The 115343-nt window shown below is 61.1% G+C and carries 93 protein-coding genes, 2 rRNA genes and 4 pseudogenes (2 of these 99 running past the window's edge); 55 read left to right on the forward strand and 44 right to left on the reverse strand.

The window, feature by feature from the left end; genetic code table 11:
• Both ACNHGR_RS20185 and rrf read left to right on the forward strand, forming a co-directional pair.
• A 23S ribosomal RNA gene (locus tag ACNHGR_RS20185) occupies positions 1 to 2734 on the forward strand; it begins 74 nt to the left of the window's first position.
• A 222-nt stretch (positions 2735 to 2956) separates the two neighbouring features.
• Positions 2957 to 3071 (forward strand): 5S ribosomal RNA (gene rrf / locus ACNHGR_RS20190).
• Positions 3072 to 3178: 107 nt separating this feature from the next.
• On the opposite strand, the gene tnpB is transcribed toward rrf, so the two are convergent.
• Positions 3179 to 3478 (reverse strand): IS66 family insertion sequence element accessory protein TnpB, encoded by a 300-nt coding sequence (tnpB, locus tag ACNHGR_RS20195; protein ID WP_475288515.1) that lies wholly within the window; start codon positions 3476 to 3478, stop codon positions 3179 to 3181.
• 15 nt (positions 3479 to 3493) lie between these two features.
• Positions 3494 to 3973 carry a glutathione S-transferase C-terminal domain-containing protein gene (locus tag ACNHGR_RS20200; protein WP_475288516.1) on the reverse strand — a complete coding sequence of 160 codons (480 nt, stop codon included), beginning with the start codon at positions 3971 to 3973 and terminating at the stop codon, positions 3494 to 3496.
• 93 nt (positions 3974 to 4066) lie between these two features.
• On the opposite strand from ACNHGR_RS20200, the gene ACNHGR_RS20205 reads away from it, so the two are divergent.
• A protein-coding gene (locus ACNHGR_RS20205; protein WP_475285579.1) for an IS5 family transposase occupies positions 4067 to 4827 on the forward strand; the annotation gives its coding sequence in 2 pieces (ribosomal slippage) (positions 4067 to 4400 and positions 4400 to 4827; 762 coding nt in all).
• 10 nt (positions 4828 to 4837) lie between these two features.
• Here ACNHGR_RS20205 and ACNHGR_RS20210 read toward each other — a convergent pair.
• The 3 genes and pseudogenes from ACNHGR_RS20210 to soxR form a co-directional block, all read right to left on the reverse strand.
• Positions 4838 to 5002, reverse strand: a pseudogene (locus ACNHGR_RS20210) (glutathione S-transferase N-terminal domain-containing protein); the annotation flags it as partial.
• Between the two features lies 1 nt (position 5003).
• Entirely contained in the window at positions 5004 to 5651 is a 648-nt protein-coding gene (locus ACNHGR_RS20215) for a hypothetical protein (RefSeq protein ID WP_475288517.1), read from the reverse strand.
• Between the two features lie 53 nt (positions 5652 to 5704).
• Positions 5705 to 6145 (reverse strand): redox-sensitive transcriptional activator SoxR, encoded by a 441-nt coding sequence (gene soxR, locus ACNHGR_RS20220; RefSeq protein WP_184274185.1) that lies wholly within the window; start codon positions 6143 to 6145, stop codon positions 5705 to 5707.
• A gap of 522 nt (positions 6146 to 6667) precedes the next feature.
• On the opposite strand from soxR, the gene ACNHGR_RS20225 reads away from it, so the two are divergent.
• From ACNHGR_RS20225 to ACNHGR_RS20235, 3 genes are read left to right on the forward strand one after another with little or no spacing between them, the layout of a single operon-like run.
• Positions 6668 to 7807: an efflux RND transporter periplasmic adaptor subunit gene (locus ACNHGR_RS20225; RefSeq protein WP_475288518.1), complete on the forward strand. Its 1140-nt coding sequence runs from the start codon at positions 6668 to 6670 to the stop codon at positions 7805 to 7807.
• Position 7808: 1 nt separating this feature from the next.
• Positions 7809 to 10898: an efflux RND transporter permease subunit gene (locus ACNHGR_RS20230; protein ID WP_475288520.1), complete on the forward strand. Its 3090-nt coding sequence runs from the start codon at positions 7809 to 7811 to the stop codon at positions 10896 to 10898.
• Positions 10891 to 12297: a TolC family protein gene (locus ACNHGR_RS20235; protein WP_184274179.1), complete on the forward strand. Its 1407-nt coding sequence runs from the start codon at positions 10891 to 10893 to the stop codon at positions 12295 to 12297. Before ACNHGR_RS20230 ends, ACNHGR_RS20235 begins: the two co-directional genes overlap by 8 nt.
• 104 nt (positions 12298 to 12401) lie before the next feature.
• On the opposite strand, the gene ACNHGR_RS20240 is transcribed toward ACNHGR_RS20235, so the two are convergent.
• From ACNHGR_RS20240 to ACNHGR_RS20250, 3 genes are read right to left on the reverse strand one after another with little or no spacing between them, the layout of a single operon-like run.
• Positions 12402 to 12779, reverse strand: a complete 378-nt coding sequence (locus ACNHGR_RS20240; protein ID WP_475288521.1) for a 4Fe-4S dicluster domain-containing protein — start codon at positions 12777 to 12779, stop codon at positions 12402 to 12404.
• Positions 12776 to 14356: an FAD-binding protein gene (locus tag ACNHGR_RS20245; RefSeq protein ID WP_475288523.1), complete on the reverse strand. Its 1581-nt coding sequence runs from the start codon at positions 14354 to 14356 to the stop codon at positions 12776 to 12778. Before ACNHGR_RS20245 ends, ACNHGR_RS20240 begins: the two co-directional genes overlap by 4 nt.
• The gene (locus tag ACNHGR_RS20250) at positions 14353 to 14790 is read right to left on the reverse strand and encodes a hypothetical protein (protein WP_475288524.1); all 438 of its coding nucleotides are present in this window, start codon (positions 14788 to 14790) and stop codon (positions 14353 to 14355) included. Before ACNHGR_RS20250 ends, ACNHGR_RS20245 begins: the two co-directional genes overlap by 4 nt.
• Before the next feature lie 362 nt (positions 14791 to 15152).
• Here ACNHGR_RS20250 and ACNHGR_RS20255 point away from each other — a divergent pair, with 362 nt between their 5' ends.
• Entirely contained in the window at positions 15153 to 16814 is a 1662-nt protein-coding gene (locus ACNHGR_RS20255) for a TonB-dependent receptor plug domain-containing protein (RefSeq protein ID WP_475288525.1), read from the forward strand.
• 133 nt (positions 16815 to 16947) lie between these two features.
• Here the strand turns inward: ACNHGR_RS20255 and ACNHGR_RS20260 are convergent, their stop codons facing one another.
• The 3 genes from ACNHGR_RS20260 to ACNHGR_RS20270 are packed head-to-tail and all read right to left on the reverse strand — an operon-like array spanning position 16948 to position 20209.
• Entirely contained in the window at positions 16948 to 18579 is a 1632-nt protein-coding gene (locus ACNHGR_RS20260) for a DUF4166 domain-containing protein (RefSeq protein ID WP_475288526.1), read from the reverse strand.
• On the reverse strand, positions 18576 to 18977 hold the full coding sequence (locus tag ACNHGR_RS20265; RefSeq protein WP_475288528.1) for a thiol-disulfide oxidoreductase DCC family protein: 402 nt from the start codon (positions 18975 to 18977) through the stop codon (positions 18576 to 18578). Before ACNHGR_RS20265 ends, ACNHGR_RS20260 begins: the two co-directional genes overlap by 4 nt.
• Positions 18974 to 20209, reverse strand: a complete 1236-nt coding sequence (locus ACNHGR_RS20270; protein WP_475288529.1) for an FAD-dependent oxidoreductase — start codon at positions 20207 to 20209, stop codon at positions 18974 to 18976. Before ACNHGR_RS20270 ends, ACNHGR_RS20265 begins: the two co-directional genes overlap by 4 nt.
• A gap of 233 nt (positions 20210 to 20442) precedes the next feature.
• On the opposite strand from ACNHGR_RS20270, the gene ACNHGR_RS20275 reads away from it, so the two are divergent.
• The 7 genes from ACNHGR_RS20275 (at position 20443) to ACNHGR_RS20305 (ending at position 29273) form a co-directional block, all read left to right on the forward strand.
• Positions 20443 to 21120, forward strand: coding sequence for a TetR/AcrR family transcriptional regulator (locus ACNHGR_RS20275; RefSeq protein ID WP_184274167.1), 678 nt, complete (start codon positions 20443 to 20445; stop codon positions 21118 to 21120).
• 89 nt (positions 21121 to 21209) lie between these two features.
• Entirely contained in the window at positions 21210 to 21557 is a 348-nt protein-coding gene (locus ACNHGR_RS20280; RefSeq protein WP_475288530.1) for a c-type cytochrome, read from the forward strand.
• A complete protein-coding gene (locus tag ACNHGR_RS20285; RefSeq protein WP_475288532.1) occupies positions 21554 to 23173 on the forward strand; it encodes an FAD-binding oxidoreductase in 1620 nt (539 codons plus the stop codon). Before ACNHGR_RS20280 ends, ACNHGR_RS20285 begins: the two co-directional genes overlap by 4 nt.
• On the forward strand, positions 23170 to 24372 hold the full coding sequence (locus tag ACNHGR_RS20290) for a cytochrome P450 (protein ID WP_475288533.1): 1203 nt from the start codon (positions 23170 to 23172) through the stop codon (positions 24370 to 24372). Before ACNHGR_RS20285 ends, ACNHGR_RS20290 begins: the two co-directional genes overlap by 4 nt.
• 16 nt (positions 24373 to 24388) lie before the next feature.
• Positions 24389 to 25432 (forward strand): Rieske 2Fe-2S domain-containing protein, encoded by a 1044-nt coding sequence (locus ACNHGR_RS20295; protein ID WP_475288535.1) that lies wholly within the window; start codon positions 24389 to 24391, stop codon positions 25430 to 25432.
• A gap of 49 nt (positions 25433 to 25481) precedes the next feature.
• Positions 25482 to 27923, forward strand: a complete 2442-nt coding sequence (locus ACNHGR_RS20300) for a TonB-dependent receptor (protein ID WP_475288536.1) — start codon at positions 25482 to 25484, stop codon at positions 27921 to 27923.
• Between the two features lie 234 nt (positions 27924 to 28157).
• Positions 28158 to 29273, forward strand: coding sequence for an NAD(P)-dependent alcohol dehydrogenase (locus ACNHGR_RS20305; RefSeq protein WP_475288538.1), 1116 nt, complete (start codon positions 28158 to 28160; stop codon positions 29271 to 29273).
• Positions 29274 to 29405: 132 nt separating this feature from the next.
• Here ACNHGR_RS20305 and ACNHGR_RS20310 read toward each other — a convergent pair whose 3' ends face one another.
• Positions 29406 to 29852 (reverse strand): energy transducer TonB, encoded by a 447-nt coding sequence (locus tag ACNHGR_RS20310; RefSeq protein WP_475288539.1) that lies wholly within the window; start codon positions 29850 to 29852, stop codon positions 29406 to 29408.
• A gap of 5 nt (positions 29853 to 29857) precedes the next feature.
• Between ACNHGR_RS20310 and ACNHGR_RS20315 the strand changes: the two genes are divergently transcribed.
• Together ACNHGR_RS20315 and ACNHGR_RS20320 are read left to right on the forward strand one after the other, a co-directional pair.
• Positions 29858 to 30382, forward strand: coding sequence for a DUF4198 domain-containing protein (locus ACNHGR_RS20315; RefSeq protein ID WP_475288540.1), 525 nt, complete (start codon positions 29858 to 29860; stop codon positions 30380 to 30382).
• Positions 30383 to 30414: 32 nt separating this feature from the next.
• Positions 30415 to 30903: an EF-hand domain-containing protein gene (locus tag ACNHGR_RS20320; RefSeq protein ID WP_475288542.1), complete on the forward strand. Its 489-nt coding sequence runs from the start codon at positions 30415 to 30417 to the stop codon at positions 30901 to 30903.
• A gap of 96 nt (positions 30904 to 30999) precedes the next feature.
• Here the strand turns inward: ACNHGR_RS20320 and ACNHGR_RS20325 are convergent, their stop codons facing one another.
• Together ACNHGR_RS20325 and ACNHGR_RS20330 are read right to left on the reverse strand one after the other, a co-directional pair.
• Positions 31000 to 31257: a hypothetical protein gene (locus ACNHGR_RS20325; protein WP_475289504.1), complete on the reverse strand. Its 258-nt coding sequence runs from the start codon at positions 31255 to 31257 to the stop codon at positions 31000 to 31002.
• Positions 31251 to 31511: pseudogene (locus ACNHGR_RS20330) on the reverse strand (sulfatase-like hydrolase/transferase); the annotation flags it as partial. The gene ACNHGR_RS20325 and the pseudogene ACNHGR_RS20330, both read right to left, overlap by 7 nt.
• A 147-nt stretch (positions 31512 to 31658) precedes the next feature.
• Between ACNHGR_RS20330 and ACNHGR_RS20335 the strand changes: the two are divergent.
• Positions 31659 to 31838: a hypothetical protein gene (locus tag ACNHGR_RS20335; RefSeq protein WP_475288543.1), complete on the forward strand. Its 180-nt coding sequence runs from the start codon at positions 31659 to 31661 to the stop codon at positions 31836 to 31838.
• Positions 31839 to 31935: 97 nt separating this feature from the next.
• Here ACNHGR_RS20335 and kdgD read toward each other — a convergent pair whose 3' ends face one another.
• From kdgD to ACNHGR_RS20350, 3 genes are all read right to left on the reverse strand, one after another.
• Entirely contained in the window at positions 31936 to 32871 is a 936-nt protein-coding gene (gene kdgD, locus ACNHGR_RS20340; RefSeq protein ID WP_475288545.1) for a 5-dehydro-4-deoxyglucarate dehydratase, read from the reverse strand.
• A gap of 207 nt (positions 32872 to 33078) precedes the next feature.
• Positions 33079 to 34218 (reverse strand): mannonate dehydratase, encoded by a 1140-nt coding sequence (locus tag ACNHGR_RS20345; RefSeq protein ID WP_475288546.1) that lies wholly within the window; start codon positions 34216 to 34218, stop codon positions 33079 to 33081.
• A 136-nt stretch (positions 34219 to 34354) separates the two neighbouring features.
• On the reverse strand, positions 34355 to 35224 hold the full coding sequence (locus ACNHGR_RS20350) for a LysR family transcriptional regulator (RefSeq protein ID WP_475289475.1): 870 nt from the start codon (positions 35222 to 35224) through the stop codon (positions 34355 to 34357).
• Here ACNHGR_RS20350 and ACNHGR_RS20355 point away from each other — a divergent pair.
• The gene (locus ACNHGR_RS20355; protein ID WP_475289506.1) at positions 35138 to 35341 is read left to right on the forward strand and encodes a hypothetical protein; all 204 of its coding nucleotides are present in this window, start codon (positions 35138 to 35140) and stop codon (positions 35339 to 35341) included. The two genes, ACNHGR_RS20350 and ACNHGR_RS20355, sit on opposite strands and share 87 nt — an antisense overlap.
• 12 nt (positions 35342 to 35353) lie before the next feature.
• Here ACNHGR_RS20355 and ACNHGR_RS20360 read toward each other — a convergent pair whose 3' ends face one another.
• Entirely contained in the window at positions 35354 to 36625 is a 1272-nt protein-coding gene (locus tag ACNHGR_RS20360; RefSeq protein ID WP_475288547.1) for an enolase C-terminal domain-like protein, read from the reverse strand.
• A gap of 333 nt (positions 36626 to 36958) precedes the next feature.
• Here ACNHGR_RS20360 and ACNHGR_RS20365 point away from each other — a divergent pair, with 333 nt between their 5' ends.
• The 3 genes from ACNHGR_RS20365 (at position 36959) to ACNHGR_RS20375 (ending at position 41432) form a co-directional block, all read left to right on the forward strand.
• Positions 36959 to 39781: a TonB-dependent receptor domain-containing protein gene (locus ACNHGR_RS20365; RefSeq protein ID WP_475288549.1), complete on the forward strand. Its 2823-nt coding sequence runs from the start codon at positions 36959 to 36961 to the stop codon at positions 39779 to 39781.
• Positions 39782 to 39857: 76 nt separating this feature from the next.
• Positions 39858 to 41183: an MFS transporter gene (locus tag ACNHGR_RS20370; protein ID WP_475288550.1), complete on the forward strand. Its 1326-nt coding sequence runs from the start codon at positions 39858 to 39860 to the stop codon at positions 41181 to 41183.
• Positions 41184 to 41237: 54 nt separating this feature from the next.
• On the forward strand, positions 41238 to 41432 hold the full coding sequence (locus ACNHGR_RS20375; protein WP_475288551.1) for a hypothetical protein: 195 nt from the start codon (positions 41238 to 41240) through the stop codon (positions 41430 to 41432).
• Between the two features lie 45 nt (positions 41433 to 41477).
• Here ACNHGR_RS20375 and ACNHGR_RS20380 read toward each other — a convergent pair whose 3' ends face one another.
• From ACNHGR_RS20380 to ACNHGR_RS20395, 4 genes are all read right to left on the reverse strand, one after another.
• Positions 41478 to 42503 carry an MBL fold metallo-hydrolase gene (locus ACNHGR_RS20380; RefSeq protein WP_475288553.1) on the reverse strand — a complete coding sequence of 342 codons (1026 nt, stop codon included), beginning with the start codon at positions 42501 to 42503 and terminating at the stop codon, positions 41478 to 41480.
• Between the two features lie 219 nt (positions 42504 to 42722).
• Complete coding sequence (locus ACNHGR_RS20385; RefSeq protein WP_475288554.1) at positions 42723 to 43904, reverse strand: L-talarate/galactarate dehydratase; 1182 nt, start codon at positions 43902 to 43904, stop codon at positions 42723 to 42725.
• 94 nt (positions 43905 to 43998) lie between these two features.
• The gene (locus tag ACNHGR_RS20390) at positions 43999 to 44892 is read right to left on the reverse strand and encodes a LysR family transcriptional regulator (RefSeq protein ID WP_475288555.1); all 894 of its coding nucleotides are present in this window, start codon (positions 44890 to 44892) and stop codon (positions 43999 to 44001) included.
• Between the two features lie 164 nt (positions 44893 to 45056).
• Positions 45057 to 45719: a MarR family winged helix-turn-helix transcriptional regulator gene (locus ACNHGR_RS20395; protein ID WP_475288557.1), complete on the reverse strand. Its 663-nt coding sequence runs from the start codon at positions 45717 to 45719 to the stop codon at positions 45057 to 45059.
• Positions 45720 to 45787: 68 nt separating this feature from the next.
• Between ACNHGR_RS20395 and ACNHGR_RS20400 the strand changes: the two genes are divergently transcribed.
• The 6 genes from ACNHGR_RS20400 to ACNHGR_RS20425 all read left to right on the forward strand — a co-directional run bounded on the left by ACNHGR_RS20400 (position 45788) and on the right by ACNHGR_RS20425 (position 53499).
• Entirely contained in the window at positions 45788 to 48712 is a 2925-nt protein-coding gene (locus ACNHGR_RS20400; protein WP_475288558.1) for a TonB-dependent receptor domain-containing protein, read from the forward strand.
• 23 nt (positions 48713 to 48735) lie between these two features.
• Entirely contained in the window at positions 48736 to 50151 is a 1416-nt protein-coding gene (locus ACNHGR_RS20405; protein ID WP_475288560.1) for an MFS transporter, read from the forward strand.
• A gap of 14 nt (positions 50152 to 50165) precedes the next feature.
• Complete coding sequence (locus tag ACNHGR_RS20410; RefSeq protein ID WP_475288561.1) at positions 50166 to 51080, forward strand: TauD/TfdA dioxygenase family protein; 915 nt, start codon at positions 50166 to 50168, stop codon at positions 51078 to 51080.
• A 7-nt stretch (positions 51081 to 51087) separates the two neighbouring features.
• The gene (locus tag ACNHGR_RS20415) at positions 51088 to 52062 is read left to right on the forward strand and encodes a 2-hydroxyacid dehydrogenase (protein ID WP_475288563.1); all 975 of its coding nucleotides are present in this window, start codon (positions 51088 to 51090) and stop codon (positions 52060 to 52062) included.
• Positions 52062 to 52943 (forward strand): kinase, encoded by an 882-nt coding sequence (locus ACNHGR_RS20420; RefSeq protein WP_475288564.1) that lies wholly within the window; start codon positions 52062 to 52064, stop codon positions 52941 to 52943. The genes ACNHGR_RS20415 and ACNHGR_RS20420 overlap by 1 nt, the downstream gene beginning before the upstream one ends.
• A gap of 67 nt (positions 52944 to 53010) precedes the next feature.
• A complete protein-coding gene (locus ACNHGR_RS20425; RefSeq protein ID WP_475288565.1) occupies positions 53011 to 53499 on the forward strand; it encodes a DUF3237 domain-containing protein in 489 nt (162 codons plus the stop codon).
• Between the two features lie 162 nt (positions 53500 to 53661).
• Here ACNHGR_RS20425 and ACNHGR_RS20430 read toward each other — a convergent pair whose 3' ends face one another.
• Positions 53662 to 54774, reverse strand: a complete 1113-nt coding sequence (locus ACNHGR_RS20430) for an ROK family protein (protein ID WP_475288566.1) — start codon at positions 54772 to 54774, stop codon at positions 53662 to 53664.
• 553 nt (positions 54775 to 55327) lie between these two features.
• Here ACNHGR_RS20430 and ACNHGR_RS20435 point away from each other — a divergent pair.
• Positions 55328 to 56413, forward strand: a complete 1086-nt coding sequence (locus tag ACNHGR_RS20435) for a tyrosine-type recombinase/integrase (RefSeq protein WP_475288567.1) — start codon at positions 55328 to 55330, stop codon at positions 56411 to 56413.
• 186 nt (positions 56414 to 56599) lie between these two features.
• On the opposite strand, the gene ACNHGR_RS20440 is transcribed toward ACNHGR_RS20435, so the two are convergent.
• A complete protein-coding gene (locus tag ACNHGR_RS20440; protein ID WP_475288569.1) occupies positions 56600 to 56797 on the reverse strand; it encodes a helix-turn-helix transcriptional regulator in 198 nt (65 codons plus the stop codon).
• Between the two features lie 286 nt (positions 56798 to 57083).
• Here ACNHGR_RS20440 and ACNHGR_RS20445 point away from each other — a divergent pair, with 286 nt between their 5' ends.
• From ACNHGR_RS20445 to ACNHGR_RS20465, 5 genes are all read left to right on the forward strand, one after another.
• Positions 57084 to 57362: a hypothetical protein gene (locus ACNHGR_RS20445; RefSeq protein WP_475288570.1), complete on the forward strand. Its 279-nt coding sequence runs from the start codon at positions 57084 to 57086 to the stop codon at positions 57360 to 57362.
• Complete coding sequence (locus ACNHGR_RS20450) at positions 57326 to 57640, forward strand: hypothetical protein (protein WP_475288571.1); 315 nt, start codon at positions 57326 to 57328, stop codon at positions 57638 to 57640. The genes ACNHGR_RS20445 and ACNHGR_RS20450 overlap by 37 nt, the downstream gene beginning before the upstream one ends.
• A gap of 687 nt (positions 57641 to 58327) precedes the next feature.
• The gene (locus tag ACNHGR_RS20455; RefSeq protein ID WP_475288573.1) at positions 58328 to 59416 is read left to right on the forward strand and encodes a glycoside hydrolase family 68 protein; all 1089 of its coding nucleotides are present in this window, start codon (positions 58328 to 58330) and stop codon (positions 59414 to 59416) included.
• Entirely contained in the window at positions 59413 to 60327 is a 915-nt protein-coding gene (locus tag ACNHGR_RS20460) for an ROK family protein (protein WP_475288574.1), read from the forward strand. Before ACNHGR_RS20455 ends, ACNHGR_RS20460 begins: the two co-directional genes overlap by 4 nt.
• 29 nt (positions 60328 to 60356) lie before the next feature.
• Entirely contained in the window at positions 60357 to 62540 is a 2184-nt protein-coding gene (locus ACNHGR_RS20465; protein ID WP_475288575.1) for an alpha-galactosidase, read from the forward strand.
• A gap of 4 nt (positions 62541 to 62544) precedes the next feature.
• Here ACNHGR_RS20465 and ACNHGR_RS20470 read toward each other — a convergent pair whose 3' ends face one another.
• The gene (locus ACNHGR_RS20470) at positions 62545 to 63942 is read right to left on the reverse strand and encodes a putative 2OG-Fe(II) oxygenase (RefSeq protein ID WP_475288576.1); all 1398 of its coding nucleotides are present in this window, start codon (positions 63940 to 63942) and stop codon (positions 62545 to 62547) included.
• A gap of 336 nt (positions 63943 to 64278) precedes the next feature.
• Between ACNHGR_RS20470 and ACNHGR_RS20475 the strand changes: the two genes are divergently transcribed.
• On the forward strand, positions 64279 to 66786 hold the full coding sequence (locus ACNHGR_RS20475) for a TonB-dependent receptor domain-containing protein (protein ID WP_475288577.1): 2508 nt from the start codon (positions 64279 to 64281) through the stop codon (positions 66784 to 66786).
• A 98-nt stretch (positions 66787 to 66884) separates the two neighbouring features.
• Here ACNHGR_RS20475 and ACNHGR_RS20480 read toward each other — a convergent pair whose 3' ends face one another.
• Together ACNHGR_RS20480 and ACNHGR_RS20485 are read right to left on the reverse strand one after the other, a co-directional pair.
• A complete protein-coding gene (locus ACNHGR_RS20480) occupies positions 66885 to 67898 on the reverse strand; it encodes a substrate-binding domain-containing protein (protein ID WP_184274097.1) in 1014 nt (337 codons plus the stop codon).
• Positions 67899 to 67949: 51 nt separating this feature from the next.
• Complete coding sequence (locus tag ACNHGR_RS20485; RefSeq protein ID WP_475288578.1) at positions 67950 to 69236, reverse strand: MFS transporter; 1287 nt, start codon at positions 69234 to 69236, stop codon at positions 67950 to 67952.
• 512 nt (positions 69237 to 69748) lie between these two features.
• On the opposite strand from ACNHGR_RS20485, the gene ACNHGR_RS20490 reads away from it, so the two are divergent.
• Together ACNHGR_RS20490 and ACNHGR_RS20495 are read left to right on the forward strand one after the other, a co-directional pair.
• Positions 69749 to 70024 carry a PadR family transcriptional regulator gene (locus ACNHGR_RS20490; RefSeq protein WP_221417226.1) on the forward strand — a complete coding sequence of 92 codons (276 nt, stop codon included), beginning with the start codon at positions 69749 to 69751 and terminating at the stop codon, positions 70022 to 70024.
• On the forward strand, positions 70021 to 71199 hold the full coding sequence (locus ACNHGR_RS20495; protein ID WP_475288580.1) for a hypothetical protein: 1179 nt from the start codon (positions 70021 to 70023) through the stop codon (positions 71197 to 71199). Before ACNHGR_RS20490 ends, ACNHGR_RS20495 begins: the two co-directional genes overlap by 4 nt.
• Positions 71200 to 71299: 100 nt before the next feature.
• Here ACNHGR_RS20495 and ACNHGR_RS20500 read toward each other — a convergent pair whose 3' ends face one another.
• Positions 71300 to 72166, reverse strand: a complete 867-nt coding sequence (locus ACNHGR_RS20500) for an oxygenase MpaB family protein (protein WP_475288581.1) — start codon at positions 72164 to 72166, stop codon at positions 71300 to 71302.
• A gap of 37 nt (positions 72167 to 72203) precedes the next feature.
• Positions 72204 to 73163, reverse strand: a complete 960-nt coding sequence (locus ACNHGR_RS20505) for an acyl-CoA desaturase (RefSeq protein WP_475288582.1) — start codon at positions 73161 to 73163, stop codon at positions 72204 to 72206.
• Between the two features lie 86 nt (positions 73164 to 73249).
• Between ACNHGR_RS20505 and ACNHGR_RS20510 the strand changes: the two genes are divergently transcribed.
• Entirely contained in the window at positions 73250 to 73573 is a 324-nt protein-coding gene (locus ACNHGR_RS20510; protein ID WP_184274082.1) for a metalloregulator ArsR/SmtB family transcription factor, read from the forward strand.
• Positions 73574 to 74195: 622 nt separating this feature from the next.
• Here ACNHGR_RS20510 and ACNHGR_RS20515 read toward each other — a convergent pair.
• Positions 74196 to 75227 carry a P63C domain-containing protein gene (locus tag ACNHGR_RS20515; RefSeq protein WP_475288584.1) on the reverse strand — a complete coding sequence of 344 codons (1032 nt, stop codon included), beginning with the start codon at positions 75225 to 75227 and terminating at the stop codon, positions 74196 to 74198.
• Positions 75217 to 76152: an IS1595 family transposase gene (locus ACNHGR_RS20520; protein WP_475288585.1), complete on the reverse strand. Its 936-nt coding sequence runs from the start codon at positions 76150 to 76152 to the stop codon at positions 75217 to 75219. The genes ACNHGR_RS20515 and ACNHGR_RS20520 overlap by 11 nt, the downstream gene beginning before the upstream one ends.
• Positions 76153 to 76506: 354 nt before the next feature.
• On the opposite strand from ACNHGR_RS20520, the gene ACNHGR_RS20525 reads away from it, so the two are divergent.
• The 3 genes from ACNHGR_RS20525 to ACNHGR_RS20535 are packed head-to-tail and all read left to right on the forward strand — an operon-like array spanning position 76507 to position 81148.
• A complete protein-coding gene (locus ACNHGR_RS20525) occupies positions 76507 to 78987 on the forward strand; it encodes a TonB-dependent receptor (protein ID WP_475288586.1) in 2481 nt (826 codons plus the stop codon).
• A gap of 11 nt (positions 78988 to 78998) precedes the next feature.
• Entirely contained in the window at positions 78999 to 80156 is a 1158-nt protein-coding gene (locus ACNHGR_RS20530; RefSeq protein ID WP_475288588.1) for a YdcF family protein, read from the forward strand.
• A 14-nt stretch (positions 80157 to 80170) separates the two neighbouring features.
• Positions 80171 to 81148, forward strand: a complete 978-nt coding sequence (locus ACNHGR_RS20535; protein ID WP_475288589.1) for a phospholipase C/P1 nuclease family protein — start codon at positions 80171 to 80173, stop codon at positions 81146 to 81148.
• A gap of 59 nt (positions 81149 to 81207) precedes the next feature.
• Here ACNHGR_RS20535 and ACNHGR_RS20540 read toward each other — a convergent pair.
• A pseudogene (locus tag ACNHGR_RS20540) lies at positions 81208 to 82443 on the reverse strand (MFS transporter); the annotation flags it as partial.
• Positions 82444 to 82687: 244 nt separating this feature from the next.
• On the opposite strand from ACNHGR_RS20540, the gene ACNHGR_RS20545 reads away from it, so the two are divergent.
• Complete coding sequence (locus ACNHGR_RS20545; RefSeq protein WP_475288590.1) at positions 82688 to 83404, forward strand: TetR family transcriptional regulator; 717 nt, start codon at positions 82688 to 82690, stop codon at positions 83402 to 83404.
• Between the two features lie 235 nt (positions 83405 to 83639).
• Positions 83640 to 84275, forward strand: a pseudogene (locus ACNHGR_RS20550) (IS5 family transposase); the annotation flags it as partial.
• A 743-nt stretch (positions 84276 to 85018) separates the two neighbouring features.
• Here the strand turns inward: ACNHGR_RS20550 and ACNHGR_RS20555 are convergent.
• Positions 85019 to 85960 carry an electron transfer flavoprotein subunit alpha/FixB family protein gene (locus tag ACNHGR_RS20555; protein ID WP_475288591.1) on the reverse strand — a complete coding sequence of 314 codons (942 nt, stop codon included), beginning with the start codon at positions 85958 to 85960 and terminating at the stop codon, positions 85019 to 85021.
• Positions 85957 to 86706, reverse strand: coding sequence for an electron transfer flavoprotein subunit beta/FixA family protein (locus ACNHGR_RS20560; protein WP_475285576.1), 750 nt, complete (start codon positions 86704 to 86706; stop codon positions 85957 to 85959). The genes ACNHGR_RS20555 and ACNHGR_RS20560 overlap by 4 nt, the downstream gene beginning before the upstream one ends.
• Positions 86707 to 86836: 130 nt before the next feature.
• Here ACNHGR_RS20560 and ACNHGR_RS20565 point away from each other — a divergent pair, with 130 nt between their 5' ends.
• The gene (locus ACNHGR_RS20565) at positions 86837 to 87604 is read left to right on the forward strand and encodes a FadR/GntR family transcriptional regulator (RefSeq protein WP_475288593.1); all 768 of its coding nucleotides are present in this window, start codon (positions 86837 to 86839) and stop codon (positions 87602 to 87604) included.
• A 68-nt stretch (positions 87605 to 87672) separates the two neighbouring features.
• Complete coding sequence (locus tag ACNHGR_RS20570; protein ID WP_475288594.1) at positions 87673 to 88863, forward strand: CaiB/BaiF CoA transferase family protein; 1191 nt, start codon at positions 87673 to 87675, stop codon at positions 88861 to 88863.
• Between the two features lie 40 nt (positions 88864 to 88903).
• Here the strand turns inward: ACNHGR_RS20570 and ACNHGR_RS20575 are convergent, their stop codons facing one another.
• Positions 88904 to 90043: an acyl-CoA dehydrogenase family protein gene (locus tag ACNHGR_RS20575; RefSeq protein ID WP_093020579.1), complete on the reverse strand. Its 1140-nt coding sequence runs from the start codon at positions 90041 to 90043 to the stop codon at positions 88904 to 88906.
• A gap of 153 nt (positions 90044 to 90196) precedes the next feature.
• Here ACNHGR_RS20575 and ACNHGR_RS20580 point away from each other — a divergent pair, with 153 nt between their 5' ends.
• From ACNHGR_RS20580 to ACNHGR_RS20590, 3 genes are all read left to right on the forward strand, one after another.
• Positions 90197 to 91429 carry a LysR family transcriptional regulator gene (locus tag ACNHGR_RS20580; RefSeq protein WP_184274580.1) on the forward strand — a complete coding sequence of 411 codons (1233 nt, stop codon included), beginning with the start codon at positions 90197 to 90199 and terminating at the stop codon, positions 91427 to 91429.
• Between the two features lie 82 nt (positions 91430 to 91511).
• Positions 91512 to 91862 (forward strand): antitoxin Xre/MbcA/ParS toxin-binding domain-containing protein, encoded by a 351-nt coding sequence (locus ACNHGR_RS20585; protein ID WP_475288596.1) that lies wholly within the window; start codon positions 91512 to 91514, stop codon positions 91860 to 91862.
• Positions 91863 to 91870: 8 nt separating this feature from the next.
• Complete coding sequence (locus ACNHGR_RS20590; protein WP_475288597.1) at positions 91871 to 92371, forward strand: RES family NAD+ phosphorylase; 501 nt, start codon at positions 91871 to 91873, stop codon at positions 92369 to 92371.
• A gap of 115 nt (positions 92372 to 92486) precedes the next feature.
• Here ACNHGR_RS20590 and ACNHGR_RS20595 read toward each other — a convergent pair whose 3' ends face one another.
• From ACNHGR_RS20595 to ACNHGR_RS20615, 5 genes are all read right to left on the reverse strand, one after another.
• Positions 92487 to 93974 (reverse strand): aldehyde dehydrogenase family protein, encoded by a 1488-nt coding sequence (locus tag ACNHGR_RS20595; protein WP_475288598.1) that lies wholly within the window; start codon positions 93972 to 93974, stop codon positions 92487 to 92489.
• A 17-nt stretch (positions 93975 to 93991) separates the two neighbouring features.
• Positions 93992 to 95617, reverse strand: a complete 1626-nt coding sequence (locus tag ACNHGR_RS20600) for a GMC family oxidoreductase (protein WP_475288600.1) — start codon at positions 95615 to 95617, stop codon at positions 93992 to 93994.
• The gene (locus ACNHGR_RS20605; RefSeq protein ID WP_475288601.1) at positions 95614 to 96963 is read right to left on the reverse strand and encodes an MFS transporter; all 1350 of its coding nucleotides are present in this window, start codon (positions 96961 to 96963) and stop codon (positions 95614 to 95616) included. Before ACNHGR_RS20605 ends, ACNHGR_RS20600 begins: the two co-directional genes overlap by 4 nt.
• Positions 96964 to 97019: 56 nt before the next feature.
• Positions 97020 to 97952 (reverse strand): PDR/VanB family oxidoreductase, encoded by a 933-nt coding sequence (locus ACNHGR_RS20610; RefSeq protein WP_475288602.1) that lies wholly within the window; start codon positions 97950 to 97952, stop codon positions 97020 to 97022.
• 148 nt (positions 97953 to 98100) lie between these two features.
• Positions 98101 to 99414 (reverse strand): Rieske 2Fe-2S domain-containing protein, encoded by a 1314-nt coding sequence (locus tag ACNHGR_RS20615; RefSeq protein WP_475288604.1) that lies wholly within the window; start codon positions 99412 to 99414, stop codon positions 98101 to 98103.
• A 249-nt stretch (positions 99415 to 99663) separates the two neighbouring features.
• Between ACNHGR_RS20615 and ACNHGR_RS20620 the strand changes: the two genes are divergently transcribed.
• From ACNHGR_RS20620 to ACNHGR_RS20635, 4 genes are all read left to right on the forward strand, one after another.
• Positions 99664 to 101922: a TonB-dependent receptor gene (locus tag ACNHGR_RS20620; RefSeq protein ID WP_475288605.1), complete on the forward strand. Its 2259-nt coding sequence runs from the start codon at positions 99664 to 99666 to the stop codon at positions 101920 to 101922.
• 65 nt (positions 101923 to 101987) lie between these two features.
• The gene (locus ACNHGR_RS20625; RefSeq protein WP_475288607.1) at positions 101988 to 102767 is read left to right on the forward strand and encodes an SDR family NAD(P)-dependent oxidoreductase; all 780 of its coding nucleotides are present in this window, start codon (positions 101988 to 101990) and stop codon (positions 102765 to 102767) included.
• Between the two features lie 161 nt (positions 102768 to 102928).
• Positions 102929 to 103975 (forward strand): Rieske 2Fe-2S domain-containing protein, encoded by a 1047-nt coding sequence (locus tag ACNHGR_RS20630; protein WP_475288608.1) that lies wholly within the window; start codon positions 102929 to 102931, stop codon positions 103973 to 103975.
• A gap of 66 nt (positions 103976 to 104041) precedes the next feature.
• Positions 104042 to 104785, forward strand: coding sequence for a MerR family transcriptional regulator (locus ACNHGR_RS20635; RefSeq protein ID WP_184274598.1), 744 nt, complete (start codon positions 104042 to 104044; stop codon positions 104783 to 104785).
• Here ACNHGR_RS20635 and ACNHGR_RS20640 read toward each other — a convergent pair.
• Positions 104760 to 105863, reverse strand: coding sequence for an NAD(P)-dependent alcohol dehydrogenase (locus ACNHGR_RS20640; RefSeq protein WP_475288609.1), 1104 nt, complete (start codon positions 105861 to 105863; stop codon positions 104760 to 104762). The genes ACNHGR_RS20635 and ACNHGR_RS20640 overlap by 26 nt on opposite strands.
• A gap of 223 nt (positions 105864 to 106086) precedes the next feature.
• Between ACNHGR_RS20640 and ACNHGR_RS20645 the strand changes: the two genes are divergently transcribed.
• The 3 genes from ACNHGR_RS20645 (at position 106087) to ACNHGR_RS20655 (ending at position 111423) form a co-directional block, all read left to right on the forward strand.
• Positions 106087 to 107388, forward strand: a complete 1302-nt coding sequence (locus tag ACNHGR_RS20645; RefSeq protein WP_475288610.1) for a cytochrome P450 — start codon at positions 106087 to 106089, stop codon at positions 107386 to 107388.
• An 86-nt stretch (positions 107389 to 107474) separates the two neighbouring features.
• Entirely contained in the window at positions 107475 to 109844 is a 2370-nt protein-coding gene (locus tag ACNHGR_RS20650; RefSeq protein ID WP_475288611.1) for a TonB-dependent receptor, read from the forward strand.
• 70 nt (positions 109845 to 109914) lie between these two features.
• A complete protein-coding gene (locus tag ACNHGR_RS20655) occupies positions 109915 to 111423 on the forward strand; it encodes an aldehyde dehydrogenase family protein (RefSeq protein WP_475288612.1) in 1509 nt (502 codons plus the stop codon).
• Positions 111424 to 111462: 39 nt separating this feature from the next.
• Here the strand turns inward: ACNHGR_RS20655 and ACNHGR_RS20660 are convergent, their stop codons facing one another.
• Both ACNHGR_RS20660 and ACNHGR_RS20665 read right to left on the reverse strand, forming a co-directional pair.
• Positions 111463 to 111903: a YybH family protein gene (locus ACNHGR_RS20660; RefSeq protein WP_475288613.1), complete on the reverse strand. Its 441-nt coding sequence runs from the start codon at positions 111901 to 111903 to the stop codon at positions 111463 to 111465.
• On the reverse strand, positions 111900 to 112757 hold the full coding sequence (locus ACNHGR_RS20665) for a hypothetical protein (protein ID WP_184274606.1): 858 nt from the start codon (positions 112755 to 112757) through the stop codon (positions 111900 to 111902). Before ACNHGR_RS20665 ends, ACNHGR_RS20660 begins: the two co-directional genes overlap by 4 nt.
• Positions 112758 to 113007: 250 nt before the next feature.
• Here ACNHGR_RS20665 and ACNHGR_RS20670 point away from each other — a divergent pair, with 250 nt between their 5' ends.
• Complete coding sequence (locus tag ACNHGR_RS20670; RefSeq protein ID WP_475288615.1) at positions 113008 to 114369, forward strand: phosphotransferase family protein; 1362 nt, start codon at positions 113008 to 113010, stop codon at positions 114367 to 114369.
• Between the two features lie 8 nt (positions 114370 to 114377).
• On the opposite strand, the gene ACNHGR_RS20675 is transcribed toward ACNHGR_RS20670, so the two are convergent.
• Positions 114378 to 115343, reverse strand: partial view of a phosphotransferase family protein gene (locus ACNHGR_RS20675; protein WP_475288616.1) — the 3' portion only. 540 nt of this gene lie beyond the right edge of the window; the window shows 966 of its 1506 coding nt (coding positions 541–1506); its start codon lies off the right edge, out of view — the gene reads right to left on this strand; it ends in the stop codon at positions 114378 to 114380.

Consider the following 115343-nt stretch of genomic DNA (forward strand, 5'->3'; position numbering starts at 1 on the left):
CGTGGGGGAGCCGTGAGCAGGCTTTGATCCCGCGATTTCCGAATGGGACAACCCACCTTCACCATTTAATTCCGTAGTCGGTGTTGATCTTCGGATTTGGCCGGCAGCGTAGTTAAATGGAAGAGGTATCACTAAGCTGAATAAAATAGGCTTTGGTGAAGCGAACCCGGAGAACTGAAACATCTCAGTACCCGGAGGAAAAGACATCAACCGAGATTCCGTTAGTAGTGGCGAGCGAACGCGGACCAGGCCAGTGCCTGGGATATAGTTAGCAGAACGATCTGGAAAGTTCGGCCATAGCGGGTGACAGCCCCGTATGCGAAAATGATATCTCAGGACTTGAGTAGGGCGGAGCACGTGAAACTCTGTCTGAACATGGGGGGACCACCCTCCAAGCCTAAATACTCGTACATGACCGATAGTGAACCAGTACCGTGAGGGAAAGGTGAAAAGCACCCCGATGAGGGGAGTGAAACAGTACCTGAAACCGGATGCCTACAAGCAGTGGGAGGGTCCTTGAGACCTGACCGCGTACCTCTTGCATAATGGGTCTGTGACTTAGTGTATCAAGCAAGCTTAAGCCGTTAGGTGTAGGCGCAGCGAAAGCGAGTCTGAATAGGGCGACCATAGTTTGATGCATTAGACCCGAAACCCGGCGATCTATGCATGACCAGGTTGAAGGTGCGGTAACACGCACTGGAGGACCGAACCGTTCAATGTTGAAAAATTGTCGGATGAGTTGTGCTTAGGGGTGAAAGGCCAATCAAGCCGGGAAATAGCTGGTTCTCCGCGAAATCTATTGAGGTAGAGCGTCGAATATTTGCCGTTGGGGGTAGAGCACTGGATGGATGCGGGGGTCGCGAGATCTACCAATTCTAACCAAACTCCGAATACCAACGAGTCTAGTTCGGCAGACAGACGGCGGGTGCTAAGGTCCGTCGTCAAAAGGGAAACAGCCCTAACCTACAGCTAAGGTCCCCAAGTCACGTCTAAGTGGGAAAGCATGTGGGATTTCCAAAACAACCAGGAGGTTGGCTTAGAAGCAGCCATCCTTTAAAGAAAGCGTAACAGCTCACTGGTCTAAACAAGAGATCCTGCGGCGAAGATGTAACGGGGCTCAAGACGTGCACCGAAGCTTAGGGTTCAGTCTTTGACTGAGCGGTAGCGGAGCGTTCCGTAGGCCGTTGAAGCGGAAGGGTAACCGACCGTGGAGGTATCGGAAGTGCGAATGCAGACATGAGTAGCGATTAACAGTGTGAGATGCACTGTCGCCGAAATTCCAAGGGTTCCTGCTTAAAGCTAATCTGAGCAGGGTAAGCCGGCCCCTAAGACGAGCCCGAAGGGGGTAGTCGATGGGAACCACGTTAATATTCGTGGGCCTGGTGGTGTGTGACGGATGCCGTAACTGGTCAGGGCTTATTGGATTGCTCCTGGCTGGGAAGGTGTCCCAGGAAATAGCCCCACCGTATAGACCGTACCCTAAACCGACACAGGTGGAATGGTAGAGTATACCAAGGCGTTTGAGAGAAGTATCCTGAAGGAACTCGGCAAATTGCCTCCGTACCTTCGGAAGAAGGAGGCCCCATCTATGCGCAAGCACTGATGGGGGGCACAGGCCAGGGGGTAGCGACTGTTTAGCAAAAACACAGGGCTCTGCTAAGTCGGCTTCAAGACGACGTATAGGGCCTGACGCCTGCCCGGTGCCTGAAGGTTAAGAGGAGGAGTGCAAGCTCTGAATTGAAGCCCAGGTAAACGGCGGCCGTAACTATAACGGTCCTAAGGTAGCGAAATTCCTTGTCGGGTAAGTTCCGACCTGCACGAATGGCGTAACGACTTCCCCACTGTCTCCAGGATATGCTCAGCGAAATTGAATTCTCCGTGAAGATGCGGAGTACCCGCGGTTAGACGGAAAGACCCCGTGCACCTTTACTGCAGCTTCAGAGTGGCATTAGGAAAGAACTGTGTAGCATAGGTGGGAGGCTTTGAAGCGATGACGCCAGTTGTCGTGGAGCCATAGGTGAAATACCACCCTGTTGTTTTCTGATGTCTAACCTCGCACCGTTATCCGGTGCAGGGACCCTCTGTGGCGGGTAGTTTGACTGGGGCGGTCGCCTCCTAAAGAGTAACGGAGGCGCGCGATGGTGGGCTCAGGACGGTTGGAAACCGTCTGTTAGAGTGCAATGGCATAAGCCCGCCTGACTGCGAGACTGACAAGTCGAGCAGAGACGAAAGTCGGTCATAGTGATCCGGTGGTCCCTCGTGGAAGGGCCATCGCTCAACGGATAAAAGGTACGCCGGGGATAACAGGCTGATGATTCCCAAGAGCTCATATCGACGGAATCGTTTGGCACCTCGATGTCGGCTCATCACATCCTGGGGCTGGAGCAGGTCCCAAGGGTTTGGCTGTTCGCCAATTAAAGTGGTACGTGAGCTGGGTTCAGAACGTCGCGAGACAGTTTGGTCCCTATCTGCCGTGGGCGTCGAAATTTGAGAGGAGTTGACCCTAGTACGAGAGGACCGGGTTGAACATACCTCTGGTGTACCTGTCGTCACGCCAGTGGCGCAGCAGGGTAGCTATGTATGGACGGGATAACCGCTGAAAGCATCTAAGCGGGAAGCCTCCCTCAAGATAAGATTTCTTCGAGCCGTCGTAGACCACGACGTTGATAGGCTGGATGTGGAAGTGCGGTAACGCATGGAGCTAACCAGTCCTAATTGCTCTGATCACGCTTAAACGGTTCTTATGAACCGCAGAGTCCCACCATCAACAACAGCACTGGACAAAGCACCAGCGCAGACGTTGAAAATGGCGGTTATAAAACAAGCCAGATCTACTAAGTTGTTTGAACGTTCATTTTCTCAAGTGAAAATGAAAACGCGGCTGTTGCCGTGTTTGACAAGCAAACACTCATGTGCACGGCACCGATTAAAACCCTTATATGCGCAAGCTTCATTGCTTGGTGACCATAGCGTCTGTGACCCACCCGATCCCATCCCGAACTCGGCCGTGAAACCAGTCTGCGCCGATGGTACTATTGCTTAAGCACTGGAAGAGTAGGGCGTCGCCAGGCATTGTAGCTCGCGCATATATCTAAAACCCATCACAATGTTCGCGACCTCCGGTCACGCCTCTGGCGCGGGATGGCTGCTATCCTCCATACCGGCTTTTCCCTTGCTTTTATGCATGTACCTCGACCTGTGCGACGAGGCGTTCCTGTGTCCCAAGCAGGGAAATCACGCCGTTCAAGACCAAAAGCCAGATATACTTCCCACGTTCGAGATGTTCGGCATAGAATGGCAGGCCAACGCTATCACGCCAGATGAGTTTGCAGAGGCGGCCGCGTCGTTGCCTGAAAATGTGCTGCTCTAGCAGGGCCAGGTTGCGCATCCCACGCCGCATGTCCGTGGACCCTGTCACGATCCATAGCCAAACTCCTGAGAGATGGCGATCATGTGACCCTACGGTGGCTATCGCCATGACGGACGGTTGCCTTTATTTTGCCTTGGGCAGGATTTGGTCCATTTGCCGGCGCCAATCGACGGTAACCGGCGCGTCCAGCGGTGACCAGGTGGGCAGCCGCAACATGATCGCGGCATATAAATCTGCACTCAGATAACTGGACAACCAGAGTTTGACGCGGGCCAATTGTTGCCTGGCGAACCATTCGGGGTCAACAGCTGCAAACTGCCGCACGAACGGAATGATCGCCGCATCTGCCAGACCGGGTGAAGCACCCCGCAGATTGGCCGCCGTACCCAGTCGATCCTCGATCTGCTGGAGGAATGCCAGTCCATTCATACGATGAGTTTCCAAATGGGAGCCATGGCGTTCCGGATATTTGTAGCGATCCAGAGCATATTTGAACGGACCATCATTGGCGGCGATGAGCGCCGGATCATCCCTATCGAGCCAAGCTTCCGGGTCATGGCGTGCCAACGCCCAGTACATGATGTCGATGCTTTGATCGACCACCTTGCCGTCTGGCAGGACTAGGCTCAGGACCTATTAAATTGCTTGCGATGATGAGGATCGGTTGATTCAATGGCGTGGCGAGGAGGCGCTGCCATGAGTGATCTGATCTGGTTGTCGGAGGCGCAGATGCGCCGGATCGAGCCGTATTTCCCACTGTCGCACGGCGTGCCACGGGTGGATGATCGTCGGATCATCAGCGGCATCATCTTCGTCATCAGGAACGGCTTGCGATGGCGCGATGCGCCCGCCGATTATGGTCCGCCGAAGACGATCTATAATCGCTTCATCCGGTGGAGCCGGCTCGGGGTGTTCAACAAGATCTTCTCCGCCCTTTCCGCGCAAGGCGGCAAGCCCGACCAGTTGATGATCGATGCGACCCACCTGAAGGCGCACCGGACAGCGGCCAGCCTGCTTAAAAAGGGGCTGTTCCCAGACGTATCGGACGCACCAAAGGCGGCCTGAACTCGAAGCTCCATGCCGTATGCGACGACAAGGGCAGACCGCTGGTCATGCTGCTGAGCGAGGGCCAGATGAGCGACTACAAGGGAGCAGCCCTGATGCTCGACGCTTTGCCCCGCGCCAAAGTCCTGCTCGGCGATCGAGGTTATGACGCCGACTGGTTCCGCAACGCGCTCGCCGAACGCAACATCGCGGCCTGCATCCCGTCAAAGAGGAACCGGAAGATCCCGATCCCGCACAATGCCATGCTCTATCGCCAGCGCCACAAGATCGAAAATATGTTCGGCAGGCTCAAAGACTGGCGGCGCATCCATACCCGCTACGATCGATGCGCTCACACATTCATGTCCGCCATCTGTATCGCTGCAACCGTCATCTTCTGGATCAATCAATGAGTCCTGATCTTAGAATGGGAACAGTCGCTTTCGGAGAGGCGGCGAGCATAGCCTTGGGCTTCGCCGCCAGTTTGATTTCCCGCAGTTCGACAGGCGTAGCGCTGATTGCCAAGGCAAGCCTCGCTCGCATCGCATAGGGGCAACGCCTGAAGCTGTAGAGAATCGGAGCTTGCATGCTAGGGCGCGCTGTCGCCGATCAGGCGGTAGGCAGCGTTCAAAAGCTCGTCCATCTCATCATCGCTCAGGACATGCTCTGGATCATAGTCCAGCCCGACACGCCGCGAACGACGCCAATGATCGGCATAAAGTCCCTTGTTCGGACCGAACATGGAATGAACGTGGCGTGCCAGTGCCGATGGACAGTCCGGTAGGTTCGCCAGCCGGAAGATTGTCGCGTCGATAATATATGGCCCGACCATGATCCACAGATGTCCTTGCCACGACAACGCATCGCTAGCGAGCAGTTCGCTCCTGCCCAGCGGGATGGGAACACCATCGACGCTCAGCGTCCCGGCCACAAGATAGACAGGCGTCTGAAGCCGACGCTGTAGCTGGAACGCCAGCGTAGCGGTCAGCAAGTCTTCATTGCGTGCAGCAGGCGGAAACAATGTGAGAGTTTTCGAGGCGCAAGCAGCGATGGCGGCTTGATCCTGCTCGCTCCAGACATAGGCTTTGAACGCCTTGGCCGCGGCCCATCCATATGTTGCGGCGACGCGCCGGCCCAGTTGGGCGAGGTCATCTACGGTTGGCATTGATAGTCTCAATCGGCTTTGGGGTTCAACAATCTGGCGCGGACTGGCGAAAAGCTGCCCGTCCGCGTTCAAGGGCGAAAAATCAACTGCTCATTGGCCGAAAGAGGGCAGCCGGATCGAAAATTTCAGTCGAAAGCACGCGCACCGGCGCCACCGTCCGCGGCTGCGTCTCCGGGGTTCCGGAGGGGGCAATCAGTTAGCGAAAGGCAACCGCAACCGATGCAGCTATCCAAGGCATCGCGCAATCGCATCAGCAGCAATATCCGCCGGTCCAATTCCTCGCGCCAATCGGTCGATAACGCGGACCAGTCTGCCGCGCCGCGCAAATGCCCCGAAGGCAGATGGCTGATATTCTCCCGTATCTGGCCGAGCGGAATACCGACCCGCTGGGCGACCTTGATGACCGCGATCAGGCGCAGCACCGATCGATGATAGCGGCGCTGGTTGCCGCGTGTCCGCCGGCTCTCGATCAATCCCTGCGCCTCATAGAAATGCAGTGTGGAAACGGGCACGCCGGCGCGCCGGGCAACGTCACCCACGCTCAGATCGGATGCTGCGAGTACCATATTCTGTGTTTCCGGGTGGTCAGGACAGGAAAGGTCTTTACCTCAACTATTGTTGAGGTTTTATAGAGACACTCCCTGATTCGCAAGGGAGGCAAAACTTGCACAGTCCTGTTACCCGTTATTCTCGGACGCGCTTCTTGCATCGAATTTTGTTGCAATTTGCTCGCAACAAGCTTAGCCAAAGCTTGCCGGAAATAGAGTTGCAGGGTGGTGTCTCCTGCGCTTGCTTCGCAGCAAGTTCTTCCCAGCCGCGGCGTCGACCTGACCTTCATCAGGGCATGACGCGCGCTTTTCGTGGGTTTCCGCTTCCGCACGTCCTGTCCCCCTTAATGGACAGCCCGTGCGCGCCTATTCTGACCTTTCTCTCTTCCTCAGCCTGGATCGCGCGTCGCTGATCCTGCGGCCTCTTCCATCCTGTCTATCCTCTTTCCGCAATGGATACGCGATGAGCATTGATCCCTTCAGCCTTGCCGTCTTCCTATGGACCCGCTTCGTCGGTCCGAAACCGGTGGAGACGGTGGCATGACCGACCATGATCTGTCTCCATCAACCCCCGTCGCGTCCCGGCCGATGCGCACTATAGCGCTGACGATCGCGATCCTCACTTTGCTGTTCGGTGCGCTCTATCTGTGGCGCGACTGGCGCGCCGGGCAGGCACAGGCCTGGGAGCCGCAGGCCGTGCTGGTCGCTGCGATGGTGGCGCAACCGCAGGACATTCCCGCTGCGTTGGAGGTCGTCGGTAATATCCGTGCCGTGCAGGAGGTGACATTGTCGCCCGAGGTTGCCGGCCGCGTTTCCGCCATTCATTTCGAGGCCGGACGGGAGGTCGGTGCAGGTGCGCTGCTGGTCCAGTTGTTCGACGGGCCGGAGCGCGCTGATCGGCGTGCCGCACAGGCCAAGGCCACCTTTGCCGGCGTACAGGTCGCAAGGTCGCAGGCGCTCGCGCCGACCGGTGCGGAGCCCCGCGAGACGCTGGAGCAACGCCGCGCCGATCGCGACCAGGCCGCTGCCGCCGTGCAGCAGATCGACGCCCGCCTGATCCAGAAGCAGGTGCGCGCGCCCTTTGCCGGGGTGCTGGGCATTCGAAAGGTCAATCTTGGCCAATATCTCAATCCCGGTGATGCGGTCGCGACGCTGACCGCCCTAGACAGCCTGTTCGTCGACTTCGCCCTGCCACAGCAGGAACTGAGCCGGCTGAAGCCCGGATCGGCCGTCATCGTTACCAGCGATGCTTGGCCGGGCCGCCACTTCACGGCGCGGGTCAATGCGATCGAGCCGAAGATCGGCGAGGACACGCGCAACGTCACTGTGCAGGCGCTGCTGCCCAATCCTGACCGGGCGCTGCGCCCCGGCATGTATGTCACTGCCGCGCTGGAACTGCCGGTGCAGCAGGGCGCTTTGCTGGTCCCCGCCACCGCAATCCAGACATCAGCGCAGGGGGAAAGCGTGATCGTTGTTCGCGGGAAAAATGCGCGCGTCGGCGGTAAGGCAGAAGTCGTGCCGGTCCAGACCGGGCGCCGCGTCGGCAATGATGTCGTCGTCACCAGCGGCATCCGCCCTGGCGATGTCATCGTGACCGAGGGGCAGTTGCGCGTGCAACCGGGGGCCGAGGTCAAGGTCGCCACATCCGCCCCCACGCCCGTCAAGCAGGGAGGACGCTGACATGACGCCCCATCGCTCCTTCACCGATATCTTCATCCGCCGGCCGATCCTGTCGGTCGTGGTTAGTCTGCTGATCCTGCTGGTCGGCCTCGCTGCCCTGTTCAGCCTCCCGATCCGCCAATATCCGAAGATGGAAAGCGCGACGATCACTATTGATACGGCGCTGCCCGGCGCGACGCAGGATGTGATGCAAGGTTTCGTCACGACGCCGATCGCACAGGCGATTGCGACCGCCAACGGCATCGAATATCTCACCTCCACATCGAGCCAGGGCAAAAGCCATATCGCTGCCAAGCTGGTGCTGAATGCCAATGCCGACCGGTCGATGACCGAAATTCTCGCCAAGGTGCAACAGGTCAAATATCGCCTGCCGACCGGCGTGACCGATCCGGTCATTGCCAAGATCACCGATGGCGCATCGGCGATCCAATATGTCTCCTTCTCCAGCAAGACATTGTCGCCGCCGCAGATTCAGGATTTTGCGACCCGCGTGGCGCAGCCGATGATCACATCCGTCCCCGGCGTCGCGTCGGCGGAAATGACCGGCGGCGCGCCGCTGGCCATGCGCATCTGGGTCGATCCGGTGAAGCTGACCGCGCGGGGCCTGACGCCCGGCGAAGTCGCCAATGCCCTGCGCGCCAATAATGTGCAGGCGTCGCCCGGCCAGTTGAAGAGCGCGAACACCGCGATCAACATCACCGCCGCGACCGACTTGCGCGATGTTGCCGCCTTTCGCGACATGGTCATCAAGAATGGGGACGCCGGCATCGTGCGCCTCGCCGATGTCGCGACCGTGGAAATGGGCGGGCAAAGCTATGATGCGGGCGCCCTGTCATCCGGGGTGCCGGGTATCTCCATCGCCATATCGCCCACGCCCGACGGTAATCCGCTGGAAATCGTCGCGGCCGTTCATGCCCTGTTGCCCGAAATGCAGCGGGTCGCGCCGCCCGGCGTAACGGTCCGTAACGACTTCGACGTCGCCCATTTCGTCAACGCCTCTATCGAGGAGGTCGAGCATACGCTGATCGAGGCGATCGTGATCGTCGTGATCGTCATCTTCCTGTTTCTCGGTTCCGTCCGCGCGGTCATCATTCCGATCGTTACCATCCCGCTGTCGCTGCTTGGTACGGCGGCGCTGATGCTGGCCTTCGGTTTCTCGCTCAACCTGCTCACTCTGCTGGCCATGGTGCTGGCGATCGGCCTTGTGGTGGACGATGCGATCGTGGTGGTCGAAAATATCCATCGTCATATTGAGGATGGCCTGCGCCCTTTCGAAGCCTCTCTGCTCGGCGCGCGGGAGATTGTAGGCCCGGTCATCGCCATGACGATCACACTGGCGGCGGTCTATGCACCGATCGGCCTGATGGGTGGTCTGACCGGGGCCTTGTTCCGCGAATTTGCCTTCACGCTGGCCGGGTCGGTGATCGTGTCGGGCGTGATCGCGCTCACCTTGTCGCCGATGATGAGCGGCAAGCTGCTCAACAGCAAGCTGGCCGAAGGCCGGCTCAGCCAGGCGATCGAGCGCAACATGCACCGGCTCACCATGGGCTATGGCCGGCTGCTCGATCGTACGCTGGCGGCGCGGACGGCGGTGCTGGTGGTCGGCGTGGCGATGCTGGGCACGATCGCCGTCCTCTTCACCGGTAGCCAGCGCGAACTCGCCCCGCAGGAGGATATGGGCTATGTCTTCGTCGCGACCAAGGCACCGCAATATGCCAATATCGACTATATCTCGCGCTTCAATGCCCAAGTCGACGACATCTTCCGCACCTTCCCTGAATATCGCGGCAGCTGGTTCGACGCCGGCGGGGCCAACGGCACAAACGGCGGGTTCGGTGGCATCATTCTGTCCGAATGGGGCGACCGCAAGCGCAATGCCGAGGCCATTCAGGGCGAACTGACCGGCCGTACCGGCGCCGTCACTGGTATCTACGCTACCGCCTTTCAGGACAGCCCTCTGCCGGCAGGCAGTGGTGGCCTGCCGGTGCAGATGGTCATCCGCTCCTCCGACGATTTCCCGCAAATCTACAAGACGCTGGAGGCGGTGAAGGGCGCGGCCTGGGGCAGCGGCCTCTTCGCCTTCGTCGACAGCGACCTCGCCTTCGACAGTCCCGAAGCGCATATCAGCATCGACCGGGCGAAGGCCGGGCAACTGGGCGTCACCATGGCGGAAATCGCCGATACGCTGGCGGTGCTGGTGGGTGAAAATTACGTCAACCGCTTCAACTGGCATGACCGCAGCTATGACGTGATCGCGCAGGTGCCCCGCGACAAGCGGGTCACGCCCGACAATCTGGGCCAATATTATGTCAAGGCCGGGTCCGGCGCACTGATCCCGCTGTCCACCGTGGCAAGTGTGGAAATGCGCCCGCAGCCAAACAAGCTGCCGCAGTTCAACCAGATGAACGCGGCCACCCTGTCCGCCGTGCTGATGCCCGGCGTCACCATGGGGCAGGCGGTCGATTTCCTGAAGAGCCAGCCCATGCCGGCGGGCACCAGCATCGACTGGCTGTCCAACAGCCGCCAATATGTGACGGAGGGGGACCGGCTGACCGTCTCCTTTGCCTTCGCCCTGATCGTCATCTTCCTGGTGCTGGCGGCGCAGTTTGAGAGTTTCCGCGATCCGCTGGTCATCCTCGTCACAGTGCCGCTGGCGGTGTGCGGGGCCTTGGTGCCGCTCTATCTCGGCTTCACCACGCTCAACATCTATACACAGATCGGGCTGGTGACGCTGATCGGCCTGATATCCAAACACGGCATCCTGATGGTGTCCTTCGCCAATGAAATGCAGGAAAAGGAAGGGCTGAGCCGGATGGCGGCGATCCGCCATGCCGCCGCCGTGCGCATGCGGCCAGTGCTGATGACCACGGCGGCGATGGTGGCGGGCCTTGTGCCGCTGATCTTTGCAGCCGGCGCCGGGGCGGCCAGCCGCTTCGCCATCGGCATCGTCGTGGTCATGGGCATGCTGATCGGCACGCTCTTCACCCTCTTCGTCCTGCCCACCATCTACACGCTGCTCGCAGCAGACCATCGCAAGGGGCACACCCGCGATGAAGGCGGCCTGCCTGCGGGAGAACCCGTCCATGCGTAAATCCCTGTTGCCGCTGATCGCGGCTCTGATGGCCGGCGGGTGCGCCACCGGCCCCGACTATCACCGCCCCGAACCGAAGGCGGCCGCCAGCGGCGCCTTCGTGACGAAGGCCAATGCTTTCGACCCGACCGCCCCGTTGCCGGACCAATGGTGGAGGCTGTACAACGATCCGGCGCTCGATGCGCTGGTGGCGCAGGCGCTGAGCGCCAACACCGACCTGCGCATCGCCGCCGCCAACCTCGCCAAGGCCCGCGCTGCCCTGCGTGAAGCCAAGACGGCTCGCCTGCCGACGACCGACATTAATGGCGGGGTCAGCTATGGCGACGGGATGCAGGGGGCAGGCGGCGCCTTCACCCAGGACGATGCTCAATGGTCGCAAAATGGCAGCCTGGCGCTCAACTGGGAGGTCGATCTGTTCGGCCGCGTCAGCCGGGCGGTGGAGGCCGCCCGCGCCGACGCGCAAGCGGTGGAGGCCGCGCGAGATGCCGTCCGCGTGACGGTGGCGGCGGAAACCACGCGCGCCTATCTCGATGCCTGTTCCTATGCTTATGCGCTCGGCGTCGCGCAGGACAGCTACCGCGCCAGCAACGATAGCCTGCGTCTTGTGAGCGCGCAGGAAAAGGCCGGATCGGTCGGCAGGTTCGATGTCGAGCGTTCCGCCGCCGCCGCTGCCACCGCCCGTGCCGCCATCCCGGCGCTGAAGGCGCAGCATCAGGCCGCGCTGTTCGAATTGGCCGCCCTGCTGGGTGGCACGCCTGCCGATATTCCTCTTGCTGCCGGGCAATGCACGACACCGCCCGCCCCCGCGGTGGCATTGCCGGTGGGCGACGGTGCATCCCTGTTGCGCCGTCGCCCCGACCTGCGGCAGGCGGAACGGCAACTGGCGGCGGACACGGCGCGGGTCGGCGTAGCGACGGCCGCGCTCTATCCGAAGATCAGCCTGGGCGGATCGGGCAACTTTTTCCGCAACGACAGTGTGCGAGGCAGTGACAGCCTCAGTTTCTCGGTCGGCCCACTGCTTAGCTGGAGTTTCCCTAATGTCAGCGTCGCGCGCGCCCGTATCCGCCAGGCCGAGGCGCAGGGCGACGTATCGCTTGCAGCCTTCGACGGGGCCGTCATCACCGCACTCAAGCAGGTGGAGCAGGCGCTCAGCAACGTGGCGCGTGAACAGGAACGGCTCGCCGCGCTGGAGGATGCGCAGGCCCGATCACAACGAGCCTTCGACTTTGCTGAAACCCGATATCGGGCGGGATCGATTGGCCTGCTGGATGTGCTGGTCGCGCAAACGACGCTGTTGGATGCGCGCTCAGCAGGGATATCCTCACTACAACGCCTGTCTTCCTTGCGCGTTGACCTGTTCAAAGCCCTTGGCGGCGGCTGGCAAGACGTAGAACCATGAACGCATAGCCGTTTGCGGGCCGGATTTGCGGGCACGCCGACGCACCAATCGACATTGGTCGAAGTCGGTCGTCGTTGAATTGAAATGAAGCACAGCGTTGCTGCTCAGGCTTTGCCATGCTGGGAGGCTCTGTATCGGGCGGCAGCAGTTTCTCCGCCCTGCTGCAACAGCGGGCCGAGAAGCCGATAATGGTCCAGATGCTCTGTCTCGTCTGGGCGATCCCAGCCATGATCGCGCCGGATGCGCCCGAGATGGCCGGATGCGCGAATGGACTGGGGATCGACTGCCTCCGCGGCATGCTGGTCAGGTGCGACATAAATGGCATCGGATGCGCAATATAGCTCGCACATATAGCAGGTCTGGCACTGGTCGAGGCGAGCGACGACCGGCGGGATGTCGCCAATGTCCAGGACGTGAGTGGGGCATGTGACGACGCAATTGTTGCAGCCGTCGCAAAGATCCTCGAAAATATGTGCGATCATTCCGCCGCCTCCGCATAAATCCGGTGTTCCGGCCGCGTCCAGATATCGTCCAGCCCGCCTGTGAGCAGGCGGATCGCGCCGTCGGGCTTCAGATCGGGCATATCGACGCGAACATGAATGCCACGACTTTCCTTGCGGGCGAGTGCGGCCGCCGTACACCAGCGCGCTGTTGCGGTCAGCGCGACCGTCTCGCGCAGGCTGACCTGTGCCAGCCCGTCGGCCCGGCCATGATCGCGAAGAGTACGCCAATGCTCGTCGAGCAAGGTTAGACTATCGCTTAATTGAGCCTCACTCCGCCACAGCGAATGCCGATAGCCGTTCATGTGATGATCGACATCTGCCTCGATGGCCTTCCGGTCGATCGCCCGTTCGGCGGAGGTCGGATGGATGCCGGCGGTGCCGGCTGCTCGCACCTTGCCCGGCGCTCGATCGCGCAGGACGAGCGCGCGCCGCGCCGCAGCAGCGCCGGCGATCTGGCCTGAGGTCAGCGCCCAGGCGCTATTGACCGCGCCGCCGCCGCTGATCGCACCGGTTGCCAGTTCGCGCGTCGCTGCGTCGCCCGCCGCATAGAGGCCGGTTACTGTCGTCCCGCATTCATCATTGACGATGCGCAGGCCGCCATTGCCCCGGATCGTGCCCTCGCCAAATAGCTTGATCGGCCAGCGTTCCTTGAACAGATTTATCCCCTTGCGCGCAAAAGGCGGTGGAGTGAGGGGCTGGATATGATGCAAGATCGCCGGTAATTCGGCCGGTGCGTCTATCAGGTCGGCATAGACCGGCCCTTTCAGCAATTCCGCACCTAGTGCCTGATAATGGCCATGCCCCCGAGGCGGCGGGATGATCTCCACCCCTTGCGCATCATAATAGCGTGCGGCCCCATAGGGTAGCGTGCGGGTAGATGCCCAGGCCGGTGACATCGTATATTGGATCGAAAATTCCATGCCGGACAGCTCTGCGCCGACCTCCGCCGCCAACAGATAGCCGTCGCCCGTATTGCCATGGCTGCCGATCAGGCCCGACCGGAAGGCGCAGCCGCCGGTGGCGATAATCACCGAACCGGCGCGGATTTCCCAGTCCCGGCCAAGCAGTCGGGCATGCCCGCGCGCGCCGCTGACGGCCCCATCCCCATCCACGAGCAATTGGGTCGCGGGATGATGATCCAGAATGCGGGCACCCATGGCTGTCGCATAGGCGCGCAGCGCACGCATATATTCCGAACCGCGCACGCCGTTATAATAGCGGCCGCCCTTGCCGTCCGATCCAAAGGGATAATAGCGCGCGAGTTCGGGCAGCGTACGCCAGGTGGTGTCGATGACACGCTCCATCCAGGCCGGATCGCCCAATCCGAAACTGGCGGCGTATTTCTGCTCGATGGCTTCGCGTCGCTTCACTGGATCAGGGGGAACCCACCAGTGATTTGGACCACCGGTCGCGGTCACGCCGCTGGTCCCGACAAAGCCCTTGTCCACCAATATGGTCGTCGCACCGGCTTTAGCCGCGGCGATGGTAGCCCATGTGGCAGCCATGCCACCACCGACGATCAGCACGTCGGTGCGCGATGTGAGCGTGTCGCTCATTCGGCGGCGATCGCCGCCGACCCGACAGCGTGTCGATGCTCCGGCACTGACAGGCCCAGATGGCCGCGCAGCGTGTCATGTTGATATTCGGTGCGAAACAGGCCTCGGCGCTGCAGGATCGGGATGACCCGCTCGCGCAACAGCGCGAAACTGTCCGGCGTGCCGACATTGACGTTGAAACCGTCCGCCGCGCGGCCAGTGAACCAGCGCTCAATCTCGTCCGCGATGGTTTCGGGCGAACCGACAAAGCCTTTAGCGCTCTGGCTGCGATAGGCGGCCTGGCGCAGTGTCAGCCTTTCTTCCCGTGCCACGTGGATCAGCCGCTCGGCCGCGCCCTTGTAACTGTTGAGCGTGACGCCGGTCAGGTCGGGAAATGGCGCGTCCAGATCATATTGGCTAAAGTCATGATAGTTGAACGCACGGCCGAGCTGCACCAGCAGCTTTTCGACGTCCAGATCCTCGGTCTGCCGGCTGGCGATGCGTTCCGCTTCTTCGTCAGTGTCAGCGATGATCGGGAACAGGCCGGGTAGGACCTTGATCGCTTCTGATCCAGCAATCGGTCAGCTATGGCACGCGCCTGGGCGCCGACGGCGGCTTCATCCGCTTCGCCGTCGAAGGCAAATTTCATGACCGGGCCGATACATCGGGCGCTCGGGTAGCGGATTCGGTCGATCTCTATCCCCGTCTGGCTGACGGCTCGCTCGATCCGCGCGAAGCGACGATCGATCGCAATCGCGCCGGCAATTATGGTCGTACCAACCGCGATTACATCGCTAATGGCAGCTATAATGCCGAATTGCCGCTGGGCGACACGGCCACCCTCTACAGCTTCTCGACGCTCAGCTATCGCGACATCAAGGATGGGCGGGGCCAGTTCAACGCCAACAACATCAACTCCTTGCCTGAAATCTACCCCAATGGCTTCCTAGCCAAGCGCCGCATCCGGGAAACCGACTTTCAGATCACCAGCGGCGTGCGCACCACGCTGGCCGGATTGGACGCAGATTTCAGCAGCAGCTTCGGCCGCGATCAGGTGAAGCTGGGCGCGGTCGATACGCTTAATCCGTCGCTGGGACCGACCAGCAAGACCAGCTTCTACATGGGTACCCAGATCAGCAGTCTCTGGGTCAACAATGCCGATTTCAGCCGCACTTTCGATTTAGGCCTGGCCGAACCGCTGACGCTCGCCTTCGGCGTGGAGCATCGCTGGGAACGCTATCAGAACAAGGCCGGCGAACCCGACAGCTATCGCGACGGCGGCTATGTGATCCCGACCGGCTCCACGCCCTTCCAGCTTGCTTATGGCGGCCAGCGCCCTGCGGCCAGCCTCGTCTCCTTCACGGGTACGACACCCGCCGATGCCTTCGTCCTCACCCGCAACAATTTCGCCGCCTATGTCGATGTCGGCAGCAATGTCACCCAGGCCTGGTATGTCGGCGTCGCCGGCCGCGTCGAACATTATACCGATAGTTCGGGTGATACGGTCAGCGGTAAATTCTCGACCCGCTACGAACTTTTTCCCGGCTTTGCGCTGCGCGGCGGCGTGAACACAGGCTTTCGCGCGCCGTCGCTGGCGCAGCAGGGCTTCTCGACCTCGCAGAATACCGGCGTCATCGTCAACGGCAACATCGTGCCCCAACTGGTCAAGTTCCTTGCGCCCAATGATCCGATCGCCGGCTATTTTGGCGCCGAGGCGCTCCGGCCCGAAAAGTCGCTGAACTTCACTGCCGGTGCGACCTTTGAAAGCGGTCCTTTCCGCCTGACGATCGATGGCTACCAGATTCGGATCGAAGACCGGATCGTGAAGACGGAAATCCTCAATAGTGCAGAAGCCAAGGCGATCCTGTCCAGTCCCGAATTCACGGCCATCCTTGCTCAGCGCGGAGTCCCCGGAATCAGCAGCGCGCAATTCTTCATCAACGGCGTCGACACCCGCACGCGCGGGATCGATGTCGTCAGCGAATATGCGCTGCGCACGCAAGGCCTTGGCGATTTCAAGCTTAGTGCAGCCTATAGCTATAATGATACGAAGATCCTGCGCGTAGCAGCCAATCCCGCCAATCTGACGAACACAATCCTGTTCGGGCGGCAGGCGCGATCGGACCTGACCAGCGCCACCCCGCGTGACAAGCTGGTTTTGAGCAGCGAATGGACGATTGGTGCGCTTCGTAGCCTTTTGCGCGTGACCCGCTTTGGCAAATATACCGAAGCCGGCACCAGCCAGACTTCGACCGCGGACGACCGCACCTTCAGTCCGAAATGGATCACCGACCTCGATATCGCGGCGCAGGTTACGAAGACGATCAATGTTGCCGTTGGCGCGAACAATCTGTTCGACGTCTATCCCGACAGGATTGGCGTGATACAGGCGGCGACCGGCCTTGGCCAATATGGCAATTTTGCGCCGTTCGGCCTCAGCGGCGGTTTCTATTATGCCCGACTGGGGGTCCAATTCTGAGCATGTATTCGATAGAAATAAAAGTGGAGGCGCAGACAGGGTTTACCCCGTCTGCCTGGAGCGACCGGGTGCGCCGGTCGCTCCAGGCTCAAGGAGTATAATGGGCCGCTCGAAGGCCTGTCCCGGCATAGCGTCACATTGTCGGTGGCTCCAGCCATCCCCGATAATGGACCAGTCTCCCGATCAGCGGTAATGCAATGGGTACGTCGAAATAGAAGCGACCGCCATCTGCCCATTCCCGTGCGGTCGAACGCGGCGCCAGCCATAATGGCAAGGGCAGAGGGCCGATCCACCATCGCCGCATGACCATCGTCAGTCCCCGATCGTCAGCGGGAAGGTCGAAGGCGAAGCGGAACGGACCGAAGCGTTCCACAAGCCAGGGACCATGTTGACTGAGTTCGCTCTGGAAGCACTGTCCGCCAAAGTCGCGCGTCCAGTTTTCGCGGCCATCCGTTTCCCGAAAATGGACATGCAGGCGATGCCGACCGGGCCTGGGAAAACCTATGATCCTGGCGATCAATGTTGCGATCGGGTTCGCCGCACCCGTAACCTCGGCTTCTCCCATCGCGCCACCATCGCGAAAGACATCATGGATCGCACGCACTTCAGGCGGGAGCAGTGCGAACCGACCTCCCATTACACGCTCATACAGGCAGGGTGGAGCAGGTCGTTCCTCCAGATGCTGATGGATGGCCAGATGTCCAAAGGCATCTGCATAATCGTCGAGTCTTAGCGCTTCCCCGGCATCGCGGGCGCCTGCGGCTTCCTTGTTTGAAAGGATATGGGCGATGATGGGTACCACGGACAAAGTCGGTATTTCCGGGCCATCGCCCCGGTCGGCGATGAGTGTCCATCGCCGCTCAATCCGTCTTTCGCCGATATCGCCAAACAGGCGAACGATCATTGCGGAGCGATCGCTACCCAGCCTGCGGGTCAGGGATTGGAGAGGGTGAAGAAAGCGTGCGAACGGCGCAAGGGAGGCAATGATCCTCCACCGCACCAGCCAACTGGCGATCCAGAGTATCCAATTCTGGAACCCGAGTTCGGTACCCGCGCGGAAGCTTACTGCCGGACGGCCCGGCAATCTCTCCGGGAGAAGGGCAAGGTCGGGCACGTCGACCAGTCCAACCCGGCGGTTCGTGATCGGCCTTGGCCCTGCGCCTTGGAAATGCGCGGCCTGCATGCCCTGCCATCCGAACATTTTCGCCCAGCGCTGGCCGCTCCAGATGCGCATGGGCTGGCCAACCTGCCGTAATATGGCGGCGGAAACGGCCGGGCCGGCGGTTGCCTTGTTAGACGCGCTAATCGCTATCTCCACCGCGCGCACCCTGTCCATGCCCTGCGCCAGATGACGCACCACCGCGCCCGACAGCGCCGGGACGCTGGAAGCGCCGGACAGGAGACTAACGCCTGCGAGTTTCGCCGCTTCGTCCAGCGCGCTAATGCCGCAGACGAAATCGCGGCTGTCTGCGATGTCGACATAATGGACCCCGGCGGCGATACAGGCTTCGGGAATGGCGTGGTCCATGGCCTGAAACGGACCAGAAGCGTCTACCACTATTTCGGGCTTATATGTCTCCAGTGCAGCGACGATTTCGCTGCGGGCCAGCGCCAAAGGGATCAATCCGGGTACGCCCCGGCAAAACGCACGGGCCTTATCGATGGAGCGGCCAGCTACCAGCACGTCATGCCCTGCTGAGACGAGACGGCATGCGATGCGGGCACCAAATCCGCCGTAACCGCCAAGAAGCAATATGCGGCTCACAGGATACGGCCTGCTTGTTCTGCCGTCGGTATCCAGCAGGTCGTTCGTTTGCCGAACAGCCGGTAACGATGCCGCGCCACCCATCGATAGACGGGATCGCGCAGCCAGCGCGGTACAATGCGCAATGCCGCCAGCCGGTTCCAGGGACGTTCCAGGCCTGCCCATATGGCCAGCACTGCGTCGCTGTCCCGCAAGGCTCTGTCGCCTTCCACGACGATCAAACTCTCCGGATTGGTCGGGTCGATCCCGAATTGTCGATAGAGCGCGGCGCCGATATTCCCCTGCATGGACGCTAGGCGGAAACGCCCTGTCCGATCGTGCCGCAACACGAAGGCGGCATTGGCTGAGCACAGCACGCACATGGCATCGAAGACGATGATGGGACCGCCGACGTTCATGTGGCGGCCTCTGTCATGGAGGTTGCGTGCCGAATGTCTTGATCCAGTCCCAGCGGGTGCAACGGGTTTCCGACCAGTCCGCTCACCATCGCCGCCTGTATCGCGGTGGCGGGCCAGAGTTTGGACAGCGGGCCGACCATATGGTCGCGGATCAGTGGTAGCAGGCGGCTATCCGATTGATAGACAGGCGTGAACAGCGCAGTGAGCCACTGATAGGTTAGTATGTGGCGGCGGCGCAGGCCAATGCCGTGCCGAACCCCTTGATCGACGCTGTCTGCTTGCTCCAGCCCTTTGGTCAGCGCCCAGGCATCTAGCAAGGCCATATTGGCGCCCTGTCCCAATTGCGGGCTGGCGGAATGCCAAGCGTCGCCGATGTGGACCAGCGCCGGTTCCGCCGGTGCAGCAAGCGTGCGATGGGCGTAGCGGGCGAAGGTCAGTTGATCGGGATCATGAATCTGATCGAGCAATGGCGCGCAATTGGCCCATAAGGCGGTGACTTGCGCCTTCCATGTTTCCAGTCCGCCCTTGCGCCACGCATCCAGCCTGTCCGCGCGTAGCGACCAGAAAAATGCGGCCTTGCGGCTGGTTGCGCCAGGCGGTGTACCGATGGGTAGGACGCCGACCATGACGCTGGCGTGCTCGTAGCGCTGGGCAAGCGCATGGGGATCAAAGCCTGCATCATGTGGCCAGTCGAGACTGGCCCATAGCGCGCCATAGGCCAGTTCCCGGCCGGTCGGTTTGGCAAGCGGCGTGCGCGTGCCCAGCGCATCCACGACAAGATCATAGGAATGGCTTGTTGCGCCATCGGCGAAATGCAGCGCGCGCTTGTTTCCCACCGGGGCGGTTCCCGTCAGCGTGCGGCCGGTATGGACGGTGATCCCCGATTGCATGACAGCATCGTGCAGGATCGCGAAGAGGCTGGCGCGATGAATGCCGATACCAAACATGTTCTGGCGGCGCAGGGCGGTGTAATGAACGTCGAGGACAACCCGCTTACCTGCCTGGCCGAACAACCGGTCGACGCGGGCACCCCGTTCCAATGCTGCATTCAGCAATTCCAGCTTTGCAAGGACGGCCATGCCCGTGGGCTGGAGCATCAGGCCGGAGCCGATGGGGCGCGGCGTATCAAAGCGCTCGAATAGCGTGACCTGATGCCCGGCGCGATGAAGCAATAATGCTGTGGCCAGTCCGCACGGCCCACAGCCCGCGATCGCTATGTCAAGCCCCCGCATACCGACTGTCTAACCGAAAAAACCGTCTGGTCCAATAGGATGACGGGCAAAAATGGATATCTCGGACCCAAGAGAATTTCGGATCAGGGTTTCGTTGGTGGCTTTCCGGATCAGGCCGCATGATATTAATCGTCCAGCCTTCGCACCAGGCTGAAACCGGCAGCGCGGATCGTGAAAATTGCATCGTGGTCATAGCCGACCTATGAACGACCTCCATGGCATTAGGGGCAGACATGACGAAGTCCGTGACGGATCAGGAGCGGCGTCTGGAGGTTGGAAGAGTCAGACGGGCCAAAACACGTGCAAAAATTGTTGCCGCCGCCTTCGACATGTTCGGTGAGGAAAGCGGTCTTTATGCGCGTATTGAAGAGATCGCCAAACGCGCGGAGATAACGCGCGCAACCTTTTACGATCATTTCACCGGCATGCCCGAATTGCGTGAAGCCGTGACCTATGAGGTCACCCACGATTTTCTCACTGCTGTTACCCGGACTGTTTCCCGCCTGGAAGATCCGCGCGAAAAGGCCGCAGCGGCAATACGTTTCTACCTGAACAAAGTACCCGAAGATGCGCGCTGGGGCTGGTCGATGATCAACCTGAGCGCCAATGGCGTGATCTTCGGCGCAGAAACATTTCGCGAGGCTGAACTGACGGTTGTGGAAGGGATCGAAGCGGGCCTGCTGACGGTCGCATGCAGCGCGATTGGGCGTGATTCGATCCTGGGTACCACCATCGCTGCCATCTCCTCCATGCTGCGAGAAGATCATGGCCCCGAATATCCGGTTCTGATCGTTCAGAGCATATTGATGAGCCTTGGCGTCAGCCGGAGCGATGCGATCGCGATTTCCGAACGGCCACTGCCAGCCCTGTTATTTTCCGACACGCCGACATGCAAAGTTGACAGTTTGTAAGATTGTGATAGTCCCAGCATCAATCTGACATTTTGTCTGATTCATATTGATGCACGACCGGGCATAGTCCGGCGGTCTGGGAGAGTGGGATGCCTGGCTGGGAAGGGCTCCGGCGCCATAATGGCGTGCGGGCGGGGGTGATCTGCGTTCTGGTGGGATTGACGGCGGTGGCATGCGGCCCCGTCGTCAGCGCCGCGCCGAAACCACGATCACCGGAGAAAATCTATGCATCGACGTGCGGCTATTGCCACGGACAGCATGTCGCTCCGGTAATCCGGGGGCGCGCGCTGCCCCACGAAGTGGTGGTCCAGTTCGTCCGGACGGGCCCCGCCGCCATGCCGGCCTTTCGTCAAACGGAGATATCCGACACGGAACTGAAGGCGCTTGCCCAGTGGATCAGTGCATCCAAAGCCGACCCAAAGGAGCATGAGCAATGAGCGGCTTCAGCAGGCGCGATCTCCTGCGCACCGGCGCGGCCGGCGCTGCGGCCTATGCCGCCAGGGCAACTGCCTCTCCCCTTGATGGGCCACGCATGTTGCCGGCGCAACTCGACAAGGGAGCCTTTGCCGCCGCCGTCGGGGAATTGCGGGCCATAGTCGGCGCTGATTGGGTATTCGCCGACGCGGACAGCACACTGCCCTATCTCAAGAGTTTCACCCCTGATCCGCGGCAGGAGCATGTGCCAAGCGGCGCGGTCGCGCCCGCTTCCGTCGAGGAAGTGCAGGCAGTGCTGAAGGTGGCGAACAAATATAAGCTGCCGCTCTGGACCGTCTCCACCGGCAAGAATATGGGCTATGGCTGCGCCACGCCGGCCAGCAGCGGGCAGATGATCCTCGACCTCAAGCGCATGAACAGGATCATCGCGATCGACCCGGATCTGGGCACCGCGCTGGTCGAGCCGGGCGTCACCTATCAGGATCTGCACGACTATCTGACCGAACATGACCTGCCCTACTGGCTCGACGTGCCGACGGTGGGACCGATCGTATCGCCGCTCGGCAACACGCTCGAACGCGGTGTCGGCTACACGCCATATGGCGATCATTTCTTCATGCAATGCGGCATGGAGGTGGTGCTGGCGGATGGCACGATCGTTCGCACCGGCATGGGATCGGTCAAGAATTCGACCACCTGGCAGGCCTTCAAATGGGGATATGGCCCCTATGTCGACGGCATCTTCACCCAGTCGAATTTCGGCGTCGTCACAAAATTGGGCTTCTGGCTCATGCCAAAACCCCCCGCCTTCAAGCCTTTCATGGTGCGCCATGGCGAGATGGCCGATGTTGCCAAGATCGTTGATGCCATGCGCCCCTTCCGCATGAGCAACCTCATCCCCAATGTCGTGCTGATGATGGGCGCGGCCTATCAACTCGCGATGTTCCATCGCCGGGAGGAGGTTTGGGACAAGCCGGAATCGGTCCCCGATGCGGTGATCCGCGACTTCGCCAAGGCGAAGGGGCTGGGTATGTGGAACACCTATTTCGCGCTCTACGGAACCGACGAGATTATCGCTGCCGTCGAACCGATCGTGCGTCGCGCCTTTGAAGCGTCGGGCGGTGAGGTGCTGACCGAGAGGGAGATGGGCGGCAACCTCTGGTTCGAACATCACAAGAATCTGATGAGTGGCAAGCTGACGCTGGAGGAGAAAGGCATCATGCGCTGGCGCGGCGGCGGCATGTGCTGCTTCGCGCCGGTCGCCCCTGCCAAGGGGGAGGAAACCAGCCAGCAGACCGATCTCGCCCAACAGATATTGGGCAAATATGGGCTGGATTATTCAGTCGCCTACGCAATCGGCGGGCGAGAACTGCATCATCTCATCTTCATCCTCTATGACAAGTCCAACCCGGATGAAGAGAAGAAGGCGGATGACTGCATCCGCGAGATGATCACGCGCTTCGGCGAACGCGGCTGGGCCAGTTACCGTACCGGCGTCAACACGATGGACCTTGTAGCGCAGCAATATGGCGAGGCGAACCGCGATCTGAATGCGCGGATCAAGGCCGCGCTCGATCCCAATCACATCCTGTCGCCCGGCAAGCAGGGGATAAGATGAGCATGAGGGAAACCGAATTTTCATCGCCGCCGGCCAGCCCTATCGACCTGTTTGATGATGTGACCCTGTCCGATCCATGGCCGGCCTATCGTCAGTTGCGCGACCTGGGATCGGCGGTCTGGCTGGAACGGACGGGTGTCCATTTCATCGGGCGCTATCTTGATGTGCGGGCGGCGCTCAACGACTGGCGCAGTTTCTCATCGGATCAGGGCATTGGCCTCAATCCCATTATCAACGCCGCCTGGGACGAGGCGCTGATCTGTCAGGACCCGCCCATCCATACCGATCGGCGACGGCTCATCATGGAGGGGCTTGGTCCCGTTGCGCTCAAGCCCGTTGCCGACACCATCGCCGTGCGCGCCGACGCGCTCGCCGCCCGGATCGTCGAAATGGGGGCCTTCGATGCCGTGACGGACCTGGCCCACGACCTGCCCATCGGCGTCGTGATGGATCTGATCGGCTGGCCCGACGATGTGCGCCCGCAATTGCTGAAACTGGCCGAAGGTTCGTGGAATGCAGCCGGACCAGCCAATGCGCGCATGCAGAACGGCCTGACGCGACTTCAGGAGATGATGACCCTCCTCGCCGAGATTTACGACCAGAATCGTGTCACGCCCGGCGGCTTCGCAGCCAGGTTGATCGCGGCGGCGCATCGCGGGGACATCAGCCGGGATACTGCCATCGGCATGCTGGCGGGCTACGTCGTTGCGGCTTTCGAAACGACGATCAGCGCCATGTCCGCGGGCATCTGGTTATTCGCCGAAAACCCTGACGAGTGGGACAAGCTGCGTGCCGATCCGCGGCTCGCCATCGGCGCGGCCAATGAGATCGTCCGCATGGAAACGCCGCTCCAGAATTTCTCGCGGGTCACGACCGGAGACATCGGGCTGCCCGACGGGACCATTCTGCCCAGCGGCGTCAGGGTGATCCTGTCCTATGCCAGCGCCAATCGCGACGAGCGACAGTTTGAGACACCGGACGTTTTTCGCATTGACCGCCGTGAGAGGCAGAATTTGGGTTTTGGCCACGGACCGCATGGCTGCGCCGGCCAGGGGCTTGCGCGGATGGAACTGACCGCAGTCTTCACGGCCCTGGCGCAGCGGGTCAGCCGCTTCGAGATCACCGGGCCGGCGGACCGTGCACTCAACAATATTTCGCGCGCTTTCCGGCGTTTGCCCGCCCGCGCCATTCCATCCTGATCAGGGGAAATTGGTCATGTATCCGTTCAAGCAGGGTAGTTTTGCACCGCGCAATGCCTGGTATGTCGCTGCCTTTTGCGAGGAAATCGGCACAAGCCTGCTGTCCCGCTGGATATTGGGCGAGCCGGTCGTCCTTTATCGCAAGCAGGATGGCACAGCCGTCGCAGTTGGAGGGCGTTGCCCGCACCGCTATTTTCCGTTGGGCGAATCCGCACGGATCGGCGATTCCATCCAGTGCGGCTATCACGGCTTCACTTTCGGCCCTGACGGCCGATGCAGCAAGGTGCCCAGTCAGTCGACGGTGCCGTCGGTATATCGCATCCCGGCCTATCCGCTGGTGGAACGCGGCCTTTGGGCCTTTATCTGGCCGGGCGACCCGGACAAGGCAGATGAAAGCCTGTTGCCGACCGAAGCGGATATGGGCTTCGGCGCCCCCGGCTATCTGTACAAACCCTTCCGTTTCGTGCCTGTGCAGGGCCGCTATCAGTTGCTCAACGACAATCTGCTGGACCTGACACACCTCGGCTATCTGCATGGCACCAGCATCGGCACCAGCGAAAATGCCAGCACGCCCGAAGAGCGGGAGGTGGACGATCGTTCGATCCGCAGCCGTCGGGTCATGAAGGATGCGGAATGTCCGCCTCTGATGGCGGCGGCTGGTGGCTATGACGGCAAGGTCGATCGCATTTCGGCCATGACCTTCTTCGCGCCGGGTTTCCATGCAGGGCTGGACGATACGTTCGTCGTTGCTGGCCATGGCGAGCGGGGCGGCCAATGCATCAACAGCGCCAAGGTCTTTCATGCGGTGACGCCCGCCACCCGGCATGAAACCAATTATTTCTTCGCGCTGGGGGGCACCAGCGAGGCCCAGGTCGATGCGCTCAAACAATCGCTGTGGCCGGTGCTGGACGAAGACATCTTTGCCACGGAGGAAATCGAGAAGATCATCCAGCGCAGCGAGAAACTGCTGCCTGAACTTATGATCCGTAGCGACACGACCACGGTGGAGGGACGCCGCATCCTCCAACGCATGATGGACCTGGAAAGCCAGGCCGACTGACGATCAACATTGGCAATATCCAACAAGAAAATTGCAGGGGAGTAGGACCATGAAAAGCATTTTTTCGACATCTACCGCATTGGCTTCGTTCGCGTTGCCGTTGCTGATGATCATTCCTGCCCATGCGCAGGACACCGGAACCGGCATTGCCGAGATCATCGTCACCGCGCAGAAGCGGGCCGAAAACATACAGGATGTGCCGATCGCCATCACCGCAGTCACGGCAGACGGGCTGAAGAACCAGAATATCAGTTCCGTCGCCGATCTGTCGAAACTGGCGCCCAATGTGCAATTGGATTCGAGCGCGCCGATCTTCTCCTCATCCCAGATCCTGACCGGATTCATCCGCGGCATAGGCCAGAATGACGTGTCCTCCAGCTTGGAGCCGGGCGTGGGCATCTATCTCGATGGCGTCATCCTCGCGCGTTCGATCGGCGCCAATGTGGACCTGCTGGATGTGGAACGGATCGAAGTCCTGAAAGGGCCGCAGGGCACGCTGTTCGGGCGCAACACAATCGGTGGCGCGATTTCGGTGGTGACGCGCGATCCCGCCGCCACGTTCGGGGTGCGGGCCGAAACCACCTATGGCAGCCGCGACCGTTTCGACATGCGCGGTACGGTGGACATCCCGCTCGGGGACACGCTCTTCTCGCAGGTCAGCTTCACCACGAAGAGCCAGAAGGGCTATCAGAAGATCGTTCCTTTCCCGGGCGATACCGGAGTGACTGACGAATATAATCTCAACATCATTCCACGCAACACATCGAACCGCCGTGGCGGAACCGACACCTATACTTTTCGCGGCAAGCTGAAATGGCAGCCGAGCGACGGCCTGACACTCCGCCTCGCGGCGGACTATTCCAAGGCCGACGAGGAAGCCGGCGCGGTTTCGCTGGTCGCGACCGACACCAATCCGCTGGCTGCCGCGCCAACCTATGCCGCCGTCTACAATACATGTGTCAGCGCTCCGCCGGCCCTGTTCGGCACCGGCGGGCCGCTCGCCTTTCTGGCGCCGATCTGCGGGCCACGCGGCGGCGGCGTGCCGGGCGGCGCTGCGCTGCCGGGGCTGGCAGGCTATAATTTCACCAACAACCCGCCCCGCCTGACCTTTGGCGACCAATATATCACTGATGACATCGACACGACTTATGCCAATGGTGCCAATCGTTCGCTGGTCCGGACATGGGGCCTGACCGGGCAGGTCGACGTTGAACTCACCGACCGTGTCGCCCTGAAGTCGATCACCGGCTATCGTGAGGTCAAGGCGGATCTTGCCAATGACATTGACGGCGCGCCGATGATGATTGCCACGACGCTGTCGCGCCTGCGTGAAAAGCAGTTCTCGCAGGAGCTGCAATTCAATATCGATGCGTTCGATAATCGTCTGAAATCAGTCTTCGGCCTCTATTATTTTCGTGAGAAGAATCAAAATCTGGAAAATGCATATCTGTCCGAGGGGCTGGGGCAATTTTACGGCCCCTATCAAAATGACAATAAGTCCTATGCCGTATACACCCATAATGGTTTCGCGCTGACCGACCAGTTCAGCCTGACGCTGGGTGCCCGCTATACCAAGGACAAGAAGAGATTTTCCGCGGGTCAGTCCGACCTCAACCTGTCATTGCTGAAACTGGGTCTGTTCACGCCCGATCAATTGCCCGATCCCGGCGATCCGACCCTTCTCTATCCGCTGGGCGAACGAAATGACAGCTATGACAATTTTTCGGTCCGCCTGGGCGCGGAATATAAGGTCACGCGCGACATCATGCTTTATGGCTCCTTCGCGCAGGGCTTCAAGTCCGGCGGTTACACCACCCGCCTGTCGATCCCTACGCCGGGCAATGTCGCACCGCGCTTCGACCCCGAACGGGCTGACACCTATGAGATCGGCGCGAAGACGCAATTTCTCGACCGGCGCCTGCAACTCAATCTGGCGGCTTTCCACACCGACTATAAAAATCTTCAGATTACCGTGGTCCGCGGCATTTCTCCCTTCATCCAGAATGCCGGCAAGGCGAAGATCGATGGCGTCGAACTGGAAATGATCGCACGACCCATTCCCGAAATCCGCCTGAACGGCAGCATCGGTTATATCGACGCGCGCTATACCGAACTTGATCCCGGCGTCACCTTCACGACTGACGATCGGTTCGTGAACACGCCGAAATGGACCGCGTTCATCGGTGCGGATGTCGACCTGTTCGAGGCGGTCGATGGCACGGTCACTGCCCATGGTGACTATAGCTACAAAAGCAGCATGGCGCGCGACGCCGTCAACACGCCTGCTCTGATTGCCCGGCCACAGAATATCGCCAATGCCTCGTTACGCTGGACGCGCGCCGACGAACTGCTGGAATTCAAGCTGGGCGTCTTGAACCTGACCGACGAGCGCTACATCGTGACGGGTACACAGGTCGACGCGGTGGGCGCCACGACCGTCACCTATTCACGGCCACGCGAATATTACGCCACCGTCAGTATCAAATATTGACCGCCAAGGCCGGAGCCGGGGCAAGGCCCTGCTCCGGTCCGGCAAATAAGGCAGCGGGAACCGATGACTTTCCAACAGCACGGGTCGCAGGGGGAGCGTCCGTAACCGGGGGCGTCCGAACAGTCATCTTTGTCCGGCTCGGCCATGGCCATCGCGGGAAAAATCCCTATATCATTGGACATTAATGTGCATGTCGGCAGGGAAATCTGCGTGCGCATAGGAGAAGGACCAATCATGACTATCGCCAGAGCCGCCATTTGCCGGGGTAACAGCCAGCCATTCGCTATTGAGGATGTCACGCTGGATTCATTGCGGCCTGACGAACTGCGCGTGCGGATTGTCGCCTGCGGCATCTGTCATACCGATCTGGCCGTACGCGACGCGCAGCTGCCGGTGCCGCTTCCGATCGTGCTGGGCCATGAAGGAGCGGGCATCGTTGAAGAGGTGGGCAATGCTGTAACGATCGCTCGGCCTGGTGATCGCGTGGTGATGAGCTTCAACTCTTGCGGTCACTGCCCCAGTTGCGCGGTCGAAGCACCCACCTATTGCTATGAATTTTTCGCCCATAACTGGTCGGGCGTCCGTGCCGACGGCACTGCTACCTTGTCCCAGAACGGGGTGCCCTTGAACGGCAACTTCTTTGGCCAGTCGGCCTTCGCTACCCATGCGATCGCGCATCAACGCAATGTGGTGCGCGTGCCGGATACGATGGACGGGGTACCGCTCGATATTCTCGCGCCCATTGGGTGCGGATTGATGACTGGGGCGGGTGCCGTGTTGCGGGCGATGAAAGTACGGGCCGGCCTTCCCATCGCGATCTGGGGTGCAGGTACGGTCGGCATGGCGGCCATCATGGCGGCGAGGATCGCCGGCGCGGACCCCATCATTGCCATCGACATGCATGATTCGCGTCTCGATCTGGCAAAGGAACTTGGCGCGACGCATGTCATCAATGGACGCGACGACATCGTTGCCCAGATCCGTGCCCTGTGTCCGGCGGGTCTGGCTTACGCGTTCGACACGACCGGTATCAATAAATTGATCGAGCAGGCGGTGTCATTACTTGCGCCGATGGGTGTCGCCGGGATCGTCGGCGCGTCTGATCCGACCGACATGATCAGCTTCAATGAGGCGGCCTTCATGGGGGGAGGACGTCGGATCATGGGCATCCTTGGCGGTGATAGCGACTTGCAGGGCTTCCTTCCGGAACTGATGGAACATTATCGAGCGGGACGCTTCCCATTCGATCGCTTGATCAACTATTTTGAATTTGATCAGATCAATGAAGCTGTTGCGGCGAGTGAAAGCGGCGAAGTTGTCAAGCCGGTACTGAGAATTTCACGTGAATGACCTTTCGGACGGCGAATTTCATGTTTGGGAGGACAGGCTTGCTGACAATGCGGTTCTGATCGGAACCGATTGTCATTCCATCACCCGATTTCTTTCATATGATCTCACGCAAAGGCAAATATATGATAGAGATCAGGCCGGTAGGGTGAAGATGATCGGGGCTGTGAACTCCATGCGCTCGCCGGGCAATTCGGCCGGCGCGCGCGGATAGGGTGAGGCCCGGCGCAGCATCGCTTCGGCCTCCTCATCCAGCACGGCATTGCCCGATCCCTGGATAACCGCACCGTCCAGCAACATGCTGGCGCGATCAAGGACAAAGCGGACCTGCACCTGTCCCTCTTCGCGCCGCATCCGGGCGCGGCGGGGATAGATTTTATGGGCGTAGAGCCAGGACCGGACCTTGGCGGCATAGCTGCGGCTGGTGCCCGGCGGCGCCTTGGCGTCAAGGCCGTCGGCCGCGTCGCGTCGCGCAGGGGATGCTGCCGATAGAGAAGCGGCGGCGGCCATGGCAGGGCGATTGGGCTGGGACGCGGCCGGGGCGGCACTGGCAGAGGGCGCGACGACCGGCTGGACCGGCATAGAGAGTGGCGATCCCTGCCGATGGCACCTATCGCGTGACCAGCGGCCAGCGGGCCGGGCGCAAGGGCAAGATGTTCAAGGTCGGCGACAAGTGGGAAATGCGTGGTGAGGGCGGCGAACCGCCCGCCAATGCCGAGCAGGTCGATGTGCAGAGCATGACGCTGGCCGACGCCTATATAACCCGTGGCCAGCCGACCGATGCAGCGCTCAGACCCTCGGGCAAGGCGCTGGAAATTCAGGCGATCACCCATCGCAACGGTATCGTCGCCGGATCGGATGCCAGCTTCGCATTGCTGTTCGACGGCAAGCCGCTCCCGAAAACCGACATCACCCTGTTCCGCAGCGCCGGCCTTTATGACGGGCGCAAAGTGGTGGGGCAGGTCAAAAGCGGCGCTGATGGCCGCTTCAGCCTGAAGCCCGAGGATGCCGGCACCTACCTGATTCTGGTACGTCATCGCGGCGCGGTGCCGGCCGGGTCCGAGACGCCTTATCGCAGCTATACCTACACCTTGACCTTCGACGCGGCCTGATCGCCACGCCCCTCCCATTCAACGGAGCCAACATGAAAATCCACCTGCCCCTTGCCGCCGCCCTGCTTGCGATCGCCGGTACCGCCGTCGCGGCCCCGCATGGAGGATCGGCATTCATCCACGATTATGACGCCGATCATGATGGCCAGGTCACACGCGCCGAGTTCAACGCCGGCCGCGTCGCCCGCTTCAAGGCGACCGATGCCAACGGCGACGGCTGGGTGTCTGAAGAGGAATATGTTGGCGAATATCATACCCGGCTGGAGCAGCAACTCGCCGCATCAGACCGTAGCGAGCACAAGAAGACCGAGGAACGTCAACGCCAGATGCGCCAGGTCCATGTCCGCTTCGGCGTGCTGGACAAGGACAAGGACGGCAAGATGACCCATGCCGAATATGATGCCTCGGGTACGCGCGCCTTTGTCGAACAGGATAATGACAAGGACGGCATCGTGACCGCCGCCGACGCCGCGGCGACGGCCGCGCGCCAGCTTGCCGCGCGGGAAAAGGCTGGCCGCTAACTGCGGTGACGTTCCGGAGGGGCGCCGGCGCAACATCCATGAGCGGCGCGATATATGAAGCGAGCGGCTTCTAGGCTATCGTCCGGCGCGCTCCCTTTACTTCTTTACGCTGTCTTGTGCAGTTGGGGTCGCCGGCATGACCACGCCCTTGGCGCTGGCACAGCTGGTCCAGTCGCCGCTCAATTCCTGAAGCTTTGCCGGCTCACTGGCGGCGAGGTCATGGGTTTCCGCCGTATCTTTTGCCACATTGAACAACTGCCAGACGCCGGTGCCCACGCCATTGCGGGGATAAGTGGTCGCGGACGTCGGCAGGTAAACGGCCTTCCAATCGCCCTTGCGCAGTGCACGGCGCAAGTGGGGGCGATATCAAAGCCGGTGAAGCGGACGCCACCATTAGCGATAGCATCTAGATTGGGCGTCGCAATTTCGCCGCCGAACGCCCCCAAATCGGACCAGCCAAGATCGTCAGCAACGATCTGCAGGAAGTTCGGCTGGCGCGCCGTTGCAGCCGGTGTGGCGGGTGCAGACCTATCCTGCGCTACGGCCGGTACAGCGGCGGACAAAGCAGTGGTGGCCAATAAGATATATGTTTTCAGTATTTTATTCATCCTCTGCAGGTGGTGAGGCCAAGGCCGCAATCGGCAAGGCATCCGGCTGGGAGGCGGAGGTCTATTGGGGGGGCGGACTATCGCCATCGCTCCAACTATTACACGACAGCTAGCCTGTCCCGCTATTCGTTGATCCCGGGATATGCCTTGCTCAATGCTCGCATTGGCGTACGTGCGCTGGACGGCGTCGTAGATCTCCAGTTGTGGAGGCGTAATCTGTTCGACAAGGATTATTATCAGAGCCTCTCGGCCGGCAATACCGGTGCGATAACCGGGACGCTCGGCGATCCGCGGACCTATGGCGTGACGTTGCGAACGTGTTTCTAATTGATATTTGCTATATAATGCCGCGAAAATCAGGTGATGGCGTCCAGGCCGGTGGCGCTTCAGCGCGCGAATCCGGCCCGTTCGCGTTCGACGGCCGTCATGTCAGGCCGACGAACGGCGCGTTCGCCTTGGCGATCAGGGCGTCGAGATCGGCCTGTTCACTGGCGCTGAGGTTCGTCAGGGGCAGGCGTACGGGGCCGGCGTCGCGCCCGACCGACTTCAACCCAGCCTTGACGATAGACACCGCATAACCTTTGCCCCGATCGCGAATTTTCAGATATGGGAGCACGAATTCGTTCAGGCCTTTCATGACAGCCGCATGATCTTTCGCCCTGACTGCCTTGTAGAATGCGACAGCCCATTGCGGCATGAAATTGTAGATGGCTGACGAATAGGTGGTCACGCCCATTTCCAGATAAGGCATGGCATAGGTTTCGGCTGTCGGCAGGCCGCCGATATAGGTCATGCGATCGCCAAGCTTGGCATAGACGCGCATCATCAGTTCCAGATCGCCGACGCCGTCCTTGAAGCCGACCAGATTGGGGCAGCGGTCGGCCAGTTGCGCCAGTTCGTCTTCCTGCAACACGGCATTGGCGCGATTATATTGGATGACGCCGATGGAAACCGACTTGCAGACCGCCTCGATATGGGCGGCCAACCCCTCCTGCTTCGACCCGATGAGGTAGGGCGGTAGCAGCAGGATGCCGTCAGCGCCGGCCCGTTCGGCGGCCTGTGCCATTTCGATGGCCATACTGGTCCCATAACCCGCACCGGCGATCACCGGGACGCGGCCTGCCGTCTCCGCCACCGCTGCGCGCACAACGCGATCGACCTCGCCCGGCGTCAGAGCAAAAAATTCGCCGGTTCCACCAGCCGCAAAGAGCGCTGCGACTTCATGTTCCAGCATCCATGCGCAATGGTCACGAAAATTGGATTCGATAAATTGGAAATTATCGTCAAAATGGGTGACCGGAAAAGTCAGAAGCCCCTCGCCAATGATCTTGGCCATCTCGATCGGCGTCATTTTCGTCATTTCTGATCCTCTATTAGCAGCGCTACCGATCATATCGACGATCGAAATGGCGAATTGACCGGAGCAAGATGAAAGGCTCCGAACATCCGACCTATGTTCAATCATGAATTCGATGTGGCGCTTGTCCAGTTAACGTGACTAGCCCATATCAACGATACTGCATGCATCTATTGCTGTATCCATTGATACAATTTCGGTATTGTTAGATTAGCGCGCCAGCATGCGGTCCGCCGCCTGCATTAGGCCGCGTATGTGGCCATAGGCAAAGGCGAAGCTTTGCAGGGCGGCGTCGGGTTTGCCCGGCACTTCAGGGACATGATCGGGCATCAGCATCCCGTCATAGTCGATTTCATGATAAGTCATCAGCGCGCGGAACATGTCGACATCGCCTTCGTCGGGAAAGGCTTCCCGGAAATGGCCCCGGCCACCCACGATATTGCGGAAATGGACATTGAAGATCTTGCCGCGCGATCCGAACCAGCGGATCACGTCGAAAATCTCCTCCGCCGGGCGTAGCAGATTCTCGCTGATGGTGCCCTGGCAGAAATTGAGGCCATGATAGGCGCTCGGCCGCATCTGGACGAACCGTTTCAGCCCGTCGATCGTGCCCAGAACGCGATGGACGCCCTGATAGCCTTCCGGGGGCGTGCCGGGATCGTGCGGGTGACAGGCAATGCGAACCTTATGCTCCTCCGCGACCGGGACCACATGCTCCAGGAAATAGGAAATCCTTTCCCAGAAGCTGTCCTCGCTCACCTGCCCGGCGCGGGTCAGCGGCGTGGGCGGTGTTGCCTTGCTCGCGTCCCAGGCGCCGAACATCGCGTCGCCGCGTCCCTGCACATGACCGGTGCGCAAGACGCCCAGGATGCTCATATTATATTTGATGCAGGGGATGCCCGCGGCAGCACAATTACGGATGAGGGTCTGAAATTCGGCGATGTCGCGGTCACGCTGAGGGCTGTCGGCCAGCATGATGGCCGGTCGGGCTTCGCGGTCGATATGGGATGACGGCAACATGACGGGATCGAGGATCGACAGGACGAGCTTATGCTTGTCGGCCAGATCGCGCAGTTCGGTCAGTTCCTCGACGGTGGAATAGGAACGGCTTTCCGACGTCCTGGCGCGGGCACAGACATGCGTGACGCCATAGCGGGCGAGAAAGGCGAAATGCTCGTCGGTGGCAGGCCCGCTCTGGCAACCCAGTTTCAGGCGTAACGGCCCGTTGCGCCGCGCCAGTTGAAGGGTAGGGGGCAGGGGTTGGCTGATTGCGGCCTGCGCGACCGGTGTCGACATGGCGGCCATGGCACCGCCCGTGCCGATGGCCGCAAGAAATTCACGCCTCTCCATCCCATTCTCCCCTATGGTTTCGATCGCGCGCTGCCCGGCCATCGGAGCCGGGCGCGGCGTTTCTGTGCGGGATCATGCTATCGGTTGGCTTTGACCGCTGCCCACTCTTTTAAGGGCATCGATTGATAGCGAATGTCTATTGATCCCGGATCGCAAGGCTTGGCATTACATCAGATGCATCCCAGGCGCGCAAATGGCTCAACAGGCGCGCTAGGGCCGGATTGTCGTTTTCGCGCCGCCATGCCGCGTGTAGTTCGACGATCGGCTGCGCGTCCTCCAGCGGCGTGAACACGACATCGTCGGGATGCAGCCGCACCGATGTTTCCGGCACGATCGCAAAGCCATGGCCGGCGCTGACCAGCATCAGGATCGAATGGATCTGTGCCAGATGCTGCACCAGCCGGGGAACGGCGCGTGCGCTGGCCAACAGGCCCGTCAACAGATCGTGGAAATAGCGCGCCTTGTCGGGCGCATACATGATGAGCGGCAAGCCATCGAAATCCGCCAGTTTTTTCGGGCGATCGGTTTCGGGCACCGACGCATGGGAGCAGATGATGAAGCGTTCCTGCAAGACCGGCAGCACCTCCAGTTCGGTGCGGCGGATCGGGGGGCGCAAAAGGCCCAAGTCAAGCCTGCCGGACAGAAGATTGTCCATCTGCTCGCCACTCACCATTTCCTTCAGGAAGAAATGCAGGCCGGGCAAGTTGGTTTGCGCATGGCTCATGAAGCGGGGCAGGAAACTATAGCCGGAGGCCGCCGTGAACCCCAGCGTGACCATGCCTTCATTGCCCTGGGCGGCAACCTGCGCGACGGTGACGGCACCTTCGGCCATTTCGATGATGCGGTTGGCTTCCGCAAAGAAAGCCGATCCGGCCGCGGTCAGCTTCACGGATCGGCTGCTGCGCTGAAACAGGTCGACATGAAGGATGCGTTCAAGGATCTGGATGTGGCGCGTGACTGGCGGTTGGGTCATGTTCAGCCGGGCCGCAGCCCGACCGAAGTGCAATTCTTCGGCAACGGCGACGAAACAGCGCAACTGGATCAATTCGAACATGGCGCACTCCTGCCGATCGCCGGCGCCATGGCTGGACGGACCGTGGGGCCGGTCAAGCCATGGCGGTAATATGGTCCCGTTTTAATATCGGGGTTTGCTCTGGATGAAAGCAGGATCATATTTTCGCATCTGGGCCGCATCGTCGCGGGACCGGATGGAAATCCTCTCGAACGTCGCATTGGCCCTTGCCAACCGCTCCTGATCGATCGTGACGCCTAGTCCCGGCGCGCCGCTCACACGGATGCAGCCGTCGATAAAATCGATCTTGCCGCCTGCGATCACCTCATCGTCATCTTCTACCCAGGGATAATGGGTATCGCAGGCATAGGTCAGGTTGGGCGTGGCGGCCGCCAGATGGGCCATGGCCATCAGGCTGATGCCCAGATGAGAATTGGAATGCATCGATACGCCCAGGCCGAACGTGCGGCATGCGACGCCGAGCGCCTGGCTTTCGCGCAGCCCTCCCCAATAATGGTGATCGGACAGGACGATCTGGACCGCGTCGATGGCGACGCTGCGCCGCAATTCGTCGAAATCCGTGACGACCATGTTGGTCGCCAGCGGCAGGCCGGAGCGGCAATGCAGTTCTGCCATCGCCTCCAGGCCGCCCACCGGGTCTTCATAATATTCGATCAGCGGTCCCAGCCGGTCTGCGCATCGGATGGCGGTATCCATCGCCCAGGCGCCGTTCGGATCGATCCGCAACGGCAAACCCGGGAAGGCGGCTGCCAGTGCCTCTATGCTGGCGACTTCTATGTCAGGCGGCAATGTGCCGGCCTTCAGCTTGATGCTGGAAAAACCGTGCAGGTCGATCATCCGCCGGGCCTGGGCGACGATCTGTTCCGGGGTCAGCGCTTCGCCCCACGCGTCGGGGGCTTCCTCTGGCTCGATGTGCCGGCCATATTTGAAGAAAAGATAGGCGCTGAACGGAACGTCTTGCCGCACGGCGCCACCCAGCAGTGCGTGTAGCGGCACGCCCGCCTGTTGCGCTTGAAGGTCGAGGAACGGCACTTCGAACGCCGACAGGCAGTTGGCGACCTGCTTCGCCGGATGGGAGCCTGGGGCCAGTTCGGCGCCGGGTGCTGCGCTGGGAAGGCTGGTCACTGCCTGCTCCACGATCCGCCGCAGTCCGTTCAGGTCGAATATGTCGGCACCCGGGATTTGCTCCGCGACCGCGCGAATGGCGCTCAGTGCTGCCGCATCGCCATAGCTTTCCCCCAGGCCGATCAGGCCCTGCTCCGTCTCGACTTCCAATATGGAGCGCAGGGCATAGGGTTCGTGGATACCCGCAGCGTTGAGCAGCGGCGGATCTCGAAAGGCAATGGGCGTAACCCGCACTGCGGTAACTTTCATCTCACTCTCCCATTCGGTATTGTTTGATACTGAATGGCAGCAGTTTTTTATCCTATCAATGCTAATTCTATATCAAACGATAAGGTGTGGACTTATTGGAGGTTCGTCGTCGCAGGCCTGTTTCGCCGCCGCGCATAATCCGGCGCGACCATTTCGATACAGACAAGCCGCGCCGATCGATTGCGAGGGGGCAATGTCATAAGCCTATCGATGTGTCTGGCGTATTGATTGATTGCGCCTGTGCATTGGACCTGCGTAACTGATGGGCGGACAACGTGCCTTGGGAAAAGCTGCGAAAAGACGGCTTTGCTTAGGAAAAAAGAGGGGATACTGATGAACCTGAAATTCGGCCTGTATCTGTCAGGTTGCGCCGCGTCCGTACTCGTTTTCGCCCATGTTGGCATGGCGCAGGACAATGCCCCGCAAGATGTCGATACGCAGGATGCGCAACCCGCTGCATCTGCGGTCAAGGCGTCGGTTGCCGACATCATCGTGACCGGTTCGCGCGTGAAGCGCGATGGCTATGATGCGCCAACGCCGCTGGCCGTAGTCGGGGCGGACCAGATCCAGAAGTCGGCTCCGGCCAACATCGCCGACGTCGTCAACCAGATGCCGCAACTGTCGCCCAGCTCCACACCGCGTACCGGCAATGGGTCCACCAGCACGGGCACGGCGGGCCTCAACCTGCTCGATCTGCGCGGCCTTGGTGCAAACCGGACATTGGTCCTGGTCGATGGCCAACGGGTCGCACCATCGACGCAGACAGGTGCCGTCGACGTCAACAATATCCCTTCGGCTCTGCTATCCCGTGTCGACGTCGTCACTGGTGGTGCCTCGGCTGCTTATGGTTCAGATGCAGTTGCAGGCGTCGTCAACTTCATCATCGATCAGAAATTCGAAGGGCTGAAAGCCAATCTGATGGGCGGCATCACCGACCGCAACGACAATGAGAACTGGATGGGATCGGTCGCACTTGGCAAGAGTTTTGCAGACAACCGTGGCCATATCCTGTTATCCTACGAGCATCAGTATGAAAAGGGGATCGACTATCTCGATCCGTCCAAGCGCGACTGGTATGATTTCAGCTATCTCGTCCCAAATCCCGCCTATGTCGCCGGCAATGGTCAGCCACGCCAGATCGTCGCCAATCACGTATATTATAATAATGTCGCGCAGGGCGGTGTCATCACGACGACCAGCCTGGCGGGAACCCAGTTCGGGCAGGGCGGGCAGCCCCTGCCGTTCAACTATGGCACCATCGCCGGCAATTTCATGATCGGCGGCAACGCCTGGAATGAAGGCAATGTCGTCGCTCTGTCGCCCCGGATCAACCGCAATACCTTGTGGGGCCGGGTGAGCTACGACTTTTCCGACGCCCTGCATGCTTCGCTGGAGGCATCCTATGGCAAGACGCATACCACCGGCAGTGCCGGCTATCAGCGTTATCAGGGCAATCTGACCATGTCGGCATCCAATCCCTATTTGCCGGAATCGGTCCGCGACGCGGCGACTGCGGCGGGCGTCACATCCTTCCGCTACGGCTATTCCAGCTTTGATCTCGGGCGGCCGATCAACGATATCAAGCGCGACAATCTGCGTATCGTCGGCACGCTGGGCGGTGACCTTGGCGGCAGCTGGAGCTGGTCGGCCTATTATCAATATGGCCGGTCGAACATTGATGTTGCGTTGCGCAACACGACCAATGTCGCCAATTTCAACCGCGCGATCGACGCCGTTCTCGATCCTGCAACGGGCCGGATCACCTGCCGATCGACCCTGACCGATCCGACCAACGGCTGCCAGCCGCTCAATATCTTCGGCATCGGTGTCGCAGACCCTGCGGCCATCGCCTATGTAAAGGGGACCGCGACCCAGCATACCCAGATCACGCAGAAGGTCGCGGCTCTCGCGATCAATGGCGAACCCTTCGATCTGTGGGCCGGCCCGGTGTCGTTGGCTGCCGGCTTCGAGCATCGCGAAGATTATGCCAAGGCAACCGGTGATGCCGTGTCCCAGACTAACGGCTGGTATACCGGCAACTTCAAGACCAATCGCGGCGGTTACAAGGTCAATGAAGGCTTTGCGGAAATCGTGGTTCCCTTGCTGCGTGACAGCGGCGTCGGAAAATCAGCCGATTTCAACGGCGCAGTCCGTATCACCGACTATAGCACGTCTGGACGTGTCGAGACGTGGAAGCTGGGCCTGACCTACGAACCGATTCCCGACATCAAGCTGCGCGGGGTGCTCAGTCGTGATATTCGTGCGCCCAGCATCAGCGAACTCTATCTGGCCGGCGCGACGCAGGCGCTCGACATCATCGATCCTGCCAATGGGGGCAACACTTTCCGTATCCAGCAGGTCACGGATGGCAACACCAGCCTGATGCCGGAAAAGGCGGACACGCTCAGCCTGGGGGCTGTGGTGCGCCCGCGCTTCCTGCCCGGCTTCAGCGCTTCCTTCGACTATTATAATATCCGGGTGAAGGATGCGATCACAACGCTGGCGCTGAACGACATCGCCGCCCGCTGCTATGCGGGCGAAACGGCGATGTGCAGTTTCATCACCCGCGATTCCGACGGGATCATCACGACTGTCCGGCGTATTCCGATCAATGTGGCCACGCTCAAGGTTCGTGGTTTCGACATTGATGCATCCTATCGCCTGCCGCTCGACACCATATTCGCCGAGGCCAGCGGGCAGATATCCTTGCGCTTCCTCGCGACGCGCGCTCTGGAATATTCCTTCACCAACAACGGGATTACCAATGAATCGGTGGAGGAAAATGGCGGCCCCAATGCCAATCCGTCGATCCCGCGCTGGCGCACATATACGACGCTTGGCTATGATGATGACGCGGCCTCGCTGCAACTGACCCTGCGGACCGTCAGTTCGGGCGTCTACGACCGGGCGTGGGTGTCGGGTGTCGACATCGACCGCAACTATATTGCCGGCGCCAAATATGTGGATCTGTCCGGCAGCTATCGCCTGTTCGGCAGCAAGCAGCGCAATGCGGAAATCTATTTCAAGGTCGACAACCTGTTCGACAAGGACCCGCCGGTCGCTGCGCTCAACAATGGCAGCGGCTTGCAGACGAACCCGACCCTCTATGAAGTCCTTGGCCGCGCCTATCGCCTGGGCGTCAGGGTGCGATATTGAGGTCGCGATAAAGAAACCAGACGAAGCCGCCGCAATGCCATGTTCCGACATTGCGGCGGATTGAGGGAGGAAGTGAATGGATTCGACAATGCGGACCGGGCGCATCCGCTGGACGGTATTGGCCATGCTGTTTGCCGTTACCGTCATCAACTATGCCGACCGCGCCACCCTGTCTCTGGCCGCACCGTCGCTCAGCCATGACCTTGGCATCGATCCGCTGCAACTGGGCATCGTCTTTTCCGCGTTCGGCTGGGCCTATGTAGCGGCGCAGTTGCCCGGCGGGTGGTTGCTGGACCGTTTCGGTGCTCCACGGGTCTATTTCTTTGCCATCATCCTGTGGTCGCTCTTCACCATGATGCAGGGCGGGGTGGTCTGGGCCAGCGGTGCGACGGCGATCACACTCCTGTTCGCCCTGCGCTTCATGGTCGGTTTTGCCGAAGCGCCGTCCTTTCCGGGCAATTCCCGCATCGTTGCGGCCTGGTTTCCGGCGAATGAACGCGGCACGGCGGCCGCGATCTTCAATTCCGCGCAATATTTCGCCACCGTGCTATTCGCGCCGATCATGGGCTGGATCATTTCCGGCTTCGGCTGGCCATGGGTCTTCATCTTCATGGGGATGGTCGGCCTGCTGTGCGCGGCCATCTGGACTCGGGTCGTCTATGAGCCGCGCAATCATCCGCGGCTGGGCGCCGCCGAATTGCAGATGATCGCGGATGGCGGCGGCATTGTCGATCCCGTCGTGCGAACGACGGACGGAACCGATGCCGCGCAGGACGGCGCGATGGTTGCCAAGTTCAGACTGCTGTTGGGCACCTCGACCCTGTGGGGCCTGTATCTGGGACAGTTCTTCATCAACACGCTGACTTATTTCTTCATCACCTGGTTTCCGGTCTATCTGGTCCAGGAACGAGGCCTGTCCATTATGAAGGCAGGTCTGTTTGCGACGGTGCCGGCGATATGCGGCTTTGCCGGTGGCGTTCTGGGAGGGATTTTTTCCGACTGGCTGTTGCGCCGGGGGATGAGCCTTACGGCCGCACGCAAGATACCGGTTGTCGGGGGCATGATGCTCGCGCTGGTCATCGTTGCCTGCAATTATGTCGACTCAAACGGCATGATCCTCTTGTTCATGAGCCTCGCCTTTCTGGGCAAGGGCATCGGCGCCCTGGGCTGGGCAGTCATGGCCGATGTCGCGCCGCGCGAATGTGCGGGGTTGAGTGGTGGCATCTTCAACATGTTCGGGAACCTGTCGTCCATCGCCACGCCGATTGTCATCGGCTTCATCCTGAAGGAAACCGGCTCTTTCGAGGTGGTGCTGATGCTGGTGGCCGGTTCCGCGCTGGCGGCTGCCCTCTGCTACCTGCTGCTGGTCGGGCGCATTCGCCGGCTGGAAATCGCGCGCTAACGCCGCAACGGCGGCGGGATGCCCCGGTGCCGCCGCCTGGCAAGGAACGGTCTGGTGAAATCGAAAATGCAGACGATACCGTCGCATCTGGTCCAGCATATGCGCGGGGCTTCTCCCGCCCGCACGGATGAAGGGCTTCAGGCGCGCTTTGGTATCAGCTATAACACATGGCGACGGATCGATGCGGGAGAGCCGATCCGCGCATCGGTGGCAGAGCGGCTGATGTCGCGACTGGCGCGCGATATGTGAAGGCGAAAAGGGGGCCTGCGCCATGTGGCGCCGGCCCCCTTTCGATCAATTGTCGGCCCGTGCGCCCACCCGCGCCAGCTGCACGGACGAACATTCCCGCATCACTCCCATATAGCGCTGGTAGCGATCGATGCCGTAGATATAGGGATTGGCGTCCTTGGGCATGGCATAGCGGATTAGCGCCTGCTTTTCGGTCGCTGCCATATGGACCGGGTGGTTTGTCACCAGCACATCGACGCCCGCAGCCTTGGTCAGCCCCTGCCAGCGGGTCAGCGAGGCAATTTGCTGCCTGATCGCCTGTTCCTCACGCCCGCCGCCAGTACCACCCATCAACCCGGCCATATGCCGTTTGCCATGGTCGAAGACGGGAAAGATCAGAGACAATGTGCCTGGGGTATGGCCCGGCGTAACGTACAGCTTGATGCTGGTTCCGCCCAGGTCGATGCGGTCGCCATCCTTCGCCGCTATGTCGCGCCGGGGCGGCGTCAGGCCGGCGAAGGGGCTGCCGGGCTGCGCCGGTTGCTCGATCATGGGCCAGTCCTGCGCAGACGCCACGATCTTGGCGCCATATTGATGCTGCAGATATTGTGCGCCACCCCAATGGTCGCCATGGCCATGGGTGATGATGACATAGCGCAGCCGCTGCGGGTCCAGCCCGACGGCTTTCATATTGGGGATCAATATGTCCCGTGCTTCGGCCATATTGTTGAGGGCATCGATCAGGATGATGCCGTCCGGCGTGTCGATGGCATAGGCGGACACGGCATTCTGGCCGACCGAATAGAGATTTTCGAATATCCGCGTGGCCGGGACCAGCCCGTCATGCTGGACACCTGAAACCTGCGTCTTGTCCATCGGACTGATAAGGCAGCGCCACTGCATGTCCGCCATCAAATCCTGTCCGGCGATATGGCGGGCCGCCGAAAGATGACGCGCAACAGCGTCGCGATCTTCCTTTGGATAAGCGGTCTGGGTGTCGTAACTGGCCGGGGGCTGCTCGGCGAAAGCCAGGCTGGCAGTCCCGCCGATTGCCAGCGTGCATCCCAATATCAGGGCGTCTACTCTCCTCATCGGCTGTCCTTCTTCCTGGTGCCTTATGGAGCCTTTGGATTATTCCATAAGTCCTGCGGCATCCACCGCCATGCCATGTCTTGTGACTATCGATCCATAGGCGCGGGACATCGATCGCGGCAGGGCCGCGCAACCGGCACATGGCAACGGGCAAGGAAGAAGACAGCGAAAAGCCTCCGCTTCCGCGGGGGAAGCGGAGGCTCATAGTGCGGGAAAGGGTCAGCGCGTGACGGTTTCTTCCGCGACCGTCCAGGCGCGGGCCTGATCGCTCAGCGATATGCCGATGCCAGGGCGGGATGGCACGACCATGCGGCCATCCTTCAGCATCATGCGTTCGTTGAACAGCGGCTCCAGCCAGTCGAAATGTTCGACCCAACTGTCATGCGGATAGGCGGCAGCCAGATGGACGTGCAGTTCCATGAAGAAATGCGGCGCCAGCTTCATATGCTTCTGCTCTGCCATGGTCATGATCTTCAGGAACTGGGTAATGCCCCCGACACGCGGCGCGTCCGGCTGGATGAAGTCGACCGCATCCATCCGGATCAGTTCCAGATGCTCCTGCGCGCTGGACAACATCTCGCCGGATGCGACTGGGGTGTCGAGTGCGGCGGCAAGTTGCGCATGGCCCTGCGCGTCGTAGGCATCCAGCGGTTCCTCGATCCAGACCAGGTTGAACTGCTCCATCACCCGGCCGATGCGCAGGGCGGTAGGACGATCCCATTGCTGGTTGGCGTCGACCATCAAGGGGAAATCGCCCAACGCGTCGCGGACCGCCGCGACCCGCCGCAAATCTTCCATCGGGTCGGGCTGACCGACCTTCAGCTTGATCCCGCCAATGCCATCGGCAATCGCTCGCTGGCAATTGTCGAGCACTTCCTCGATAGGCGACGACAAGAAGCCGCCTGACGTGTTGTAGCAGCGCACCGTATCCTTGTGCGCGCCAATCAGCTTGGCGAGCGGCAGGCCGGCTCGCTTTGCCTTCATGTCCCACAGCGCGATGTCGAAGGCTGCGATCGCTTGCGTGGCAAGGCCGCTGCGGCCCACCGATGCCCCCGCCCAGACCAGCTTGGTCCACAGCCTAGCTATGTCGCTCGGGTCTTCACCGATCAGATTGGGCGCAATTTCGCGGGCGTGGGCATATAGGCCGGGGCCGCCCGCCCGCTTGGAATAGCTCACGCCCAGGCCATGATGTCCGCCCTCGCTTTCGATCTCCACGAACAGAAAGGCGACCTCTGTCAGGGGTGTTTGTCGGCCGGTCAAAACCTTGGCATCGCTAATCGGCCGCTTGAGCGGCAGGAAGGCGAGTGAAAGCCGGATCGCCTCTATGCGATCAAGCGTTGCCACATCGGCAGGGAAACCGGCCTGCGGGGGATTTGCCGGGATGATACGGTCCTCGAACATGCGCCTCTCCTGTTATCGACACTATGGGTCGATTAAGGCGCGGATCGCATGCGGTCCAAACGCGATTTTGCATCTGATCGATGCAATTCATGCATCAACTTTCCATCATGCCCATCAATTCGATCAGCGAGCGGGCAAGGTCGTTGATCGGCTTTCTATGCCGTATCGCATGCCATTCCGCCCGCTGCGGTATCGCCAGGGGCTTGAAGAGCAAATTGTCGAAGGCGGCGTTCGCGCTGCCCGCCGGCACGATGGCGACGCCTATGCCGGTGCTGACAAGCGCCAGGATGGAGTGGGTGCGCGACATGCTCTGGACGATATAAGGCGTAACGCCGGTGTCGTTGAACAGGCCAGCGATGAGGTCGCGCAGATACAGGCCACCCTGCGAATAGGCGACGAAGGCTTCGCCATCCAGATCCTTGATCGCGGGGCGCCGCTTGCCGGACAGGCGATGCCCGGCCGGCATGACGAGCGCCAGCGGTTCGCCGAACACGCAGGACATCGACAATTCGTCCTCATGGGGCAGTGGGCGGACCAGCCCGACATCCAGTCTATGGAAGGCGACTTCGCGCATCTGCTCGCGTGAGTTGAGTTCGGTGAAGCGGATGCTGACATCGGGCCATAGACTGCGGGTCTTTTCCACCAGCCTGGGGATCAACGCATAGGTTGCCGCCCCGTCAAAGCCGACCGAAATACTTCCGGCCAGCGCGCCCGACGCCTTGCGCACGGCCTGTCGCGCGACTTCCATCTGTTCCAGCAGCCGTTCGACCTCCGGCAGGAAGGCATGGCCTGCGGGTGTCAATTCGACCCGCCGGTCGTCGCGCCGAAACAAGGTGCCGCCCACATCCGCCTCAAGTTGCTGGATTCTGCGGCTTAGGGCGGGCTGGGTAATGAACAGTTCGTGCGCGGCGCGCCCGAAATGACGAACCCGCGCGAGGGTTGCGAAGGATTTGAGCTGGGCATGGTCGAACATCGCAACAGTCAGCATGCCAGTCCGCCGGGCTTGTCGCAATCCATGCAGGCGCGGCGGACAAATGCGCTGTCGTGCAGATTTAGAGACGCGCCAGATTCTGCGTTCGCCCGCATAGCTGTAGGGTAGGTCCAAGCATTAGCGTGCCGATAGCCAGCCGATGTGCCGCGTTCAGCCGGATCTCACCCTTCGTCCGCACCCGTTGCGTTCGAAATTCCTACGACGATCGCTTCCAGGACACGGGTGGCAAGGCGCATATCCTCCTCGCTCAAGTCCGCGAAGACAGACGTTCTGATTTCGGAAAGCACCGGCTGAACCTTTTCCACCACCTCAATCCCTGCCGGGGTAATTTCGATATAGCGGGATCGCTTGTCGGTCGGATTTTCGACCCGGCGGATCAGACCGTCCGCTTCCAGCGAATTGAGCGTGCGAATCAACGGGGGCCATTGAATGGCAAGGCGTGCAGACAATAAAGATGTCGTTATCGGCGGCGTCGCAACACTGAGCACGAACAGGGTCTGCCAGCGCGATCGCGATTGCCCGGTTGCCGCCAGCATCCGGCTTTCGACATGATTGCCCCAACGCCGGGCCGACAAGGACAGAATACGTGTCAGGCGAAATTCGATATCGTCCCGGGATCCTTCCGGAAAATAGGCGCGATACTGCGGAGTCGTGCTGTCGAAGGGATCTGCCGCAGTGGGTGTGTCAGAGGACATGCCGGTTCCATTGCTAAAGCGGACCAACCCATGTCGTGCCCACATTTCCGTCTTTAGCGACGCCAGAGAGCATCTGCCAAACGCCAATTCGCCTTCATTTTTCGCGCGCTTGAAGCGCGCTGTTGACAATATATGTACCTAGATACATAAATTCCGCATTGAGGCCGCAAAAGAAGGCCGGGAGAGGGAGCTTGAAGATGCGACTGAGCACGCAAAGCATGCGGACAAGTGCGAGTGGCCTGGCCATGATCGGCGCGATGATTATGCTATCCCCATACATCGCCGCCGCGCAGGATATGTCTCCGTCGGGACAGGTGACGGATCGGCAATCGACCGACGAGAGCCTGCCTCCGCCGGCTGGCCCGGATGTGCCGGTAAACGACATTGTCGTGACCGGCACCCGTCTGGGCTCCAATTTCAACGCGCCGACGCCGGTCACGTCGATCGGCGCCGAACGGCTCGCTGCGCTGGGTATCAACAATGTCGGCGAAGCGCTCAATCAATTGCCCAGTTTCCGTGCGTCGAGCGGTCCTGCGGCGCAGGCCAATCTTGGTGGCAATATTGGTGCCCGCCTGCTCGACCTGCGCGGCCTGGACCCGCAACGTACGCTGGTGCTGGTCGACGGCAAGCGGTTCGTGCCGAGCACGACCCAAGGATCGGTCGATACCAACCTGATCCCATCGTCCCTGCTGCGCACGGTCGATGTCGTCACTGGCGGCGCGTCAGCCGCCTATGGTTCGGATGCCGTTGCCGGCGTCGTGAACTTCGTCCTCGACCGCAAGAAGACAGGGCTGGACGGCGAATTCAGCGCGGGCGTCTCGCAACGCGGCGATGATGGCAATATGTTCGCCAGCCTGTCGGGCGGTACGAGTTTGACCGACCGCATTCATGTGATCGGTGCTGTCGAATATGAAAAGCTGGAAGGGCTGGGCAATTGTACCAGCAGAAGCTGGTGCAACAGCCAGACGCTGATCCTGGGCAATACGCCGGGTGCCGGAGGGCTGCCCGCAAATCTTATCGTGGGCGGCGTCAACACATCAACGATGACGCCTGGTGGCCTGATCAACCGATCCTACAATGCGGCTGGCCAGGTGATCGGCACGACCGCGACGGACCCATTGCGGGGCACGAAGTTCCTGGCGGATGGCACGCCGGGGCAATTTCAATATGGCACGCTGGTTGGCCCGCTTTTCATGCTGGGTGGTGAAGGGCAGGGGCGCAACGGCTTCATTTCCGCCTTGCGGCTCAAGGTCCCGCTGGAGCGGGTGTCGTCCTATGGTGCGTTGACCGCGGAACTGACAGACGATGTGACGTTGACGGCGGACCTGTCCTATGGCCGGGTAAAGGGCACCGTCGACGGCGCGATCTTCCGCGACTTCAACGGTACGCTGATGGGACGGATCAAGCGTGACAATCCGTTCATTCCGAGTTCGGTTGCAGCTACGATGGATGCCAATGGCGTGGCGTCCTTCGTCCTGGGCAAGGCCGCCTTTGACCTTGGTCCTGGCCGGGCGACGTCCACGACCGAAACCTATCGCGGCGTTCTGGGCGTCGAAGCGAAGCTGAGCGATCGCTGGACAGCTAGTGCCTTCTATCAATATGGCCGCACCAACTTCACGCAGCGAGCGACGAACCTCGTCAATCTGGCCAATCTGCTGAAGGCGACCGATGCCGTGCGATCTGGCGGACAGATTATGTGCCGGGTCAATGCCGATGCCAGCACGGCCAATGACGACCCTGCCTGCGCGCCATTCAATCCTTTTGGGGAAGGCAATTACAGTCAGGCCTCGGTCAATTATATTACCGGCAACGGGCTGCAACGTACGGTGAACGAACAGCATGTCGCCGGTGTGGATGTGCGCGGCGAACTGTTCGATCTGCCGGCCGGTCCCGTTACCGTCGCCGTGGGCGCGGAATATCGGCGGGATACCGTCGACGGCATGGCCGATGCCATTTCGGCAGCCAACGGCTTCTACTCGCTGAATGGCTCGGCGCTCAACGGCGGCGTGACCGTGAAGGAAGCCTTTGGTGAAATCGCCATTCCCGTCCTGCGGGATTCGGCGGCGGGCCATGCGCTTGATCTGAATGGTGCGATACGCCGGACCCATTATAGCACGACCGGGTCAGTTACGACCTGGAAGGGCGGCCTTGTCTATGAACCGGTCGAAGGCATCCGGCTGCGTGGTACGCGTTCGCGCGATATCCGGGCGCCCAACATCTTCGAACTATTTGGTCCCCAGACTCGCCGCTCGATCGGCCTGTCGGACCCGCTCAATGGTGGCCTGCAAACCAATCCGTTCGTCGTCACCGGCTCCAATCCGGATCTGTCGGTGGAGAAGGCGGATAGCTGGACGATCGGCGCGGTGATTGCGCCGCGGACCGGTTTCCTTCAGCGGATGCGCCTGTCCGTCGACTATTATAACATCAAGGTGGCGGATGCGATCGGCGCGCTGGGTGCCCAGACGTTGGTCAACCGTTGCGCGCAGGGGGCAACGAACTTCTGTAGCCAGATCACGCGGGACGCCGACAATCAGATTGTCGAAGTGCGCGACGTCATCCTCAACTCCAATGCGCTCAAGACCAGCGGCTATGACATTGAAGTTCAGTATCGCCAGCCGATCGGCGCGTTGGGCGAAATCAACGCCCAGTTGATCGCCAACATCACCAACGAACTGACCACTGTCGATTCACTGGGGGCCGTCGATCGTGCTGGCCAGACGGGCGTGCGCACGGGCACCATTGCGGGCGTCCCCGATTATGTGCTGGACGGCGTCCTCACCTGGACGACGGGTCGGTTCCAGTTGACTGGCCATGGTCGGTACATACCGTCCGGCATTTACTGGACGAATTTCGTCGGCCCCGATCAGGACGGTTATTCGGTTACTGCTGTGAACAGCGTCGATGACAATCGCGTACCCAGTCGCTTCTATCTCGACCTGACGGCGCGGTTGAATCTGGAGGCCGGCAATGGTCGGACATTCCAGCTTTTCGCGACGGTGAACAATGTGCTTGATCGCGACCCACCCGCCATTCCTGGCCCCTCGGGCGGCACCAACCAGATATTGTTCGATCCGGTCGGTCGCGCGTTCAAGGTCGGTGCCCGTTTTCACTTCGGCGGATAATCCACAGGATCGGGATAGCCAGGATGACGACCGCAGTTGACGATGCCCCCCCCGTTACCATCCAGGTAACCGACGTGATCGAACGTCAAAGGATGAATGCGTTCGTCATTCGCCTGATCGTGATTTCATGGACCGTAACCTTCCTCGACGGTTTCGACATGCTCGTCATCTCATTCGTCGCGCCCTATCTGCGCGATGGATTTGGAGCGGATGCGATTTCGCTGGGCGAATTATTTGCGGTCGGCGTCTTCGGCGCGATGCTGGGCGGCATCGCCTTCGGCTGGCTTGGCGACCGTTTTGGCCGTCGACCGATCATCATCGCATCGGTCGCGGCCTTCGGCGCGACCAGCATGGCGATGGCTTTGGCGCCGGATATGCAGGCGCTGATGGCATTGCGCTTCCTGAACGGGGTCGCGCTGGGTGGGCTTATGCCGCTCGCCTGGGCGCTCAACATCGAATATGTACCGGGCCGCTACCGGGCGACTGTCGTGACCGTCATCATGATGGGCTATACGCTGGGCGGGGTCGTTGCCGGGCCAGCTACGGTCTGGCTGGCGCCGCATTTTGGCTGGCAGTCCGTATTCCTGATTTCGGGCATTGCGACGATGCTGCTCATTCCGCTTCTGGTTGTCTTGCTCCCGGAATCCGCGCGCTATCTCGCCGTAAAGCGGCGCTCTCCCGAAAAGATTGCCAAAGCGCTCAATGCGCTGGAGCCGGGATTGGGGGCACGGGCGCAGGACGAATTCATCGTCCGGGATGAAGCCGCCGCACCGGCCGGGCAGAATTTCCATCTTTCCATCTTGTTCAAGGGGGATTTGCGACCGATCACCGCGTTGCTCTGGCTCGCCTATATCGGCAGTTCGATGGCGGTCTATTTCAAGTCCAACTGGGGCCCGATCATTTTTGAGGATGTCGGTTTTACCCGGACCCAGGCGGCGATGATTATGTCGGTCAGTTCGATCGGTGGTTCGCTCGCCGGACTGGCGCTGATGCGCTTCACGGATCGGATCGGACCGGTTGCGATCGCTTTCTACCCCATGTTTGCCGCGCCGTTGCTGTTGCTCATGGGGCTGGCTCCCGTCTCCTTGCAGGGACTTGCCGCCTTTTCTCTGCTCAGCATGGCGATGATTAGCGGGACGCATTTCGGCATGCATTCCATCGCCGGCATTTTCTATCCCAGTGCCATCCGCGCCAATGGCGCTGGCTGGGCGACGTCGATCGCCAAGATCGGCTCCATCTTCGCGCCATTGCTGGGGGGCTATCTGCTCGCCAGCAACATGCCGCCGCGCCTGCTGTTTGTGCTGCTGGCCGTCACGCCGCTGATGACCGCCATGTCGCTGCTGTTGCTGGCCCGCGTGGGGCGCCGCCGTCTGCCCTCCATTTCCAATCCCACCGAACATGTCGTCCTTCCGGCACAGGCCGTGACGACGAAGCCATAGAAGGAAACCAGAAAATGCCCTTGACTGCCACCCCCATCACACCCCGTTTCGGTGCGGAAATTTCCGGCATCGACGTCAGCAAGCCGATCAGCGACGCAGACTTCGCGCAAATCAAGGATGCGATGAACCAATGGGGCGTCTGCGTCATTCGCGGCACGGGCTTCGATAATATGTCGCATGTGGCCTTCAGCCGCCACTTCGGCCATCTGGAAACGGCGCCGGCCGTCAAGAATCGTCCACGCCGCCACCCGGACACCCCGGAAATCTTCGACGCCAGCAACCTCACGCCGGCGGGCGAGATACTGGTCGATGAGAATATGGTGCTGCACAAGAAGGGCGATCGCCTGTGGCACACCGACTCCTCCTTCATGGACATGCGTTCGGCCTATTCGCTGCTGCTGGCTTATGAGGTGCCCAAGGAGGGCGGGCTTACATATTTCGCGGATATGCGTTCCGCCTATGAAGATCTGCCCGATAATATCCGGCAACAGATCGACACGCTGAAGGCCGATCATTCGCTCTGGTATTCGCGTCTGCTCGCCGGCTTCCCGATCACCGAAGCAGAAATTGACGGCCGCCCCAAAGCCCGTCAGCCTATGATCATGCCGCAGGAAGCAACGGGACGAACGGCCATCTATATCGGCAGCCACGCGATGGATGTGGCGGATATGCCCCGGGATGAAGGCCGGGCGCTAATCAAATATCTGATCGAGTTTGCGACCCAGCCCCAATATACGTTCGGGGTGTCCTATCAGCCCGGCGATCTTGTCATCTGGGACAATCTGACCACCATGCATCGTGGCGGCGATTTCGATATTTTCAACGAGCGCCGCGACATGCGTCGGACGACTGTGCGCGAAGGCGATGCGCCCGAGCATGCCGACGACCCGTTCACCGCCTATTTCTCGGCCTCCAGTCCAGCGAATTGATTCCGTCGTGACAAGCAACAAGCCCCGAATATTGGTTACGCGCAAATGGCCCGAACGGGTCGAGGCGCTTATCGCGGCGCGCTACGACGCAACCTTCAACATCGGCGACAGGCCGCTTGACGAAGCTGCCCTCATCGCGGCGATGCGTGATTATGACGCCATATGCCCCACCATTACCGACCGGCTGCATGGCGGCCTGCTGGGCGTGGAGGGGCGGCGGGTCCGGATGATCGCCAACTATGGTGCGGGCCATGAACATATCGATCTGACAGCGGCCCGATCCGCCGGCCTGATCGTCACCAATACGCCGGGTGTCCTGACCGATGCGACGGCGGACATCGCCATCACGCTGATGCTGATGACGTCACGTCGCGCGGGCGAAGGCGAGCGGGAACTGCGCGCCGGCCAATGGACTGGCTGGCGGCCGACGCACCTGCTGGGCACCAGTCTGCAAGGCAAGGTGCTAGGGCTGGTCGGCTTTGGCCGGATTGCACAAGCCATGGCGAAACGCGCACGCTTTGGTTTCGGCATGGAGATCGTCTATTATTCGCGCCGTCCAGGCGCGCAAGCTGATGTCGAGCATCTGGGCGCGCGCTATGTCGGATCACTGGGTGAGATGGTCGCGCAATGCGATTTTGTGTCGCTGCATATTCCGGGCGGCGCAGAGACGCGCAATATCATCAATGAGGACATATTTGCCCGGATGCCCTCGCATGCGATCCTCATCAATACTGCGCGCGGTGACGTGGTGGACGAGGACGCCCTGGCCACAGCGCTCGAATCTGGCGCGATCGCCGGGGCCGGCCTCGACGTGTTCGTCGGCGAACCTAAATTGTGCCAACGTCTGATTGATGCGCCCAACACCGTTCTCTTGCCGCATCTTGGCAGCGCAACGCGTGAAACGCGCGAGGCTATGGGCATGCGGGCCCTCGCCAACCTGGACGATTGGCGGGAAGGCCGCGTGCCCCGGGACAGTCTGTAATGCCGATGACGATCGATGAACTGATCGACGTCGAGCGGTTGCCATCATCCTACAAGGCAACGGTCGATCGCTGGTGGCGCCCCTTGGCAGAACAGATCGCCCGGTGGCGCCAGTTGGCCGGACGAACCCTGGTCGTGGGCGTGAATGGCGCGCAGGGCAGCGGCAAATCCACGCTTTGCCGCTTTCTGCAATCCGCTCTCCTTCCCGACCATGGTCTTTCCTCAGCCACGCTATCGCTCGACGATCTCTATCTGCCACGCTCTGCAAGAGAGCTGCTTGCGGACGACGTGCATCCGTTGTTCCTGACACGTGGTGTGCCCGGCACCCATGATGTCGATCTGGGGACGGCTGTGCTGGAGCAGTTGGCGACTGGACGGGGGGCATTGATCCCGCGTTTCAGCAAGGCGCTCGACGACCGGTTGCCCCCGTCCAACTGGACGGATCAGGCCGGCGGGGCGGATGTGATCTTCTTTGAAGGCTGGTGCGTCGGCGCGGGGCCGCAGGATGCCGCCACGCTGACGACCCCGCTCAACGTGCTGGAAGCGGAGGCCGATCCGCACGCTATCTGGCGCCGCCATGTCAATGCTGCACTTGAAACATCCTATGCCCGATGGTTTTCGCATATCGATCGTCTGGTGATGCTCAAGCCGCCATCCTTCGATCATGTCCTGCGCAATCGCCTGCTTCAGGAGAGGAAGCTGCGCGCCGTGATGCCGGACGCACCTGGCATCATGGATGACGCAGCATTGCAGCGTTTCGTCAGCCATTATGAGCGGTTGACGCGGCACATGTTCGTGGACCTGCCCGATCGTGCGGATGTCCTCTTCGAACTGGATGAAAACCAGAATGTGCGATCCGGCCGGGGTCTGTCCTGTCGATAGGGCACCGTTGCCGATAGCATCAAGATATCGTGTCGGAGCATCGTGCGATTGAAGGGAGTGGAAGACCATGTCATCTGAAGAGGCATTGCCCGTCGACATCGCCCAGCCGGGACTGGAGTTCGTCTATGCGGCGCAGGCGGAACTGGGTGATCCAATCGCTATCGGTGATACGCCCGATGGCGTGCGCAGGATCATTCCGATCCTCTCCGGCATGGTCGAAGGGCCGAATATCCGGGGGCGCATCCTTGGTGGTGGCAGCGATTGGCAGGTGCTGAGGCCAGATGGCGTGACCGTGGCGGACGCAACCTATGCGATGGAAGCCTACGACGGAACGATCATTCAGATACGCAATCGCGGTTTGCGGCATGGCCCGCCTGATATCATGCGCCAGCTTGCCAGCGGCGAGGAGGTCGATCCCGCAGCTTATTATTTTCGGACTGTTCCGGAGTTCATCGCGCCTGCCGGTCCCCACGACTGGTTGAACCGTAGCATCTTCATCTGTGCCGGGGCGCGTTATCCTGCATCCATACGCCTTTGGGTCTGGCGCGTGATCTGATCGGGAAAGGGACTGGCCACGGCGGATAGGAATCGATCCTCGCCGGGATGGCGGAACTCCAAGCGGCAGCGTGAACCCAGGCGGACAATCCGGATCGAGCGGATGCGTCAGAAGCGCAGTTCCAAACAGACTCTTAGACCGACATCGTTTTAGTCAGCTCGTTCACATTTCTGCGGACAAGGCATGAATAGGCAATAGCGCAGCGCCGAAGGTGATGGGCGAACCATGGAGATTGGATATCCGGATGGGCGGTCGGTTTTGATGGATCGTCGTGACGAGGTCTGCGCGGTGCAGGCGATCTGCCAGCCCTTTTAGAATGGCCGGCGGCAGAGTGCCTGCCAACACTATCGCACCCGGGTCCAGCCAGGCGAATGCCGTGTTGCAGACCGCTTCCAATTGCCCAGCCGCACGGTCGAGCCAGGCTTCGATGGTCGGGGCCTGATCCACGGCGTCAAAGTTGATGTCTGCAACGGATGACAGAGGACAGCCATTGCCACGGAGCATGGAGAGAAGGTCCAGCGGACTGGGACGCGGCAGGTGCCCGGGAAACAGGCAACCGATTTCGCCGGCCACACCATATTGGCCACGCACAAGTCGCCCGTCGACAATAACGCCCGCGCCTATGCCGAAGCCTAGCAGCAGGACAACAATGGTGGAGAAGTCCCTAAGAAGGTGGCCAAGATAATATTCGGCGATGGCAGCGGCATTCGCATCATTTTCGATCCATAATGGCCATCCCATTTCGGCCGAGAAAATTTCCCGGAGCGGGGCTCCTCGCCAGTTGGGCAGAACATCGACAACGCTCCATCTGTCTCCCGTCGGCGACAGGGACGGTCCAGGGACTGCAACGCCCAGGCCCAGCATCCGCCGTCCAAGCAGACCGTGCTGGTCCACCAGGGCATGCGTGATCCGCCGCACCCTCTGCGCAAAGCCACGAGGATCGATCGGCTCCACCGCTTCATGATGGGTGGCAATGGTGGCCCCGGTGAAATCGACCAGGGCAATGTCGAGAAAGCCTTTATGCGCTGTCGCACCGACGGCGTAACCGCCATGCCCGGCAAGGCGCAACGGAATGGCGGGGCGCCCCCGGCCTTGCGCTTCCGATCCTGGAACCTCCTCCACCAGGCTAAGGCTGAGCAGATCGCGAGACAGGCGTGTTAGCGCGGTACCGCTGATTTCCAGTTTGGCGGATAACTCGGAGCGGGACAGTGGCCCGGCTTTTCGCAGCATGTGGAGGATGCGCCGCTGGTCCTTGTCCAGATTAGGAAACTGCATGGCCGATGTCCGTCCCGATAAAAAGCGACGACCCGATATGTGGATTTAATTATTTTCACAATAAATAAAAAGTCGATCCGCAGTAATTCAAGGGTAACCAAAAACCGCAGATTTCTGCGGGTTTCAGTGGTGTGCAGCGAATGCCAAAGTAGTCAACGAAAAAATCGCGATAAAAAAAGCGATAAAAATCCTGTGCTAGTATGGCCTCAGGTATGGATTATGGTCTTGCTGCCCCAGCAAAATGCCCTCAAACGAAGGTTGAGGGATCGCAGTCCGCGTTAGCAGTCTGCCAATGTGTTGGCGACTAGCTGAGGCTCATACCAAAGATCGTAAATTAGAACCCTGCTCCCGCAACCAAATTAAGGTCCAAAAAGGCCAACAACGTCTCAAATAGACGTTGAAAAACAGCCTATTTTCATGCTGTTATCTCATGTAACATGATCTCACGCAGGATCATAACCGCCCAGGTGGTTACCATGAGATTTGTTGGTAAATTTGTTGGTGCAAGCGGCAGGATTTTAAGTCCCGCGCACGGTGTTCAGGAGACTGATCCGTGCTGACCGATACTATCATCCAATCCATTTTTCCTGTCGCCCGCCCCGTCAATAAAGCCGATGGTGGTGGTCTCAATATCTGCATTCTGCCCAATGGTCGGCGCGAGTGGCGGCTGTCCTATCGTTTTGATCACAAGCAGAAGAGCATCACCGGTGGAGACTATCCGCTCATGAGCATCGACCGCGCCCGTGTCTGGCGCGAGGAGATGAAAGCGGTTTTCGCCGGCGGGAATGATCCGGCCGACATCAAGCGACCGCTAAAATATGAGGACCAGGCCGAGCGGACGACGTTCCGTCAACTGGCCCAGGAATGGATCATCGCTAAGCGACCGGGATGGTCCGATCGCTACGCCGGCGTGACCGAGTGCCGGCTCGAAGCCGACATCTTTCCCACCATCGGCAAACTGTCTGTACGGTCGATCCTGCCACGCGACATGCTCGACGCTCTCAAGACCATTGAGGATCGCGGTGCTTTCGAGATGGCGCATCGGGTGCGGGCCTATTGCAATGAAATCTTCCGGTTCGGCATTCCCGATGGTCGTGTCCTCACGGATCTCTGTCGTGATCTCGGGACCGTGATGCGCAAGCGCGCGGCGGTCACGCACCGATCCAAGATACCGATCAAAGAATTGCCGCGCTTCTACGCGGCCCTCAACGCGGACACAGGTTCTCGGTTGAGCCACCTTGCCTTACGCTGGACGATTTTGACGATGGTCCGGACCACCGAAACCCGGCACGCGCAATGGAGCGAGTTTGAGGGACTGGGCGGGACTGAGCCGCTTTGGCGCATTCCGGCCGAACGGATGAAGATGCGGGTTGAGCATCTCGTGCCATTGGCACCGCAGGCGGTCGCGTTGCTCCGGGAAATCAAGGAACTCAACGTCTATGGCAAATATGGCAACGAGCGGTTTGGCCAATATCTGTTCCCGATGACAGGCAACCAGGGCGACACTATCAGCTCGAACCGCATGCTGGTCCTGCTTCAGCGGCTAGGGGGGGGGCGACAAGGCGACGGTACACGGGTTCGGTTCGATTGCCAGTACCGTGCTGAACGAGACAAGCCTGTTCAAGGCCGACTGGGTTGAACTTCAGTTGGCGCACGTACCCGGCGGCGTTCGTGCCGTCTACAATGCGGCGCGCTATCTGTCCCACCGTCGGCAGATGCTCGAATGGTGGGTGGACTATCTCGACAAAGCCGAACAGGCTTCGGCAGCGATTGCCATTGAGAAGGCAACGCCGGCAAAGCCCCCTGTCAGGGCGCTGGATTGGTTTCAGTCGTCCTGGTACGCGCTCGGCGCCTGCATCCAGAGTAATATCCGCGATAGGCGCCAGGCGACCGCTCTGGCACCTATCTTCTCTGGTGCCGGAAATCTACCCAGGTGAATGTCGCGATAGATTGACGCTTTGGGCTTTCCGGTTTTGTCCATCACCGCCCGCAACCGCAGGAACTGTTCGTTCTTCTCATCCATTTACAAACCAACCTATATTGTTGGCCTGCCCGCCTTCTTAACACGCCTCTCTAACATTGGGTTTTCAAGTAGGATCTGTAGGAGCCGAACTGGACCAATTCATCTATGACCGGGAAGGGGACTTTGTACTCGATCCGGTTTTGAGCGCCCTAGGGCGGGAAGCGGACATACCGGCGCGGGCCAATGGCAGCTTTGCGGGCGACTGCTGGGACACCGCGTAATTGATGTAGCCACCCTCGTGCATGGTACGAAGTCGCCTTGGCGCTTCAATGCAGGAGGGTGACCGATGTCGATTTATGCAGGATTGGATGTGAGTGATAAGACGACGCATATCTGCGTGGTCGATGCCGATGGTAAGGTTTTGCGGCGCGATGTTCTCGCCAGCGATCCCGATGTTTTGGCCAAGTGGCTCACCCGGCATTGTCCGGATATGCCGCCCCTGCTGGCGCTGGTGCAACTGGCGCGATGCCTGCGCTTTCCGAAAAATCCCGGGATGTCGAGCTCGCGGCGCGTCTTGCAGGGATCAGCGTGCGCGGCGCCGTCTCTATCCAGACCTATGGCTTGAACCGGCTAGCCCTGGTCCAGGAACGAACCCGGATCCTGCGACGGCTTGAGACATTGGGCTATATCGTGATCGAACTCTCCAGCGTCGCAGACGCTCTTGGCCAACTGACCCTGAGCACGGACGGCGATGTCGTTCTTCGGCAAAAGGCACAGGACCAGCTACGCGGCGTCGTTGCTCGCACGCTCGCCGATATTCGCGCCATGGCACAGCCCGATGCGCCGTTCTCGCGCATGGTCGCGGAGTGGATCGAGGCGTTCAAACGCGACATGGCGGTCTGAGCCGTGCGGCTGCTGCTCCAACCGAGGTTCGACATCATCATTTTGTTCGATGCCATATGCTCTAACAAGTCTGCCTCGTTCAGTGCGAAGCCGGAGCGCACGCCAGCGTCCTCGGTGAGCGCTGTGCGGAAGGCAAAGGACGGCATCAGAATATGGCCCATCGGCAAGGCGATGAACCACGATCTTAGATTTGGCAAGCGGGCGGTCGTCAGCTTCCGCCATCACCAGACGTTCACTGGAGCGGTAGAGAGCGATCGGCTCTGGTCGACAGCCGCCAAATAGCAGACGGTCGGCTCCTGAGGCTCGAAAATCGAGGGCTGAATGGCGACAAAGGGTCGAGGCTATGTAAAAATGTCTCGCCGTCAGCGAAACGAACAACTTCTGAATCTGCACCGCAGATCTCGCGAACGGAAAGAATCGGGTGGCAATGCTCCGTGAATCAAAGTTGCGCGGCTGAGCGCGTCATCGACGTTTTTACACAGCCTCGGTCGATGTCGGCAACAGCTGCATTCCTCGAAGTTAACCTTCCGACTGCCTATTGCAAACGTTTGCATATCGCTCTACGATCTGCAGAGAAGCAGGCTTGGATGGGCGTTTTAACGCCACCAGGCTTGTTTCGATCTTGGGGAGGATGTCGTTGGGACTGCACGCTTGACGGCGTCCTCCTCACATGAAGAGGGCGCTGAAGTGACGATATCCTGGACAGCCACGCACGTTGCGGCAATTTCTTCCTCGCCGATCGTCATTGCCCCAATTGCCGACAAGGATTTTGCCCCGGTCGGACCCGAATTGGGCATTTGGGATGCGTGGCCTATCCAGCGGCGGGATGGAGTGCCTTTAGCCCGCGTTGCGGGAGGCGAGCTTTGGATGGCGCTTGGCGCACCCCGATTTGATGACCCGGACGTGCGTCACGGGCATGCGCGCATTCACCTGCTTCGCTATCAGGATGGCATCTGGTCCGATCTCGGGCCAGCCATGCCAGATGGTTTTTCGCCGGGAAGCCGGGAATGGTCTGGATCGGCCATTGTCGATGAGGCGACGGGCGATGTGATCCTCTACTTTACGGCGGCTGGGCGGCGCGGCGAAGATGGACTGACCTTTGAGCAGCGCATGTTCAGCGCGCGGGCCAGTCTCGGCGATGACGGCCGTCTGGCGGACTGGCGGGATCTGTGCGAAGTGATCCCCCCTGCGCCCGATTGGTACATGGCGACCACGGGCGGCGGCGGCATTGGCACGATCAAGGCCTTTCGCGATCCCGCCTATTTTCGCGATCCCGCTGATGGTCGCCATTATCTGTTTTTCGCGGGATCGATGGCAGGATCGATGTCGGCCTTCAACGGCGTTGTCGGTTTTGCCACCGCGCCCGCGGATCGCCCGGACGACTGGACCGTCAAGCCGCCGCTGATTGCCGCCGATGGCGTCAATAATGAGCTGGAGCGCCCGCACGTCTTGCACCATCAGGGGCACTATTATCTCTTCTGGTCGACCCAGGCTCATGTGTTCAATCCAGACGGGCCGACAGGGCCAACCGGTCTTTATGGCATGGTTGCCGACGCGCTTCCCGGACCCTGGCGTCCAATCAACGGTAGCGGCCTTGTCTTCGCCAATCCGCAAGAGATGCCCGCGCAAAGCTATAGCTGGATGGTGCTCCCCGATCTGCGCGTCACCAGCTTCGTGGACAATTGGGGTGGGGGAGCCGAGCGGCGTTTTGGCGGCGCTTTTGCGCCATTTGTCCAGTTGTGGCTCGATGGAGATGCCGCAGGAGTGGTCGCGTGACGCAGCCTTTGATCGCGGGTGTCGAACTGGGCGGAACAAAGGTTTTCGTCCTGCGCGCGCGCGGAACGGAGATTGTCGAAAGACTATTGGTACCGACGACGACGCCCGACGCGACATTGGCGGCTGTGCAGGACATCCTTCGTCGCTGGCAGACGGAACAGGCATTTGCCGCTTTGGGTATCGCGTCTTTTGGTCCTTTGCGGCTCGACAGGAATGCCGGTGATTTTGGCCATATGCTTCCGACGCCCAAGCCCGGCTGGAGCGGAGCTGATATTTTTGGGGTCTTGTCCGGAACGCTGCCTTGTCCGGCTGTGATCGATACTGACGTAAACGCCGCAGCGCTGGCCGAAGCACGCTGGGGCGCTGGCGCACAGGAGCAGGGTCTGTCCGATTGCCTTTGCTATCTCACCATCGGTACGGGGCTAGGCGGCGGCTTTGCCCTGAATGGCAGGCCACTGCATGGCGCGATGCATCCTGAACTGGGGCATATCGCCATTCGCCGGGCGGACGGAGATGATTTTCCGGGCGTCTGTCCCTTTCATGGTGACTGCGTGGAAGGGCTAATCTCCGGCCCCGCGCTGGCGCAACGCTTTGGCAAGCCGGGCGACCGGATCGAAGCGGATGATCCGCGCTGGGATCATGTCGCCCATGATCTCGCCCAGCTCATATCGACCATCCTGCTGATGACGGCCGCACGGCAGGTGCTGATTGGCGGAGGCGTGGGCATGGGCCGCGCCAATCTGCTCGATCGGGTTCGGGGCAAGGTTCTGGCGCAGCTGGGTGGTTATTTGCCGTGTGTGACACCGGATAATATCGATGCGATCCTGCGCACTCCCGCACTGGGAGAGCAGGCCGGGCCGCTGGGCGCCATCGCGCTGGCACTGGATGCATTGAAAGAAGGGCGAGGATGATGAACAGGCTGTCTTTCCGATTTTTGTGCATGGCTGCAACCGCCATCGCCCTATCGGTTCTTCCTGAAGGTGCGCTGGCAAAGGTCAGCGCAACGGCAGACGGTCGCGTGATGCGGCTCGATGGCGGCGGCGTGACCTATGCCATGGGGGTGGATGAACAGGGCTATCTCGAGCCGCTATATTGGGGCGCAACGCTGGACGACGCGGCGCCGCTCTCGGCCCGGTATCCGACCGAACTGTCGGGGTTCGACCCGGCTGGATCGATCACGCCGCAGGAATATGCGGGGCAGGGGGAAGGGCTGGTCAGCGAGCCGGGCATCAAGGCAGAGTTCGCCGACGGCAATCGCGACCTCATCCTCAAATATCGAGGCTATAAGATATCGGGCGAAACGCTGACTGTCGAATTGGCCGATATCCGACGACCGTTCACGGTCACGCTCCACTATAGGATCGACCCGACGACCGGTGTGATCGCCCGATCGGCCAGCGTGCGCAATGGCGACAGCAAGCCGGTGCGCATCGACCAGATCGCGGCGGCGACTTACACGCTGCCAGTCGGCGATGACTATCGGCTCCGCTATCTGACCGGCCGCCACGCTTCCGAATGGTCGCAGGTGGACACGCCGGTAACCCCGGCCCTCACTATATTGGAGAGCCGCCGGGGATCGACCGGCCATGGCAATCAGCCTTGGTTCGCTCTGATCAAGGATGGCAAAAGCAGCGAGACGGATGGTCCCGTCTGGTATGGGGCGCTCGCCTGGTCCGGCTCCTTCCGCTTGTCGGTCGGCCTCGACAATCTCAGCCGGGTGCGGATCAGCGGCGGTTATAATCCCTATGATTTCAGCTGGACGCTGAAACCGGGGGAAAGCCTGGACACTCCGGTCTTCTATACGGGCTATACCAACAAGGGGATGGGAGACGCCTCGCGCCGCTTCCATGCTTTCCAGCGCGCCACCATCATCCCCGGTGGTGCCAAGGCGAAAATCCGCCCGGTTCTCTATAATAGCTGGGAAGCCACGACCTTCAATGTGACCGAAGCAGGTCAGATGGCGTTGGCCGAAAAGGCGGCGAAGATCGGGGTGGAACGCTTCGTCGTCGATGACGGCTGGTTCGGCGCGCGTGACGACGACAAGGCGGGGCTGGGCGACTGGACCGTCAATCCGCGGAAATTCCCCAACGGCCTTAAGCCTCTGATCGACCGGGTGAAGGCGTTGGGCATGGATTTCGGCCTCTGGGTCGAGCCGGAGATGGTGAACGTCAATTCCGACCTTTACCGCGCCCATCCCGATTGGGTGCTGAATTTCCCCGGCCGGCCGCGCACCGAAGGCCGCAACCAACTGCTCCTCAACCTGGCCCGGACCGATGTGCGCGATCATCTGCTGACCGTGCTGGACCGGCTGGTGAGCCAGAATGATATCGCCTTTCTCAAATGGGACTATAATCGCAACTGGACCGAAGCGGGCTGGCCCGAAATGGCGCCGGAGGATCAGCAGCGGATACAGGTCCAATATGTCCGCAACCTCTACTACATCCTGTCCGAACTGCGGCGGCGGCATCCGGGGCTGGAGATTGAGGGCTGCTCGGGCGGCGGCGGGCGCATCGACCTGGGCATCATGGGGCTTACCGACCAGAGCTGGACCTCGGACAATACCGATCCCTATGATCGCCTGATCATCCAGGACGGCTTTAGCCAGGCCTATGCCCCGTCGATCATGATGGCCTGGGTGACGGACAGCCCCAATTGGGCGAATGGGCGGGAAACCAGTCTCGATTATCGCTTCCTGTCCGCCATGCAGGGCAGCCTTGGCATCGGCGCAAATCTGGATCATTGGCAGGAGGCGGATTTCGCCACGGCCACGAAATGGATCGCTGCCTACAAGAACATCAGGGATATCGTGCAGCGCGGTGATCTCTATCGCATTGCGCCGCCCCGGCCGGGCGCGGCGACGTCCGCTACCTTCCATGTTTCCCCGGACAAGCGCCGCGCCGTGCTATTCCAGATGCTGCACAGTTCATCCTTCCGCGACAATGTCGAGGCGCTGCATCCGGCGGGGCTCGATCCGGCGCGCCGCTACAGCGTGCGGATGCTGGACGGATCGGCCTTGCCCGATGGCGTGCCAGTTGAAGCCAGCGGCGCCTATTGGATGGAGCAGGGGCTGCGCGTGAAGCTGAAGGGCGATTACAAGGGCGCGGCCTACCTGTTCGAAAGCTGAGCGCTCAGCGACGCGGCGGGCGTATGTCGAACGCAATTGACAGCCGCTCGCCGTCCGCGAAGGGCACCGTACCGTGCCAGAGGGTCGAAGGAAACAGGATCAGGCGGCCGACCTTGGGTTCGATCTGGCGGTAGGGGGGCAGGTCCAGCCCCAGCTCCGGCGGCGGCGTGCCGAACCGCAGCCAGCCCGATGGCGCGTCGCCCATGGCCGAGGAGTCGGGCAAGGCGACATGCAGCGCCGAACTGATCCAGCCGACAGGATGTGTGTGTGCAACATGAAAGCCTTGGGCGCAGAGCCGCACTGACCAGCTTCCCGCAAACCGCATTTCGCCCCGCGGCATGCCGAGCAACGGATGGCCCGGTTCGTGTCGCGGCAACTGATCGATATAGTCGCGCACGGTGGCCTCGATCGCGGCGCGAGTGCGCTGCATGATCGGCTCATGGCGGAAGAGCAGCGGCCGATCGGTCTGGGTGCCGCCGCGCACCGACTGGTCGGGATAGGGCGCTGTCGCTATGTGCAGCGTGCGGAGAAGATCGGCAAGATCCGACAATTCCTGTGCACTGAGATCCATGTCGGCTGCGCTGATCAACTGGTCGGGCCGGTCGAGCCAAGCCGCTCTGTCATCCCCCAGCATACGCCAGCCGATCGACAGATAGGGCCAGAATAAGGGCGCGGACGGGGAGCCAAGCTGCGCCAGGGCAATCTCTACCGCTCGCTCCGGCGCGCCGCAGCGCAGCGCGTGGCGGACTCGGGCAAGTGTCAGGCCGGGATCTGCACGGTCAGCCAGTCTGTCGAACAGATTGGGATTGTCCGCAGCCACCCCTGATTCCGCTTCGAGATAGAGGCTTGCGACCTCCAGCGCGGCGACCTCTCCGCAAGCGCATATTGCCTTGTCCAGCACCGCGCGGGCCTGATCCCATTCCTTCGCCTTGGCCAGCCAATGGAAATGTCCAAGGTGCAGCGTCAGATTGTTCGGCTCGACACGCAGCGCTTCGTCAAAGCCGTCATCCTCTCGCCCGCTGGCACCGGCAAGACGATGCAATGTTGCGCGGTAGGTCTGGGCGTCGACCCAGCCAGGACAATCACGGAGAGTCGCAGTCATCAAGGCCAGCGCCGCTTCGCTGTCGCCTTCCGCCGCAAGCGCGCCTGCGTGGCCGCGAACCAGCGCCATGTCCGCCGGGGCAAGGGTGCGAGCGATCGCGAATTGCGCGGCAGCGCTGCGCCCGGTTTCGTAGCGCAACTGGGCGATGAGGGCGTGTGCCGGCGGATCGTGCTCCGCCAACGCAGCAGCGCGTTCGGCAGCGATCAGCGCGGCTTCATGCGCATGAACCTCTCGCAGGACCAGCGCCTTCAGCCAGAGGAGTCGGGGATGATCCGGCCAGAGCAGGCAGGCGTGTGCCAATATCGGAAGCAGATGGTCTTCTGCCCCGGCGCGCAATGCGCAAAATATGGTCGACTCGATCGACCTCAGCCAAACGGCTGAGTCGGGAGAAGATGGGGACGCGGGCTGGTTCGCGGCAAGATCGGCAAGATTGTCATGCGCTTCCATCCTCAACCCGATCGCTCTTACTTTTCGGCCAGAACCGCCGATACCATGAGTGCGATATAGCATGATGGATCGCTCTGGCGAGATTAAATGCAAACGTTTGCTGCAATATGTTGCAAAGGTTTGCAGAGACGTTTATGCAATGCTTCGACCGACCGTGAAGCGATGTGCGGCGGCCCTAAGGAGGGGATCATGAAGACCAGAATTCAGCCAAGCTGCATTTCCACGTTCGCGCTGGCCATGGCGTGCCTTGGCGGCCCTGCTCTGGCGCAGGAAGCCGCACCTGCCGACACGCAAGCCGCTGCCGGGCAGGAGCGTGCGGCCATTAATGGCGAGGATATCGTCGTCACTGCCGCAGCCGGCGACAAATCGCGTTTCCGATCGTCCATTTCGGTGTCGCAGGTCAGCCAGGAAGCGATCCAGAATTTCACACCGCGCTCCGAAGCTGAAGTGCTGCGGTCCATTCCTGGCCTCCAGCCCTCCGATACGGCGGGTCCGGGCGGCAACGCCAATATCGGGGTGCGCGGCATTCCGGTGTCGACCGGCGGATCGGAATATGTCGCCCTTCAGGAAGATGGCCTGCCCGTGACCCTGTTCGGCGACATCCAGTTCGGCAACAATGACTATTGGCTGCGCTTCGACCAGAATGTCGAGCGGGTCGAAGCCGTGCGCGGCGGTTCCGCCTCCACCTTCGCCAGCCAGGCGCCCGGTGCCGTCGTCAACTATATCAGCAAGACCGGCGAGAAGGAGGGCGGTTCCATCGGCCTCTCAAAGGGCGTTGGCTTTCGCGAGACGCGCGTCGATTTCGACTATGGCGGTCCTATCAGCGACACGCTGCGCTTTCATGTCGGCGGCTATGCCCGTGAGGGCGGCGGCCCGACCAACGAGGATTTCAACATCCTGCGCGGCTATCAGGTAAAGGCCAACCTGACCAAGGATCTGGGCGAGCGCGGCTTTATCCGCTTCAATTTCAAGCGGCTGGACGAACAGGCGCCGACCAACACGACCATGCCCTCGCTAGTGACGATCGACGGCAACAAGATCAGCAATTTCAAGCCGCTGCCTGGTTTTGACGCTCGCGATGGATCGACCTATTCCATCTATCAGCGCAGCTTCCAATATGTCGACAGCAACGGCGTGCTCAAAAATGCCGATGTGGAGGGCATCCATCCCCGCGTCACGTCCGTCGGTGCGCAATTCCATTATGAGTTGAGCGACGCGCTGACCGTCGACAATAATTTCCGCTACACCGACATGAGCGGCAATTTCACCACCCAGTTCCTGAACGTCGCGACGACTGCCAGCGTGCTGGGATCTACCGTCAACGGGCAAACGGTGGGGGCGATCCGCTATGCGGCGGGGCCGAACAAGGGGCAGGCCTATACCGGCACCTATCTGAACAATAATCCCAACATCAACACGCTGATGAAGGATATGGGCAGCATCGCCAATAATCTGGCGCTGACCGGCAAGTTCGATGTCGGCGGCGGCAAGGTCACCATGCAGGCGGGCTGGTTCCATATGAGCCAGAACATCGTGCAGGACTGGCATGTGAACCGCCAATATAGCGCTCTAGAGGGCGAAAATGCTGCGCCGCTGAACCTCTACTCCACCACCGGCACACAGATCACCGCGGCGGGCCAGGCCGGGTTCAACGACAATTGGGGCAATTGCTGCGCGCGCAGCGTCGACCTCAAATATACCGACGACGCGCCTTTCCTGTCCGCCAACTATTCGGGCGGCGGCTTCGACCTCGACGCTAGCGTCCGCTTCGACCGGGTGCGGGGTGAAGGCACGGCGCAGGCGGGCGTTGCCGGTCCCGATTATGTCGTCAGCGATGAAGTCGGCAGCGCGACCTTGCCATCGATGCTGCCGGGTGGCGTGATCGAGCGGATCAACTACAGTCGTAGCTATACCAGCTGGTCGTTCGGCGCGCTCTACGCCTTCGACAGCAGCACCAGCGTCTTCGCCCGCGCCAGCCGGGGCGGGCGCTTCAACGCCGACCGGCGCACGCTGGGCGGGAATTTCAATGCCGACGGGTCGCTCAACAGCCAGGGCGCCAGCACGGCCATCAACTTCCTCAATCAGCAGGAAGTGGGCGTGAAGCATCGTGGCTTCGTCGGCGGGTCGGGCAATTACTCGGTGGAAGTCACCGGGTTCCGCTCGACCCTCACTGAAAATAATTATGACTTCACCCGGATCAACAATCCGCCGCCGAACAATGACCCGAATATCTCCAATGACTATCGTTCCTGGGGTGTCGAACTGACCGGGCGTCTCAATCTCGGCAATTTCCGTCTGGCGGTCGATGCGACCTGGGTGAACCCGAAGATCAAGGATAGCGCGACGGCGGCGCTGGTCGGCAACCGACCGGGCGGCATTCCCAAGCTCACCTATCTGATCTCGCCATCCTATGATGCAGGCCTGTTCGCGGTCGGCCTGTCCGCCAGCGGTCAGTCGAGCGCACCCAATGACGATTTCAACCTCTACACCGTACGCGGCACGACCTTCTTCAATGGCTTCGTAAAGGTGCGGCCGATCGAAAATCTGGAACTCGGCCTTAACGCCAATAACCTGTTCGACACGCTGGGCTATCGCGGAGGCGGCCAGTTGCTGCCGACCAGCGCGACGACCGGCATCTTCCAGAACAGCGCGGTCTATGGCCGCACCGTGACCGCATCGATCCGCTACAATTTCTGATCCTTGTTCGATGCTGGAGCGACTGTTCCTCCTCTCCGGAACAGTCGTTTCGGTAACCTGAAGGGCCCGGTTCTGCACAGGAACCGGGCCTTTTCTTGTCAACTGGACTCCCGCGTCACGATCTCTGGTGCAATCTCGATCGATCCGACCTCCTCGCCCGACAGTCGTTGGCACAGTCGGTCGACCAGCAACGCAGCGCCTTGCTGGATATCCTGCCGGATGGTTGTGAGCGGCGGGTTGGACAGTCGCGCCAGCGGCACATCGTCAAAGCCTACCACCGATAAATGGTCTGGCACGCGGACCTCCTGTTCGGCGGCGGCGGTGATGACGCTCATGGCGGTCACGTCCGAAGCGGCAAATATGCCGTCGGGGCGATGGCCCGCCGCAAAATAGTCGGCTGCCACGCGATAGCTCGCCTCCGGCGTGACATGCGCATGAACCAGTTCGACCCGGTCTTGCACATCGGTGGGCAGGGCGGAGAGAAAGCCTTCATAGCGGGCGGCAAATTCAGGCACGGCGACATTGCCGAAAAAGGCGAGCTTGCTACGTCCGCGTTCCAACAAGTGTCGCGCGGCCAGCGCACCGCCGGCCACATTGTCGGTCCCGACCGTTAGATACTGATTGCGGTCTGCATGGGCGCCCCAGATGACCATTGGGCGATAATGGCTGGCGGTGCGGTCCAGCACGTCGCTCTGGTTGGACTGTCCAATGATGATGACGCCATCGACCCGGCCCCCGCGGATGAAGGCGTCCAGCCAATCCTCGCCATCGGGCAATACGCGCGACAGTAGCAGGTCGTAACCGCGCTCCGTCAATTCGTCCGCCAGAAAACCCAGCATTGCCATGAAGAACGGATCGGACAGATGCTGCCCGCGCTCATGCCCCAATGGCAGCAGCACGGCGATTGCTCCGGTACGGCCCAGCCGCAGATTCTGCGCGGCGACATTCAACTGGAAGCCATGCCGGGCCGCCAGTTCCTGAATACGGCGTCGCGTATCCTTGTTGAGCGCGCCCTTTGACGTCAGCGCACGAGATACCGTAGACACAGAAACGCCGGCGATCCGGGCGAGATCGGTTATGCTTCGGACAGGTTCGTTCTGATTATCCGTCATATCCTATCGTCTAGGCCACGGAAGGACAGGGGGCAATCTGGATAGCGTACATCAATTCTCGCGGGATATCCTGACCATCAGGGTAGCGGCGCCTGCTGCGATCATCATCATACCGCTCATCAAAAGGATGTTGCGTGGGTCGCTGCCCAGCAGCGGACGGTAGATGACCGGCACGATCAGCGTTTCGAGCAGCATGGGAATGACGATGAACATGTTGAAAATGCCCATGTAGACGCCGGTCCGCTCGGGCGGGATGGCATTGGCCAGCATGACATAGGGATTGCCCATCATACTGGCCCAGCCGATGCCGATGCCAATCATCAACAAGAAGAGATGCGTGCGATCACTCGCGCCGGGGATGGCCAGCATCGCAGCGCCGGACAAGGCGACGGCGATGGCGTGAACATAATGCGGTCCGATCCGCCGGGTGAGCGGCACCATGGCGAAGGCTGCGAGGAAGGCGACGGCATTGTAGAGCGCGCCCGCCTGCCCGGTCAGCAAAACCGCTTGGCGGAAGCCGCTGCTTGCCGGATCGGCCGTGTCGAAAATAGAGCGGGCCAGCGCGAAGCTGATAAACTGCCAATAGGCAAACATCGCGAACCATTGCAGCAGCATCGATAAAGCAAGCTGGCGCATGGCGACGGGCATGTCGCGCACCGCCGTCATGAAGTCGCGCAGTGCCGTGCCGAAGGACAGCCGTTCGCCCTGCATGCGCGCTATCTCTTCGGTCGGCAGCGGCAATTCGGGAACGCGCAGCACCGACCAGAGGATCGTCGATATGGAAATCACCGCGCCGATCAGAAAGGCGATCCGGGTAACGTCGGGTATGCCGTTCGCATCGACCAGATCGGCATTAAATCCGCCCCACACGAGCAGCGAGGGCGCCAGATAGGACAGTGTCTGGGCGAGGCCGGTAAAAGCACTTTGCGTCAGGAACCCGACCGATCGCTGGCTTTTATCCAGCCGGTCGCTCACATAGGCGCGATAGGGTTCCATGGTGATGTTATTCGCCGCGTCGAGCATCCACAGCAGGCTGGCCGCAAACCAGAGGCTCGGGCTGTAGGGCATCATCAACAGGCCCAGGCTGCACAATATGGCACCGATCAGAAAATAGGGCGTGCGTCGGCCCCAGCGACTGACTGTCCTATCGCTCAACGCACCAACGATCGGTTGCACGAGAAGCCCCGTCACCGGTCCCGCCAGCCAGAGGAGCGGCAAATGGGCCTCGTCTGCGCCAAGATAGCGATAGATCGGCCCCATATTGGCTTGTTGCAGGCCAAAGGAGAATTGGATGCCAAGGAAGCCGAGATTCATCTCGACAATGCGGGACAGGCGCATTCTTGGTTTGTTTGCTCTGTCTCGCATATGCACCTCTCCGTCGCCGTTGCGATCTTTCGAGAGCCGATCTTACAGACAAAATCGGAATAAGCAAACGTTTGCTGTATTTGATTCTTGGAAATAGGGCGGTCCAGCCTGTTCGAACCGTTTTCACGCTTTGAACAGAGATATCTCGCGCGGGCGTTCATATGTCGCGGCCAGACAAGTGTTTATTTTCGAAGGGCCAAGATGGTGTTCAAACTGAACGCCTACCCAAAAGCTGCCAGTCGGCGAAAAGCCACATTTGGATATGCAAGGGAAAGCTGACTGACCGGAGTTAGGGCTAAGACATCGGGCGCTGAGCGGCTGGAATGGGTCGGCAATAGATGAGTTCTTCTCATCCCAACATCGCAGGGAAGACCTGCTTATACGCCTCGTTCGACGCCAAATCGAAACTAACGCTTGACGTTAATTCTATATAGGTAGATTTATTGCGCATGTCTCGAACGCGCGCGCTCTCCCCTCATGCCCGGATGGTCCTGGCCGTCTTGCTCGATGCTGGATCCCAATGGTCTCATGGCTATGAGCTGTCACGGCGCGCCGAAGTAAAATCCGGCACGCTTTATCCGCTCCTCATCCGACTGGAGGCGCAGGGTTATCTCGAAGCTGAATGGCAACAACCTGCTGAAGGGGGGCGGCCGCCAAGGCACGCCTATCGACTGACCGCCAGCGGCGTGCAACTTGCCCGCGCCAATCCTCCAGGACCGGCGGCGGCAATAGCTTGGGACCGCGGGGCCGCGGCCACATGAGGACTGGTTTTCGCCGCAGCGTCATCGATCTCTCCTGCAGTGCCTTGCAAGCGGTGCTGCCTGCCTCGCTGCAGTCCTGGGGATTGGCGGTCCGTTACGAGGCGTCTGCCATCCCGGATGACAGCAAGGCGCTCATGTATACGTTTGGCTGTCTTTGCGGACTAATGCCTCGTGCCGTCGCATCGCGTCTGCTCACCCTCTTCCTCTCCCTCGCGGGTGAGAATGTGCCTTATTTGGAAGGACCGACCATCATGCACTTATTCGATGCCATAATGCGGAAACCGCGCGCGCTCGGTATCATCTGCGCGATCGGCGCCGTCGTTCTGGGTATTTTGTATATGGTGATCGTTGGCGCTCCGGCGCGCTATCTCGGTGTCAATGCCTGTGCATTGGCTATCGGCCTGTCGATGCTGGCATTGCTTGACCGCACTGCCGCAGCGGGCCGGCGATGGACGGACGGTGCGAGCGTCGCGATGGCAATTGCGATGCTGGCGACAGCGCTTTTCGGCTCCGAAGTGGATGGAGCGGCACGCTGGGTGAACCTCGGCGGGGTAGCCATTCAACCGAGCCTGATCCTCGTGCCGGTGATGCTTGTCACCTTCTCGCGGATCCGTAGCGTGCTGGCGACTGTCAGCATCATAACCGCTGCTGTCGCGATGGCGCTGCAACCCGATCGGGCGATGGCCGGAATGCTCGCACTTTGCCTTGCCGTGCTCGCAGTCATGCGCCCTGATAGGCATGTTTGCGTGGCACTTGCTACCAGCATTGCCAGCTTCGCGGCAACGCTGGTTCGTCCTGATACGCTGCCAGCCGTCCCCTATGTCGACCAGATCCTCTATTCGTCCTTCGATATTCACATCGCTGCCGGCGTTGCAGTGCTGGGCGGCATGGCGATAATTTTGATTCCGGCGATCGTCGGTTGGAGCCGGGATGCCGACAATCGCGCGATCTATTGTGCTTTCGGCACCGTCTGGTTCGCCGCGATCGCTGCGGCTGCCCTGGGCAATTATCCGACGCCGATCGTGGGTTATGGAGGCAGCGCCATCATTGGCTATGTGTTGAGCCTTCTAGCGCTTCCTAAATTGTCCGGTTGCCATGCCGGGACTGCTGGGCACGCGCGAGGGGCAAGGGATGGATACTCGTCCGACGCGCAACTGTTCGTAGCATTGGTTTGATTGCATCCTTTGTTAATAGGCGCGCCCGCTGAAATTGCGGACCTTCTGCACCTGGTGCGCGGAAATTGGCTTCTCGGTGTCGGATTTGGGCCGTTTCGGATTATGCGGAACGCCGATCACGCGCGAAGGCCCAGCGCAGACTGCTAGCAACCATGGCTTTGGATAGCCTAATGGCGGGACGGCTCAGATAGTGGCTGGGCAGGGCGTGCAGGGTTCTTGCCCAGTCGGGCAGGAGGTCGACGGCGGCTTCCATGGTTATCTTCTGGACCGGAATGGCCGCAGGCGTCGGCGCCTTCTGGCGAAGAACCAGACGGGCGACCTCACGTGTGCGTGCGTCAGCCTGTAATTGCGGACGCAGGCGCGCGACAAGTGCTTCCGCTTCTGCCCTGCTTTCGGGAACAGGAGCGGCCCCCAGTTTGTGGGCAATGTCTGCGAACTGGGCGAAATAGAGATCCTGATCCGTCCGGCTCATGTCGGGTTCGCCATAGCGTATCCATGCGTCCAGAAAGCAGAGTGCCTCAGTTACATGAACCCAGGCGAGCAGATGGGGGTCATTGGCGCGGTAAGGCGTGCCGTCCGCCAGCGTGCCGGTGACGCGGTCATGCACTTGCCTGACGCGATCAATGGCTGCGAGCGCATCGGCCCGGACGGCAAAGGTGGTGACGGCGATGAAGCGCGCCGTGCGCCGGAGCCTGCCCAGCATGTCGTCGCGGAAGGTCGAATGATCCCATATCCCAGCCAGCGCGGCGGGGTGGAGCATCTGGAGCAGCAGGGCCGTTACGCCGCCGACCATCATCGTGGTGACATCGCCATGGACGCGCCAGATCACCGACCCCTCTGGAAACAGCGCCTGAGCGGAACGGATAATGGGCTGCTCGCCGCGAGCGCGGTCGTTGAAGATGGCCCGAACGCGACCGACAAGCAGGCGCTTCAATGGCCGGGTAGCGACGGATGGGAGGAGAGCCATGGCAAGATGAACTCAGGCAGAAAGGGAAATGGTCCGATCAGGTGGGGCGATTGTGCAAGCCGTGCGCCGGTCGCCCGCCTGTATCCTCCGCCGCGGGGACGATGCGGGTTAGCGCCTTGGTCCGCGCCAGATGCTCGGGCAGGGCGATGTTGGAGGCTAGGCCGATCCGCTCCAACAGCAGGATGAAGGCATAGGCCCAGTCACTTTGGCCCGGATAAAGGCCGATGCGTGCCGAACCGGGGAAGGCGTGGTGATTATTGTGCCAGGCCTCGCCCATGGTCGGGATGGCGGCCCAGGGCACGTCATGCGCCTGAACGCCCGCGCCATTGACCAGCCAGCTTTGCGGTCCCCGACGATGCGCCAGATGGCCGACGAACCAGTGGCCCGTCACCGATGCGCTGACCCGGACGCATATTCCCCACAGCACCCAGCTCCACCCGCCGCCTGCAAAGAGCAGCAGTGCGATGGGAAGCTGTTGCGCCATCCATGTCGCCTCCAGAAAGCGGTAGAAGCGATCGCGGTCGACCGCGCCCAGATTGAAGGCGGGCGGATGGTCGAGGTCAAGCCGGCAATGCATCTGCCACCATGCGTCGATCAGCATGGGCTGCCGATGGGCGAGATAATCATGGCAATCCGTCTGTCGTTGCGCCCAGTCGCGCAGGTCGTGGGTACGGATCATCCAGAAAGGGCCGCCCATGCCCACGCCCGTCCCGACCCAGACCAGGAAGTGCTCTAGCCAGAGAGGACAGTCGAAACTGCGATGGATCAGGCGACGATGGAAGCCGACGCTATGCCCCAGCAGCAGCGACGCGCCGGTCATCAACAGGAAAACACCTAAGCCGCTCCAGCTGAAATGGAACAGGGCCAGGACAGCGCCCGCCAGCATGCCTCCGTTCCAGAGCGAATGGATGGGATCCCAGCGGACCTTGCCGGCGACTGGGCTGCATCCTGGCGTTTCTCGCAGGCTGTTCACGCTGCAACGGTCGGTGACGTCCATGGCGACAATTTCCTAGGTAATTAGCTTATTTCTTAAATATCGCCCTGGACTTGTCAAGTGGTTAGCTTATTCCTTAAATATGCCACATGCAGAAGGTTTTCGAAGCTCTCGCCTCCGCCCCGCGACGGAAAATATTGGCCTACCTTGCCCATGCCGAGATGAACGCGGGCGACATTGCCTCGCGTTTCGAGATGTCGAAGCCGGCCGTGTCCCAGCATCTGGCGATTCTCGAAAATGCGGGACTCATCGCCAGCGAGAAGCGGGGGCAGTTCGTCTACTACAGCCTTGTCCCCGACAGTCTGGCGAACACGCTCAACGCCTACGTGCAGGAGGTGTGCCCGGTGTCGCGTCCGCTGAAGGCGGAGAGCGCTGCGATCGCCAAATCGCGCAAGGTTGCGTCCGACGAGTGAATGTCGGGTTGTAATCCAGATAAGCAGACGGGCCGCTGCTGGGGAATAAGATTTGGTCGTTAAGTGGCGGCAAGGGGTCGGTTTCGTCGAAAGCGAATACCTTATCGTGGGACACACTCGTCGTTCCCGACAGAATCCGAAAGCGTCTGCTTTTGAAGGAGCCGTCATTTGGCTTCGGAGCTGAAAAACACAGTCCGTCCGAAGACGTACATGCATATCGTGTTGCGATCGAGGGGCAGCGTATCACGCCATAGTGTTGTATTGACTCGGAAGGCAGAGGGACGGTCTGAATCGGCTATATTGGGACATATGTCGCGACGCTTTTGACTGGAACGACGAAAGCTTATTCTTTCTTCAGATCCTCACGGCCTTTAGCAGGGCCGGGATACCCTGGGCATCAAAACCACGACGGCTACCAAAGAGCCTTTATCAAGGGGAACTATATACCTAACTAGCCATTAGAACCACCACACCAACGATGCTCCTACCCCTATGACGGCGAGCCAAATTATAGCGCGCTGATTTACGCCTGAAGGATCAGGGTCGTTTGCCCCACCTGCTCCGGTTAGATTCCCAAGTAAGCTCATGATGCCGATGGCCATCAATATATAGCCGAGTATCGTCATGATTGAGCCTTCCCTGCTTTCTTGACTGGGGACGGAAGGGCGATTTTATCCATGAAGCTGAGTTGTAGCGTTTCGTCGAAATGAGGATATGCCCGCGCCAAATGACTCTGGAAGGTCGGCCAGTCGTTTGAAATGCGCATAAGCGCCTTGATGCCCTCCAGAAACTCACGCAACTTCGGGTGACCAACGTGTTCTGACAGCATCTGATGCAGACGAACCTTCGGTCTACCCTTTTCATCTCTTGGTACGGTCCGTTGAATTTCTGCGAGAACGCCCGGTGCAAGCCGCTCGTAAAAATCGTTCGTCCATTTCCCCACGATGCCGGGGCGCTTCTTGATGGAGGCCTCTGTGAAATCCCAGCCGTTCAAGCGGAATATGTTCATATAAAGGTCGTCGTCAAAAGTCAGCGCCCATGGCAACGCTTCCGCGCTAACATATTGCCGCAGAACGTCTTCAAGAACCCTGCGGCGGTTGAGATCGCGGAAGCCAGTAGCTTCATCAACAAGGTCATTAATGGCTTTGTCAGTGAGTGCGCGAAGAAGCTTTTGGCACTCTTTGGCGATATGCTCCTGCGAGGGCAGAAGCGCGCCCGCCAGCATTGCATCATGATACACCCAGCAGACGGACGGCAACAAAGTTGCACGGTAGCCAAACGCCTTGACGCCCCGTCGCGTCTCGAAAATGATCGGTTCTGTCGACCTTATTAAGTCACTGGTAATAAAGGGAATAAGGCTCTTTGCGCGCAAAAAAGGCGGCAAACCGTCGACCGTCGATCCCTCGCCACCCTTCGCTTTGCCAGCTCGCCCGATTGACTTCAGAAAGCCCTCTTGGGTCAAGACGCGAGTATTATGAATGTCATCCAGAACCGCGCAAGGAATGTCGACGCTTCCGATTGGCAAGAAGCCGTCGACCACGGCGGCGGGGACTGGCCCTGCTACGACAGGGGGCGAGCCAGTTGCGACCATCGCCTTTGCCACATCGTCGAAACTAGCGTCGATTGGCTCAATTTCGCTCTTATTATCCGGCATGAGTCAATTCCTTGTAGGTGATGCGCTTGCCGATCATCCGGCCAATGGTCATGTCGATGAAGCCCATAGTGCCAGCTTCGCGCGTATTCTGGCGGAACGAAAATTCGTTGACGTATCGGTGTAGATGCTTGGGCGACATGAAGTGGTAAATGCCATAGTGGCCGCGCTTCAGGAGCGCCCAGAAGCTTTCAATGCCGTTGGTGTGAATACAATAGTCGCGGACGTATTCGCCTGCGCTGTGATTCACGGTGTGGTGAATGTAGCCCTTGCCGGTGAGGCCGAGATAGGCGCTTGCTTCGTCAGTGACGACTGATGACCCAGCGGGAACATTCGCGGTGACGAAGCCCGTAAGGGTCTTTGCGCCGGTATCTGCGACCGGCTTGGCGCGCACTTGGTCATTATCGTCACGGATGCCTACAACCGCAGTCTTGCCAACGCCGCCCCGGCCAGCATGAAGCTTCTTGTCAGCGTGCTTGTTCTTCTCTTTGCCACCAATGTAGGCTTCATCGACCTGCACATGATTGCCCATGTCGGGACCGGAGCCAGCGAGCCAAGTTTCGCGGATGCGCTGGGCAAGGAACCATGCCGATTTTTGCGTGATGCCCAATTCGCGGGCCATCTGCGTCGAAGGAATACCCTTGCGCGCCGTGGTCATCATGTAGATCGCCATCAGCCACTTGTGCAGCGGCAGGCGACTTTCAGCTAACACAGTGCCAGTGCGGACGCTGAAATGCTGGCGGCAGTCGCGGCAGCGATACGGCATAGGCTTCATGCTGGCGATGGATGCGACCGAGAGGCCACCGCAATGGGGGCAGGAAACTTCGCCAGCCCAACGGTTATTCTCGAAATATGCCCGCGCAGCGGACTCATCAGGGAACCGCTGGAAAAACTGATAGAGGCTCACGGTTTCAGGCTTGTTGGTCATGAAACCTAACTAGCCAAATCGAGCGATCCGGTCAATAGATTTGTGGCTAGTTAGGTATATAGTTCCCATATTTTTGGACATCAGATTCGTTTCCTGACTGAACTGCTCCTCTGATAAAGGGCGATAGAAATCGTGATAAAATAGGCGTCAAACTCGGTCTGACTGCGACCAACTGAGTCCAAATTCCCACGTTCCAAAATCCTGCACAAACCATTGGATAACAGCTGTTTTCGTTGATTTGGCTAGATGATTCACCGCAAACTGACCGCTCATTTAATTATTTTCACAACAATAATTAAAAATGTCACATCGCTGCATCAGGGGAGCGCCCGACCAATCAAAGAGGGGCTCTCCATGTTCAAGACCATTTTGGCTACCGGCACCGCCCTTGCGGCGCTCTGTTCCATGTCGCCTGCCTTTGCGCAGGATAGCGGGCCGGCCGAACAGGCCGCCGACGCTGGCAATGGGTCGAGCGACATCATCGTCACCGGTTCCACCCGCGCCCAGCGCCGCTTCGACGTATCCTATGCGATCAACACCATCTCGAACGAAGATGTGGAGAAGATCGCGCCGGTGAACTTCGCCGACCTGATCGGTCAGTTGCCCGGTTTCCAGACCGAAATCACCGGTGGCGAAGTCCAGAATATCTACCGCATCCGCGGCCTGCCCAATGACGGAGGCTTCGTCAGCTTCCAGCAGGACGGCTTGCCGCTGTTCCACGAGAATGACGGCGTCTTCTTCCGTGGCGACGCGATCCTGAAGCAGGATCTGATGACCGACCATGTGGAGGTCGTGCGCGGCGGCCCGGCGCCGGTCTATGCCAGCTATTCGGGCGCGATCATCAACGCCATCACCGTCACCGGCAGTGATACGCCGCGCGGCAAGGCGCAACTGACGTTGGGCGACACCGGCCTTTATCGCCTGGACGCCTATCAGGCGGGACCGCTGGGCAAGGACACCTATTATGCGATCGGCGGCTTCATTCGCCAGCATGACGGGTATCGCGACAATGGCTTTCCCAATGACAAGGGTGGCCAGATCCGCGCCAATATCAAACATGATTTCGACAATGGATCGGTCAAGTTCAACGTGAACTATGTGAACGACCACAACGTCTTCTATCTGCCGATCCCGACCGCCGATCCACGCGATCCCAGCGTCTCGCTCGACAAATATATCGACTATTTCGACGGCACGATGAACTCGCCGGCGCTGCGCAACGTGAACCTCATGTATCGGGATGGCACCGGCCAGATTCAGAGCCGCAACAGCGACCTGTCCGATGGACGCCATATGCAGATGATCAATTTCGGCGCCCAATATGAGGGCGAATTTGGCGAATGGCTGGTATCGGCCAAGGCGGGCTACACGCAGGGCAAGAACGACTTCACCGCTTTCTATTCGACCACGAACCCGGCAGATGGCACCACATTTGCCAGCGGCTATCTCGCCCGCGCCACCGCCGCCTTCGGCGCGGTCGACCATTTCGGCTATACGCTCGCCGGCACCAACACCGTCTATGATCCCACTTCGGCATCGGGTCTGGTGATGCAGGGCCAGTATCGCGACATCCATTCGAAATATTATTCGGGTCAGGCCAACCTGTCCGTCGCCCGCAAGTTCGAAACCGGGTTCGGCAGCCATGACCTGAAGCTCGGCCTCTATGGCAGCCTCTATGGCGAAAGCAGCCGCACCCTCTACCAGAATTATCTGATCGAGGTTTCCGGCAAGCCCCGCACGCTCGACCTGGTCGCCTACAACGCAGCCGGCACCGAGATCGGCCGCGTGACCGAAAATGGCGTGCTCAACTATGCCGCGACTCTCAATCAGGGCGACAGCGATGCGAAGATGTTTGCACTCTATGCCAACGATACCTGGGAAATCATACCGGGCCTGCGCATCGATGCGGGTATCCGTCACGAGCGCTACAGCTACAAGGGCTGGGCCGCGCTGACCGAGGCCGCCAATCTGGGTGACGCCACGACGCTTGCGGATGACAGCACCCGCGCCTTCACCGGGGTCATTATCAACCAGACGCTGAAGCCCAACGTTACCAACTGGACGGTCGGCGCGAACTATGACTTTTCCAGCCATGTCGGCGTCTATGGCCGCGCCTCGCACCTGGAAACGCCGCCCAACGTCCAGACGGTGATGAGCATCAACCCGACCATCATCACGACCAAGGCCGACCAGTTCGAAGCAGGCCTGAAGCTCGCCTTCGGCCGCTCCTATCTCTACGTCACCGGCTTCTACACCAATTTCGATCCGCTCAACGCCAGCTTCCTGGCCTTTGATCCGACCACGGGCCGCAACGACGTCAACATTCCCTTCATCGGCGAAGCGCAGGTCAAGGGCGTGGAGTTTGACGGCAAGCTGGCTCTAACCAACTGGTTCTCGCTCAACGGCGCGCTCACCATCAGCGATCCCAAATATAAGAATTTCCAAAGCTCGACCGGCGCCGACCCGGAACAGGCCGAAGGCAATCAGATCGTCCGCCAGCCCAAGGTCTATGGCAATATCCGCCCCAGTTTCGATTTCGAGACGGGCGACACGGATATCTCCGTCTATGGCCGCTACACCTATATGGGCAAGCGCTTCGTCGACCTCTACAACAACACCGCGCTGCCGGCCTATGGCACGGTCGGCGCGGGCATCACGGCGCGCCGCGGCAGCTGGCAGGCGCAGATCGTGGGCGACAACCTCTTCAACGCCCATGGCCTGACCGAAGGCAACACTCGCACCGACTCGCTGAGCGGGCAGGGCAGTTCGGAGGCGATCTACGGCCGCCCGATCTTTGGCCGCAACTTCCGCCTCGTCATCAGCAAGAGCTGGTGATGCGGCCGAGGATGACAAGCCTGCTCATGACGGCAGCGGCGGTTGCGTTCACCCCTGTCCCGGTTAGCGCCGGGATAGTAGGTGACACGGTGACAGAGGCGCTGTCGCAGCGCCTCTTCCCGCTATTCGATGCGACGGGGCGCGATCCTGCGACGCTGGACCGGATCAAGGCTGCTCCCGGCATCTCCACTTTGCTACGCGCCCGGCAGGATCGGCGCGCGGCCTGCGGGCAAGATCTGGTCTGCGCGGCGCAGGCGATGATCTGGGCGTCGGCAGACCTCGAAACCATGGCGCGCGCCGCATCTTCGCTCACCAACCTTCCGACGGCGGATGACGGCGCGCCAGCGCAGATCCGGCGGGAAATGGAGGGCGTTAATGCGATCGTGCGGACCTATGGGCTGGGGCAAGTCCCATCCTATCCGCAAATCGACGGGGCGGGGCTGATCGACCCGCAGGAGCGACAGGCCCGGCTTCAGGCCGCGGACTGGCTGTCGCGCACGCCGCGCGACAAGTCGGCGCAGGCGCTGGATCCCAGCATCGACTATGCGCTGGCGCTGCTGGACGTCAGCGACCGCACCGATGCGATCGGCTATGAACCGCTGACGGGCGGCGCCAATGCCCCGGCCATGGCGCGGGCGAAGACGATCGGCTGGAGCAACTATCGTTTCAGCGCGATGATCCTGACCGGCGTTGGCCCGGAAGTGGAAGGCATGCCGCTCAGCCCCTATGGCAAATATCATCTGCGTCTGGCCGCCAGCCGCTTCGCGCAGGGCGACATTCCCTTCATTATCGTCACCGGTGGCCGCGCCCATCCGCGCGCAACCCGCTTTGCGGAGGCGGAAGAGATGCGCAGGGCCTTGATCGACCGCTATGGCGTGCCGGCCGATGCGATCCTGATCGAACCCTATGCCCGGCACACGACGACCAACTTGCGCAACGCATCACGGCTGTTGATGGCGATGGGCGCGCCGCTCGACGATGATGCGCTGATCGTCTGCAATCCGCAGCAGAGCGCCATGATCGAAAGCGTCCAGTTCACCAAACGCAATGCCGACGAACTGGACTACCAGCCCGGCCGGATCGGCCGTCGCTTCTCGCCCACCGAACTCGCCTTCCGCCCCAGCCGTACCTCCGCACGGATCGACCCGCGCGATCCTCTCGACCCCTGACACGGAGCCGTCCCATGCGCATATTCGCCCTCGTCACCGCCCTGACCATGCTGCCCACGGCAGCGCATGCCTGGGGCGGCACCGCCCATAGCGTGATCGACCGCGCTGCGATCGAGGCCATTCCCGATGACGGCCCGATATTCCTGCGCAAGCATGTCGATTATATCGCGGCGTCGGCCTCTCTGCCCGATAGTTGGCGCGGGGATTCGGAGAATTTCTCGAAGATCGAGGAAGATCCGAACCATGGCTGGTTCCGCGAGCAGTTTAGTTTCCTGAAGCCGGTTCCGCGTTCGCGCTACGAATTCGTGATCGCGCTCTACAAGCGTTATGAGGCGATCAAGGAAAGCGATCCCGCGACCGCGGCGCGCACCAATGTCCGCTGGACCGGCACTCTGCCCTATGCCGCGATCGAGGCCTATGACCGGCTGGTCGTGTGCATGCGTTATGTCCGCAAGGCGCAGGCCGACGGCGGCGACGTGTCGGTGCCCGAGCAGCATTGCGCCTTCCAGGCCATCCGCCTTGGCCATTATATCGGCGATGGCGCGCAGCCCATGCATGACTCGATCCATTCGGATGGCTGGCGCGGCGACAATCCCAAGGGGTTCACGACCGACCGCAGCGTCCATGGCCGGTTCGAAAGCCAGTTCGTCGATGGCATCAAGCTGACCGTGGCCGATATCGCTCCGCGCATCGGCGCTCCCGATCACCGCAGCGGCGACATGTTCGACGCCGTCCTCGCCTTCCTCGACGAAGCCGGGGGCAAGGTCGGTCCTGTCTACACGCTGGAGAAGCGCAACGGCTTTGCCGATTTCGCTGACAAGGATGTCCGCGCGATGGTCTATGAACGGACGGCGGCGGGTGCTGCCATGCTGCGTGATATGCTGTGCCGCGCCTGGTCCGAAAGCGCCAATCCTCCGGTAAAGGTCACACCATCGCCGCTCGATTTCGGCAATCCGCGCTTCAATCCGGAAACCGGCTCTGCCCCCGACTGATCGCGCCGGTTCAACAGCGTGACAAGCCGGCCATGGCGGGCATGGCCGAGGTCGAACCGCCGCATCAGCAGGATGGCGGTCATACTGCCGATCAGCGGGATGCCCAGTCCCAGACCAAGCATGCCGATCTGGACCGATAGCGCCTGCGGCTGGCCGGGCAGATAACCCAGCCAGCCCAGCGTCCAGCCGATCAGGCTGGTCGAGGCGGCGCCGCTGGCCTTCACCAAGACGAGGTAGAAGGCGAACAACCCCGTCTCGAAGCGCCGGCCATGCCGCCATTCCACGACATCGACGGCATCGGCCAGCAGTCCCCAGGGCAGCATGAAGACGCTGGCGAGGCCGAAGCCGATGATGGCGGTGCAGACCGTCAGCGCAGGCGGCCAGGACAGGCAGATGGCAAAGCCGATCAACCCGACCATGCTGACGCCATGCCCCATGGCGAGCAAGATGCTCTTGCTGAACCGCCCGGTCATGGCGGTCCAGAGCAGCACGCCCGCAAATTGTCCCATTGTCAGTGCCAGCAGCAAGGTCGTGACAAGTTCCGGACGATAGACGACATAGCTGCTGATATAGAGCAACATTCGCCCGAAGGTCGGCGCTGCAAAGCCGGTCAGTAAGGCAAGAAGGCCCATGCCGATCACCATGGGATCGCGCAGCGGGATACGGATGCCATCCTGCGTGGCATCGCGTCGCGCCGATGGCGCAATGGCGCGTCCGGACGTCCATGCACAAAGGATCATGGTGAAGGCAAAAAGCCCGCCGGCTACCGCACCGGCGATGGCCAGCCGCCCGAAGGCCTGCTCGCTTCCTGCCTGTTGGACCAACGGGGTCAATAGGGTCGCTACGATCAAGGCGCTGGTCGTACTGAAGAACAATCGATAGCCTGATACACGCCCGCGTGCCCGGCTATCACGGGTAAGCTGCGCCATCAGTGCATTATGGGGCACGTCGATGACGGCATAGGCGCCACGGAACACCAGCAGCGCGGCCGCAAGCATCCATAATTGCACCGCGCCCAATGCGGGCATGGCATAGAGCAACGTGAAGGCCAGCCCACATGGCATTGCCGCAGCCGCGACCATCCAGCGATAGCCCTTGCCGGCCTGCCTCAGCCGGATAACGAGGCGGGCGGCGATGAGGTCGAAGACCAGATCGCCGCACAAGGCCGCCAACATCAGTGATCCCGCTGTCGTGCCGTCCAGGCCCAATATGTCGGTCAGCAGGAACAGGATGGTCAGGTCTGCACCACCGAACAGCAGTGCCTTGCCGAAATTGCCGGAGGCGTAGGCCAACATTCGGCCTTCCGCCAGTTTCTGTATCACCTTGACTTTCCGTCTGCTAGCAGCCGCGTGTTTCTGCGGGATGTCCCACGCCCTAGATGCCTATTCTTACATTTATGGGTCAAAGACCGGCCCCTGTCCGCCGGGTCAGTCGCCTATTGGCCAGGGGTGGCGGGTGAACGGAGGGGGAGATGAAGATCCTTTGTCCGAGCGGCGGTGACTCTTGGTAATGTTGAAATGTGCGCTTTCGCAAGATCACATGGGGCCGCTTATCTTGCGCTCGTTGCCGTCACCCATGAGTCCGTGCATGGCGGATCAAGTGGCAGGCGAGGGGAATGGGGAGAATCTCGACGGCAAGACGCGATCGATCCTGGCGGGCGAACAGCTATTCGCGAAAAATGGCATCCAGGGTGCGTCCATGCGGGAGATTGCGGCGCAGGCAGGTCAGGGCAATCACGCCGCAGTCCAGTATCATTTTGGTTCACGCGACGGGCTTGTCCAGGCCATTTTCGATTATCGCAGGGACCAGATGGAGCATGCGTGCTGGACAATGCTGCAACGGGCGGAAACGGACGGACGTTTGAAGGATGCACGTACCCTGTTGGAGGTCGTGTTGCTGCCGCAACTGGACCTTCAGGATGCTGACGGCAATCACAGCTATGCCATCTTCCTCAGCCAGTATCTGCTGCAAAGTCAATCACCCAAATTTGGTGATTTCAGCGGATCTGAGCCGGCGAACCTTACCAGAGCGCTGCGTTTGCTACGCGAACGGGTTGATTATCTGCCACCGCATGTGGCGCAGCGACGGTTGATTAGTGTCAGTCTCATGTTCCTCAACATTCTCGTGCGCCACCACGGTACCGATGGTGAACTGTTCGGCGAGACATTCGAAGAGGCGCTGGAGGACACAATGGAGCAGATCATGATGGTGATGTGCCTGCCGCTACGACTGACGGCGGAAATGTCATGGCGGTGACCGATACGAAGCGTTGTGCTGGTCGCGAGACGAGGTGAACGAATTCCGATCGCGAAGAGTGGGCGATAAAGTGACAAAAGAACCGCAAAATGCGTGCGGATTTGTCACCTTATGTCGCTTTTGCAATAGCTGCGTGAAGGCGTGTGAGAGGCTGTGTCAGAACGCAGGCGTAATGGTGGACGATCGGGTTTCGATATGATTGCGAGGGGTTTCGAGACCAACCTTGGAATACATGATGTGGAATCCGACCGCCCGCGCGCACCATAGCCGCGCACAGCTTCGCTATGGAAGCGATCTTAAGGATGCAGAATGGGATTGGATCGAACCCTATTTGCCAGCACCTTGTCATGTGGGACGGCGCTGGCCGATGGGGGAGATCATCGAGGGGATTTCCTATCTGTTGCGAGCCGGATGCCCATGGCGGCTATTGCCCGACAGTTTTCCGCCATGGCGCACGGTCTATCGGTGGTTCTGCGCCCTGCGTGACGAGGGGCTGTTTGAGAGCCTGAACCGCCATCTGGTCCAGATCGACCGTGTCCGAACAGGGCGGGAGCCGATGCCATCAGCGGCGGTCATTGACAGCCAAAGCGTGAAAACGACCGAAGCGGGTGGGCCGCGTGGCTATGATGCAGGCAAGAAGATCATGGGCCGCAAACGGCACGCCATGGTCGATACAGATGGCCGGACACTCGCCTTGCTGGTCCATAGCGCTGATGTGCAGGATCGCGATGGCGCTGTGCCGCTGCTCAAGCAATCGCGCCAACGCCACCATTGCGTTGAACACATCTTCGCTGACAGCGCCTACAATAGCGACCGCGTCCGCAACGCTACCGCCATGACCGTCGAAATCGTCCGGAAATTCGCCGATCAAAATTGAAGGCGGTTTTTCACGTCGACTGGGCGCACAGCTGGCAATCGATGCCGGTTGGTCTATCGCGGAAACCCATCGGATACCTGCCTGGAACATCAGTTGGTAGCGGACGGTCGGGCGGCACGCTTGGCGGATGTGTCAGCCCTGCATCGTTATGGGAAGGGTAGCGCGGATCGACTTTCGCCTTCGTGCGGCGGTGGCCTGGATATCCTGATCGATCCATGTCTGGATCGGTCGGCCGCGGCGGGAGCGGTCAACGCGTTTGATGATCGGGTTCCGGCCAGCCTGCCATTACCATCCGGCCGTGTGCGCGAATGGGGGGAGCCAAAGAGCGGCCTTATATCCTCTCCCTGCGGCTTCTCGCTTTTGGTGATGGTGCCGAACTCGAAGGGACAACAAGCATCGCCTCGGCTGCGGCCATCGATTATTCCACGATCATGGGTGGGGTATGGCCTTGCTCGAATGGGCGCTGAGTATGCCAGACCTCTATAGAGGGTGTCAGGGCAAGGGAGCAGCGATTGGCGAATTTGGGAAGCCGTAGCGTCGCGGATAGCGATCCGCGACGTATCCGAAGCCGGACAGGCCTGATCCCGACAGCAAGGATACGGTAACGTTCGGGCTTTCCGCTTTTTGTGAAATTATGAAAGAATATCGGAAATTCTACCATCAATAATAATATTAATTACATTTATATTTCTCGGTAAAAACAGATTTGAATGTCTGCGTAATATTTTGCAGAAATTTTAAGCTGAGAATAGCTTTTCGGTAAGTTCTGGGACGACCTTGAAGAGATCACCGACGAGGCCGATGTCGGCGACCTGGAAGATCGGGGCATCCTCATCCTTGTTGATGGCGATGATGGTCTTGCTGTCCTTCATGCCCGCCAGATGCTGGATCGCCCCGGAAATGCCGACCGCGATATAGACTTCGGGCGCCACGATCTTGCCGGTCTGCCCGACCTGATAGTCGTTGGGCACATAGCCGGCGTCCACCGCAGCACGGCTCGCACCCACCGCAGCGCCCAGCTTGTCCGCCAGCGGGAAGATCGTCGCCTCGAACGTCTCGCCGTCCTTCAGCGCCCGGCCACCCGACACGATGATCTTGGCGCTGGTCAGTTCAGGCCGTTCCAGCTTGGCGATCTCGGCACCCACGAAGCTGGAAATACCCTTGTCCCCGGTCGAAGCCACGGCTTCCACGACGCCCGAACCACCCTCGCTGGCTGCCTTCTCGAAGGCGGTGCCACGCACGGTGATGACCTTCTTGGCATCCTTCGACTTGACCGTCGCAATCGCATTGCCGGCGTAGATGGGGCGCGTGAACATATCTTCGCTCTCCACCGACAGGATATCGCTGATCTGCATAACGTCGAGCAGGGCGGCAACGCGCGGTGCGATATTCTTGCCGTTGCTGGTGGCCGGCGCGACGAAGGCGTCGTGGCCGGCCATCAGTTCGACGATCAGCGGCGCGACATTTTCCGGCAGCGCATGACCAAAGGCCGCGTCGTCGGCAACATGGACCTTGCCCACGCCGGCAATCCTTGCAGCCGCAGCGGCGACACCGTCGATGCCCGCACCGGCGACCAGCAGATGCACTTCGCCCAGCTTCGCCGCGGCGGTCACGGCCGAAAGCGTCGCGTCCTTGACCGCGCCGCCTTCATGTTCAACCCAAACAAGAGCCTTCGTCATGCTGCCACTCCCAGAGCCTTGAGCTTTGCCACCAGTTCGTCGACATCCGCGACCTTGACGCCGGCCGAGCGCTTGGGCGGTTCGGACACCTTGAGCGTCTCCAGACGGGTGCTTGTGTCCACGCCGTAATCGGCGGGCGTCTTGGTCGCCAGCGGCTTGGCCTTGGCCTTCATGATGTTGGGCAGCGAGGCATAGCGCGGTTCGTTCAGGCGCAGGTCGGTGGTGACGATCGCCGGGATATTGAGCTTCACCGTTTCCAGACCGCCATCGACTTCGCGGGTGACATTCACCGTGTCGCCTTCGACCTCGACCTTGCTGGCGAAGGTACCCTGCGGCAGGCCCAGCAGCGCAGCGAGCATCTGGCCGGTCTGGTTGCTGTCATCGTCAATCGCCTGCTTGCCCAGGATGATCAGGCCAGCAGCCTCTTCCTCCTGCACCTTGGCGAGCAGCTTGGCCACGCCCAGCGGCTCAACCTCGTCATCCGTCTGGATCAGGATCGCCCGGTCCGCGCCCATCGCAAGTGCGGTCCGCAGCGTTTCCTGCGCCTTCGCAACGCCAATCGATACCGCCACAACCTCGGTCGCCACGCCCTTTTCCTTCAGGCGAATGGCTTCCTCGATCGCAATCTCGTCGAACGGGTTCATGCTCATCTTCACGTTCGCCAGATCGACGCCCGTACCGTCCGCCTTCACCCGAGGCTTCACATTATAGTCAATCACCCGCTTCACGGGCACAAGGATCTTCATCTCAACATCCTCCGTTAATGGTAAGACCATTATAACATTATGATTTCATGTCAAGCAGGCTGGTCGAACCATTGCCGGATTGATCGGAGAGCGTTAGCGTTGGCTTTCCCGATCAACAGGTTTGCCCGACATGAAAATGCCCTCTTCCTCACCCAATTTCGCGCCGATCAAGACGCAGCGCGCTTTCGAGGTCATCTGCGAGCAGATTCGCGCCCAATTGGCGGCCGGGACGTTGAAAACCGGTGACAAGTTGCCGGCCGAACGCGAGCTGGCAGCGGAGTTCCAGGTCAGCCGCAGCGCCTTGCGCGAAGCACTACGCAGCCTGGAAGTGGCGGGCATCATCCGCAATGTGAAGGGCGTGAAGGGCGGCGCCTTCATCCAGTCCGCCGAACCCGACAGGATTGTTCAGGCGATGCAGGATTATGTGCATCTGGGCAATGTCTCGCTGGACGAACTGACCGAGGCGCGACTGGCGACGCAGGATATCATCGTCCGCCTCGCCTGCGAGCGAGCCAGCGACGCCGATCTGGCCGAACTGGAGGCGATTGCAGAACGAACGCGGCAGGAAACAAGTGTGGAAGCGCGTTATGAATGCGCGGCGGCTTATTATCGTGTGCTGGCGCGCGCGACCAAGAATCGTATGTTCGGTATCTTCGTGGATTCGCTATCTGCCATCCTGCACGAATTTGTTCAGGGACCGGATTATGAGACGTTGCAGGAAACGCTGATCGACTCCCGTTTCAAGCTGGTCCGACATATGCGCTCGCGGGATGCGGATGCGGCCGCAGCGGAAATGCGCAAGCATCTGGAACGGGTACATCGCCACGTCCGAAAGAACCTGAAGGCGCAGGATATGCCGGCGAAGATCGGGAAGGCGCGCGGCAGGGCGGCCGGATGAATTGACCGTCCAGCGGCATCATGCAATAGGTAGGACCATTCAATATTTGGCTCTATCAAGGATGAGGCATGGCTGAAGAACAGGCTGCGGCGGAGGGCGATGCTCTGGCCGGTGTGCGGGTGCTGGATTTTACCAGCGTGATGGCGGGGCCGTTCGCGACGCGGATGCTGGCCGATCTGGGTGCGGACGTGGTGAAGGTGGAATCGCTGGAGGGCGATCAGGTACGCGCTCGCCCGCCGGTGCGCGAAGGACATAGCGCCTATTTCGGTCATCTGAACGCAGGCAAGCGGTCGATCGCTTGCAACCTCAAGTCGTCGGAAATTCGCACGCTGATCCTCGAACTGGTGAAGCGATTCGATGTGGTGGTGGAGAATTTCCGGCCCGGTGTGATGCATCGTTTTGGGCTGGACTATGCGACGCTGTCGGCCATCAACCCGCAGCTGATCTACTGCTCCATCTCCGGCTACGGGCAGCAGGGGCCAAAGGCTCATCATCCCGCCTATGCGCCGGTGATCCATGCGGCGAGTGGGTTCGACATGGTCAATCTCCATTATCAGGATGGTGCGGACCGCCCGGCGACCGGCGGCATTTTTGTCGCCGATGTGCTGGGCGGCACCCATGCCTTTGGTGCGATCCAGGCGGCACTGTACCAGCGGGAGAAGACCGGGCAGGGCCAGCATATCGACCTGTCGATGCTGGAAGCAATGGTCGGTATGCTGGTTTTCGAAGCGCAGGAGGCGCAGTTTCCCGGTGGTGCGCGGCGGCCGCTCTATTCTCCGCTGCGGACCAGCGACGGCTTCATCATGGTTGCGCCGACCAGCCCACGCAATTTCGAGCAGTTGAGCGATGCGGTCAGCCATCCCGAATGGCGTGATGATCCGCGCTTTCGTACTAATGCCGATCGCAACGCCAATTGGGCGACATTGCTGGGTCTGACCGAGCAATGGACCGTCGAACGGACATCGGCCGAAGCGGAAGCGATCCTGTCACAGCATGGCGTGCCGTGTGCCCGCTACCGGGATATGGCGGAGGTGCTGGACGATCCGCAATTGGCCGCGCGGGAGGCGTGGACGACGATCCATGACGAGGCTGGTCCGTTCGCGGTGCCCAATCCGCCATTCCGTATGAGCGGATCGCGGGCGCAGCCGCGCGATCTGGTCGCGGACCTTGGCGAACATGGGGCGTCATTGCTGACGGAAGAATTGGGATTGTCCGATAAGGCGGTCGCGGATTTGCGGACTGCGGGACAATTGATCTGACAAGAGAGGGGAGGGGCGGCGCCCCTCCCCCCTTTCCACCTTAGCGCAGCAGTTCGCGGGCGATGGTGTTGCGCTGGATTTCCGAGGAGCCTTCGTAGATCCGAGTGATGCGGATATCGCGATACAGGCGCTCCACCGCGAAGCCGCGGCAATAGCCATTGCCGCCAAAGATCTGGACAGCGGTGTCGACAGTGCGGCTACCTGCTTCCGTCGCGAACAGTTTGGCCATGGCGGCCCGCTCGCGGCTCTTGTCGCCCTGGTCATAGCGCCAGGCGGCGTCGAGCAGCATCAGGCGGGCGGCACGCATGTCGGTTGCCATATTGGCGAGATAGTGGCGGATCGCCTGAAATTCGGAGATGACGCCGCCAAAGGCCGGGCGCACCTTTGATTCCTCGATCGCCAGTTCGAGCGCATATTCTCCCATGCCGACCGCTGTGGCGCCGACATTGATACGGCCTTCATTGAGGCCTTCGAGTGCATAACGAAAGCCCTGCCCCTCTTCGCCGAGCAGCGCGTCGGCCGGCACCTGGCATTCGTCGAAGCTGAGTTCGAACACGCCCGGCGAGGCGGTGCCCATCAATTCGATCGTGCCGGTGACGGAGAAGCCGGGCGTGTCGGCTGGCATCAGGAACGCGGAGATGCCGTTGCGGGCGCCCGCGGCCTTGTCCGTATAAGCGTAGACGATGACATATTTGGCCTTCTTCCCGTTGGAAATGAAGGTCTTGCTGCCATTGATGCGCCAGCCGTCGGCATTGCGAACGGCGGTGGTACGCATCGAACCCGGATCGGAGCCGCTATTGGGTTCGGTCAGCGCAAAGGCGATCGGGATTTCGCCGGTGGCCATGCCGGGAAGCAGGGCGGCGCGCTGTTCCTCGCTGGCATGATAGATGATGTTCTTTGCCCCCGGTCCCATCAGCGGGCGCAGTTCGGTCCAGAACTGGGGAGGGAGGCGGGCAAGTTCGATCTGCACCGCCGCCTGCGCCAATGCGCCAAGGCCAAGGCCGCCATAGGCTTCGGGCAGGGCCATGCCGAAATAGCCATTGTCGACCAGCGTCTGACGCACGATCGGCGGGATGACCCCTGTCTCCTGAAAGGCGACCTCATAAGGCAGCAGGTCACGGACAATGGTGCGCGTAACGTCGCAGAATTCCTTGATATCGTCGGGTAGTTCGAAATCCACGGGGCTTCCCCTCCTTGATGAATGAGACAACGAGTTGGACACATAAATCGGTTTTTCGTTCGGTAATGGTCCTACCATTTGATAAATGGTCAGTCCATTCAAATTTTCAAAGCCGCTGGCGTTCCCGTCGGGAGGCATTAGGATGTCGCCACCATGTCCACCGATCCGTTCGATCTCAATCTGCGGCACCTGCGCGCGCTGCTCGCGATCCGGGAGCATGGCGGCATCACGGCCGCCGCCGATGCCGTCAGCCTGTCGCAGCCGGCGCTGACGCAGGGGCTGGCCAAGCTGGAGCGGCAATTCGGCTACACGCTGTTCGAGCGGCGATCGGGCGGCATGATCGCGACGCCGATGGGGGAAATCGTGATCGATCGCGCGCAGGCGGCGCTGGAGCATCTGTCGGCGGGCGCGAAGGGGCTGTCGGCGGTGTTCCTGCACCCCGAGCGGCTGATGACGATGACGCAGTTGCGCGCCTTTCTGGCGCTGGCGGAGGCAGGCAGTTTCGCGTCCGCCGCACAGGGGACAGGCCTGTCCCAGACGGCGGTGCATCGTGCAGTCGGCGATCTGGAACAGATGATCGGCGGCAAGCTGGTCGAGCGGCGCGGGCGGGTGGTGTGGCTGAACCCGGCGGGCAAGCGGCTGGCGCGCGGCACGCGGCTGGCGGTGGCGGAGATTTCGGCGGCGATCGCCGATCTGGGTCTGGATAGCGGCAGCGGCAGCGAACTGATCGCCTTCGGCGCGCTGCCTCTGTCACGCCCCTATCTGGTGCCCGCAGCCATGGGCCGGCTGACGCGAGAGGAGCCGCGCGCGGCGTTCAAGGTGCTGGAGGGCAGTTGGCGCGAACTGGTCGAGCCGCTGCGCGACGGCGTGATCGATATGATCGTGGGTGCCCTGCGGCCTTACGAGATTGCCGACCTTTACCAGATGCCGCTGGGGGAGGATCGATTGGTGATCGCGGCGGGCAGCGGACATCCGCTGGCGCAGGTGGCAGCACCGACCATGGCGCAGTTGGCCGCCTATCCCTGGATCGTCGCGCCGGCCAATTCGCCGCTGCGCGAACAATGGCAGCAATTGTTCGCCGACCAGCCCCAACCGCCGACGCCGATCGAATGCGGATCGGTGATGATTATCGGCCGGCTGCTGACCGAGGGACATTTTCTGACGCTGTTGTCGCCCGATCAGGTGGCGTTGCAGATCCGCAGCGGATTGCTGACCCAGATCGGTCCGCCGCTGGAAACCAGCCGGCGTCTGGTGGGCATCACGACGCGCCGTAGCTGGCGCCCGACCGCGATCCAGCGGCGGTTTCTGGACTTGGTGAAGGATGCAGCGACGCGACGGGTCGAGGAAGCGTCGGTCGTGGGGTTGCGCGGAGAGGGGTGGGTCTAGGAAATGGCTGACCCTATCCGATCCTTGAATGCCGATAATTTTGACGCTATATTGCGTCAGAATTACTGTGGTAGGAAATGATATGAGCCTGCTGGACTATGCCGATCATGGGCTGTTCGCGCCGATCAAGATTGCGGCGGCATTTCGCACGACCAGTGAGGAAGTGGCGCGGTCGGCCGGGCTGGGCCGCGATGCGGTGCAGCGCAAGGAGCGGCTGCGTTCCGACAAGACCCAACGCCGTCTGAGGGAAATGGTCGAGATTGTCACGAAGACCAGCCCTCGTTTCGGGTCCGCGCTCATTGCCTATGCCTGGTACAGGTCGGAGCCTCTGCCGGGATTTTCCGGGCGGACGGCGATGCAGCTTGTGCAGGAGGGCCGGGCGAGCGACGTGCTGGATTATATCGACGCGGTCGATGCGGGCGTTTACGCCTGACGGCATCCATGCGCTATCGCGGGAAACTTTATCGGGCATTGAACCCGATCTATGCGCGTGAACCCTATTCGGGGCGCGGCGCGCAACTGCATGGCGGCCGTTTCAATCCGAAAGGCATGGCTGCGCTCTACTGCGCGACATCTCTCCACACCGCCATTCGCGAAGCCAATCAGGTGGGTGATCTGCAACCCACGACAATCGTTTCCTATGACGCCGATGTCGCGACCGTTTTCGACGGTCGCGATCCTGTTACGCTTAAGCTGTTCGGAATGACGCCGGACGCCTTGGCCGATCCGACCTGGCGCGATCAGATGAGGGGAGCCGGAAAAGCGCGCACGCAGATTTTTGCCGAAACGCTGATCGCCGATGGCTTTGACGGATTGCTGGTTCGCAGCTTTGCGCGCGGCGCCACCGACGATGACATCAACCTCATACTCTGGACATGGAGCGATAGCGCCCCGTCCAGACTCACGTTGATCGATGATGAGGGACGGCTGGACAAAAGCTGAGCCCAGCGTCGCGAGTGCTCCTGAGCATGATGCCGTCATTGAACAGCACCATGCTTTAAGAGCTTTTTTCGCATTTTGCGAGCCGTCATCTGTACCGGATGACTTCAAAATGCTCTTAGTCCAGTTTGATCCACACCGCCTTTGTTTCCAGATAATCCTCGATATGGTGGGGGCCGGACTCCCGGCCAAAGCCGCTCATGCCATAGCCGCCAAAGGGGACGCCGGGGTCGAGCATCTGGTAGCAATTGACCCAGACCGACCCGGCGCGGATGCCGCGCGCCATGCGATGCGCGGTGGCGAGGTCGCGGGTCCAGACGCCGCTGCCAAGGCCGAAGGGCGTGGCATTGGAGCGTTCCAGCACTTCCTCGATCGTGTCGAAGGAGAATGCGGACAGGACCGGGCCGAAAATCTCTTCCCGTGCGATCGTCATGTCGTCGGTCACATTGTCGAAGATGGTGGGGGCGAGGAAATAGCCATCGTCATAGCCCGCGCCCGAGAGGCGCGCGCCGCCGGCCAGCGCACTGGCGCCTTCCGCCACGGCGCTGTCCATGAAGCCCAATATCTTGTCCATCTGAAGCGCGGAGACGACCGGGCCGATTTGCGTTTCGGGGTTCAGCGGATCGCCGACCTTGATCGTCTTCGTGAAGGCGGCGAGCCGCTCCATGAACTCGGTGCGGATAGAGGACTGGACGAAGAGGCGGGTGCCGGCAGAGCAGATCTGCCCCGAATTGGCGAAGACGGCCATGGCAGCGGCGGGCACCGCCTTGTCCAGATCCGCGTCGGCGAAGACGATGTTCGGGGACTTGCCACCCAGTTCGACCGTGACCCGTTTCATAGTGGCAGCGGCAGCATGCAGGATCTTTTCGCCCACGCCGGTCGATCCGGTGAAGGCGATCTTGTCCACGCCGGGATGGCTGGACAGGGCCGCGCCAGCGTCGCCCATGCCGGTCAGGATGTTGATGACGCCTTCGGGCACCCCGGCTTCCAGACAGAGTTCGCCAAAGCGCAGGGCGGACAGCGGCGTCTGTTCGGCGGGCTTCATGACGAGGGTGCAGCCGCTGGCGAGGACCGGCCCGGCTTTCCAGACGGACATGCCGATCGGGCCGTTCCACGGATTGATGGCGGCGACGACGCCGATCGGTTCCTTGATTGTATGGGACAGGACATCGCCGGGCGCGCTGTTGTCCAGCGTTTCGCCGGCGATCAGCGTCGCCTGACCCGCATAATAGCGCAGCAGGCTGCCCGCGCGCGCCTTGCCAAGGATGGTGCGGCTATAGGGTGCGCCGAGGTCCAGCGTGTCGAGCATCGCCAGTTCCTCATAATGGGCCTCCACCAGATCGGCGAGGCGCAGCATGATGCGCTGGCGCTCGGCCCCCTTCATGCGGCCCCACGGACCGGAGAGCGCGGCGCGGGCGGCCTTGACCGCGCGGTCGACATCTTCCGCGCCGCCCTGCGCCACCAGTGCCAGCAGTTCGCCGGTAGCGGGATTGCGGGTTTCGAACCGCTTGCCTGACAAGGCGGGCACGCGCTGGCCGCCGATCAGCATATCCTGTTCGGGCCGGTCGAGCAGGGCGGGGCGGGGCGGGATCGTGGTGATGGTCATAAGTCTCTCCGGGCCGGTCAGGCGGCAATATTGGATCGAAGGGCGTCTTCGAGGATGAAGCGGGCGGCGCGCTGCGCGATCATCATGGTGGGCGCGCTGGTGTTGCCGCTGATGATTTCCGGCATGACCGATGCGTCGACTACGCGCAGACCGGCGATGCCGCGCACGCGCAGGCGATTGTCGACCACGGCCATGGGGTCGCTGTCCGGCCCCATCTTGCACGTGCCGGTTGGGTGGTAGGCTGTGTTGACGATGCGGCGCAGGGCGGCGTCGATCTCCGCGTCGCTCTGATGCTGGGCGCCCGGTTCGATTTCGTCGCCGGTCATGGCGGCCAGCGCTGGCTGGGCGAAGATGCGGCGGGCCTCGCGGAAGCCGGCGATCAGGGTCTGCATGTCATAGGGGTCGGAGAAGAAATTGGGGTCGATGACCGGCTTGTCCTCCGGCCGGTTGCTCGCCAGGCTGACGGAGCCGGCGCTTTTGGGGCGGAGCAACTGGATCAGCGCCATATAGCCATGGCGGCGCGGGACCGAACGGGCGTCGATCTTCAGCCCGACGAGGAAGGTGATCTGGATATCCGGCCGGCCGCTGCCGTCAGTGCAGAGGAAACCGCCGCATTCGGCCACGTTGGACGCCAGCATGCCGGTGCGGTTGAAGAGATATTTGAACGGGCTGGCGATGATGCGGGGCAGTGCCTTGGGCGAGATGGCGTAGGATTCGCCCGACGGATTTTCCATCGCGACATGGACGGTCGGGTGGTCCTGCAAATGCTGGCCGACGCCGGGCAGGTTATGGACGATGTCTATGCCCATGGCGCGCAGATGATCCTGCGGGCCGATGCCCGACAGCATGAGCAGCTGGGGCGAGTTGGTCGCGCCGGCGCACAGGATGATTTCGCGCCGGGCGGTGAAGATGCGGCGGGCGCGGTCCTTCTCGACCTCTATGCCGCTGGCGCGGCCGCGATCGAAGAGGATGCGGCGGACCATCGTTTCGTCATGGACGGTCAGGTTTTCGCGATGGAGCGCAGGGTGGAGGAAGGCGCGGGCGCTGGACAGGCGGGTGCCGTTGCGCTGGTTGAGGTCGTAGCGGCCGAAGCCGTCCTGCCGTTCGCCGGCGAAATCATTGTTGCGGTGATGGCCGGCCTGCGCGGCGGCATCGACGATGGCGGTGGCGATCGGGTTCCAGCTACGCGGTTTTTCGACGTCCAGTTCGCCGCCCTTGCCATGCCAGGACTGGTCGGGGCCGTGGTAGTTTTCGACAGTCTTGAAAGCGGGGAGGACGTCGTCATGCGACCAGCCGCCATTGCCGGCGTCGGCCCAGCCGTCATAATCTGCCTTCTGCCCGCGAATATAGACGCCGCCATTGATGGCGCTGCATCCGCCGAACAGCTTGCCGCGCGGGAAGTTGATCTGGCGGTTGTTGACGGCGTCGTTGCCCGCCAGCGACTGTTTCCAATTATATTTTTCGTGCGGCAGCAGGAAGATGTTGCCGACCGGCATGGCGGTCTTGATGTTGACCGGCCATTGGCGGTCGGACGGGCCGGCTTCGATCAGGGCGACGCGGTTGGCCGGGTCGGCGGACAGGCGATTGGCCATCAGGCTGCCGGCGGACCCGGAACCGATCACGATATAGTCATAGTCGCTCATGCGCGTGCATCCTGCCGGCCGAGGCGGGGGACATGGCCCCGCACGGCGATGAAACCAAGGGCGTTGACCAGCATCAGGCCGGCCAGCACGCCAAAGAAGCCCATATTGCCGCCGCCGATGAGGGTAGCGCCGGCGACCGCGCTGACGATAGCGCCGGCGCGGCCGGCGGCCCCCATCAGGCCCAGGCCGCGGGCGCGCACGGCGGTGGGGAAGGCATGGGCGCCGACCGCGAACATGGCCGATTGCGCGGCGCTGGCGAACAGGCCGAGCGCACCGAGGGCGGCGAGAACGGCCGGTTCGTTGCGGCCGCCGTCGATGGGGAGGAGCGCCAGCAACGCGCAGACGCATGCGCCGGTGATCGCCATCAGGATCAGCGTGGGGCGCGATCCGAAACGGATGATCGCAAGGCTGGCGAACATCGCGCCGATCGTGCCGCCCAGATTGAAGCTGGTGAGGCCGAGGCTGGCGGTCTGAAGCCCGAAGCCGGCGCTGAAGAGCATGGTCGGTGCCCAGTTGAACATGAGGTAGATCATGAACATGCCCGAGAACATGGCGAGGCTGAGCGCCAGACTGTCGCGCCGCAGCGCGCCTTGCAGCAGGGCGCCGAACGGGACGTAGGGCGCTTTCCCATCCACCTTCTCCGCCGGTCGCACGGACGCCGGATCGGGATGGGCGATGCGGCGCAGGATCGCGTCCAGTTCCGCGCGGCGATCGGGCCGTTCGGCCAGATAGCGGGGCGATTCCGGCAGGATGAACCAGAGCAGGGCGACAAACGCCATGGTCAGCAGACCGCCCAGATAGAAGAGCCAGCGCCAGCCCAGCACCGGCAGGATCGCAGCGGCGCCGACCCCGCCCAATATGCCGCCGATCGACACGCAGACGACGCCGAAGGTGACGGCGACGCTGCGCCAGCGGGCGGGGGTGAATTCCGCGATCATCGCGCTGGCCGTGCCGGGCACGCCGCCAAGGCCGATGCCGGCCAGCGTCTTGAGCACGGCCACATGCCACAGTTCGACGGAAAAGCCGGTGGCAAGCGTCGCCACGCCGAAGATGGCGACGCCGATCAGCAGCGCGCCGCGTCGGCCAAAGCGATCGCCGATGAAGCCGGATGTCAGCGTGCCCACGGCCATGCCGACGAAACCCAGCGCAAAGACGAAACCCAGCGCGTCGCGGCTGATATTCCATTCCTTCAGCAGGGACGGGGCGGCCAGGCCGAGCATCTGATTGTCCAGACCGTCCAGAACGACGGTCGCGGCAATCATCAGCACAGCCCAGACCTGAAAGGAGGACAGGGGCAATGCGTCCAGCATCCCCTTGCCTTCCGGCTCCAACGCGGTCCCTGCCAAACGGCTTCTCCTTGATGGGCGTTTGCCCTGTTATCGTTCGGCGCAGTGCGCCCGTATCAGATGTCCAGCACCAGATTGGCGGTCTTCGCGCCCGAGCAGCAGACCATGATCAGCTTGTTCGCGGCCTTCTCCTCATCGGTCAGGAAATGATCGCGATGATCGGGCACGCCGTCCAGAACCTTGACCTGACAGGTGCCGCAAATCCCCTCCGAACAGGCGAAGCCGATATCGACGCCAGCCATCAGCAGCGCGTCGAGCATCGTTTCGCCTTCCTCGACGGCGATGGTCTTGCCGCTCTTGGCGAGTTCCAGCGTATAGCCGCCTTCGGTCGCCAGTTCGGTTTCGGCCGAGAAATATTCGATATGGGCGTGGCCTTTCGGCCGGTCGGCATTGGTCGCGACAAAGGCGTCCAGCATGCCGGTCGGGCCGCAGCAATAGAGATGCGCGTCGGCCGGGGCGCGGGCGCAAATGGCCTTCAGGTCCAGCCGCTGCCCCCCCGGCACGCCGTCATAGGCGATTTCGACGCCGTCATAGTCCTCGACCCGGTCGACATAGGCGGCACGATCCGGAGTGGCGGCGACGTAATGGAGTTCCCAGCTACGGCCCAACTTCTCCAGCCGCGCGATCATGGGCAACATGGGGGTGATACCGATACCGCCGGCGACCAGCACCGTATGGGTGGCGTCTTCCACCATCGGGAAATTATTCTTCGGCTCCGACATTTCGACGATCTGGCCGACGCGCCATTTCTCGTGAATGTGGCGCGATCCGCCGCGACCGTCGATCGCGTGATGGACGGCGATTTCATAATAGCCGCGAATGGCGGGATCGTTGACCAGCGAATAGCTGCGCGCCAGCCCCTTTTCGAGCTGGAGGTCGACATGGGCGCCGGGTTCGAACGCCGGCATCATGCCGCCGCCGACCGGTTCCAATATATAGCTGTTGATCCCGTCCGCTTCCCAACGGATGGTCCGGATACGTACCTGCATCACACTCTCCCTTTGGCGCGATGCGTCTCTTGACCCGGCCGGTGCGCGATGGATAGGCGCCCGGTACGGATCGCAATGCGTCTCGTCACCTCATGTCCCTTCGTTCGGGGCGGTCCGGCACATGGATCGTGCCGGCCGCCGGTCTGGCTCACTCTGCCGCTTCCACCTTCTCGGGCCAGCGCACCGCCTTTGCCAAGGCCGTTTCATAGGCATTTTGCAAGCTGTCGCTGGGATCGTGCAGGAAGGACCCTGCGCGGGCGCGGTAGAAGACGTCCGGATTTTCGATGCCCGGTGGCACTGTGCCCTTGTTGGCGAAGGCGCGGGCGGCCAGAAGCACGCGGCGGCGGACGCGGGCGATCATCTGGTCGGTTGGGGCCAGATTTTCGAAGCTATGGTCGGTGATCGGCCCCATGCTTTCGGTCACGGCCTGGTCCTGCATCGTGATGTTGGGGATGCCGGTAAACTGATGGCCATTGCGCTGCGATTCCCGGTCGATCGCCCAGTCGTTCGCTTCGCTGTCGGTCGAGCGCCAGCGACCGAACCAGTCGGTCGTGTTGGGCGCATAGCTGATCTGGTCGAACAGCGGCGTACCGTCCTTCAGCGTCGAATTATAGGCGGGATTGCCCGCATCCACGCCGCAGGTGATGTCGAACAGCATCGAATGTTCGTCGTCCATCGGCACCCAGGCGCGGGCGATGGCGCGGGTGGCGAAACGGTTGTTGGGCGTCTGCGTCCACATCGGGAACATATAATGGGCGACGCGCCAGCTCATCTGGCCATCGTCATTGGGGCGATAGCCGCCATACATGACGCCCCAGTCGGACTGGGCCACTTCATATTCGGGCGCGCGGTCCAGCACGGTCGGGCGCATCGGATGGTCGGGTTCCAGATCGTCCGCATCGATCCCGCCGACATGCAGGAAGCCGACATGGCTGGTGTCGATGTCGCCTTCCAGCGCCTGAAGCCAGTTGCAGTCGCGTTGCAGACACCAGATTTCGGCGTCGGGGTGCATCGTTGCCTCGATTTCGGGCAGCGGCGGCGGGTTCGCCTGATCCTGCCCCATATAGACCCAGATCAGGCCGTTGGCCTCATGGGTCTTGTATGCCTTGGCATGGACCTTTTCCTTGAAATCCATGCGGGCGGGGACGGAGGGCATGTCGACGCACTTGCCGTCCACGTCGAACTTCCAGCCATGATAGACGCAGCGGATGCCGTTCTGCTCGTTGCGGCCGATGAACAAGGATGCGCAGCGGTGCGGGCAGCGATGATCCATGATGCCGACCCGGCCGCTACTGTCGCGGAAGGCGATCAGCTTTTCGCACAGGATCATCAGGCGCACCGGATCGCCATCGCTCTGCACTTCGGACGACAGGCAGGCGGGCAACCAATATTGCCGCATGAAATTGCCCATCACGGTTCCGGGACCAACTTTGGTCAGGTCTGCGCTATCACTGGACTGCATGGTTCAGGCTCTTCCTACACTACCCTGTTGGACGGTCGGGCCAATCCGGGAAATCCCGCCATTGCCTGCCGTCATTCGTTGCATCTGCTATATCCTCGCTAGACGCTGGCGGACGGCGACCCCAATCGGAATATGGTCGTACCATTCAAAAATCGGGACGAAGCTATTGTGCAGCGAGGAAATTTGCTGCTTCACCCCACTTGCCAAGGCGGCAGGCAAGCCGCTCGCATCCCAGGGGAGACGCTTTTCATGCCGTTCAAAATCCAAACTTCCACCGCCATCGGCGCCGTTCTGGGCGCCTTGATGATCGGCGCCAGCGCGCCGGCCATGGCGCAGGCGGAAGCCGCAGCGCCGCAAGAGAGCGCGCCGCAGGAATCGGTCAGCGGGGACATTATCGTAACGGCACAGCGCCGCGAATCGACGGTGCGCGAAGTGCCATTCTCGATCGCGGCCTTTGGTGGCGAGGATCTGCGCAATACGCAGGTGTTCAGCCCCACCGCCCTGACGCAGCAGATGCCGGGCATCACCGTCAATACATCGGACAAGTCGCTGTCGATCGTCGCGATCCGCGGCAATGTGTCGACCTTCCGCACCGCGACCTTGGACACGCCGGTCGCCTATTTCATGGACGACGTCTATTATGTGTTCAACAATGACCTGAACGCCAATTTCTACGACATCCAGCGCGTCGAAGTGCTGCGCGGGCCGCAAGGTACGTTGTTCGGCCGCAACGTGGTGGGTGGCGCGATCGCGGTCATCACAAATAATCCGGAAATGAAGGAAGACTGGTTCGGGCAGGTAACGGCCGGCAATGGCGCCTATGTCCGCACCGAAGGCATGGTGAACGGCGTGCTGGTGGACGACAAGCTGGCATTCCGCGCGGCGTTCAGCACGGAAACCTCCAACGGCCTGATCGACACGCCCAACCAGAAGGGCAGCTATGGCAAGACCGACGGCGTGGCCATGCGCGGCAAGCTGCTGTTCCAGCCGACCGATACGCTCAAGATCGTCCTGTCGGGCGACTATAGCTATACGGAAGGCAATGGTGGTGCGATTGGCCTGGGCATTGGCGGGGTGCAGCGTATTCCCGCGACCTTCGGCGATTTTGACGATGGCAAATGGACGAACAACGACTTTGCCCGGTCGCCCTATCGCCAGCGGTTGCGCGGTGGCTATCTGCGCGGCGATCTGGACGTGCTGGGCGGCACGCTGACGGCGATCACCGGCTATCGCCTGAATGACAGCCATGCGATCAACGACGACGTGCCGGTCGCAACGGTGGTCCCCGTATTCGACCGTCGGCAGGTGGTGAAGAATCGCAGCTTCACGCAGGAAGTGCGCTTTGCCTCCGCGCCGGGCCGCTTCTCCTATGTGGTGGGCGCCTATTATCTGTCGGCCGACGTATCGACGACCAACATCTTCTATTACAGCCCGCTGCCGGGATCGGCCGTCAATGCGACCGTGCGCCGGAATCCCGAAGTCACCAACATCACTCGCGTGCAGGATGGCAATGTCCGCAGCGTCGCGGTGTTCGGCGAAGGCACGTTCGAGGTTACCGACCGGCTCTCGCTGGTCGCGGGTGGCCGCTATACGTCGGACCGCAAGAAGATCGACTATCATGCCTTCTCGACCACCGATGCCGGCGCAATCCCAGGCTTCGGTTTCCCCGGCGAAGTGCTGGCGTCCGGCGGCAAGACCTGGAACGCCTTTACCCCGCGCGTGACGGTGAAATATGAACCGATCGACAATGTGAACCTCTATGCGACCTGGGCGAAGGGCTTCAAGTCGGGTGGGTTCGTCGACAATGCCTATCGCGATCCGACTATCCCGCTGGACCCGGAAAAGGCGCAGAATTACGAAATCGGCGCCAAGACCCGGTTGTTCAACAACATGCTCGATTTCAACGTTGCGCTGTTCAAGCAGAAGACCAAGAATCTCCAGAATTTCTCTGGCGCGGGTGGCATTGCCCATACCTATAACGGCACGCTGAAGATGAAGGGGTGGGAAGTCGAATCCGTGCTGCGGCCGGTCGATGGACTGCGGTTGACCGGCAACTACACGCACCTGATCGGCACCTATACCGATCTGCGCGATCCGCTGGTCAATCTCGACTATTCGGGCAACCCGGCCAAGTTCGCGCCGCGTGACAGCTTCACTATCGGAGCCAGCTACGACCTGGCGATGAGCAACGGGGCGAAGCTGACGCCGCAGGCCGACTTCAATTATTCCAGCCGCATTTCGACGGATGATGCCAATACCCTGCCGCTGTATGAAAATCTGTACAATGATACCAAGGGGCGGACATTGAATGCGCGGCTCAATTATGAGTCTGCCGATGGCCGCTGGACATTGGGTATTTGGGGGAAGAACCTCACCAACAATTATCAGATCGTCAATGCCGATGATATCACGGCCTTCCTGGCGGTGCCGGGGAATGGCACGACCTATTGGAAGATCTTCACCAATACGCCGCGCACCTATGGCCTGACTCTCTCCATCAGGCCGTAAGTCGGAGGCGTTGCAGGGGGAGGGTGCAGCCTCCCCCTTTTTCTTTTTCAGCATCAGGACGGACCATGGCCGAACAGTTTGATTTACCCGCCAACGGCAGCTTCTCCTTTGCGGGGCGCACGGCGCTCATCACGGGCGGCGGGCGTGGCGTGGGGGAAGCGATCGCGCGCGAAATCCATGCCGGGGGCGGCAGGGTGGCAGTGAGCGACGTCGATCTGGCCGTGGCGCAGCAGGTCGCAGGATCGCTCGACCCGAGCGGCACAAGTGCCATCGCTCTGCCACTCGACGTGCGGGAGAAGGCCGATTTTCTGGCCGCGCGCGACCGGATCGTGGCGGACTGGGGCAAGGTCGATATCGTCGTCAACAATGCCGGTTTTGCCAAACGCACGCCAACGCAGGATATCACGCCGGAAGAGTTCGACGCGATCGTCCAGATCAACATGCGCAGCGTGTTCCTGAGCTGCCAGATATTTTCCGAACATATGCGCGACCATGGCTATGGCCGGATCGTGAACATCACCTCGCTGGCCGGGCAGAATGGCGGGACGGTGGCGTCGCCCCATTATGCCGCGTCCAAGGCGGGGGCGATCATGCTGACCAAATATTTCGCGCGTTATCTGGCCGGCACAGGCGTCACCGTAAACGCGATCGCGCCCGGCCCGATTGATACCGCCAAGGCGCGCCTGTCGGCGGAACAGATTGCGCGGGTGGAAGGCGAGGTGCCGGTCGGTCGTTTCATGGCGGTGAGCGAGATTGCGGCGGCGGCGGCCTTGCTGGCGTCGGACCGGGGCGGTTTCTTCGTGGGGGCCACGCTGGACATGAATGGCGGCCTGTATCTGCGGTAACATTGAGGAGCGATGGCGATCGGTCCGCTAATCTTATCGCTCATCCCGCTTATCTTATGGCATTATCGCATAGCGATTGGCTGAGCCGTCGCGCGCGGCATATTCATGGCACAACAGCAAATGAGGCCGGCAACGCTATCGGCCAGGGTAAGGAGAGTCGGATGTTCATCTATAACGCCTGGTATGTGGCTGCCTTCGCGGCCGACATCGCGCCCGGCAAGACACTCGGCCGCAAATATCTGAACAAGGCCGTCGTGCTGTTTCGCACCGAAGCGGGCGAGATCGCCGCGCTGGAGGACCGGTGCAGCCATCGCGCCATGCCGCTGTCCGCCGGTCATGTCGACGGCGATGTCATCCGCTGCTGCTATCATGGCGTGGAGTTCGACAAGCGCGGCGCCTGCACCCGCATCCCCAACCAGACCCGTATCCCGCCGGCCGCCAATGTGCGCCATTATCCGGTGGTGGAGAAGGATCATCTGATCTGGATCTGGATGGGCGAGCCGGCGCTGGCCGACCCGTCGATCATCGTCGACAATCCCGAGCATGACGATCCCAAGTGGACATGGCGGCCCTATAACTTCCCGGTGAAAGCCAATTGGCAGCTTATCATCGACAATATCATGGACCTGACCCATGTGCCGTACATCCATGCCCGCACGATCGGCGGCAATCCCGAACAGCATTATGGGGCGGACACCAAGGTCGAGTTTGACGGGCGCAAGGTGACGTTGCTGCGCAAGATGCCCAATAGCGTTCCGCCCAAATCCTATGTCGATGCGGGCGGTTTCAAGGGCCGGGTCGATCGCTGGCAGGAAGTGCGCTTCAATCCCGGCATCGGCATGACCTGCCGGGTCAATGCCGGCGGCTGCGATGTCGGTACGGGCGCCTATGAAGGCAAGCGCGACAATGGCTTCATGCTGGCCAACAATCATTTCATCACCCCGGAAACCGAGACGACCAGCCATTATCTCTGGACCATCTGCACCACCGCACCGAAGGAAAGCGGTGTACCGGACGTGCTGTTCGATCAGTTTTTCGACACCATCACCGAGGATGAGGAAACCTTGCAGGCGCAGCAGGCGCGGATCGATGACGAACCGGACCGCGCCTTTGTCGGCATCGCCAGCGACGGTGCGGTCAACCAGGCGCGCCGCGTGCTGAGCGCCATGTTCGAGGCTGAGCATGGGGCCGTTATCGCGGCGGAATGATCCGCCCTGCGTATATCGGTAACATAACGGCTTGCTCCATCCGGTTCGCCATGCTGTAGCGAAGCGATGAAGATGCGCGAACTGGAGGAGCGGACCGGGGTCCATCGCGAGACGATCCGTGTCTATCTGCGCGAAGGACTCATCCCCGAACCCGCGCGGCCGCGCAAGACCGTCGCCGATTATGGTGAGGAGCATGTGCAGGCGATCCTGGCGGTCCGGCGGTTGCAGCGGGAAAACCGGCTGACGCTGGCGCAGATCAAGGCGATCATCGGCGGTGAGGGCACCGAGGGCCGGGTCGAAGCCAGCGCCTTCGACCAACTGGAGCAACTGGTCGCCCATCGCGCCGGGGCGGATGGTCCGCCGGTGACGATCGCGTCGCTGCTGGAACGCTATCCCAGCGCAGCGGAGGATGCCCGCACGCTGGCGAAGATCGGTATCCTCGACATTATCGATACGGATCAGGGGGAGGCGCTGAGCATCACCAGCGCCCATCTGGTGCGGATCTGGGGCGACATGCGCAAGGCCGGTTTCGATCAGCGACTGGACTACACGCCCGAGATATTGGGTTTCTACACCGAAGCGGCGGATTTCGTCGGACGGTGGGAGGCGACCACCTTCATGGAGCGGGTCGAGGGCCATATCGATGTGGCGGAGGCGGCGACCATGGTGGAGCATGCGCTGCCGCTGATGCTCGATTTTTTCGGCCTGATGCGGCAGCGCGCCTTCTTCCGCCATGTCGAGGCGATCCGGGCCGGCAAGGAAACGGATCGCCCCGCAGACGGCATCAATCCATCGTCAGCACGGCCTTGACGCAACGGCCGTCATGCTGGTCGGCGACGGCCTGGTTGATATCCTCCAGCCGATAGCGGGTCATCAGCTTCTCGAACGGGAACAGCCCTTTGGCATTGAGGGCGATCAGTTCGGGCAGGAAGGTCTGGGGATCGGCATTGCCCTCCGTCACGCCGCAGATGCTGATGCCGAGCGAGAGCATGTGCAGGATGTTGAGGCTGACGGCTGCATCCAACGCCTTGGGCACGCCGACCATGGCCAATCGCCCAAGCGGGCCGAGCGCGCGCATGCCGGCATCGATCGCAGGCACGGCGCCCGATGTGTCCAGCACGCAATCGACGCCCTGCGACCGGATGGCGCGTAGCTGTTCTGCCGTGTCGCCGGCCGTCACGTCGATCACATGGGTGGCGCCCAGTTCCAGCGCCATGGCGCGGCGGCTTTCCAGCGGATCGGCGACGAAGATCGCGCCTGCGCCGGAGGCTTTGGCCGCCATGACGGCGCTCAGCCCCACCGGGCCGCCGCCGGTGACGAGTATGGCCTCACCCGGCTGGAGCTTCAGCGCTTTCATCACCGCGCCCGCACCGGTCATGATGCCGCAGCCCAGCGGCCCCAGCAGGTCCAGCGGTGCATCCGCGGGCACTTTCACCAGATTGCGAGCGGCGACGATGGCATGGCGCGCGAAGGAGGACTGGCCGAAGAAATGGCTGCTGACCGGCGCCGTCCCATCATGGAGGCAGGTCGATCCGTCCGCACGGCAACCGCCGAAGTTGAGCGCGGCGAAGTCGCGGCAATAGGCGGGTTGTCCAGCATCGCATTGCGGACAGGCGCGGCAGGCGGCGAAGCCCATCACCACGGCATCGCCCGGTGCGACGGTTGTCACGTCGGTTCCCACCGCTTCGACTATGCCGACGCCCTCATGACCCAGCACGGCCGGCAGGGGCGTGGGCAGCAACTGGTCACGCACGACGATGTCCGTATGGCATAGTCCGGTCGCGACGATCCTGATCCGCACCTCGTCGGAACGCAGGTCGCCGAGTTCCAGCCGCTCGATCGTAAAGTCTCCGCCAGCGATCCTGGCGACGGCTGCCTGTACTTCCATGTTCATCCTCCTATTCAATTTTGGTGTCGATCATTCAAAACTTGGGACGGTGCTTTTCGATATCTCCACGCATTCCCAAGGAAAATCGCCGATTCCTGCCATTTAAAGCGTGAATGGTCGGACCGCTTTTTACGATTGACGACTCTCCTTGTCCACAGTTACGTAATCGGCATACGCAATACGCAAATGTCCGAAGGGCGGCGTAGCTGGAGAGGGTAGTTTCATGGCGACTTCGCTGGACGCAGACACGCGTCCGATCATTCCCGACGATATTGCGCGGATCGTCATCGCGCCGAAAAGCTATACCGATGATGCGGTGGTCTATGGCGCCTTCAAATGGTTGCGCGCGCACATGCCGCTGGGGATTGCGCAGGTGCCGGGCTATGATCCGCTGTGGATCGTCACCAAACATGCCGACATCCGGGAAGTGGAGCGCAATGCCAAGCTGTTCCACAATGCCGATCATAACCCGGTTCTCAACGATCAGGCGTCCGATGCCTTCACGCGGGAGATCAATGGCGGATCGCTGCGCATATTATCCTCCCTCACCTATATGGACCCGCCCGAACATGCGTCCTACCGCACGCTGACGTCCAACTGGTTCCTGCCGGGCAAGATCAGCAAGCTGGAAGAGCAGATCCGGGTGCTGGCGCGCCAGTCGGTCGACAATCTGCTGAGTTTCGATGGCGAATGCGACTTCGTGCGCGACTTCGCGCTTCACTATCCGCTGCGCGTCATCATGACCCTGTTCGGGGTGCCGCCCGAGGACGAGCCGAAGATGCTGAAGCTGACGCAGGAATTTTTCGGCGTCCATGATCCCGAGGAGCAACGGCCGGAAATGGCGGCCGACCCGGTGGTGGCGGCTAGGCAGTGGGCCGCGTCGATCGAGGATTTCTACGTCTATTTCGACAGGTTGAGTGCACAGCGCCGCGCGCAGCCGACCGACGATCTGCTCTCGCTGATCGCCAATTCCCGCATCAACGGCGCGCCGATTCCCCGCGATGAAGCCAATGGCTATTATGTCGCGATCGCGACGGCCGGGCATGACACGACGTCATCGTCCACCGCCGGCGGCCTGCACGGGATGATGGTCTATCCGGAGAATTGGGCGAAGGTGAAGGCCGATCCGTCGCTGATCCCCGGTCTGGTGGATGAGGCGATCCGCTGGACCAGTCCGGTCAAGCATTTCATGCGCAACGCCACCGCCGACACGCAGGTGCGCGGCATGGACATCCGGGCGATGGAGCGGCTGATGATCTGCTACCCATCGGGCAACCGGGACGAGGATGTGTTTGCCGACGCGGACCGGTTCGACATCAGTCGATCACCCAACCCGCATATCGCCTTCGGCTTCGGCCCGCATATGTGCCTGGGCCAGCATCTCGCCAAGCTGGAGATGCGCATCCTGTTCGAGGAGTTGCTGCCGCATCTCAAGTCAGTGGAGATGGCGGGCGATCCCCGGCTGGTCGAGACGAACTTCGTCGGCGGTTACAAGGCATTGCCGATCCGATTCAAGAAAGCCTGATTTTTCAGAATGCCGGGACACCGCACAGGCGGGGCCGGGACAATGCCCGAGTGTGGAATATCCGGGCGATATGGGAGGAGCCTGACATGCAAAAGACAATAGCCCTGCTGGTGGCGAGTGTTTCGGCGGTAGCGCTGCAATCGCCGGCCTTCGCGCAGGAGGGTGGCGCGCCACAGGCGCAGCAGCAGCCGGCGGGCCTGGGCGACATCATCGTCACCGCGCAGAAGCGCGAGCAGGCGATCAACGATGTGCCACTGTCGATTACGGCCGCCTCGGGCGAGAAGCTGGCGAACCAGGGCGTCACCAATGTCGCCGATCTGGTGAAGATCGTGCCGGGCTTCAACTATACCGAAAGCGCCTTCGCGACGCCGGTCTACACGCTGCGCGGTATCGGTTTCTACGACACCAGCCTGGCGGCCAAGCCCACGGTCAGCATCTATCAGGATCAGGTGCCGATCCCCTTTTCGATCATGACGCGCGGCGCGACGCTGGATCTGGAACGGGTCGAGGTGCTGAAGGGGCCGCAGGGCACCCTGTTCGGATCGAACGCGACCGGCGGGGCGATCAACTATATCGCCGCCAAGCCGACGACGAGTTTCAAGGCCGGGCTGGACGCAGGTGTCGACAGTTTCGGGCAGGTGAGTGCCGGCGGCTTTGTCAGCGGGCCGATCAGCGATACGCTGACCGCGCGCGTCGCCTTGCGGACCGAGCAGGGCGGGGCGTGGCAGCGCAGCTATACCCGCGACGAGGAACTGGGTGACCGCAATTTCACCACGGGGCGCATCCTGCTCGACTTCCAGCCGTCCGATGGTGCGCGCTTCTCGCTGAACCTCAACGGCTTCATCGACAAGAGCGACGGGCAGGCGGCGCAACTGATCGGCGTGGTGCCGCTGGGTAATCCGGCACGACTGGGGCCGCTCGCTACCTATCCGATCGCGCCGCGCAACAATCGCGATGCTGACTGGACGCCGGAACAGAGGCCCAAGCGCGACGACTGGTTCTTGTCGGCGGCGTTCCGCGGCGACATCGATCTGACCGATGACCTGACCCTGACGTCGATCACCAGCTATTCCAAATATCATAACGATCAGGACATTGATCCGGACGGCGTAGCGCTGCGCGACTATTTCTACAATACGACGGGCAAGATCACCGCCTTGTCGCAGGAATTGCGGTTGCAGGGGCGGACAGGTGGCCTGACCTATATATTGGGCGCCAATTATGCGCGGGAGAAAACCTACCAGCAGGATGATGCCGGCCCCTATGACCAGTCGACGCCCGCCTATAATTTCGTGGACGCCGGCCTTGGCATCCCCTTCTTCATCTACAGCCAATATTCGCGGCAGAAATTCGTGAACAAGGCCGTGTTCGCCAATCTGGATTATGACATTGGCGACACGATCACATTGCATGGCGGGGTGCGCTATACCAAGACCAATATCGACTTTGCCGGCTGCACTGCCGATCGCGGCAATGCGCTGGGGCTGGGGATCGAAAATCTGGTCAACTATATCCGCAGCACCGTGGGCCTGCCGGCGATCGACATTCCGACCGACGGCTGCGTGACGATCGATGGGACGACTCTGACCGTCGGGGAGGTGCAGCGCACGCTCGACGAGGATAATATATCCTGGCGGGCGGGCATCGATTACAAGCCGAGCAAGGATGTGCTGCTCTACGCGTCGGTCAGCAAGGGGTACAAGTCGGGCAGCTTCCCGATGCTGTCGGCCAGCGACGCCAACCAGTTCAACCCGGTGACGCAGGAATCGGTGACCGCCTATGAGGTCGGCGCCAAGCTGACCGTTCTGGAGAATACCGCCCAGATCAACGGCGCGCTCTTCTATTATGATTATAGCGACAAGCAGTTGAAGGGGCGCGTCATCGCCAATCCCGACGTGTTCGGGCCGCTGGAGGCGCTGGTCAACGTGCCGAAATCCCGCGTGCAGGGCGCGGAACTGCAACTGGACCTGGCGCCCACCGACGGGCTGCGCGTCAGCATCGGTGCGACCTATCTAGACACGAAGATCAAGGGCAGTTTCGTCAACTATGATAGCTATGGCAATCAGGTGGATTTCGGCGGATCGGCCTTCCCCTACACGCCCAAATTCCAGATCGTGACCGACGCTCAATATGATTGGGCCTTGAGCGACGATGTGGAGGCCTTTGTCGGCGCGAACCTGAATTTCCAGAGCGATACCAAGGCCGTGCTGGGTGATGCCCGTGCCACGCCATCGGCCGGTCTTTCCGCGCAGGGTGGGCTGACGATCGAGGATTATGTGCTGATCGACCTGCGTGCCGGACTGTCCTTCGGCGACAAGCGCTACAAGATCAGCGCCTTCGTCCGCAATCTGGGCAACACCTATTACTGGACCAACGCGACGCGCATTACCGACACGACCGTCCGCTTCGCTGGCCGGCCGCGCACCTTTGGCGTCAGCCTTTCGGCACGTTTCTGAACAAGCCTCCCCTGGGCCGCGCCCTGAACGGCGGGCGCGGCTCCTTCTTCCCCTTCCGGAGATATGCCCCATGAATGCACCCACGCCCGTCGCTGCCAGCCTGCATGGCGAACCGGGGCACGAGGTCCGCCTGCCGACCACCCGCATGCTGATCGGTGGCGCGTGGGAGGAGGCCGGGGACGGGCGCAGGATCGATGTGGAAGACCCGGCGACGAGGCAGATTTTCGCCAGCGTGCCGGCCGGTGCGGCGGCGGATGTGGACCGTGCCGTGACGGCAGCCCGGACGGCGTTCGAATCCGCCACATGGGCACGGATGCGGCCGCTCGATCGCGGGAAGATCATCGAGGCGATCGCACGCAAGATCGAGGATCATGCGCAGGAACTGGCGCTGCTGGAAAGCTATGACAATGGCAAGGCGGTGCATCATGCGCTGGCGGTGGATGTGCCTGCCGCTGTCGACATTTTTCGCTATATGGCCGGCTGGACGTCGAAGCTCTATGGACAGGTGAACCCGATATCGGGGGATGGGCGGCAATATCACAGCTACTCGGTGCGCGAGCCGATCGGCGTGGTCGGCCAGATCGTGCCATGGAACTATCCGCTGGCGATGGCAGCCTGGAAGATCGCCTCGGCGCTGGCGGCGGGGTGCACGATCGTCCTCAAGCCTTCCGAAGTTACGCCCCTGACCGCGCTGCGCCTCGCGGAACTGGCGCTGGAGGCGGGCTTGCCCGAAGGCGTACTCAACATCGTGACCGGCTATGGCCATGATGCGGGGCAGGCACTGGTGGAGCATCCCGGTATCGACAAGATTGCCTTCACCGGATCGACCCGCGTGGGCAAGCAGATCGTTCAGACCTGTGCGAAAGACCTGAAGCGCGTGACGCTGGAACTGGGCGGCAAATCGCCGTCGCTCATCTTCGCCGATGCCGATCTGGATCAGGCGGCGCTCGGCGCGGCGCTCGCCATCTTTTTCAACTCTGGCCAGGTCTGTCTTGCCGCGTCACGCCTCTATGTCGAACGTCCGGTGTTCGACAGAGTGGTCGATGGCATCGCGCGGGTCGCCAGGACATTCAAACTGGGCCATGGCCGCGATCCCGACACGATGCTGGGGCCGCTGGTATCGCGGGTGCAGCAGGGACGGGTGCTGGATTATATTGCACAGGGCAAGGCCAGCGGCGCGGATCTCGTCACCGGCGGGGGTGCCGGTGATCGGGATGGCTATTTCGTGGAGCCGACCATCTTTGCCAATCCATCTGCCGATGCTTCCATCGTCAAGGAGGAGATTTTCGGTCCGGTGCTGGTGGCGACGCCCTTCGATGATGTCGATGAGGTGGTAAAGAGCGCCAATGACACGCGCTATGGTCTGGCCGCCAATATCTGGACCCGTGACCTGTCCCGCGCGCATCTGACCGCGCGCCGGCTTCAGGCCGGAACGGTATGGATCAACACGCACGGGATGAACGATCCCTCCGCGCCCTTTGGCGGCGTCAAGGAATCAGGATGGGGCCGCGAGGTCGGTGAAGAAGGCGTACTGCACTATATGGAGACGAAGACCGTCACGGCCCTGCTGGGGGATTGATAGGCCGGGATGGCTGAGGAACCTCCTGTGGCTGGTATCTTACAGGCATGAATCATGCTCGTGAATGATTAGCCAAACGTCCGATATCTTCTGGAATATGATGGTGGACCGTCCGGTCAGGCTGATCGCATCGCCAGAACAGGTGGTGGCGCGACATTTGAGGCGCGCCGCGACGAAGGCCATATGGCCTTCCACCGTGATGCGCCGTTCCTCCCAGCTTATGTTCGCTGGGCCATTCAATTGCGCGAAGAAAGCCAGGCTTTTCTCATAGGCGTTGCGCCAGCCGATATCCATGAGGGGCGGTGAAAAGTCGAAGACGACGAAGCGATCGTCGGGATCGCGAATGAAGTGCGACATGAGTTGATCGGCGTCGCGATCGAAAAAGGCGCGGGACAGTTGGTCGATTATGCCGTTGATCGCGGCAATGTCTCCGCGCGGGCCGATCGTCGCGACGACCTGGGATGGCATATCCGTCATCATCCGTGCCTCCGCGGGGATGTGGAGGGTTGCAGGCAGCGAATGCGGAGGGCGCGTTCACGCAGGGCCCAGCCCGGAACGCCGTTCATTTCCACGCGTGCGGGGCTTTCGCACATCTGAATCCCGTCCCGTCCATCGGACAGGGTGCCGTTCAGTTCCTCCATGGGCGACATGTAGCTGATGGCATGGGAATGCACCAACTCACCCTTCACATGGAGATCGCGGCCGTCGTTGCGCCTGAGCCTGAATTCGAAATGGCGAACGCTGGGGTCTGCCAGCGGGTCGCGGGCGATGCTGCCTTCTGCGGTATCCGCCGTGGCAACGGAAGGATGGTCGATAATGTCGAGCATCTCGATCGCGCCGCTCGCTGCGTCGAAATAATAGGAATTGCGCAACTCTCCGTCGTCGAACCGCACGACCTGCACCATCAGGCAATCGCCATTTTCATAATGGGACTGGAACCAGACATCCCCGATGACCGGGCCATAATCGCGCGGCCCTGCGCTATGGTCGCGCGCGCCATGACCGCTGACCGTGAATAAGGCGCCGCGATGCTGGAAATGCCCGCGCATGCGGACGATCTGTTCGGTATGGAAAGTGCCCACCGCCTTGGCTTCGGCCTGTTCCTTCTTCCGGCCGAAAAGCGGGCCGACGGCTTCGAACATCAGGTTGAAGCGGATCGGTTCGACCGGCGCATCCTCGATGATATCCTGCATCAGCGCTTCCCGCGTGACCCGTTGCGCGACGCCGTCAAATGCGATTGTCCACAGGTTGAACGGCTCGACACAGCTGATCTTCAGTGGCCCGGCACCCGGACCAAAGACATGGCTATCACGCCCCCAAAGGGTGGTCGTCAATAATTGCTGGTCCGGCAAATAGATTTGCAGCGTCGATCGCCAGATTTGAGGGTCATCGACCAGGCGTCCTATATGAATGCAGACGCCATATTGGCTTTCGAAATCATATCCCTGAAAAAAATAATGTTCAGTCCAATTTTTCTCGTTAATAATTTCACGCGGAAATTCTTCATTATAACTATAATTAAATGGATTAACATTGAATTTATTCATGTTATAATTCCATAATAAGATGGATAGGAGAATTTTTGTGAATGATCTGGCGATATATATTGGGAATGTTCTTCATTCGCTCGATCAGGATGTCGCGCCGATCGCCGGAACCGATCCCCAGGCCAGCGCAGCCTTGCGTGCCATCCGCCAGATCCTGACGCGCCTGATGGTGAACCAGCCGCGAGGCGCGCTCATGACCGGCGACATCTCTCCGGCCAGCGCCGACCCGCATTTCGGAGGGATGGCCGCTCACCGTGCCGATGAGGCGGAGGCGGTACGCCTTTTGCTTGAAGGAGGCGCATCCCTGTCCGCGCCTCTGATCCGGATGGAGGGGGATATCATCTCCGGGCTGGATCGCCTCGTCGCCGACCGGTTGGCAGATCATGGCGATCGCACCGTTCTGCCGGCCGGGAAGGATGGCGATATGCGCGGCCGGCTCGAAGCCTTCATTCGCACCCACTTTGATTGTCCGGAGGCGCGGATCACCGATTATCGCGAATTGCTGGGCGGCCGATCGAAAATCACGGCGCTGCTGAAGGTCGATGCTTGCCCCGCCTTGCCCATGGACATCGTCATGCGTCGGGACGCATCGATCAATATGACCGGCGGGGTGTCGGTCGTTCAGGAATTTCCCGTGCTGCACCTGGTGCATCAAAATGCTGTGCCGGTTCCTGCGCCCCTTGCCCTGTGTGCCGACACGGACATCGTCGGCAGTCCTTTCATGCTGATGCAGCATGTCGACGGAGTTGTGGGTGAAATCTACCGGACGCCAGACAGCCCCGGCCTGTTGATTGAGGTTGCCACGGCCCTGGCCCGATTGCACAGCATCGCCCAAAGCCAGCGCGATACATTGTCGCTGACCCAGGCATCCTGTTCCATGGATATGCTTCAGGCCGAGATCGAGGCCGCGCGGCGCGATTGGGACGCTTTTCAGGCGCCGCCGTCGATTGCCATGGGCGTGGCTTTCCCCTGGCTGACGGCCAACGCAGGGCGCGGGTGTCAGGGGCCGTTGGCGCTGACCCATGGTGACTGCCTGTTTCACAATATCATGTTCGACGGGGACCGCATGACGGCGTTGCTCGACTGGGAGCTGGCGCGGATCAGCTATCCGGCCGCCGATCTGGGCTATATACGCCCCGCCGTCGACCGGGTCATGGAATGGGATGCCTTCATGCGTGCCTACCGCGCCGCAGGTGGCCCGGATGTTCCGGCGGATGCCATCGATTTTCACGCCATCTGGTCGAATGTGCGCATGGCCACCCTGGCGGCGAACTGCCGCCGGATGGTGCTGGCCGGGGAAACGCGCGATATTCAGCTGACGGCCGTGTGCCTCCACGACATTGCGATCTGGAACAAGGATCTGTGCAGCCATCTGTTGCGCGTGGCGGCCTATGGGTAAAGCCTTGGTCAAGCCAGTGCCATCGGCGCAACGGATAGGCCATTGACGGTTTCGAAGGCGTCGGCGACCGCGCGGGCTTCATAGAGAAGCAGCCGATCAATGAAATGGGCGGCGATGCTGGCGGCGGGCGCATCATCCCGTTCGCCAGCCATGAAATGATTCCAAAGCCGCGCATTCATGCCCAGATGCTTCAAATAGGTCCAGATCGCATAATAGGCGATCGCATGATCATCACAGGCGGCTGGCGGCCCTCCGGCGGCCAGATAGGCATGTTTGAAATCGTCCCACGGCATGACGTCAGGCAGCAGCAATGTCTTGATCTGCGCCAGATCCTCGGCCGGATCACCGATATGGGCCAGTTCCCAGTCGAGCAATGCCGCCAACCTGCCGTCGCGCGCCATCATATTATGCGCGCCCGCATCGCCATGGACCATGACGCGGGGGCGTCCGGCCGGCAAGGGATTGGCCAGCATCCAGGCCAGTCCCATTTCCGTCGCGATGGAATTGGCCGGCTTGCGCAACGATGCCCAATCCCGGCCGAATGCAGCCAGATCGATCCCGGCACCCTCATCCTGCGCTGTCGCGGTCGCCAGCGTGCCCGCATGAAGGCGAGCCATCAGCCTTGCGACATCCTCACCGAAGTCCGGCCCCATCTCGCTCCCCAGATAGGCGCGTTCTTCCGCGAAATAGGTGCCGGCCATCCGGGCGTCGACTATCTCGGCCATGATCATGAAGCGACCGCCGAGCAGGCTTTCATCCGCTTCGCACAGAAAGGGTTGGGGAACCGGAAGGCCCAGTTCCCACATTTGCTGGATCACCGCATATTCGTCCGTCACCACCGTGCCGGTGAAGCCGAGCGGCATATCCTGTCGCAGCACCAGCCGTTCGGGCAGGACGTCGTTCGGCTTCAGGCGAAACAATATCGTCCGCTTGATCTGGCCGCCGGCTGCTACCGTCATGTCGATAATCGGATC

The sequence above is a fragment of the Sphingobium sp. RS1 genome, assembly GCF_056156825.1.

Excerpts from the sequence above, each read along its gene's own strand:
- ACNHGR_RS20275 (WP_184274167.1), top strand. The coding sequence starts at position 20,443 with ATGACGAAGTCCGTGACGGATCAGGAGCGGCGTCTGGAGGTTGGAAGA.
- ACNHGR_RS20385 (WP_475288554.1), bottom strand. The coding sequence starts at position 43,904 with ATGTTCGAGGACCGTATCATCCCGGCAAATCCCCCGCAGGCCGGTTTC.
- ACNHGR_RS20660 (WP_475288613.1), bottom strand. The coding sequence starts at position 111,903 with ATGATGACGGATATGCCATCCCAGGTCGTCGCGACGATCGGCCCGCGC.
- ACNHGR_RS20615 (WP_475288604.1), bottom strand. The coding sequence starts at position 99,414 with ATGCAGTCCAGTGATAGCGCAGACCTGACCAAAGTTGGTCCCGGAACC.
- ACNHGR_RS20280 (WP_475288530.1), top strand. The coding sequence starts at position 21,210 with ATGCCTGGCTGGGAAGGGCTCCGGCGCCATAATGGCGTGCGGGCGGGG.
- ACNHGR_RS20620 (WP_475288605.1), top strand. The coding sequence starts at position 99,664 with ATGCCGTTCAAAATCCAAACTTCCACCGCCATCGGCGCCGTTCTGGGC.
- ACNHGR_RS20290 (WP_475288533.1), top strand. The coding sequence starts at position 23,170 with ATGAGCATGAGGGAAACCGAATTTTCATCGCCGCCGGCCAGCCCTATC.
- ACNHGR_RS20320 (WP_475288542.1), top strand. The coding sequence starts at position 30,415 with ATGAAAATCCACCTGCCCCTTGCCGCCGCCCTGCTTGCGATCGCCGGT.
- ACNHGR_RS20530 (WP_475288588.1), top strand. The coding sequence starts at position 78,999 with ATGACAAGCCTGCTCATGACGGCAGCGGCGGTTGCGTTCACCCCTGTC.
- ACNHGR_RS20495 (WP_475288580.1), top strand. The coding sequence starts at position 70,021 with ATGAGGACTGGTTTTCGCCGCAGCGTCATCGATCTCTCCTGCAGTGCC.
- ACNHGR_RS20425 (WP_475288565.1), top strand. The coding sequence starts at position 53,011 with ATGTCATCTGAAGAGGCATTGCCCGTCGACATCGCCCAGCCGGGACTG.
- ACNHGR_RS20505 (WP_475288582.1), bottom strand. The coding sequence starts at position 73,163 with ATGGACGTCACCGACCGTTGCAGCGTGAACAGCCTGCGAGAAACGCCA.
- ACNHGR_RS20565 (WP_475288593.1), top strand. The coding sequence starts at position 86,837 with ATGAAAATGCCCTCTTCCTCACCCAATTTCGCGCCGATCAAGACGCAG.
- ACNHGR_RS20240 (WP_475288521.1), bottom strand. The coding sequence starts at position 12,779 with ATGATCGCACATATTTTCGAGGATCTTTGCGACGGCTGCAACAATTGC.
- ACNHGR_RS20400 (WP_475288558.1), top strand. The coding sequence starts at position 45,788 with ATGCGACTGAGCACGCAAAGCATGCGGACAAGTGCGAGTGGCCTGGCC.
- ACNHGR_RS20295 (WP_475288535.1), top strand. The coding sequence starts at position 24,389 with ATGTATCCGTTCAAGCAGGGTAGTTTTGCACCGCGCAATGCCTGGTAT.
- ACNHGR_RS20265 (WP_475288528.1), bottom strand. The coding sequence starts at position 18,977 with ATGAACGTCGGCGGTCCCATCATCGTCTTCGATGCCATGTGCGTGCTG.
- ACNHGR_RS20500 (WP_475288581.1), bottom strand. The coding sequence starts at position 72,166 with ATGGCTCTCCTCCCATCCGTCGCTACCCGGCCATTGAAGCGCCTGCTT.
- ACNHGR_RS20590 (WP_475288597.1), top strand. The coding sequence starts at position 91,871 with ATGCGCTATCGCGGGAAACTTTATCGGGCATTGAACCCGATCTATGCG.
- ACNHGR_RS20485 (WP_475288578.1), bottom strand. The coding sequence starts at position 69,236 with ATGCGCCTGTCCCGCATTGTCGAGATGAATCTCGGCTTCCTTGGCATC.
- ACNHGR_RS20420 (WP_475288564.1), top strand. The coding sequence starts at position 52,062 with ATGCCGATGACGATCGATGAACTGATCGACGTCGAGCGGTTGCCATCA.
- ACNHGR_RS20600 (WP_475288600.1), bottom strand. The coding sequence starts at position 95,617 with ATGAGCGACTATGACTATATCGTGATCGGTTCCGGGTCCGCCGGCAGC.
- ACNHGR_RS20390 (WP_475288555.1), bottom strand. The coding sequence starts at position 44,892 with ATGCTGACTGTTGCGATGTTCGACCATGCCCAGCTCAAATCCTTCGCA.
- ACNHGR_RS20270 (WP_475288529.1), bottom strand. The coding sequence starts at position 20,209 with ATGCGGGGGCTTGACATAGCGATCGCGGGCTGTGGGCCGTGCGGACTG.
- ACNHGR_RS20370 (WP_475288550.1), top strand. The coding sequence starts at position 39,858 with ATGGATTCGACAATGCGGACCGGGCGCATCCGCTGGACGGTATTGGCC.
- ACNHGR_RS20640 (WP_475288609.1), bottom strand. The coding sequence starts at position 105,863 with ATGGAAGTACAGGCAGCCGTCGCCAGGATCGCTGGCGGAGACTTTACG.
- kdgD (WP_475288545.1), bottom strand. The coding sequence starts at position 32,871 with ATGACGAAAATGACGCCGATCGAGATGGCCAAGATCATTGGCGAGGGG.
- ACNHGR_RS20625 (WP_475288607.1), top strand. The coding sequence starts at position 101,988 with ATGGCCGAACAGTTTGATTTACCCGCCAACGGCAGCTTCTCCTTTGCG.
- ACNHGR_RS20650 (WP_475288611.1), top strand. The coding sequence starts at position 107,475 with ATGCAAAAGACAATAGCCCTGCTGGTGGCGAGTGTTTCGGCGGTAGCG.
- ACNHGR_RS20410 (WP_475288561.1), top strand. The coding sequence starts at position 50,166 with ATGCCCTTGACTGCCACCCCCATCACACCCCGTTTCGGTGCGGAAATT.
- ACNHGR_RS20380 (WP_475288553.1), bottom strand. The coding sequence starts at position 42,503 with ATGAGGAGAGTAGACGCCCTGATATTGGGATGCACGCTGGCAATCGGC.
- ACNHGR_RS20440 (WP_475288569.1), bottom strand. The coding sequence starts at position 56,797 with ATGGATGAGAAGAACGAACAGTTCCTGCGGTTGCGGGCGGTGATGGAC.
- ACNHGR_RS20630 (WP_475288608.1), top strand. The coding sequence starts at position 102,929 with ATGTTCATCTATAACGCCTGGTATGTGGCTGCCTTCGCGGCCGACATC.
- ACNHGR_RS20430 (WP_475288566.1), bottom strand. The coding sequence starts at position 54,774 with ATGCAGTTTCCTAATCTGGACAAGGACCAGCGGCGCATCCTCCACATG.
- tnpB (WP_475288515.1), bottom strand. The coding sequence starts at position 3,478 with ATGGCGATAGCCACCGTAGGGTCACATGATCGCCATCTCTCAGGAGTT.
- soxR (WP_184274185.1), bottom strand. The coding sequence starts at position 6,145 with ATGGTACTCGCAGCATCCGATCTGAGCGTGGGTGACGTTGCCCGGCGC.
- ACNHGR_RS20305 (WP_475288538.1), top strand. The coding sequence starts at position 28,158 with ATGACTATCGCCAGAGCCGCCATTTGCCGGGGTAACAGCCAGCCATTC.
- ACNHGR_RS20225 (WP_475288518.1), top strand. The coding sequence starts at position 6,668 with ATGACCGACCATGATCTGTCTCCATCAACCCCCGTCGCGTCCCGGCCG.
- ACNHGR_RS20610 (WP_475288602.1), bottom strand. The coding sequence starts at position 97,952 with ATGCAGGTACGTATCCGGACCATCCGTTGGGAAGCGGACGGGATCAAC.
- ACNHGR_RS20345 (WP_475288546.1), bottom strand. The coding sequence starts at position 34,218 with ATGGAGAGGCGTGAATTTCTTGCGGCCATCGGCACGGGCGGTGCCATG.
- ACNHGR_RS20580 (WP_184274580.1), top strand. The coding sequence starts at position 90,197 with ATGTCCACCGATCCGTTCGATCTCAATCTGCGGCACCTGCGCGCGCTG.
- ACNHGR_RS20595 (WP_475288598.1), bottom strand. The coding sequence starts at position 93,974 with ATGACCATCACCACGATCCCGCCCCGCCCCGCCCTGCTCGACCGGCCC.
- ACNHGR_RS20310 (WP_475288539.1), bottom strand. The coding sequence starts at position 29,852 with ATGCCGGTCCAGCCGGTCGTCGCGCCCTCTGCCAGTGCCGCCCCGGCC.
- ACNHGR_RS20490 (WP_221417226.1), top strand. The coding sequence starts at position 69,749 with ATGGTCCTGGCCGTCTTGCTCGATGCTGGATCCCAATGGTCTCATGGC.
- ACNHGR_RS20645 (WP_475288610.1), top strand. The coding sequence starts at position 106,087 with ATGGCGACTTCGCTGGACGCAGACACGCGTCCGATCATTCCCGACGAT.
- ACNHGR_RS20405 (WP_475288560.1), top strand. The coding sequence starts at position 48,736 with ATGACGACCGCAGTTGACGATGCCCCCCCCGTTACCATCCAGGTAACC.
- ACNHGR_RS20585 (WP_475288596.1), top strand. The coding sequence starts at position 91,512 with ATGAGCCTGCTGGACTATGCCGATCATGGGCTGTTCGCGCCGATCAAG.
- ACNHGR_RS20655 (WP_475288612.1), top strand. The coding sequence starts at position 109,915 with ATGAATGCACCCACGCCCGTCGCTGCCAGCCTGCATGGCGAACCGGGG.
- ACNHGR_RS20300 (WP_475288536.1), top strand. The coding sequence starts at position 25,482 with ATGAAAAGCATTTTTTCGACATCTACCGCATTGGCTTCGTTCGCGTTG.
- ACNHGR_RS20285 (WP_475288532.1), top strand. The coding sequence starts at position 21,554 with ATGAGCGGCTTCAGCAGGCGCGATCTCCTGCGCACCGGCGCGGCCGGC.
- ACNHGR_RS20555 (WP_475288591.1), bottom strand. The coding sequence starts at position 85,960 with ATGACGAAGGCTCTTGTTTGGGTTGAACATGAAGGCGGCGCGGTCAAG.
- ACNHGR_RS20510 (WP_184274082.1), top strand. The coding sequence starts at position 73,250 with ATGCAGAAGGTTTTCGAAGCTCTCGCCTCCGCCCCGCGACGGAAAATA.
- ACNHGR_RS20570 (WP_475288594.1), top strand. The coding sequence starts at position 87,673 with ATGGCTGAAGAACAGGCTGCGGCGGAGGGCGATGCTCTGGCCGGTGTG.
- ACNHGR_RS20475 (WP_475288577.1), top strand. The coding sequence starts at position 64,279 with ATGAAGACCAGAATTCAGCCAAGCTGCATTTCCACGTTCGCGCTGGCC.
- ACNHGR_RS20235 (WP_184274179.1), top strand. The coding sequence starts at position 10,891 with ATGCGTAAATCCCTGTTGCCGCTGATCGCGGCTCTGATGGCCGGCGGG.
- ACNHGR_RS20245 (WP_475288523.1), bottom strand. The coding sequence starts at position 14,356 with ATGAGCGACACGCTCACATCGCGCACCGACGTGCTGATCGTCGGTGGT.
- ACNHGR_RS20525 (WP_475288586.1), top strand. The coding sequence starts at position 76,507 with ATGTTCAAGACCATTTTGGCTACCGGCACCGCCCTTGCGGCGCTCTGT.
- ACNHGR_RS20545 (WP_475288590.1), top strand. The coding sequence starts at position 82,688 with ATGGGGCCGCTTATCTTGCGCTCGTTGCCGTCACCCATGAGTCCGTGC.
- ACNHGR_RS20230 (WP_475288520.1), top strand. The coding sequence starts at position 7,809 with ATGACGCCCCATCGCTCCTTCACCGATATCTTCATCCGCCGGCCGATC.
- ACNHGR_RS20635 (WP_184274598.1), top strand. The coding sequence starts at position 104,042 with ATGAAGATGCGCGAACTGGAGGAGCGGACCGGGGTCCATCGCGAGACG.
- ACNHGR_RS20480 (WP_184274097.1), bottom strand. The coding sequence starts at position 67,898 with ATGACGGATAATCAGAACGAACCTGTCCGAAGCATAACCGATCTCGCC.
- ACNHGR_RS20515 (WP_475288584.1), bottom strand. The coding sequence starts at position 75,227 with ATGCCGGATAATAAGAGCGAAATTGAGCCAATCGACGCTAGTTTCGAC.
- ACNHGR_RS20560 (WP_475285576.1), bottom strand. The coding sequence starts at position 86,706 with ATGAAGATCCTTGTGCCCGTGAAGCGGGTGATTGACTATAATGTGAAG.
- ACNHGR_RS20365 (WP_475288549.1), top strand. The coding sequence starts at position 36,959 with ATGAACCTGAAATTCGGCCTGTATCTGTCAGGTTGCGCCGCGTCCGTA.
- ACNHGR_RS20445 (WP_475288570.1), top strand. The coding sequence starts at position 57,084 with ATGTCGATTTATGCAGGATTGGATGTGAGTGATAAGACGACGCATATC.
- ACNHGR_RS20355 (WP_475289506.1), top strand. The coding sequence starts at position 35,138 with ATGAAGGATGCGTTCAAGGATCTGGATGTGGCGCGTGACTGGCGGTTG.
- ACNHGR_RS20360 (WP_475288547.1), bottom strand. The coding sequence starts at position 36,625 with ATGAAAGTTACCGCAGTGCGGGTTACGCCCATTGCCTTTCGAGATCCG.
- ACNHGR_RS20465 (WP_475288575.1), top strand. The coding sequence starts at position 60,357 with ATGGCTGCAACCGCCATCGCCCTATCGGTTCTTCCTGAAGGTGCGCTG.
- ACNHGR_RS20520 (WP_475288585.1), bottom strand. The coding sequence starts at position 76,152 with ATGACCAACAAGCCTGAAACCGTGAGCCTCTATCAGTTTTTCCAGCGG.
- ACNHGR_RS20535 (WP_475288589.1), top strand. The coding sequence starts at position 80,171 with ATGCGCATATTCGCCCTCGTCACCGCCCTGACCATGCTGCCCACGGCA.